This window comes from Planctomycetota bacterium (assembly GCA_018242585.1).
Classification (GTDB): Bacteria; Planctomycetota; Planctomycetia; order Pirellulales; family PNKZ01; genus JAFEBQ01.
Genome location: JAFEBQ010000012.1, coordinates 1 through 115,343 on the forward strand (window position 1 = coordinate 1; position 115,343 = coordinate 115,343).

Consider the following 115,343-nt stretch of genomic DNA (forward strand, 5'->3'; position numbering starts at 1 on the left):
TGTGCCCGGCCTCGAAGTAGCTGAAGGTGATCCGCTTCTTCATCTCCGCATCGAGGCCGAGGTGATTCATGGTGTAATCGGTTGCGAAGTACGGCGTGGCCAGGTCGTAATAGCCACTGGCCACAAACACGCGCAGGCCAGGGTTCTTGCGGACCGCTCCCGCGAGTTGCGGGCCGACGTTGAGGAATGAATTGCGGGCCCCGAAGTCCCACGGCTGGACCCGGCCGGTGAGCACCTCGTACTTCAGGTCCGTGTCGTACTTCAGGTCGCGGCGGAAGTACTGATTGGCCGCGCCGGTGAACGCCGTGAACACCGCCGCGTAGCTCGGGTCCGATTCGGGCCGATTGCCGACCATGTCGGCGTCGACGCCCTTGAGGCGCGAGTCGAACCGCCCGACTGTCCGCGCCTGATCGCGGAGCAGCTCCTTGCAGAACCGCTGGATCTCGATGCGGAAGTTGGAGCGGGTGACGTAATCCTCCGAAAGCCCGGTCAGGCGGGCGAGCTTCTTCGCGAGCGCGGTGCGCTCCTCGCCGGTGAGCTTATCGCCCTTCATCAGCAGTTGCGGGTACTCGCCGGCGGCGAACTGTTCGCTCTCGGTCAGCGCCTTCTTCAGGTCGCCGAGCAGGTCGCCAGGCAGACGCTTATGGTGCCAGGCCGTTGCAGTGTAACTCGGGAGGAACAGCGAGTAGGGCAAGTCGTGCCCATCGTCGAAGCGGGCGGTGCCGAAGTTGAGGATGCTGGAGACGAGGACCACGCCCGAGAGGTCAATGCCGAGCGAGTCCTGAAGGTAAGCAGCGAGCGCGGCCGCGCGGGTGGTGCCGTAGCTCTCGCCGGCAATGAACTTCGCGGAGCCCCATCGCTGGTGGCGCGTCAGGTACAATCGAATGAACTCGCCGACAGCGGCCACGTCTTCCTGCACGCCGTGATATCTCTTCGGATCCACGCCCGGCGCGGCCCGGCTATAGCCCGTGCTCACCGGGTCGATAAACACGAGGTCGGTCACGTCGAGGAGCGACAGGTCGTTGTCGCCGACTTTCGAGGGCGGCATCGGCTGCTCACCGGTCTCGGGCATGACGGCCCGGCGGGGCCCCCACGCACCGAGGTGCAGCCAGACCGAGGAACTGCCCGGGCCGCCGTTGAAGCAGAACGTGATCGGCCGGGCCGGGTCGGGCGGCGACACGACGACTGCTGCCGGCTGCCCCGCCGGGACGGGGCCCGGCTCGGTGACCTTGACCCGGTGGTAGGCGACGAAAAAGATGCTCGCCTGGGCTTTGCCCTCGTCGTCGCGGAGGAGGATGTTGCCGGTGTTGGCGACGTAGTCGATCTTCTGCCCGCCGATGGTCACTGCCGACCGCGACTCCACGAGCCGTTCAGACGGCAGCGCGCCGGGGGCGGCCTTGTCCTGCCCGGCAACCGGGCCCGCCGCCCACACCAGACCGCAGAGCAGAATTCCAGACAAACGGACACGAGACATACGTTCCTCATTCGCAGGGCGTGCCACCGACCCCGGCTGTCGGGGTTGTGGCGACTCATCTAGCATGTTAATGACACCGTTCGGGCCGACCTAGATCGGACCGGGTAAAATCGGCAAATTAGGCAGACCCGTCTGTCGCTTCAACCCGCATTCTCGTCTCGATGCCGACCTCTGTGGAACCTCTGATAACCCGCCTGCCGCACGGCCCCGTCGTCGGTCGGGTGTTCCGGTTGGCGATTCCGGTACTGATCCAGCAACTGCTGATCCTGGTCGTCGGGCTCTCCGACCGCTGGCTGGCCGGGCACCTGCCCGCCGGCTCGGCCGAGGAACTGGCCGCGTACCAGGCCGCCCAGGGCACGGCCCTTTACCTGGGCTGGTTCATCTCCAGCTACACCGTCCTCGTGAGTGCCGGTGCGAGCGCGGTGGTCGCCCGCTGCATCGGCGCGGGCGACACGCCGGCGGCCGGCCGGGCGATGCACCAGGCGATCCTCCTCGGGCTCTTCGTAGGGCTTCTGGGCGCGTTCATCGGCGTCGGATTTACGGGCCTGCTCGTGCGGTCCCTCAGCCTCGAAGGGGATGCGGCACGCTTCTGCATTGCGTACCTCCGGCCCATGTTCTGGCTTTACGGCGCCCAGGTCGTCGAGGCGGCCGGGATCGCATGCCTTCAGGGCGCGGGCGACACGCGGACCGGCCTTTTCGTGCAGGGCGGGATCGCGGTGGGCAACCTTCCCGTCGCGTGGCTCATGTGCAGGGGGTTCGGCGACTGGCCGGGCCTCGGCTTCCGCGGCATCGCCTGGGGCACCGCGCTGTGCTACGTGTTCGGGGCAATCGCCGTCGCCATCGTCCTGGCACGGGGAAGGGCGGGATTGCGACTCAGGCTCCCGGGATTCCGGCCGGACTTCCACATGCTCTGGCGGTTGCTGCGGGTCAGCCTCCCGGCCGGGGCCGACAGCCTCTCGGTCGTTGCCGGGCAGTTCGTGTTTCTGACAATCATCAATGACCTCGGCGTGATCGCCGCCGCCGCTCACACCACCGCGCTGGGCTGGGAAGCGCTCGGCTTCCAGTCGGCCCACGCCTTCGGGATCGCCGCGATGGCGCTCGTGGGCCAGAACCTCGGCGCGAAGCGGCCCGACGACGCGGCCCATGCCGGCTGGACCGCGTTCGGGTTCGGCTGCCTATGTACCTGCGTCATGGGTCTGATCTTCTACATCTTCGCGCCGGAGATGGCGCGGTTCTTCAACCCGGACCCCATGCAGGCGCGGACGGTGGCCGAGGCGGTACCCGTGCTTCGCCTTGTCGCATTGGCGACCCCCGCGCTCGCGAGCACGATTATCTTCACGCAGGCTCTGCGTGGCGCGGGTGATACGCGGGTGCCGGTGTTGTTCACATGGTGCGGGTTCCTCCTGGTTCGCCTGCCGCTGGCGTATTTGCTGACGGGCCCGCGGTTCGGGCTGGGGTTGTACGGCGCGTGGCTGGCGATGTGTGCGGACCTCGCGGTTCGCGGGACGTTTTTCTTCTGGCGGTTTGCGAGCGGCCGGTGGAAGCTGGCCCGGGTATGACGCCGGGATTGCACCTTCGCCGGCCGGTCCGACTTCGGTATGCTGAGCGACGGGAGCCGCTCATGTGTCGGTTGGCGTTACTCATTCTAATTCTGGGAGCCGTGGCGGCCGCACCCGCGGGGGTGGGGCGCGTTGCCGGGCCGCCGGAACGCCGCGACCGGCACGGCGACCGCCTGCCCGAGTCGGCCGTTACGCGGATCGGCACCGTCCGGTATCGCGGTCTGATGTCTCGCGGCCCGGATCCGAAGACTCTGGCAGTGTTGCGCGAAAACCGGGTAGTCGTCGTCGATGCCGAGACGTGTGCGGAGGTGCGTCGGCTGCCCGGCCCGGACCCCGCCCGACTGGAAGTGGATAGTTTCCTGCTCGACCCGGCCGGTCGCCGCGTGGCATACGGCGGGGGCAACCGCATCGCGGTCCTGGATGTCGCTACCGGCCAGACCGTGTTCGAGGGACAGTTTGAACGCGAGTCGTACCGCGGCGGCCTCGAGTTCTCCGCCCGACCCGTGGCATTCGTTCCGGGATCGGACGTGCTGATCGCGGAGTGCCCGATGTGCGAGATGCCAATTGTCGCCTGGCACCTCGGGCGACGCCAGCGGGCCTGGCAGTTCGGCCCGATCGACATCGGCAACGACGACACGACCACGCACGTCCTCGGGCTGATCGCCGGGAATTCGCAACTGGTTGTCGTGCGATCGCGATCGACCGAAACGGTAGCGCTTATGCTCGATGCCGCGACTGGCGAGGAACGCGCTTCGCTGGAGCTGGGTGCAAACCTCGACTTCAATCATGCCGTGCTCTCGCCGGACGGGAAGCAGATGGCATTCAGCGACAATGTCCTCGGCATACACCGCGTCGAGCTTCCCGGCGGGGGTGAGCTGGAGCGGATCAAAGTTCAAGGCGAGAGCGACACGTACGGCATGCAGTACTCGCGCGACTCGCGCCGGCTGGTCGTGCTCGGCCCCTACTGGATGCAGATGTTCGACGCCACGACCGCAAAGTCGCTCGGCCGCAACAACGCGTCCGGGTTTATCGGCATCAACAACCCCCGCCTGGTCTTCAGTGAGGACGACTCAACACTCTGGGTCCAGGGAACGGACGATTCGCGATGGCGCAAATTCGACGGACGTACCGCCCGTGAAAAGAAACTGCCCGACCTCGGACCGCAGGGACACGTGACCTGCCTCGCGGTCAGCGCGGACGGGTCGCGAGTCATCACCGGTTGCAACGATGATCTGCCGCGCGTCTACAACGGCATGACGGGTGAACAACTCCGGCGATACTCGGCTTCGCTCTTCGGCGCGTTCACGGGCCGGGACGATTCGGGTGTCGGCGGCGTCGCGATCACGGCCGACGGTTCACTGGCCGCACTGCGGATGAACGATGACCGCGTTGTGATCTGGGAGCCGAGCACCGGCCGCAGCCGCCGGACCATTAATCTCGACGGCGCGTTTGCCGGAGACACGGTCGCATTCAGCCCGGACGGCAAGACGCTCGCCGTCGGCCCCGGAGGATTTGCAGGGCCGAACCGTGCGAAGGTCGAGAACCCTCTCCGGCAGTTCGACGTGGCGACGGGCAGGGAAAAACCGGCAATCACCAAACTCACCGGGCAGGTCTCGTCGCTGGTGTATTCGCCGTGCGGCCGCTGGCTCGGCGCGGTCACTATGCATCAGGACGATTCGCCCGGCTACCTCCTTATTGAGGCCAGCACCGGGCGACTGTTACGGTCCATCAGCGCCAACGTGTACACGGCCGCGTTCGTCCCGTTCGCCGACGCGATCGTGTACTCTTCGCCGGAAGAACTCGTCATGTGGGAGCCGGCTTCCGGCGAGGTCCGCGTCCGTTATCCCTTGCCGCACGACGACATGATCGATCTGCTCGCGGTCTCGCCGTGCGGCCGATGGCTGGCCGGTGCGAACAACGGCTCGGGCACACGCAAGATCTACCTGTGGGATCTGAGGACGGGCCACGTCCTGCCGCCGCTCTATGGACACAACCATTACATTTCGTCGCTGGCGTTCGGGCCGAACGGCCGGCTCGTGAGCGGTAGCTTCGACACGACGGCGCTCGTGTGGGACGTGAACACTCGGCCGTGTTCCGCGCCGGCAGCGCTCCCGAAGGAACAATGGTCGAACGCCTGGTCCGACCTCGCCGGCAATGGCATCACCGCCCACAACACTACGGAGCGGCTGATCGCCACCGGATCGGACGTCGTGCCGTTCCTGCGCGAGCGTGTGCGGCCTGCGACGGCCGTCGACCCGGCACTCGTGACAGAACTCATCGGTCGGCTGGACGCGCCCAAGTTCACGGACCGGCAACGGGCCACGCTGGAACTGGAACGATTCGACCGGATCGTCGAGCCGGCCCTGAGACTCGCGATGCAGGAACTCCCGTCGGCCGAGGCACGCCGGCGGGTGCAACGACTCCTGGACCGGATGGACGGGCCGCACACCGATCCCGACCGGGCCCGAGAAATGCGAGCCGTCGAGGCGCTAGCGAGAATGAACGAGCCCGATGCGGTAGCTCTGTTGAAGGAACTGGCCGGCGGCGTGCCGGCCGCGAGGCTGACGCAGGCGGCCCGGCGGGCCTGCGAACGGAGGTGACACGACCGATGCGACGCCGGCGAAGCGGGGGCGGCTGGGCCGCCATTCTGTACACGATGCGCATGGCCCGGCGGGTCGGCTTCCGCCGGCTCTGGTACGCGCTGCGTTCCCGCAACGCCTGCAAGACCTGCGCGCTGGGCATGGGGGGCCAACAAGGGGGTATGGTCAACGAGTCGGGGCACTTTCCCGAGGTCTGTAAGAAGTCGCTCCAAGCCATGGCCGCCGATATGCAAGGTGCCATTCGCACCGACTTTTGGTCCACCTATTCGGTGCCGCAACTGCAAAGCTTTTCGCCGCGCGAACTTGAATTCTGTGGCCGGATCACCCAGCCGGTCATCCTGGAACCTGGGCAGCAGTACTATCGGCCGATTCCGTGGGATGAGGCCCTTCGTCGGATCGCCGGCCAGCTCAAGCAGTTTCGCTCCGACGAGACCTTCTGGTACTTCAGCGGTCGCAGTTCGAATGAGGCTGGCTTCTTGTTGCAATTGTTCGCTCGGGTGTACGGCACGAACAACGTCAACAACTGCAGCTATTACTGTCATCAGGCCAGCGGCGTCGGACTGGGGGGAGTGCTGGGGAGCGGTGTCGGCACGATTCAGCTCGAAGACCTGGACCACTGCGACCTGTACGTCCTGATCGGCGGCAACCCGGCCAGCAACCATCCGCGGCTGATGACCACACTGAAGAATCTGCGCCGTCGTGGCGGACAGGTGATCGTGGTCAATCCAGTGATCGAGACTGGGTTGGTCAACTTCAAAGTGCCTAGCGATCCGTGGAGCATGCTGTTTGGTAGCGAGATCGCCAATCAATACGTCCAGTTGCACATCGGCGGCGACCTGGCGTTGTTGTACGCCGTGATGAAACGCATGCTCGAATTGGGGGCTGTCGACGAGCAATACCTGGCCAGCTATTGCGACGGTTGGCCGGCCTTGAAGGAGCGTTTGCAGCAACTGGACTGGTCCGAGTTGCTGGCCAAGAGCGGCGCGTCGCGCGCCGATATCGATGAGATGGCCGAGCGCTATGCCCGGGCCAAGAACGTCGTCTTTGGCTGGACGATGGGGATCACGCATCACACTAACGGCGTCGAGAACGTCGAAGCGGTTGCCAGCTTGGCGCTGATGCGCGGGATGGTCGGCCGGCCGCACGCGGGCTTGATGCCGATTCGCGGCCACTCGAACGTGCAAGGCATCGGCTCGGTCGGCGTCGCGCCCAAGTTGAAGGATGCGATCTTCCAGCGTCTGCAATCACATTTCAACATTCAACTACCGACCAGCACGGGCATGGACACGATGGCCTGCATGGAAGCCGCGCAGGCCAACAGGGTGCGGTTCGCGATGTGTCTGGGCGGAAACCTGTTCGGCTCGAACCCCGACGCCACCTATGCCCGGGACTCGATGAGCAAGATCGACACGGTGGTTTACCTGAACACGACGCTCAATACCGGTCACGCGCACGGGCTGGGCAAAACGACGATCATCTTGCCCGTGCTAGCCCGCGACGAGGAGCCCCAACCGACGACGCAGGAGTCGATGTTCAGCTATGTGCGGCTCAGCGACGGCGGCCCGGCTCGGCACGAGGGCCCGCGTAGCGAGATCGAAGTAATCGCCAGCCTGGCGCGCGGCGTGCTTGGGGACGATGGGCCGATCGATTGGCGGACCATGGAAGACACGCATCAAATCCGCGAAGCGATTGCCAAGATCATCCCAGGTTGGGAGCAGATCGCCACGATTGATCGAACCAAGCAAGAGTTTCAGATCGCCGGCCGCACGTTCCACGAGCCGAAGTTTCCCACGGCCAATGGCCGCGCGCAGATTTCTGTTCACTCGATTCCCGAGTTGGCTGGCGGTGAGGACGAGTTGCGGCTGATGACGGTGCGGAGCGAGGGGCAATTCAATACAGTCGTTTACGAAGACTACGATCTATACCGAAGCGTCGAGCGCCGCGATGTGATCCTGATGCATCCGGATGACATGCGCCGGCGCGGCTTGCAGAACGATCAGCGCGTGACCGTGACCAGCCAGGCGGGCGAGATGCCGAACATCCTGGCCCGGGCGTGGCCGAAGATCAAAGCGGGGAACGTGCTGATGTACTATCCCGAGGCCAATGTCCTGGTTCCCCGGGCGCTCGATCCACGTTCCAAGACGCCGGCCTTCAAAGCGGTGCTAGTGACCGTGGCGCCGATGGCGCCGGCCACCATGATGCCGCAACGCATTGCACAACCCGTCACCGTTCAATAATCAACCTGGAGGTTCATGCGATGCGTCGCGCAAGTCTGATTGTGGCGTCGGTGGCCGAATGTTTACTTATCGCGCTGGTGGCCCGTGCCGCCGAGTCCGACGGGTTCGTGCCGTTGTTCAACGGGACCGATTTATCGGGTTGGCGGATACCACAAGGGGACAACGGCCACTGGCGCGTTGTCGACGGCGTGATCGACTATGACGCCGAAAGCGAGGCGACCGGCGATAAGAACTTGTGGACCGAAAAAGAATACGGCGATTTCACGCTACGCGCCGATTGGCGGATTAAAGAGACGCCCTACTTGAACCCGCGCGCCAAGATCGTCATGCCCGACGGTCACAACAAGCTCGACGCCGCGGGCAAGGAAATCGACATCATCGTTCCCGACAGCGACTCGGGCATTTTCCTGCGCGGCGAAGGGAAGTCACAGGTCAACATCTGGTGTTGGCCGGTTGGTTCCGGAGAGATCTACGGCTATCGCATGGACAAGAAGATGCCGCCGGAAGTCCACCGTGGCGTCACGCCGCTCGTCGTGGCGGACAAGGATATTGGCCAGTGGAACACCTTCGAGATCACCATTCGCGGCGACCGGGTGTCGGTCAAGTTAAACGGCCAGCAGGTGCTCGAAAACGCTCAACTACCGGGCATTCCCACGCGCGGTCCACTGGCCTTGCAACACCACGGCGGCAAAAAGAACGGCGAGTGGAACAGCCCACCGGCTTTGGTGCAGTTCCGCAATCTCTCGATCAAGGAACTGTAAAGCGGCCTTCAGATCGCACGCTCAATCGGCCAACAGCAGCGCTAAGGCCGCGCCGGCCGCGCCGGCCAGGATGTTGAACTCGCCACGACGCAGGCTGGCAATCAAGTCGCGCCGGTTGTGCAGTTCGACCGTCAGCGGCTCGGTGTCGTGGTGCTCGGGCGCTTGAATCGGCAGGCAATTGCGGGCCACGAACAGGTGCATCTTGCCGCACTCGCGATTGCCGTCGACCGTGTAGCTGCCCAGCGCTTCCCAATTGGTCGTGCCGTAGCCGGTCTCCTCGCGCAGCTCGCGCTCGGCCGCGACCTGGGGGGACTCGCGCAGATCGATAATGCCGGCCGGCATACTGAGCGTCGATACCCGTGGACCGTGTTTGTAGCCGCGAACCAGGATCCATTCTCCCTCGATCGTGGTGGCGGCCACGACGACAAATTCGGGGAGCACGATCCGATAGAAGTCGTCGATTACGCGCCCGCCGGCAAGTTGCACCTGCTCGCGGTGGACCGAGAACCAGGGGGCGATTTCCAGCAGCGGGGTCGAACCAAGCGTCCGCCAGGGTTGCTGAACGTCTGAGCTGAGAGAACCTGGCTGTTGAACTTCCATAACGACAACGCGCTAGCAGAAGAAGCGGATTGTGTTGGCCAGGCCTGGAGACGAACTACGCCGCCTGTGCCAGCGATGGTTGCACTGTATTGTTGTACGCAGCGATGACTTGTTCGGTTGGCCCGAGCATGCGAACTCGGCCGTGATCCATCCAGATAAGCCGATTACACAAACCTTGCAGCGCCGACATGTCGTGACTGGCTAGAACGACAATCTGGGCCGACTGAATCATCGTTTCCATCCTGCGGCGGGCCTTTTCCTGAAAGGCGCGATCGCCGGCACTGAGAATTTCGTCGACGATCAGGATTTCAGGCTCGACGGAGGTGGCAATGGCAAAGCCCAGACGAACGGTCATGCCGGTCGAGTAATAGCGAACGGGCATATCGAGATATTGCCCCAATTCACTGAAATCGGCGATGGCCTGAATACGCTTGGCGATCGTCCGCGGTGTTTCGCCTTGCAAAAAGCTACGGTAGGAAATGTTTTCCCAACCAGAAGCATCGGGCTCGAACCCAAGCGTTACATCAAACAGCGCGCTCACTCGCCCGTTCACATCGCACGTGCCATGCGTGGGAGGGTAAACTCCGGCCAGCGTCTTGAGCAGCGTGCTTTTGCCGGCGCCGTTGTGACCGATAACGCCCAGCCGATCTCCCTCGCTGATCTCGAAGTTCAAAGCGTCGAGCGCTTTAACCGTGATACGCGGGTTCACGTTCTTGCGGAACATGCCCCGCACCACAAACTCCTTGAGCGACATACGTCCCAAGCGGCGCACATCGAAGCTAACACAAACGTCGTCGAGTCGAATGTGGGCCATACCGTGGTTTCTTCGGTGATTTGAAGTTAGCTGCCGTCATTACGGGCGGTGCGTTGTCGCGAGGCCAGTTGTTTGGCCTCGAGGTCTGCCGTTCGACCTGCTAGAGGAAAAAGATCAGCCGGCGTTCCACTCGCGACAGAATCCAACCGGCCAGCGCTACCAGCACGCACGTCGTCGCCCCGGTCAACAACCAGGCGTGCAGCGTGGCCAGCCGGCAGTCAAGGATCGGAGCGCGAATCAGCTCGAGCGCCGCAGCCAGGGGATTCCATTTGATCAACCAGCTCATGCCATGATCGTTGAGCAGTCCGGGCGAATAGAAGACTGGCGTCAAATAAAACGTCATCTGCAATCCAACCTGAACCAAGTGTTGCATGTCGGGAAAAATGACATTTACAACACCCATGCAAACGGCGACGGACCAGGCCAGCACGAAAAGTAGGGCCAGCGCTGGTACCACGCTCCACAGATGCAGCAGGTGTTGAGGGCCGCGCAAACAAACCACCATGGCCAACAGCACCAACAAGCCAATGGCAAAATGCAGTGCCATCCCCAGCGTCACGCGGAGCGGATAAATGGCTAACGGCGCCGGATGTTGGCGGATGTAGATTTCGCTCTGGAAAAAACACTGGCAGCCTTCCGACGTACAGCCAGTCACAAAGCTCCAGAATGCTAGGCCTGACAACACGTACGGCGCGTAGGTGACGACGTCTTCGTGGAACAACTGCGAGAAGACGACGCAAAACACCGTGGTCATGGCGATCGGGTTCATCAGCGACCAGCCAATGCCCAGCCAACTGCGGCGATAGCGGCGGCGCAGGTCGACCTTGACCAACGACATCCAAAAGTACCGCTTGGACCAGATCGAAGAGAAATAGTCGGACGTTGCTATCATGGGCGTTGCACTTCCCACTCCAGGGTTCGGAACGAGGGTGGCGAATATTATCAGCCCGCTTGTTTCGTATCAACAGCGCCCCTGCGTTGCAACTGGGCCGTGCATCTTGCGGCACGCTTCGGGGAGACTGAATTGCGCTTGCTAGCGTGGGGTGATTGGCTCGCCAACGCATCGAGAAGAAGTCGTCTTCATCGCGCGCCGTAAATCTGGCACAATCGCACGCCACACGCTCCGAGTTTGGTTTTGCCCGATTGGGAGTTCCCCTTCCATGTCTCTTGGTCCGCTGGCGCCTCGATTGAATCGCTCAACTGAGGCAGAGCTTGACGAATTGCCTGCAGGGGCAGCCAGCATCGCCGTCGTGATTGTTAACTACAATGGTCGGCATTACCTGGGCCAATGTCTCGACCACCTGGCCGCTCAAACCTTGCGGGCCAAGCGCGTCATCGTGGTCGATAATGCCAGCAGTGACGAATCGCTGGTGGCGGGCGAACGCCACTACCCCACGGTGGAAGTCATTCGGTTGCCCAAGAATATTGGCTTCGCGGCGGCGAACAATGTCGCCATCCGACTGGCGACTGATTGCCGCTGGGTGGCGCTGCTGAACGCCGACGCATTTCCCGAACCAGCCTGGCTGGAAAAGCTACACCATGCGACGGTCGACTCGCCCGAAGTGGCCGTCTTGGGATGCACCCTGGTTCAGGCCAACGATCCAGCCGCGCTCGACGGAACTGGCGACGTCTACCACGTGAGCGGGGTGGCCTGGCGTCGCGACTGGGGACGGCCGGTGTCGAACATGCGTCGTACCTCGGCAGGAACGGTCGGGCCGTGCGCCGCCGCAGCCATGTATCGTCGCGACGCATTATTAGACGTCAACGGCTTTGACGAGGATTTCTTCTGCTATCTCGAAGACGTTGATTTGGGACTGCGTTTGCGGCTCGCCGGCTACCAGTATCGGCACGTTTCGGACGCCACAGTGCGTCACGTGGGATCGGCCATCACCGTCAAGCATAGCGACTTCTACTTGTATCATGGTCACCGGAATCTTCCCTGGGTTTATGTCAAGAACATGCCTGGCGTGTTGTTCTGGCTGTTTTTGCCACAACATTTGTTGTTGAATCTGGCCAGCGTCGTCTACTTTGCCTTGCGCGGGCGCGGTCGAGTCCTGTTGCGCGCCAAGCGTGATGCCATTGGCGGCTTGCCACGTTTCTTGCGCAAGCGTCGACAACAAGCCGCGCAACGGAAAGTCTCATTGGCAGCCACGTTAAAGATGCTCAATTGCGGAGCATTTCTGGCCTACGCTCGTAGCTGGCGCTAGAACCGTTGATGCGGCACGAGTCGCTGCTAACACCCGCCGACAAGAGCTGTGAAACCCTCTTAGGTTCAACTTGGAACTGCTTGTATGAGACCACGAACCAGCCATCCAGTCTTGGCGGCCCAGGGTGATTTAACGGTTGGCACTGCGCTAGCGCCGACAACTACGAACGATTGTCCAGCGGCCGACATCGCTCCCAATACTCGTGCAGGGGTTAACGTGCTAGGCCCGTTCGGTTATCCCTCGGGTCTGCAAGTGTCCACGTTGTCCACGGTCAGGGCGCTGCGGTTACTGGGTACGCCAGTGTCCTGCCGGGATGTGCCGGTGCGACCTGAGGTTGAGTTGTCGCGCCAAAGTGAGTACCTCGGACAAGAGGCGTTTGACGTCAGCATCTTGCATTTGCAACCCGATTTGATGTTCGATACCAGCTACGAGCGGGCCCGCCTCCGGCCGCGCGACGATGTCTATCGCATTGGAATCTGGTATTGGGAGTTGAGCAATGTGCCCGCCGAATGGCCCCGACAAGCGCTGCTGCTCGACGAGATTTGGGCGCCAACGCGATTCATCGCCGACGCGCTGAGCAACACCATGCCAGTTCCGGTGACGTACATGCTGCCAGGCTTGGAATTACCGCGGTTCCCGGTGAAGTCGCGGTGCGAGTTTGGACTTCCCGACGATCACTATCTGTTTCTCTTTGCCTTCGACATGCGGAGTTCGATGGAGCGAAAGAACCCGATTGCGTTGATCCGCGCCTTTCGCCAGGCATTCTCGCCGAACGAGAAAGTCTCGCTGGCGATTAAGGTCGCGTGTGGCGACCGTGATCCGCGGGCATTAGCGCAGCTCAAGCGCGAAGCGGCCGGCATCAATGTCGTGATTATCGAGCAGTTCATGACGCACGAAGACGCTTATGGTCTGATTAACGCCTGCGACTGCTTTGCCTCGTTTCATCGTTCAGAAGGCTTCGGCCTTTGCATCGCCGAGGCGATGGCGATGGGCAAGCCGGTCATCGCCACCGGCTATTCAGGCAACATGGACTTCATGACCAGCGACGATACGCTGCTGGTGAACTACGAACTCGCGTCGCTGGAATATGACATCCCGCCTTACCGCCAAGGGAACCTGTGGGCCAAGCCATCGGTCGCTCATGGCACCGAATGTCTGCGCTGGGTTTATGAGCACCCGGCCGAGGCCCGGGCCTTGGGCAAGCGCGGTCAGCAATTGGTGCGCCGGGTGTTATCGCTCGAGTCGGCGGCGCGCCGGATGAGCGACCGGCTGGCTCAGATCAGGCAATTGCCACGTCGAATCAACCAGCGTCCTAAGAAGATGTTTCGATTCGATTGCGCCGGCCAGCCGACCGGGCGCATCTCTCGGGCGCTTGCCAAGGTGGGACGTCACCTGCGCTACTATGGGGCTGCCCCGACAGTACAGCGCTCGGCTCAGGAATGCCAGCGGTTTGCCTCGCGACAATGGCGCCGCATCTTTAGCTAGAGAACGAGCCGGGCGTCTGGAACCTGGCGCGGACGGTGGGCGTACGTCGCCGCCGAGAACGTGAGCAAGCGGCTGCGCGATGGCTCAAAGCGGTCAGGCGGCCAGCCTGATGGGCGCTTTCGCCCCTGACTTTAAAAGGTCGAGATCGGCGTCGACCATCGTGGTCACCAGCGTCTCGAATCGCATCTCGGGCATCCAGCCAAACCGCTTTCGCGCCTTGGTGTAGTCGCCCAGCAGCAGATCGACCTCGGTGGGTCGATAGAACTTGGGATCGATGGCGACGTAGTCTTTCCAGTCCAACCCCACGTGATCGAACGCCAGGCGTACGAACTCTTCGACGGAATGAGTTTCATTCGTGGCGATGACGTAGTCGTCGGGAGCGTCTTGCTGCAGCATCATCCACATCGCTCGGACGTAATCGCCGGCGTAGCCCCAATCGCGCAGCGCCTGAAGATTGCCCAGGCGCAGCTCGCTGGCCAAGCCCAGCTTGATTTGGGCGACGCCGTGGCTGATCTTGCGTGTGACGAATTCGAGGCCGCGGCGCGGCGATTCGTGATTGAACAGAATTCCCGAGCAAGCGAATAGCTGATAGCTTTCGCGGTAGTTGACCGTGATGTAATGACCGTAAACCTTGGCCACGCCGTAGGGGCTGCGCGGGTAGAACGGCGTGGTTTCCCGCTGGGGCGTTTCGCGCACCCGGCCGAACATCTCGCTCGAGCTGGCTTGGTAAAAACGAATCTGGTCGTTCACTTCGCGAATCGCATCCAGCATCCGGGTGACGCCCAGTCCGGTGACTTCGGAAGTCAGCACCGGTTGCTCCCAACTGGTGGGCACAAAGCTTTGCGCGGCGAGATTGTAGATTTCCGTGGGCCGCACCGCGTCGATCAAGCGAATCAGCGACAATTGATCGAGCACGTCTCCCTGGTGCAAACTGATGCGGTCTTTGAGATGGGCAATGCGTTCAAGATTCTCGCTGCTCGACCGGCGCATCATGCCGTGAACGCGATAGCCTTTCGACAACAAGAACTCGGCCAGATACGACCCGTCTTGACCGGTGATTCCAGTGATCAGAGCCGTGCCTGCCATCCTGAGTCCTTCCGTGATCTTCGCGTGACTGACCGCTCGCCGCACATACGTTGCCAGTGGTTCAGGGGGCGGCGATATCGATGCTTGCAGAGGTTGTCGGTGCGGCAATATATCGGGGTGGTAAAAGCAGGGTCAAGTTCACTTTCAGCACGTCGGCCGCGGTAATGCTGGTCCGACGAGCATCAGGCGACGCCGCCCTTTGCTAGCACCATCATGCGGCGCGACGGACTGGCTCGACGCCGAGTTGGCCCGCTTGTTCCTGGCGTCGCAGCGAATGTCGCAGCGCAAAGATGTAAGCAAAGGTGCGGCGCACCAGACGCATCTTGCCGCGGAGCGTGCCGCCCCCCTTGGCCTCGCCATGCTTGCGCAGGCCAAAATCGACCGGCAACTCGAGCACTGGCCGCTGGTGTTGCGCCGCCTGGTACAGCGCGTACAAGTCCAGCGAGAAGTCATCGGGCGGCGCTGGCAGCAACTCGAGGAACGAGCGATGAAACAGCTTGGGCTGGGCATTGATATCATGCAGCGGAGTCTGCAAGGCCAGCGAAGCCACGACCCCCATTCCCCAGGTGAAGAACCGGTCGACCACGCCTCGCCCGCGTCGCCGACCGCGGATCAACGTGCCCTTCGGGTCGGGCGCCTGGCCAAGCTGCTGAAAGCCCAGCAATACATCAAGCGGATCCGTTTGTAAATCGGCATGCGTCCAGGCCAGGTACGCGCCGCGACAATCGCGGAGACCGGAGACGATGCCGTAGCCATAGCCTTGATTGACGGGTACATGAACAGCGCGGGCGAAGGCGTTTTCCGGTTTGGCCAGTTCGCTGGCCAGCGCTTCCGCCGAGCGGTCAGTCGAACCGTTGTTGACCAGTACGACTTCGACGTCACCTCGCCCGGCGAGGACCGCGCGAAACCGTTCCAGAATCAAAGGGATGTTGCCAGATTCGTTGTAACATGGCACAACGATCGAAAGCTGGCAGGCCGTCGCTGACTGACGCTGATAGGCGCTGCCAGATGCTGAATCGGGGAGTGCGGCAGATGAGCTCATCGGCAAGTTTCCATTTCTTCTTCTGATTGGCGCCGGCAACGATGAATCGTCAGGCTGATTCGGTTCCCCTGTTCTTCTCGCTTGAGCCGGACCCGGCATTGACGACGTTGATCCTCGACTACAAGCAGCGCACTCGTCGCGTCGCGGGGGACCAGCTTTACCTTTCCGATCCACCCCACTTGACGGTTTACCTGGCCGCGTTTGCCAGTTCTGCAAAACTGGACGAGGCCTGGGACCGAATCGTCGGGCGACTCGTCGCGCCGACGTTCGAGATCACCGGCTGGCACTTGTTCGAACAGGACGCGCTGACGGGGAGGCAAACGCTCGTGTGCGATCTGTGCGCCGCAGACCGTGACATTTTTCGCGCTCTGCAGCGAACGGTCGTGGACGCGGCCGCGCCGTGGCGTGACCGCCGTGCGACCGAGCAACGATATGCTGGGCGGTTGGATCGCTTGCAGCATGTCGAACGCGAACAGGTAGAGCGAGTCGGGTTTCCCTTCGTCGGCGACGGCTGGCATCCGCATTTTTCGATTGCCTCGATCGCCACCGGCGACTGGCCGCGGGTCAGAGCCGAGTTGTGGAACGACCCGCCACGGGGAAGATTCACCTGTCCACGCTTGCAGTTGTACGAGCTTCATGACGGGCATCCGAGGCTGGTACGCTCAAGCAGCCTGGCGACGGGCGTTTGAGCCGAGCGCTGCTTGCCACAAATCGGGGCGCTTGGTGCAAACGGCGTCGACCGAAAAGGGCGCCAATTGCAGCGCGTACTGCGAAATGGTGGTGACCGGCCGTCCTTGCAACTCGGGCGAAACCGCACAAAACCGAAAGTGTCGCTTTAGCCGAGCATAGCTGTCCGGTTCGAAGGGCATGGTCGTAAAGCAATCGACCCAGACCCAGTCCACTTTGCCCGCCATGGCCAGGCAGCTTTCCACCGGCTCGTATTCCGAGAACCGCATGGCGATGCGCGATTCGCCCTGGGAACTGAGCAGGCGAATCATGGGAAACGAGCTATCGAGAAAGAAGTAGTTTTCAATGCCGTGGGCTTGTAGCAACTCGAGCGCGCGGTGCTCGATGCGCTCGCTCTTGATGTTCAGAATCATCAGTCCGTGGCGATAGTGCTTCAAGTAGTCCGCGAAGCGCTCGCCATCGGTGAAGGGGTCGTGCTGCAGAATGAGTTCGCCACCCTGATCGCGCAAGTCGAGCTCAACGCCGTGCTCGACGGGAACGTCGGCCAACTGTCGGATATTGTTAATCCGGTGATGAATGAACAGCATCGCGGTTCGCTATCGAGGAATACCGACTTGCCGGCCTGGTAGAATAGCGCGGACGCAAACTGAGCTCGCTCAAGCAGCGAGGGCTTGCCGTTGTTCGGCTGTTTTTGCGACGATGAACGCTTGGCCGCCATAGCCGTAGTCGAGCAGACGACGGAAAACGAGTTCGGGATGGGACTTTTGAAAGTTGGCGAATGCTCCGGCCACGCCGCGCTCGTTCGAACCTGCATAGGCAAAAAAGTCGTCCAGCACGATGACGCTGCCAGGTTGCAACACTGGGGCCATGAACTCGAGCGCCACGCGCGCCGGTTCACCCAGGTCACAGTCGATCAGCGCCACGGCGATCTTTTGAATGCCGAGTTCATCGGGTGTTTTCTTGCCAATCGTGTCTTCAATATAGCCCGGCAAGACGTCCCATTCGGCGCGGCGACCGAATTGACCCGAGAGACGGCTCAATGTTTTCTGGTAACTGCTCTTAAATTCACCCGGCCGAAAGAACGGATGCTGGTCCGCGTCGGTCGAATAACGAAAGCCCTCGAAAGAATCGAAGCCCCAGAATTTGCGCGGCTGCGCCTCTTGGCCCTTGGTCGATTCATGGCATTCAAGCGCCGCGATGAACGACGAACCCTCGTACATGCCGAATTCCAAGTAATCGCCCGCGACCGCTTCGCAGTTGGCGAGATAGAACGCCTTTTTCAAAGCGCGGACTTTTTCGACATTGTGCTCGATCGGCACGCTCAGCCTGGCGATTCGCTTGATGACGAACGATTGTAACCATTGACTGTTCTGGGCGATGAAGCCAAGCATGCGTTGGTCTCTAGTCGGGCGTTTTAAACAGTAATGCCGAGGGCAAAACCTATCGCGGCATACTAGCTGCATCAAGATCAATCGTTTTGGTTGACTGTCTACAGCGTCTTAGCCGCGGGTGATAGCGGCAACGGCTTGCTGCTAGCGGTGACCGCATCGATTAAGTTCCGCTGGATTTCGTCTTCTCGAACGCCGTATGACGGAGATAAAACTTGCTCCATGACGTCATCATCGGACCAGTTATCGCCACCCAGCCGGCTATCAGGCATCGTTCTTGCTGCCGGCTTCGGAGTTGCTTTCGCAGGACTGTTGGCGGCCAAATTGACTTGGGGAGTTTTTGACTACGGTTGCCCCACCTATTGTGGAAACATGATTTGGCAAATCGCCACTAAGGGATTTCCCGCCGAATTCGCGGGAACTCCGGGAGTGGTTGCCAACTACCACCAGGGCACGTTCTGGCTTTCGGCGCAACTAAGCAAGTGGATCGAAATCGAGCCCGCGGCTGCCATCCGCTGGGTGTTGTTCCTGTTCAGCGTCGCTAACTTCACGATTCTGTCGGTGGTGGGCGTCCGCACGCGCGGCCCGACATTAACCGTGATGATCATGGCCACGGTGTTTTTTTCCGCGAGTCCCCCGACTTGTAACACCTGGCCATTGAACACCGCTTCCGTCGGTTGGTTTGAATACATCAGCCTGTTCGAATACCTTGCCGGCACGTCTACTCCAATCGCGTTCCTGCTGATGACCTGCCTGGTGATCGGATCGAGCCATGGTACGACGCCAGCCAGGTTTTTGGCGATCTGCCTACCCCCGCTGCTGCTTTTGCCGATCATCAATCCTACGGCCTTCATGGTAAGTTTTCTGGCCGTTGGTACCCTGTTGGCGGAAGGCGCTAGCGACGGGGGGAAAAGAAAGCTGCCATCGCCTGCTTGGATACTTCCGGCAGCCGCGTGGTTGTTCACCTATTTTTTGCCAAGGTGCTATCCCTCGGCGATGCTACAGGGGGACAACTACGAACCGGTCAAACTAGGCTTGCGCTTGTTCGCGACGGACGGCTGGGTGACGATCGGCGAGTACTTGGCGCTGCACCCCATGGCAAACCATTTCACACTGATCTTCGTGCTGATGCAGATCGTTTCGTTGCGATGGAAGACTCCGTTTGGATCGCGGCTATTCCTGCTGTGCTATCTATTTCCGCTGGTGGTCTCGTTCGATAACGTATTTCGCTGGGACAATACTCACAAATTTGTGCTGCTGTCGTCCATGGCTTCACTTTACGTCTGGTTGATTCCAGGGAATTGGTTTGCTTTTCTTTCGTCTTCATGGCGGCGCTGGGGATATGCCGCGGCCGCAATCTCGTTGCTCTGCTCGATACCGTCCCAGTTCAACCTCTTTGCCACGCGAATGACCTACGCAACGCCGTCGTTCACCCCGGCGCCATGTCCCGACGATGCGTTGTACCGATATCTGCGGGACGCCTATCGCCAATCAGGGCGCCGATGCATGCTCTGGCCTTATGGCGATCAGCAATACTGTGGTCGCCTGGCAATGGTCGTCTCCAATACGAATGTGTCGTGCGCCGGCGCCTACTTTTCGTTCTTTCTGCTCGCGCCTGAACTAGAAGCACAGACGTTGGTCGAGCGAGACTGGTTTGAGCATGACGTGCTATCGCTGCAAAGCCGCTACCCTTCGCACATTCACGTTTGCATCGCCCCACATGGCAGTTGGCGGGAACTTGAATCGCGCATGGCTGACAAGAACCTGAGGCTCCGAGTGACCGCGAGTTTCGAGCACTACCGGTTAGGTGAATTGAGCCCTTGGGACGCGCCAGGCGAAGCCGAACCGTCGAAGTGATGATCTGCATGCATCCTTCGGTTGAGCCATGGACACCGAGTGCGGCAAGCCCAGGCCGAGGCGTTCCTTGCCAGCGTATCGTGACGCTCGGTTTACCATTGACCGAAACGCCGAAGTGGCCTACGATCCGCCCCCATTTGACCAGCTTTCAGCCACGGCCTGACATCGGATTGCTATCACCTTTCGGCCCGTACTGAAAGGTCGAGCGAGGGAGGGGTTGCACGTGTCTTCCAATCTGCCATTTCAAGCGCTCGATCAATTACGTGAAGACGTTTGCCATGCCAACCGCATGCTGCCCGAGCTTGAGTTGGTCGTCATGCACTCAGGCAACGCTAGCGGTTACGACCCGATCTCGGGCCGATTGGTCATCAAGCCTTCGGGCATGGACTACGACAAGATCACGCCCGATTGCCTGGTCGAGGTCGAAGTGGCAAGCGGACGGATCGTGCGCGGCGATTTGAAGCCCAGCGTCGATCTGCCGCACCATCTCTATCTGTATCGCAACATGCCCGATGTGCGTTCGGTGATTCACACCCACAGCAACCATGCGACGGCGTTCGCCGCCTGCCAGCGACCGATTCCGCTGGTGCTAACCGCTATTGCCGACGAGTTTGGCGGTGAAATCCCTTGCACTCCGTATGTCAGTAACGAAGGGGATCAAATTGGCGAGGCAATCGTCAAATACGCCAATGGTCGGCCAGCCGTGTTGCTGGGCAATCATGGCGTATTTGCCTGGGGCGGTTCCGTGGCCGCCGCTTTGAAATGCGCTGCCATGGTCGAAGACGTAGCGCGCACCGTCTTGTTGGCAATGCAGTTGGGCAGTCTGGTGACAATCCCGGCGCACGAGGCCTCAAAGTGGTTCGACCGTTACCAGCATCGTTACGGCCAGCATCGCGCGGCCTGAGCCAGAGGATCGACCACGAGACGAACTGCAAAGCTCTGAAGTCGATCGAACCCTCGTTCGTCATGAATGCGAAGTCCGGTATGAAACTGCCCAGCACCATCGAACGCGCCAGGCGACGCTGCACGCGACTGATCGTGTACAGCCATCTGTCGTACCTGGCTTACCGCTATCGCTACCTCACCGTCTTTACGCTGATTGGTGTCTCGTCGTTGTTGATGGAGATTGCGCTGGCACGGTTCGTGATGCCGGCCAGTTGGCCCTGGCTGGCGCAAGCGCTGGTGGCGTTTGGACTGGGGCTGATGACCAGCTTCCTGTTGAATGCCACATTCAATTTTCGCGTGCCGAAGCGGGACTTCGTGCGCACCTTTCAGCGGTTCGCGCTCGTTTCGGTGATTTCCTTCGCGTTGAACATGCTGGCGGTCGCCTGCTTTTATAACTGGATTGGCCCGGCCTACGGCGAAGCGCGGCTGGTTTCGGCGGCGATTCTGTTCCTGGTCGCGTACTCGCTGCATCGGCGTTTCACGTTCGACATGACGCGAAACTTCGGAATCGCCCTATACGCTTCACGGGAAGAAAGATTGTACGAAGCCTTCTTGCGGATCGGCCGCAAGTGCGACCATGTCCACATGGATCTCGTCGACGAAAGCTTCAATCCTCGCTGTGCGCCGGTCGAGGTCGGCCGCGTGCGGTTGGCCCGCAAGTTGTGGAATCGGGCGCCAATTTGTCTGCACATTATGTCGCGTCGACCGCGGCATTGGATGGAACAGACCTGGGACGACGTCGATTGGTATCTGTTTCACACGAATATCGACGATGAGCCGCTTAAGCTGGTTGTCGAGTGTCGTATGCGTGGCAAGAAGGTGGGGGTCGTTTGGCATCGAAATGACGCCGTCGAGACGCTGTTCCCATTGCTGCCGCATGTCGACTTCGTGATGGTATTGGGCATTGCCGAACCGGGCCGCTCGGGCCAACAGTTGCTCGACGAGGCGCTGGCCGTGACCGACATGCTGCATCGCATTCGAGGCAACTATCGATACGAGGTGATGGTCGACGGTGGTGTGAACCCACAGACCATTCGTCGCTTGCCCGCCAAATACGTGGTGGCCGCCAGCTCGGTGCTGCGCGCCAACAACCCGATCCTCTCACTGCACCGGCTAAAAACGGAATCGCGCTATGAGCGAATTGCCGCTTAAACAACGCATCCAACAAGCCCTGTGGAGCGTGGTCGAAGGCCGGCCGGAGATCTTGTCAGCCACGCTGACGGGCAGCTTCCAGGAAGCCGATACGCTGGACGCGGTCAGCGATATCGATTTCGTCGTCGTGCTCGACTGTCTGGACGAATCGCGATACCGACAACTGCTCGCCGAATTGGAAACGGCGTTGACGCCCGTGTTAAGCCGCGCTGGGTTCGGGCTGTACATCAATCCGACGCTCGGGCCCCTCAAGTTCAACGATCCGCGGACGGCCGTGCTGCATTTGATGCTCTATTCGCGCGCTGGGCACGTCGAGCATGTGGTATCCAGCCCGTTTACCTGTCTCGATTGGCAACGCTCCAAGCTGTTTTGCCAACGGAGCCTGGCCCAGGTTTACCCGGTCTTTGGTCTGCAGCCCCATCATTTTGTTTCGTCGCGAAGGAGCGTGACCGATTACCTGCGCGATTACGACGCGCGGGTCGTTTCGTATCGTGAACTGGTGTTCTCCGTGGACGGCCCTCGCGAAGAGAAGCGAACCAAGTTGATGGACGTCCGCGATCGGTACGAGTTCAGCTACCACATTGTGCGGTTCTTGATGGAGAACCTGGTCAAGTTGGTAACGCGCCGCAACCTGGCCCTTCGTGGCGACGCCCTGTTGGACGCTTACTTTGCCGTCTTCCCGGAGAATCGCTCGGCGATTGCCGGCCTGTATCGCGAACTGGCGCGCAAGAAGCAGCGTGCCGACTTCACTGACTCGTTGCCCAACCTCGACGTCCAGTTGCGCGACTTCATCAGCAGGTTTGAAGCTCAATTCCAGGACACGTTCGTCCAGCAGGCAACGCGGCACGTCGTATTCCGACATGCCGAGACTGCGGCAAATCGCGGCAAGTACGGCAACCGGGTATTCCTGGGACGGTCGAATCCTCCGATCGAGAATGTACCGGCCGAGCGGCTGGAGCGGTTGGCGTCGACAATCGGCGGCCACTCGATCGAGCGCGTCTTTTGCTCGCCGCTGTTGCGCTGTCTGCAGTCACTTCAGCAAGTGACTGCTCGGTGCTCGTTGCCTACTCTCACGTTCGATGATCGATTGCTGGAGATTGACTACGGCGCCGTGGAAGGATTGACCATTGACGACGCTCGCAGGCATTACCCCGAGCTGTTTCACGCCTGGGACCGGCACGAGGACCCCTGTTTTCCCGACGGAGAATCGACGCAAGCTGTTGAACGGCGCGTGGTGAAGTTTGTCAACGAATGTTGGGGCGGCGCCGGGAATACCTTGACTTGTACCCACAATGTCGTGCTTCGCGCGCTGGTTGGGCGCACGCTACAAGTTCCCCCGGAACTTTGGCACAAAATCCAGATTCCGCATCTGGCGCCGATTGTGTTTGTGCAGACCCGTGAACACGGCTTATTCCTCGATTTGTCCGAAGATGTCGAGCGGGAAGTGTTTCGCGAGTTTGCCGAGCGAGCCCCCGAGAACACCACGGCACCGACGCTTGCCGCCGCCGGCGCTACAGGAATCGAGTTGGCCCCGTCTTTGCGATAACGCGGTGTCGGCCACTGAGATGGCCGGCGTTTGATTTGGCTGCCGAGCTCCAACTGGGTTGAAATCAATGTATCATCGGATTCAGCCCAAGATGACGATCTCGGACGGCTTGCAGATTGTGATTCCGATGGCGGGACTTGGCCAGCGTTTTCGCGACGCTGGCTTTACGGTTCCCAAGCCGTTGATACCGGTGGGCGGGACGCCGATGGTCATTCGGGCCGCGCAAGCATTGCCGACGGCTGAGCGATACATCTTCATTGTTCATCCGGATCATCAGCAGCAATACGACCTCGCCTCGACACTGCGCTGTCATTGCCCGCGCGCCGAGATTGTCGTCGCCCCCGGCCTCACTCAGGGACAAGCGTGTACGGTCGCCCTGGCTGCCCCCAAGCTGAACCTGGAGCACGAGGTTCTGGTCGCGGCTTGCGATGCGGCGCATCTGTATGACCGATCGCAGTTCGATCGGCTCCGCGAGGAGCCCGACATTGACGCGATCATTTGGACCTACCGTGGCGATCCGCGCGTGCTGACTCGGCCTCAGGCCTATGGCTGGGTGCGCACCCGACCGGGGAGCATCGATGTCCAAGAAGTGAGTTGCAAGCGGCCCATTTCCAGCGAGCCACTGAACGATCTGGTAATCAGCGGTACCTTCTGGTTTCGCACGGCTGGATTGATGTGCGATGGCATCAACGAGTTGGTGGCTAGCGAGCGGCAAATCAACGGTGAGTTTTACCTGGACGTCGTTCCCAACCTGTTGCTCAGCCAAGGGCGCCGGGTGGTCGCTTTTGAAGTCGACCAGCATATCGGCTGGGGGACGCCTGAGGATTACTGGCGGTACGACAAGCTAGCTCAATATGTGACCGCTGGCCTGCAGGCAGCGATTCCGCCAACAGCCCCTAGGCTGGCCTGCGAATAGCTCGGCACGCCGGAAGTCGCATCACCTGGCCAGGTCCGCCGCGACTTTTTTGCGTACGCCCAAATCACGCGGCGATGCTAGCATTCGTCGCTATTGAACCCGCTCTTGACTCTTGTGCGCGTTGTTTCTTAGATTTCCTTTCGGCGCATTGGCGACATCGAGTTGCCTGCTAGGAAGCATCGAAGGGGAAGGAGCCAGGCTCGATGAAAGTCGTCATTCTAGCCGGTGGACTCGGCACGCGATTGGCGGAGGAATCGTCGTTGCGACCGAAGCCGATGGTGGAAATCGGCGGCAAGCCCATGCTGTGGCACATCATGAATATCTACTCGGCCCATGGGTATCGAGAGTTTCTGATTGCCTGCGGCTACAAGGGCGAGGTGATCAAGGAATACTTCACCAACTTTCGCAGCCGGCACAACGACGCATTCATCGAGTTGCGGACTGGCGTCAGTACGATTGTCAGGCCTTGCTGTCCCGACTGGAATGTCGGACTGATTGACACGGGCCTGAAAACAATGACCGGCGGTCGTCTGCGTCGGCTGCGCGACTATCTGGCCGACGGGCCATTCATGGTCACTTATGGCGATGGCGTGGCCGATGTTGACGTTCACGCTGTCATCGAGTTTCATCGCCGGCACGGCAAGCTAGCGACTCTGACGGCGGTCCACCCGCCAGCGCGCTTCGGCGCCTTGCAGATCGAAGCCGATCAGGTTGCGGGCTTCACCGAGAAGCCGCAAACTGGCGAAGGCTGGATCAACGGCGGCTTCATGGTGTTCGAGCCAAAAGTGCTCGACTACATCGACTCGGACGAAATGATCCTCGAGCGGGAGCCGCTCGAACGTCTGTCAGCCGACAATCAATTGATGGCCTATAAGCATCAGGGCTTTTGGCAGCCCATGGATACCCTGCGCGAGAAGCAACTTCTCGAGTCCATGTGGGAGTCTGGCAAAGCGCCCTGGAAGGTGTGGGAGGATAACCTTGACGATTTCGACATTTTATCGACACAAACGGGTGCTGATCACCGGGCATACAGGATTCAAGGGGGGGTGGCTGGCGGCGTGGCTGAAGCGGCTTGATGCCCAGGTCAGCGGTTACGGACTGCCTCCCCAGCCGATCGAAACCAATCTTTTCGGCGCTGCGCAGTTGGCCGACGGAATGGCCTCCGAGTTGGGAGACATCTGCGACCGCGACCAACTCGACCGATACTTTGCCGCCCAGCGCCCCGAAGTCGTGTTTCACCTGGCGGCTCAACCGCTGGTGCGGCGCTCGTATCAACAGCCCGTCGAAACATTCCAGACCAACGTGCTGGGCACGGTGAATGTTTTGGAAGCGGTGCGGCGCACGCCGAGCGTACGATGCGTGGTCGTCGTCACCAGCGACAAGTGCTACGAAAACCGCGAGTGGCACTGGGGTTATCGCGAGCACGATCCACTCGGCGGCCACGATCCCTATAGCGCCAGCAAAGGCTGTGCGGAAATCGTTGCCTCGTCCTACCGCCGCTCGTATTTCTCGGTCGACCAGCGAGTGGCGCTCGCATCGGCGCGCGCGGGCAATGTGATTGGCGGTGGCGATTGGTCCGAGGATCGGCTGGTGCCCGACATTGTGCGGTCGATCGTCCGCAACGTGCCGATCGAAATCCGCAATCCCCAAGCCATCCGCCCCTGGCAGCATGTGCTTGAGTCACTGCACGGCTACCTGCGGCTTGGCCAGAAGCTGTGCGAGGATGGTCATGCGTTTGCCGAGGCCTGGAACTTCGGGCCCCGCGACGACGACGCACGGTCGGTGCATGCGGTCGCCCAACGATTAGTTGAAGTCTGGGGGCAAGGGCAACTCCAACTCCAGACGGCGGGGCAAGGGGCTCACGAAGCCAGGCTCTTGACACTCGACAGCAGCAAGGCGCGAAATCGCTTGAATTGGCGGCCGCTATTGCGGCTGGACGAAGCTTTGCAGCTCACCGCCGAGTGGTATCGCGGTTATTACGCTTGCCCGGCCGATGCGGCCGCGTTACTCGACCGCCAAATTGACTTCATGATGTGCCGGATCGAAGAGCCACATCAAATTGCCCGGAGAGCCGCCTGATGAAATCCGAAGCCGATCGCTTGCGCCAGCAGATCCTCGAGCTGGTGGGAAGCTATCATCGAGCCAACTGGCCGCAGCGAGAATTCCACGCTGGCGATCACGCGATTCCCGTCACGGGCAAGGTATTCGACGCGGATGACTTGCAGGCCCTGGTCGATTCGTCGCTCGATTTCTGGCTGACGACGGGGCGGTATGCGCGTCAATTCGAGCGAGAGTTTGCCAAGTTTTGCGAGGTGCGTTACGCACTGCTGACCAACTCGGGTTCGAGCGCGAATCTGTTGGCGATCTCGGCGCTGACCTCTCCGCAACTTGGCGATCGCCGCCTGCAGCCAGGCGATGAAGTGATTACCGTGGCCACGGGCTTTCCGACGACCGTGAATCCCATCATCCAGAACCAGTTGGTTCCGGTCTTCCTGGACGTTGAAATTCCGTCCTACAACATCGACGTGACGCGGTTGGAAGAAGCCATTACCGACCGGACCAAGGCAATTATGATCGCCCACACGCTGGGCAATCCGTTTAACCTGGACGCTGTCACCACCATCGCCAAGAAACATCAGCTTTGGCTGGTCGAGGACATGTGCGACGCGGTGGGCTCGCGATACCACGACCGCTCGGTGGGAAGTTTTGGTCACCTGGCCACCGTCAGTTTCTATCCAGCACACCATTTGACCATGGGTGAGGGTGGCGCTGTGCTGACCAGCAGCCCCATCCTCAAGAAGTTGGTCGAGTCGTTTCGCGACTGGGGACGCGATTGCTGGTGTGATCCCGGGCAAGACAACACTTGCGGCAAGCGCTTTGATCAGCAGCTTGGCGAGCTCCCCCAAGGCTACGACCACAAATATACCTACAGCCATATCGGCTATAACTTGAAACTTACCGACATGCAGGCCGCAATTGGCGTAAGCCAGTTGCGAAAGTTGCCCGAGTTCATTCGTCAACGTCGCGACAACTTCGACTACTTACATGCTGCGCTCGCTGGGCTCGAGCAGCACTTAATTCTTCCCGAGGCCACGCCGAATTCGGCGCCATCATGGTTCGGGTTCCCGATCACGCTGCGAGAATCATCGCCGCTGTCGAGAAATGAATTGATTCACGCCTTGGAATCGCAAAAAATCGGCACGCGCCTCTTATTTGGCGGCAACCTCCTGCGCCAGCCGGCTTACAGCAATATCGCGCATCGTGTCATTGGCTCGCTTGATAACGCCGACCGCATCATGAATGACACGTTCTGGATCGGCCTTTATCCGGGCCTGAGCCGGGCCATGCTCGATCACACCGTGACAACCCTTTACGACGCGCTGGCGGTCAGCAACCACAAGCGCCAAGGCGCGGCGGCTTGACGGGCGGGCCAGCTATTGAGTTGGCAAAATGTGAGAGTCAGTTCATCAAGGTCCGGCGATTAAAATGCCGTGTGTGGCTGTCGCACGCCAGGCTACGGCGTGACGCGATTGAAATCGACTTTACACCATGACCACCAGACATCTCAGACTTGACGCGACGTTTGGTCTCGCGTTGTTCATCGCGACGACGATAGGCTATTTTGTCCTGACGAGTTGGGCGAACGCCGATCTTGCTGACGGCCAGTACGTGCTCTTCATGGACGAAGAACTGGTGTTCAGCGGCGTCTCCCAATTGCTGCACCCGAGCAGCGCGGCAAACTTTCTGTGGAGCGTGTTGGATGCCGACGACCATCGCTACGGCCGAGTGCTGTGGAACGTCTCGGCACTGGTCTCGTTCGTGCCGGAGCGAATTTGGGGCGAGCCAGGACAGATCATCGCCACGCGCATGACGCAAGCGGCCGCGCTGTGGCTGGCTTATGTCGTGCTCACCACCAGCTTTCTCCAGAGTTGGACAACGCGCGGGTTGGCGCTGTTGACGCTCGTCTGCCTGCCGTCAACGGCGTTTTACGCCACCATGCCCAAACCCGAGCCGTTGCAATTGTTGTTCCTAGCCTTGTTCCTCAGGCAGGCAATACCCGGGCGTTTTCAGTTCTCGAAGAGCTGGTTCTGGCTGGGCGCGGCATTTGGCGCCAAGATTTCGGCATTGCCGATTGTCCTGCTCTCATTTGCGTCAGGCGTAGTGTTTTCATTACCTGCGTCCGTGGTTGGTGAAGCCTCCACATGGTCGCGGCGACTTGTGGGACGGACGTTGCTTAACAGCGGAAAATCAGCGCTGTTTTTTATCGCCGGTCTGTGCTGTAGCGTGCCTGTTCTGGCTTATGGCAACTTCCGCGAATGGCACAATTGGACCTTTGCCTGTACAGGTCACGCCTATGACGACGCGACGGTGAACTGGCTGACGTGGCTGTCCCATATGTTTTTTGACTGGCAGGGCTTCCCGGTCGGACTTTCGACCATCGTGCTGAGCGGGGCCTTGTTGGCAATCGGCATCGGAATAAAACGAGCCATCGATCGCGGGTCGTTTGCTGGCAATGGGACGCAAGCCTCTCGCGAATGGCAGCCGCTCTTGTTGATTGCGCTTGGCGCTTCTTTGTGGTGCGCCATCGCGATCGCCGCTAAACGGCTGTGGGATATCTATCTTCATCCCGGGGCCGCATTGTGTGTGGTGGGACTGTTCGGGCTGGTCGAATCAGCCGGCACATGGTTGACTGAGAAGCTGTCCTCGACCTGGCGTTGGTACGCCGATTGGAGCCTGCGCGGGGCGTGTTTAGCGGTGCTGCTGGCTACCTTTTTCTACCGCATTCCGGCGGTCAGCGACGAATACGAGCGGTTGGCCACTCGTTCACAAGCAGCGGAGCACCAAGCGATGCTTCGCGAGTATCAGTGGGTGACCGGCGAATTGGACAAGCTGGCGACTGTCATGGGACGTTCCATAGCCGTTCAGTATTCACCGCATTTGTTGCTTGCCAGCTCGAATGAGCTTTACACCATCAATCGCTATTGGGGGCCGTTCCAGCAATGGGATGACCCGGCCTGTGACGTGATTGTGTGCTATCAGAAAGAGCCCTGGGTGCCAGGGAGCGAGGAGACGCCGCCGACGAGTGCGCAGTACAGTCAAGTACATGCCGCGAAACAGGAGTTCGAGCGCCGTGTTCGCGACGAGAATCGTGAAGTTGGCTCGCAGTCTCAATTCGTCCGCATTGCTTGCCCAGACGAGCGTTTGGTCATGCTGATCAAAGCATCCTGTTACCAAACGGCTCAGGCCAGCGGCATGTGGCGTTAGGCCATAGCTCGCGCCATGCTATCGTGAGCTCGCGTGCTAGCGGCGACTGCGGCGGTCGATGCTGCGCCGTTTAATCTTGCGACATCTGTAGCAATCATTTAGTAAATGCGATTGGTTCCTTGGGATGACGATCGAGCTGTGCGAGGTCAGGCATGCCTTTTAAAACTCCGATTGCGTTCATGATTTTCAATCGGCCTGACTTTACGCGCCGAGTGTTCGATCGCATTGCGGAAATCAAGCCGCAAGTATTGCTGGTGATTGGTGATGGCCCGCGGCCGGAACGAGGTGGCGAACGCGAGCGTGTCGCAGCTGCTCGAAAGATCCTTGAGAAGATCGATTGGCCCTGCACGGTTCAAACACATTTCTCCGAGGAGAACCTGGGGTGCAAGCGGCGAATCTCGAGCGGTTTGACCTGGGTCTTCGAGCAAGTCCCTGAGGCGATCATTCTCGAAGATGACTGTCTGCCAGATCGGTCTTTCTTTCCCTACTGCGAACAGATTCTTGATCGTTATCGCGACGATCCTCGGGTGATGGCGATTTCCGGCACGGCCTATCAAGGAAAGAAGCCAGCAGGCGACGCCAGCTACGGGTTTTCCAAGTATTGGAACTGCTGGGGCTGGGCGACTTGGCGACGGGCATGGCAGCGCTATGACGTCGCGATGAAACAATGGCCCGCCTATTTAGCGAGTGGCACCTTTCGAAATTCATGTCATTCAAACGAGGAGGCGGAATACTGGAAGTCAGGCTTTCAAATGACCTACGATGGCCAAGTGGATACCTGGGACTATCAGTTTTTGTTTGCGTGCTGGCTGAACAATGGCCTGACGGTATGTCCGTTCACCAATTTAGTTTCCAACATTGGCTTTGGCGCCAATGCCACCCATACCCATGATGCGGGTAATATCTTGGCGCGCCTGGCGACGCGCTCGCTGGGCGAGATTCATCATCCCGCGAAAGTAGAGCGCAGCTTGGAGCGAGACCAATTCACCTTTGAATACAATTTCCAAGGGAAAGTCCCCTCTCGCTGGCCCGATGCAATGAAGCGCAAACTGCGATCCATCGTCCATCGGCTCCGCACATTCAATGGCCGGCGATGCGCCTAGGGCAGAGAAAGGTGCCGCTGGCGGCCGGCAATGGCAGTGAAGAACCTACGAGAGTGACGGCGTTCGCATGCTCAAACCAGCTTTCGCAGGTGACTTAGGCGTCTTTTCCACTGAGACAGCGGAAGCATTTCAGACTCTGCTCCGCGGTCGTCGGGTTCTTGTCACCGGCTGTGGCGGATTTATTGGCAGCCATCTCACCGAGGCTCTGAGTGGCCTTGGCGCTGAAGTGCATGGACTTTCTCGCCAAGCCAGACCAGCGTGCAAACTGGCACAATGGTGGCAGGTCGACCTACAGAATGAACAGTCGACGGCGAATGCTATTGCGCAAATCGCCCCTCACACGGTGTTTCACCTGGCTGCCAGTGTCACGGCAAGTCCTGGCAAGAAATACGTGATCCCGATGATCCGAAATAATCTGATCGGGACCGTTAACCTGCTGGCCCAGCTAGCGGAGCAAACGTGCCACCGAGTCGTTCTGCTTGGTTCCGCCGAAGCGTCCGTCAAGGGCCCGCCCAGCTCTCCCTATGCAGCGGCAAAGCAAGCCGAGGCCCGTTACGCCGCGCTATTTCACCATGCTTATAAGCTGCCGACGGTGGTCATTCATCCAACGATCATCTACGGCCCGGGGCAGGTGGCCGAGAAGCTCATTCCTTACGTCATTACCAGAGCAATCAATGGGCAGCCGCTGGCGTTGCAAACACCAGAAAGAGTTTGCGACTTCCTGTACATCAACGACTTGATCCATGCCTTGCTCTGCGCAGCGCTGCGTGAATCGATCGCAGGAGAGGAATTCGAGATTGGCTCGGGGCAAGGCGTCATGATCCGCGACGTGGTTCAACTGGTGACCGCTTCGATAGGGTCAGATGCGACGCTCGCGAATCAAGACAGCACCGACAGGCACTCGCAACCTCTAACGATCGACGGCGCATCGAGTCGCGTGAAACTAGGCTGGGCGCCGCATTGGTCGTTGGCCGATGGTCTTCGTCGGACGATTGCGTGGCATTGCGAGCAGTTGATGGCGGCGCAACAAACAACATGAGCAACGGCGTGACCGAGGCTGGTAAGGCTGGCGGTTCGTGTCAAAATCATTGTGCGTCCGAACGGAACGGAGACTTCAAGAATGACGTGGCTGGTTACCGGTGGTTGTGGTTTTTTAGGTACAAATCTCACCGACGACTTATTGTCTGATGGCATCAATGTCGTCGTGCTTGACAATCTGTCTCGCCACGGGACACGTGACAATCTGGAATGGCTGCGCACTCGTCATGGGAGTGATTGGCGGTTCGAGGAAATGGACATTCGCGATGGCGATGCCGTTGCCAGGTTGATCGATAACGTCCGCCCCGAAGCCATCGCGCACCTGGCCGGCCAGGTCGCCATGACAACCAGCTTGCAGAATCCACGGCTCGATTTCGAAGTCAATGCCCTGGGGACGCTGAATGTTCTGGAGGCAGTCAGACTTCATTCGCTTGAGTCGATGGTTCTTTATTCTTCCACAAACAAGGTCTACGGGGCACTCGATCAGTTGACTTATCGTGAAACTGCCACGCGCTATGAATTGCCAGATTTTCCCCACGGCCTGGATGAAACACTCCCGCTGGATGGCTGCTCGCCGTATGGCTGCTCGAAGCTGGCCGGCGAACAGTATTGTCGAGACTATCATCGAAGCTTTGGCTTGAAGACGGCCGTGTTTCGACATTCGTCGATGTTCGGCGGCCGGCAGTATGCGACCTATGACCAGGGCTGGGTGGGCTGGTTCTGTCGTCAAGCGCTCGATCAGCAAGAAGGGGCCGTCGGGAGGTTCACCATCTCAGGTGATGGCAAGCAGGTTCGTGATGTCCTGCACGTTTCCGATCTCATTCCGCTCTATCGCACGGCGGGCACACGCGGCGAAGAAATCGCTGGTCGAATCTACAACATTGGCGGCGGCATCCAGAACAGCCTGTCGCTATTGGAATTGTTCGACATGTTGGAGCGGATGCTCGATGTCAAATTGGCCCACAACCGCCTGGCCTGGCGGCCTGGCGACCAAAAGGTGTTTGTGGCCAACAATGGGCAAATCACCACTGATCTTGGATGGGCGCCAACCATCTCGAAGGACGAAGGCGTCGCGATGATGATTAGCTGGTGCAAGGAAGTCGAGGCAATCCATGGGCTCAAGTAAAGTTAGCATTCTCATTCCGGTCTACAATCGCCCTGATTTGATTCGGCGAGCAGTCCGCTGCGCCTTGTCGCAAACTCATGGCAACATCGAGGTTGTCATTATTGACAATTGCAGCACCGACAACACTTGGGAAGTGGTCAAGCAACTTGCCGCCGCCGACAGTCGCGTGCGTTGCCTGAGAAACACAAGTAATCTGGGGCCGCTTCGCAGTTGGCGCCGAGGGCTCGATGAATGCCGCGGCGACTATATCAAGATTCTCTGGTCCGACGATTGGATCGATGACGAGTTTGTCGCCGACTGCCTGAAGCTGATGCACGACCAGCCTGCCATGGGATTGGTCTTCACGGCCACGTTGGTTCACTTCAAGAGTCGAGATCAGTCACACTATATCTTCCCTGACCGGAATGTGATCCCAGCCAAGGACTATGTGATCGAGTCATTGACGCTTGGCAACCAGATGCCGGTTTCGCCTGGCTGTTCGCTTGTTCGACGTGACGTCGCCCAATTCCAGGTGGAGATGCCAGAAAACGTCGAGTTGCAAAGACTAGCAGAGAGGACTGGGGCCGGAGCGGACCTGCTGTTCTTGTTGAATGCCGCGGCTCGATCCGAGTGGGTCGGCCATGTGCCTAGATATCTTTCGCACTTCTTGGCGTCCGATACTTCCATCACGTGCAATCATGGCGACGATTGCAATCGGGCCTATGAATTGGCCAGAAAATACTTCGTCGACTATTTGCAGCCCGCGGATTGGGATTTCGCGTTTACCAAGGAGGTGGCCAAAGTGGTTCAGCCGACCGGGCTCAAACGCATTTACCAATCGCTCCCTCATCCCATCAAGCGGATCGTGAAGCGTTCATTCAGCTATGTGGGGCTGACGCCTCGCCCGCGGAAAGTGTTAGGAGGTTGATGGCGAAGCCGGACTTTGCGCCGTCACAATCCAATCATTCTGGCTGCTCTCGACGCTCGCTCGATAGTCCAGGCCTCGATCTGACCGCGACGCGCTTCGGACACGCGCTTAGCGATAGTGTTGATAGTTGAACGTCTCAGAGTCCGCTCGCAGGAACAGAATATCTATCTGCCAGAACGCGTTGTCATGCATTCGCAACATCGGGTCGGCGATGTCGGCGGGCCGAAACCCCAGACGTTCCATGTGAGCGCACATCTCTGGGAACCTTAGCGAGGTGCTTGTCAGCGAAAAGTTATAGGTCTCCATGATAATTGCCGTCGTGTTCGCCAGGGCTTGGCTGGCGCCAGCCAGGATCGGCATTTCATAGCCGTGGGTGTCAAACTTCAACAGCAATGGACCGGCGAACTGTCGATCGGCGATTAACGAATCAATTGTCCGCACGCCGCAGGTTCTTTTGGAGCCTGGGTTTTGGCCATCGACCGTGCTGCCATCGAGGTCGGCGGTCACGTTAAGCGTAACTTCCTGTCCATCAACGTCGCCGGCCACACAAATGGCATAGTCGAAGTTCGCGAACCGACGTTTGTTATTCTCCAACGCGGCTAGTCTTTCTTCGAGTGGCTCAATTGCCAGGTAGGAGGCGTCTGGCAAGTGTTGCATACACTCCAAACTCCACTTTCCGTCCGACGAGCCAATGTCGATCACATTTCGAATCGGCGTCCCACGCTGGGCAAGTCGCTGGAGCAGCGAACTCATCTGGAAGTTAGTGCCAATTGGTGCTGCGGCGACATTGGCGCCATGGCGAATGATCTCGACGCCTATCGGCCGTAGCAGGCGGTTGATCGCGTTGACAATCTGCTTTTTCATAAGAAGCATTGTTCCTTGCTGCGTGGCCGTTGTGAGTAAAGAATTGCTGCCGTGATGTTGCTCGACTTGTTTCGTGGCGTGGACGCCACTGACTGGTCGACAAACCAACGAGCGGATCAATTCAGCTCTGCCCAAGTCTTGTCGAAACGCCAGCTTGTCGTTAAGGGAGAAAGCGATATTCGTGAATATCCCAGGTTGGAGCGAACTTATTGGGGGTCAGATTCACTACTCTTTTGGCGAGATAGCCGAGCCTGTTTCTGACAAAGTTTTTGCCCCTTGGCAGGCTGTCATAGCACGTATATCTCAGCGCGTTCAGGCACGGCCTTTTCCATTGGCACCGCTGTCGGAACGACGACAGGGCATTGCCGGCCTCACTCATGTACTTGTCCATCGCTTCGCTTCGCTGGCCCTCGACATGCCTGAATCCAGCTAATGGATAGTCGACACCGTACAACTCGGCGTGTTTATAGAACTCGCACCACAGTGCGAAGTCACCGGCGAGGTGATAGTCGGGGATGCGCGCTCCAGCTTGTTCCCATAACTCGCGGGTAAAGAACGTGGATTCCTGTTGGATCCAATACCCCTTGGTATTGGTGCCAGGCAAAAACAGGCCGTCTAAGAAGGCCGCTTTGCTAAACCCAGGAATGTTGCCCACGTGGGACAGAAAGCTATTCGCGTCCCACGAACCAGGTTTCAGTGTCGAGATCCATTTAACATGCGATAGCTTCGCGAAAATCCCTGCCACGACAAACAACGATCGTGGCAACAACAGATCGTCGGCATTGAGCCAGCATAGGATCTCTCCGGTAGATTTGGCAAAGCCCTCGTTGATCGCCGCGTACTGGCCGTCATCAGGTCGACTGTGCCAATACGCCAACTGCGAGTCGTAGCGCTTCAGAATCTGGTCTGTATTGTCCCCAGCGCCGTCAAGGACAATGTATTCCAGATTGGGGTATTCCTGGTCAAGCACGGAACGCAATGTAACTTCGATGAGTCGTTCGCCCTTAAAAGCGGGGGTGACGACGCTGATTCTCGGATAGCGGGGAGCAGTCATGAGGTTGCCCACTCGGTTGTTTCGGTTGGCGGCGGCGTTAGCGTCGGGGCGTGCAAATCCCAGCCCACCCTGATTCGACACATCCTGGACCGCGCACAAGCGATGGGGGACGGGGGGAACTGAGAGATGCTGGACCGGCTGGCAATTTCAGGTGCGCTGGTGAATCGCTGTGCTGATGCGATGCAAATCAAAGGACGAAGTGAAGCCATTGGTTTCGCCGGGAAAACCGTCAACTATCGACTTCGCGGCCGACCACCTCCGAAGCCCAACTCCAGGAACGGCCGTTCGGCTATTTCGCCGATTGCATGCGCCTGACGGCCGTCCTGCGACGCTGTTGAAACGGCCTCTGATCAATTGCCATCAGCTAACGCTGGCTGCTGTCGGCTATCTGGAAGATTGCCAGTCATCCTCCCGATTTTTCTCATCACACGTTTTTGCAGATAGCTCAAGCCAGACAACACGCCTCGACGTCGTGCCAGGCTGATCGCTGTTCGCAGTCGGACCCGAATGCCGCGCATCGTCCCTAACAGGCGACTAAGTTTGCTGTTCTTGAACCGCGCTCGGAGACGAAGTATCTGGGCTTGTCTTTTGTTGATCATCTGACGTGAGAGATTAACAAGGCTCAGCGTCCGCCGCAGGCCATTCGCGGTTAATGAATGGGTGGCGTCGTCAATGGTGTGTACAATCAACGGGCCATCTTTCGGGTGCCAGCCGGCCAGGCGGCGGTTTTCGTCTGCTTCGGGGCCTTCCCAGGCGATACCGCGGTTCTTGGACACGTGCGCATAGCCGTGATTTTGATGAACGGCCATGACAACGTCGGTGGCGTCAATCACTGGTGTATTAAGCCGTCGCGCATTGCCGATGAACCAGTTGTCCCAAGCAGGGCGTCCCACCGCAAAGGACGGCAGACAGCTCAAGCGGGAGTCTTTGGGAAAGATCATGTAGTCGATACAGCAATTGGGAGCGAGTTTCCCTTGGCTTACGACTCGCTGCCGCAGCGAGGTTTCCCAATTCGGATCGCGGCAATCGAGCGGCTCGTTCACATCGATGTTTCGCCGCTTTCCCACCAGCAGAAAGTTCTGACGCTGAGCTCGCCGCACGGCTTGGAGCAAGTCATTAAAAAAAATGATGTCGCAATTGACATAACAGAGCAACGACTGCGTGGCATGTTGGCGGGCAGTGGCGAACATCGAGTCCAACAATGGCGTGCCGTATTGATTGCGATCCACCTGCGGGAGATGCAAGGCCCCAAACTCAGCGGCCGCCTCGGCAACGCCAACGTCGTCGCCGCACAAAATCAACTGACATCCCGACAGACGCTTCCAACTCGCCAAGGCGTTTCTCTGGATGATGGCCGCATGGCCGGTAAATGGCTTGGGAGCCGTAAAGAATGTCAACACGTCGCGTTTCCTGTCGTTATGCTTTTATTGAGTAGAGGTTTTTTTTGAACCAACAAGCCATCAGAGTCGGTTGCGCAACCCAACCTGATCTCGGCGGCCGCGAGTCTTCACGGCTGCTTCTACTGGGCTCCGCTGGGCAGCCGGAAAGCGCGTTCGCCTCCCCTGAATGCGTGCCTGACATGGTGCCTGATCCATTGGCAGTTCAGCTTGAGCAGTCCCCAAGTCAAGCGGGAATTCCAATTGATTGACGCGGCAATTGAATTCACGAAGAACAAGAACAAAAAGCGTAGCGGCTGTTTCCGCGTCACGCCTCGGCTCTCGAGTACTACGTGAGCATAGGTAAATATCCAGCGATCAGGCACGCGGCCAAGTTTCTTTGCCAGCATGTTGTTGATTTCGCGATGACACTTCAGTTTCAAGGCGTTGGTCTTCGTAGCAGGATGGATGCGCGTCGCGGCCAGCACCTGTGGCAGGTAGGCAAAACGGGCGCCCCCTAGCGCTAGCCGCAGCCAGAATTCATAGTCCAGGGCGTATTGCAGGTTCTCATCCAGCGCTCCCAACCGCTCCACAATACGACGGCGAAAGAACGCCGCCGGCTGACTGATGATGCAGAGCTCTTTCATCCGCTCGAGCGACCACGCTTCGGTCGGATAGGGCTCGATCACTTGCTCGTGCTCGTCGATATGATTCGATCTGCCATAGACGACGTCAACGTCGGGGTGCGACTCGAAAAACTCGCGCACCAGAGCCAGCGCGCCCGGATAGTAAATGTCGTCCGAATTCAGCCAGCCGATGATGTCGCCATGGGTGCTGCGAATCCCTTTGTTCACCGCTTCCGACTGACCTCGGTCGCGCGCGCTGGCCCATCTCACTCGCGTGCCAAACGAGTTCAGAACGGCAACGGTCTGGTCCGTGCTGCCACCGTCGTAGACAACATATTCCTCAGCCGGCGACTCCTGCCCCAGCACGCTTTGCAGGGTCCGTTCGATGAACTGCCCCTGATTGTACGAAGGGGTAACAACCGAAATGCTCAATGTCATGGTTAAGCCGCACTAATCAATGCATTGATGGTCCACCTGATCGAGGACGATGCGCCTCGATTTGATCGGGCTGCACGGCCATCCCTGTGCCTCGCGACTAACGTGAATTGTCGGGTGGCATCGCAGCGTTGCGCAGCATCGCTCTCTACGCGGCTTGGTGAGCCGCCAAGGTGGCGGCTTGCATCTCGTAGCTGGCAATGGTCTCCTGCAGCCCATCGAGCAGCGATATTTCGGCTTGGAAGCCGAATTCCTTTAACGCGCGCGTCGTGTCCAGGCAACGTCGCGGCTGTCCGTCGGGCTTGGTAGTGTCCCAGCGTACTTGGCCCCGATAGTTGCTGAGCGTGCAAATCGTTTCGGTCAACTCGCGAATCGAGATCTCGTGGCCTGATCCCAGGTTGACGGGGTCTGGCTTGTCATAGTGCTCGGCGGCCAAAACGATGCCCTTGGCCGCATCGCGGACAAATAAAAACTCGCGCGAGGCACTGCCGGTTCCCCAGGCTTCAATCGCTGGGTTGCCGCTGTCGCGGGCCTCGATGACTTTGCGGATGAGCGCGGGAATGACGTGACTGGTCGCCGGATCGAAGTTATCGCCTGGGCCGTACAAGTTCACGGGCATTACCGTGATCGCGTTCATGCCATATTGCTGGCGATAGGCCTGCGCTTGGACCAGCAGCATTTTCTTGGCTAGACCGTAGGCGGCGTTGGTTTCTTCGGGATAGCCCGACCAAAGATCATCTTCGCGAAATGGCACTGGGGTAAACTTGGGATACGAGCAAATCGTACCTACCGTCAAAACTTTGGCGACGTCGGCCAGCCTCGCTTCTTCGAGCAGATGAATGCCCATCACCGCGTTGTCATAAAAATACTTTCCAGGATTGCGCATGTTCGCGCCAATCCCACCGACAACGGCCGCCAGGTGGATGATGACTTCGGGGCGCGCCACGGCGAGCATTTGCCGAATTGCTTCCGGTTCGCGCAGGTCATATTCTCGGCTGCGAGGCACGAAAACGGTGGCTGGCTGGTAATCTTTCAGGCATCGACAGACCGCTCGTCCCAGAAACCCTGCTCCGCCTGTGACGAGGATCCGACGTCCAGCTAAGAAACCCATCGTGGTGACTCCCTTTCGAATCGCTTGCTCCTCTGCTCGCTGTCACTGCCGAGAGCAGACCTCTGTATCGGTGGTTTGTTTAACCCGTTATTCAGAATTAAGCAACAGCAACATCCCCCGACGATTTTGTGGAACAGTGCCCGCTTACCAGCCGCGTTTCACGAGGTTGCAATAGCGCCCGCTCAGGCACGGCTTGCTAACAATGCAGTTGCCAGTGGTTCGGCACACCCATTGAAGCCAGCATCGCAACGAGGCATGAATATCATCTCGGCGGCGCGCAAAAGACCACGCCAAATTGATTCGCCAGTCGACATGCTAGCAACGCCAGACGGCGTGAATCTTCGCAAGCATTCACGGTGCCGAGGCGGCCCTGCGCAGACCAACTGCCATTGCTCGTTCCGCACCTGATAGGGATACTGCCGCCCCCGTGCCAAATGAGTTTGCGGATGCTTGTTGCGGCCGATGTCGACGACCAGCGTTCCGTCACTTAGGGCAATCACTCGAACCAACGTCTGATTCCAAACTCCCGCGCTAGCAACCCTAGGCAACCTCGCACCCCGCCCAACGATCATTTGCCGATAACTGGTAGGTAGGGCGACCCAAACTAACCAGGATGCTTGTCACGAGTAATTCGCCGATGTCAGGACATTCCGTCAACCTGCCGGGAGTGATGTTGATCGAACCCAAGCTGTTTCTCGATTCACGCGGCTATTTTCTTGAGACCTGGAATGACGAGCGCTATCCGGCCCTTGGACTTTCCGCGCGCATGGTGCAGGACAATCTATCGTCGTCCAAGCAAGGAGTGCTGCGAGGCTTGCACTATCAGTTCCCCCATCCCCAAGGCAAGCTCGTCAGCGTGCTGTTAGGCAAAATCTTCGATGTGGCAGTCGACATCCGCGTTGGTTCACCGACCTATGGCGAGTGGAATGGTGTGACGCTTTCCGGTGAAGACCATCGACAGTTCTATATCCCGCCCGGTTTCGCCCACGGTTATTGCGTGCTCACGCCGCGGGCGATTGTCGCTTATAAGTGCACTGAGCTTTATCGGCCAAAGTGCGAGTCGACGATCGCGTGGAACGATTCGGCGATCGGCATTCAATGGCCGGTAAGCGACCCGATCTTGTCGGCCAAAGACGCCGATGCGCTTTGCCTGGCCGACATTCCGCGCGAGCGACTGCCGCGTTACGAGAAGACCCCTACTGCCTGATGCTTCGCATCTACCGCGAAGGCCGATCGATTCATGAGCGCATCGTTGCCGCGAATTCTACTGATCGGCGCGGGCGGCCAGTTGGGGCGCGAACTGCTCGAGACGCTTTGTCCGCTGGGCTCGATCACGCCAACCGTCCATCGACCGACGCACGCGCCCGAACTGGCCGAGGCGCGCACGCTCGATCTGGCTGATGGGCATCAAGTGCGGGCCGCGATCCGCGAAGTGCGGCCGGCGCTGATCATAAATGCCGCGGCCTACACGGCAGTCGACCTGGCCGAAACTGAGCGGGACGCCTGTTGGCAAATCAATGCCATCGCGCCGGGCTGGCTGGCCGAGGAAGCCGCGGCGCTCGGGGCGGCGCTGATTCATTACTCGACCGACTATGTGTTCAACGGCAGCGGTACCCAGCCCTGGCGCGAGGACGACTCGACAGGACCATTGAACCAATATGGCGCCAGCAAGCTCGCCGGCGAAGAGGCGATTCGACAGTCTGGTGTCAGCCACCTGATCCTGCGCACGTCCTGGGTATACGGCGCGTACGGCAAGAACTTCGTCGCGACCATGTTGCGTCACGGGCTGACCAAGAAGCAACTGCGTATTGTCAGCGACCAGGTCGGCGCGCCGACCTCGGCCGATTGGTTGGCCGAGGCCACTCGGCAAATACTTGCTCAGGCCACGGTTCCTTGGCACGACTGGCTAGCGACGAACGGCGGCGTGTTCCACGCGGCCTGTGCTGGCGAAACAAACTGGCATGCCTTCGCTTTGGAAATCTTTCGTCGCGGGCGAGCGCTCGGCCTGCCCTTGGTTGTGGAGGACGTGGCGGCCGTCACCTCCCAGGACTATCCCACGCCCGCTCGGCGGCCTTTGAACTCGCGATTGTTCCTTGCCCGGCTCCGCGAGCGGTTCGGCATTGAGCCGCCCGAATGGCGTACTGCGCTCGCACGTACACTGCCGGCCATTGCCCACGGCATCGGCTAGCGTCGCTTGCTGAGCCTCTTGCTGTCGCCGCTGTCGCGGAGGCGACTCTTCCGATTGCAGAAACCTTGCCGATTGTGCCGATAACGGTGAGTGAAGCGCGGCTTCGTGTCGAGGTCGCGCTACGCACTTGCTACCTCGGGCACACACGGCATGCGACGGCTGGCACTTCTAGCACTGGTTCTGCTGGCGACAGGATGTCAATTCCTGCCGCAAATCAGCCGCCAGCCGGCGGTCCATAATCCGCTGCCGCAGCTCTCGAAAATCGCTGTCGCTTCGTTCTTCAATCACAGCACCGAGCCGACCGTTGACGGCGCCAAGTTCGCGCTGGCCTACGCCAACGAGTTGCAAAAGATTCCAGGCTATGAAGTCATCCCGCTATCGCGCGTCGAGTACGTCCGCCGGGCGTACGGGCTGACGCTGGCCAACGCCCAGGAAGCGCGCTTGCTGGCACAGTTGCTCGAAGCCGACGCCATCGCCATCGGCGTGGTGACCGATTACTCGCCGTATTATCCGCCGCGAATCGGCATGCATGTCGAGTGGTACGCCGCGAACCCGGGCTTCCACCCGATCCCGCCGGGCTACGGGCTACCGTGGGGCACGCCGGAAGAGGAAGAGATTCCGCCGCCGCTGGTGTTCGAGGCCCGCATGGCGCTGGCCCGCGAGCAGATGAAAACGCAGGAACCGGCGTATCAGCCGCTGAATTCGCCGCCGCCGGCACCGCTATCGCCGGCCTTGCCTGCGCCCGAAACGTCGGCCAGTGGCAAGGCCAGCGGCGACAAGCCGGCCGAGGTAAAACCCGCATCCGACGGCGTGAAAACCGCGACTTTAACTTCGCACGAGCAGCCGGCTGCCGAGGAAGTGCAAGCTCTTGGCGCGGCGGGTGCGCCCGTCGTGTTACCGGCTGGGCCGCTGCCACCCGACTGGCCCGATCCGCGCGGCTTCACGCCCGCGCCGCCAGTTCCGGTTCGACCTGCAACGATTGAATCGAAAGAACCGGTGATGCGGCACACCAAAATCTACAACGGCAACAACTCGGACGTGACCGAGGCGTTGTCCACCTACTACTACTACGCCGACGACGCGCGGTTTGGCGGCTGGCAAGCGTACATGCAACGCAGCGATGACTTCGTTCGCTTCTGCTGTCACGCGCATATCTGCGAAATGTTGACCGCACGTGGCGGCGCCGGACAAAGCCGAGTGGTGTGGCGCTGGCCAACTGGCCGATAAGTAGGGATGCGGCCTGTGGATTCGACGTCTCGCGCCATGGAACGGCGCCGCCCATCAACGGGGGACTCGAACCCATGTGGCCAATGAACAGCCAACGGAGGGCTCGGGTCGTGGCAGACATCAACGTGGTGGCCTTGGTCAAGGGTGAAGAGCGGTACGTCTTCTTGTACGACGAGACCAGCCGTGCCGAGACCCTGCGAACCTTGGGCCGCTTTGCCTCGAACCCGGACCTCAGCTTTAGCTGGTACGATGCCGCGGTTCTCAGCCAGCGGATTCGCCAGGAAGCGCGCCAGGCCCAAGCGCCGCGCCGCTTCTCGTTGCCGATGAGCGCTGACTTCGAGGAACTCTAAACGGTGGACGCCACCCGCGCAAACCGGCCGGGTGCGCCGTCGCAGGGATCCACCGGCGCGACCGATTCAACCGCCGCGGCTTCGGCGGGCCGCCCGTCTCCGGCCGCGCCCACTGGGCCGCTGTGGCAAGCGGTTGTGCGCTACCTGAAGTACCTGCAGGTCGAGCGCAACGCCTCGCCGTTGACGATCAAGAGCTACCGCGAGGATCTGACGGGACTCGTGCAATACCTGGCCCACGCCCACGGCGGTCGCGCCCCAAAGCCCGAGACGATTGGCACGCCTGAACTGCGGGCCTACGTCGCCACGCTGCACGACTCGGAACTGGCCAAAAGCACGATCGCCCGCCGGCTGGCGTCGCTGCGCAGCTTCTTTCGCTTTGGCCAGCGCGATGGCTGGGCCCAAGCGAACCCGGCCCGGCCGCTACGCAACCCGCGGCGCAATCGACCATTGCCGCACTTTCTTTCCACGGCTGAAGTCGGCCAACTGCTCGAAGCGCCGCGCGGGAGGGGAGCGTTGCCGCTGCGCGATCGGGCGATTCTCGAGACGCTCTACTCGGCCGGATTGCGCGTCAGTGAGTTGGTCGGGCTGAATGACGCCGACCTGGACCTGGAATCAGGCCTGGTCCGCGTGCGCGGCAAGGGGCGGCGCGAGCGGCTTTCGCCCATCGGTTCCCATGCCGCGGCTGCTCTGCGGCGCTGGTTGGCCGAGCGCGATCGACAGCAGCGCCCACCGGCGCGCGGGCCGGCGCAGCGCGGCGGGGCGCCGTTGTTCGTCAACCGATTCGGCACACGGCTCACCTCGCGCAGTGTCGGCCGCTTGCTGGAAAAGTATCTCCGCGAGACCGGCCTGGACAGCCGGACCAGCCCGCATACCCTTCGCCACAGCTTCGCCACGCACTTGCTCGATCGCGGGGCCGACATTCGTAGCGTCCAGGAGTTGCTGGGACACAAGAGTCTGCTGACCACGCAGATTTACACGCACGTCAGCACGGCCACCCTGCGGGCGGCGTACGAACGGGCCCATCCGCGAGCGCAATAGCCAAACAGGGTTTCCTTCATCAACGATTACGCGCAAACCCTTCTCCCTCCGGGAGAAGGTGGCCGAAGGCCGGATGAGGGTCAGCATTGAAGCTGGAGTCGCGCAAGATTGACGCGCGACCCTCATCCGTCGGCTAGCGCCGCCACCTTCTCCCCGGGGGAGAAGGGTTTGGCGCTACGTCGCGCTAGATTGATGCGCCCGCTTTAAGGTGCTTATCAACACGGAGAGGTGGAACCGTCAGCACCTTATACCAAGCCGCGCTTGACGGCCCAGACGGCTGCTTGCGTTCGATCGGTGACGTCCATTTTGCGCAGCAAGTGTTGAACGTGTTCTTTCACCGTTTCGACGCTGATCGACAGGGATCGGCTGATTTCCTTGTTGCTCAGCCCCAGGGCTAGGTGTCGCAACACCTGCGTCTCGCGCTGGGTTAGGGTGACCTCGGCCCCCTGTTCCTTTTGTTTGGTGGCCATGGCGTTGGCGACCTTGCGTAGCTCGCCGTATTGGCTCGGCGCGTTGCCGGCGGCCACGTCCATGATCACTTGGATCAGCTCTTCGCGCGTCGCCCCCTTCAAGACGTAGTCGGCGGCGCCGAGCGCGTGGGCCCGGGCGATGTAGGTGGGGTTCTCGTACGTCGAGAGCATGACGACCTTCAGGTCCGGGAAGCCCTCGCGCAGTTGGCCGAGCGTTTCGAGCCCGTCCCCTTCGACCATCCGGATGTCCAACAAGACCAGATCAGGTTTGAGCTGACCGGTCAACTCGACGGTCTCGGAGCCCGATGCCGCCTGACCGACAATTTCAATCCGCGGGTCATCCAGCAGATTGACTAACCCGCTCCGCACCACTTCGTGGTCGTCGGCAATTAATAATCGTACCAGCATGCCAGTGATCTCCCCAATGCTTGGCAACTTGGCATCGCGCCGCCAGCGCATCTGCCCTACGAGGTCGGGCCAAGTAGAACACGACCTCGCGCTTAATCGTACCCGTCATGTGCGGCCGGGCAAGCCTGAAAAATCCCTACAAATGCGTAGGTTGCTAGATTCGTAATCTATGGACGAGAGCGGTTCGGCGCGCTCGTCTCCTACATCAAGGATCGTTCAATTTCGTTCGATGGGTGCGCCTCATTAAACCGCACATTCGGTACACGTTGGCGATTGTTCGCCAACTGTCGACATCCCGCGACAGCCGCGGAGGTCGCAATGTTGACCTACCGCAACCTGCGACGTAGATGATTCTCGACGAATCATTGTTTGACACGCGACTGCGCCCTGTGCGCAGCGCTTTTGGATTGAGCCCCCCGGGCAACGAGCTGAATCATGAATCGCGTCTCTTTGTTGTTGGTTGACGACGACCGCCACCTGCTCGAGTCGATGTCCGATTGGCTGCGCGAGCAAGGCTATGCGGTCGACACGGCCGACAGCCAGGCCACCGCCCTCGCGCAACTGAAAAAGCGCTCGTTCGAGTTGCTGCTGATTGATATTCGCCTGGGCAATGACGACGGCTTCGAGCTGTTGGAGTGGGCTCGCCAGAACCAGCCCGAGGCGACGGTGATTCTAATGACCGGCTATGGCACGGTCGAAACCGCGGTCGAAGCGATTCGAGCCGGGGCGTTCGATCTGTTGACCAAGCCGTTGATCGACGACGAACTCGAAATGTCGATCGAGCGGGCAGTCAAGACGCGCCGCGTGCTGGAAGAAAACAAGAATCTCAAGGCGCAGCTCGACCGCAAGTTCGGCATGGAAAACATCATCGGCCACGATGATCAGATGCGCAAGATGTTCGACGTGATCGACAGCGTTGCCGACACTCGGGCCACGATCCTGGTCACCGGCGAAAGCGGCACCGGCAAGTCGCTGATCGCCCGCGCGGTCCATCGCCGCAGCAGCCGGCGCGACGGGCCATTTGTCGAAGTGGCCTGCGGCGCGCTGCCCGAGACTCTGCTCGAAAGCGAGCTGTTCGGCCACGTGGCGGGCGCGTTCACCGGCGCCACGACCGACAAGATGGGCAAGTTCAAGCAAGCCGACGGCGGCACGCTGTTCCTGGACGAAATCGGCACCGCCACGCCCGGCCTGCAGGTCAAGCTGCTCCGCGTGTTGCAGGAGTTCGAGTTCGAACAAGTCGGCGGCAACAAGACATTCAAGGTTGACGCCCGGGTGATCCTGGCCACGAACGAAAACCTCGAGAAACTGGTCGCCGAAGGGCGATTCCGCCAGGATTTGTTCTACCGGATCAACGTCATCAACCTGGAACTGCCGGGTCTGCGCGATCGGTTCAGCGACATTCCGTTGTTGGCGCAGCACTTCCTGGAACAAGTCTGCGAGGAATCGGGCAAGAAGGTCACTGGCTACACCGACGAGGCGCTGGCCGCGTTGCAGCGCTATCGCTGGCCAGGGAATGTCCGCGAGTTGCAGAACGTGATCGAACGGGCAGTGTTGCTTAACAAGACTTCAACGATCCGCGTCGAAGACCTGCCAGCCAACCTGGTGCATGCCGCGCCGATCAGTGTCGACCCGCTGGGACAGCGCAAGCTGAAAGAAGCGCTGGCCGACCCCGAACGGCAAATCCTGTTGCAAGTGCTCGAAGAGCACCACTGGAACCGGCACGCCACGGCGGCCGCCCTAGGCATCAACCGCACCACGCTTTACAAAAAGATGAAGCGGTTGAACATCAGCGGGCAGACGGCGGCAGCGGAGAGGGCCTAGCAAAAGTTGCTAGTTGCGTGCTGCTGGTTGCTAGAAAATGCAAATCACCAGCAACGAGCCCTTAGGCTTAGCGTTGCCACTTGTTTGCAGTCGGCACGGATGGGCTGGCTGCCTACTAGCAACTAGGCACTAGCAACCAGCAACTTTTCATCCGAATACCTCTTTCATCTCGTCGATGATTCGCGGCACGGTCTCGCGCGGGTCTTCTTTCTCTTCGTATTCCAGTACGACGAAGCCCCGATAGTTGCAAGTGCGCAGAATCTGCGCTAGGCGCTTCAGATCGGTCGCCTCGGGCTTGGCCCCCGGGCGGTGGACGGTCATCTTGATTTGGACGTTGATCGCGTGTGGGGCGATCTTGGCCAGGTCGCGGTAAGGATCGTCGCTGGCGAAGTTGCCCGAGTCGAGATTCACGCCGAACCAGGGGCTCTTCACGTCGCGCGCAAGGCGCAGCAACCCTTCGGCCTCGGTCGTCAAGCCGCCATGATTCTCTAGCGCCAGAAAGACGCCGTGCTTGCCAGCGTAGTCGCACGCCTCTTCAAAGCCTTCGACCGCCAGGCGGTGCGCAGTTTCGACGTTGGCTGCGGTCTCATCGGGTGTTTTGCCCGGCAGCGCTTTGCCCGAGAAGACGCGAATGACCGGCGCGCCCATTGTCTCGGCATAGTCGATCCAGCGCTTGGTGTATTCCATTTGGGCCGAGCGTTCTGGTCCCGCCGGCAAGCAGAAGTCGTTAGCGATGGCCGTGCCGCTGATACTCAACCCTTGGCGGAAGGCCAGTTGCTTGAGACCCAGCAGGTATTCGCGCGTGATCTCGGCCGGGAAATAATACGAGGTCAACTCAGTGCCCGCCAGACCCAACTCGCCGCAGTAGCGAATGAAGTCTTCCAGGCTCATCGTGCCGGCGCGAGGCTTCTTGACCCCCGGCTGCTGGGCGTTGGGCAAGGCGTCGCGAAAGCTGTACGCGGCCAGGCTGAGGCGAAACGCTCTCGGCCGGGGTTCCTTGTACGTCTCGGCCCGCGCGATCCGCGGCGCGGGCAAGTTCGCGGCCACCCCCAGCGCGGCACCCGAGGCGGCCAGTGCCGAGACTTGAAACAAACGACGGCGATCGAGGCGAGGCATGGGCGTGGGCTCCGGGCGAGGCGTAGTCAGGAGGGAGATGGCCTGACAATACTGTGCGCCCGAGCGCGAAGCAAGTTTTTGGGGAGCGATTAGCGGTTAGCTATTAGCGATTAGACCGGGGGGCCGTTGTCAGTTGTCCGTTGTCAGTTGTTAAGACACTGGTGCAGGAGTGCAACTGACAACTGACCACGCTAGCCCCTAGTCTCTAGCCTCTAACTGCTCTTCCCACACACCATCCGCCACTGGTCGGCCGACACGAACGCCAACGTGGCCGCGATCATTGCCAGGCCAAACGTGAACAGCCCGCTGACCAGCGCCAACAGCACCCAGAGCACCACCCCCACGACCAGCCAGAGCGGCCGGGTCAATGGGTGCCAGATGGCCAAGGGGAAAGTCAATTCGTAAACAATTTGGGCGTGCGTCCAGAGATTGATCAAATACCGGCCCAGCGGTGGACTGGTTTGTGCGGCCAGCGAGGTCAAATCGAACACGCCGCCGTTGCTGTTCAACGACAGCCACCAGAATGCCGTCCCGTTCCACCAGGCGTCGCCGAACATTTTGGCCATGACCATCATCACGAACACCAGCGTCAAGTGAACCTGGATCAGGTTCAACGCGATGTTGGCACTGACCGACGGCTTGACCGGCACACGTCCCGAGCGATCGCGCCACCAGGCGTCGAACGACAGATACGCCCCCGACGGCCCGACACAGATGTACAACATCAGCAAGTTCAACATCATCTCGAACGGCGAGACGACAACGAACATGCGATGCGAATACGAGATCATCGTGGCCGCGGCCAGCACCGACGTTACCCGGCTAAACACCCCCAGCGTGTAAAGGGCCACGACAGCGACGCTTAGATAGTGAATCGTGCGGAGCGACCGGGCATCGGCGGCGTAGTCGAGCACCGAGAACCGATACGCCCCGCCGTAGTCGGCGTCGCGAAAACCTTCCATCTGCCGCGCCAGGTCCAAGGGGAGCATCCCCTGACGGCCAATCAGCCGATCGAGGTCCGGCGTCAGTGTGAGCAGCGCATAGGTAGCCAACAAGCCGGTAAACACACGCAGCACGCCAAGCGGCAATGGGTCCACCGCCGTGAACCAGAGTCGGTTCCAGGTTTGCCCCATTTGATCGAACAGCGCGTTGAAATAGCCGCGAGCGAGCGAAAGCATGGCGGACCAGTCTCCTTACTTCTCGGCCTTGGGGGCCACTTCGGCGGCCGATTCGATCTTGAACAGGTCGACCTGCGAGCGATTGTCCGGATCGACCAAGATCCGCGCTTCGTACGCCGTGCGGACTTGGGGCGCGGGGGGCACGAACGGATCGTTGCCGATCGGTCCCCGTTGCCGCCAGCGGACGCTTAGCTTACCCCCGGTAGCGCCCGTCTCGTTGACGAGCGCGCGAGCCAAGGTGCGTGGGAAGGCACTTTCCAAAACCTGGTGCTGGGCAAAGGCCCAATTCACCGATTGAAAGGCCAGCCGCTCGTAGCGGCGCGAACGGAGCCGCGAGCGGATGTTCTCGGGCGGGACCACTTCGTTGCGCGTCGAGCCGTCGGGCATGGTCAACTCGAAGTCGACCCAGCATTGCGTGTCGGCGTCGGGCGCGTCGCTGGGGGTGTACGTGTAGGTGAACGCATACGAGAAATCGAGCAGCAGCGTTTGCAGATAGGCGCGCAAGCCGGGCACCTGCCGCCGCAGGCCGTCTTCCAGCAGCGACGCTACCTGGTTCGAGGTCATGCCGACCACGATGCAAAACAGGTGCAGAAAGAGAAGCAAGCTGGCCACCGTACGCGCGCCGGGCGAAAGCCCCAGCGTCGGCGCGGACGCGCTTTGAGTCGGTCGATCCATCCATGCCTCCTGCAATGGCCACGCGAGCGCGAACGGCCCGGTGGGTGAAAGACATCCTTGGCGCGCAACGTCTGCCGACCGATCAGCGCCAGGCAACGAAGGCGCCCCGCGCACGATAGGCCGCCGCCCGCTGCGTCTTGTTTCCAGGGAGTTCATCGGCCCAGGCTAGCGCGGCCGACGAGTCCGCCTCGCGGTTTAACAGTTGTGCCGAGTGAAGCGGGTGCCTGCGCCGCACGAATTTGCCGGTCGGAAGCCGGTCCAGTTCAGCTAGCAGCACTCGGTGGCAACTGAGCGATCGGCCCGAAAGACTTGCGGCATCATGGCTTGCAACGTGGCGATGAAAACCTACAATGGCTCGGTGCAATTGGCCGATATGATTAGTCGGCCTCGTTCCATTTTGCCCAAGCGGCAGATTGAACGCCGCAGGTAATCGACCCGGAGAGGTGGCTGAGTGGTCGAAAGCGCCGGTTTGCTAAACCGGTGTACGGGTCAAACTGTACCATGGGTTCGAATCCCATCCTCTCCGCTTCAAAAGAGACACGGCTCGCAAGTGCTTTTTATGTAAGCATTTGCGAGCCGTGTTCGTTTTCGTGGCCCCCATTTGTCCAGACGCAAAACTTCAGGGGCCTCCGGCCTCGTTGGAGCGGCGCACATGTTTTCGATTCGAGCGGACATGGGAAGGCAGCATCGATATTGAAAACTTCCCGCAAAGGCGACGATTCAGTTGGGGTAGCCGCGATCATATTAGCGAGCGCAACGCCCCCATGACGCCAAAGAGCCACAAGTTCAGCGAAAGCGTCTGTGTCAGTTGGCAAATAACCGGCGCCATCACGGCAAGTTGTGGCATAGCTGAGTTGGTCTAGGCGTCGAGCGACCAGCCCGTGCGGTACTCGCGTCCTAACATTTTTTCGGCCTCGGGAGCGTTGGGGAACTTCATGTTCTTGGCGTCCCACACCAGCTTGCGTCCGGCGCGATAGGCGATGCTGCCCAGGTGATTGGCTTCGGTCAGCGGGCCAGCATAGTCGAAGTGGCAGGTCGTGGGGGAGCCGCTCTTGCAAGCCTGCAGCCACTCGGCATGGTGGCCAATCGAGTCAGGAATCGACTTGGCCGGCATTTGGAAGGGTGCAAAGTTGGGCAACTGCTTGCCATCGACCAGCAGTTGATACTTGCTGTAATCGGCCAGCAAACTCCCCTGGTCTCCGATGAACAGCACACCATTCGGCCACTGCGGAATCTTGCCGTCGGTCCACAGCTTGGGCTTCAGCGCGCCCTGATGCCAGGTCAGCTTCACCGGCGGCAAATCGCCCCGCGGGCCATATTCGTAGGTCGCACTGAAGGAGGCAGGGGCGATTTCCGGATGCGGCGGCGGGCCGCTGGCGTCGATGGTGCGCGGTGCGTCGAGCTTCAAGGCCCAAAAGGGCAAGTCATTCCAGTGGCTCCCCAAGTCCGACATCGTACCGCTGCCAAAGTCCCACCAGCGATACCATTTGGGCCCCGGGAAATAGACTTCATGGAACGGGCGCGCGCGAGCAGGCCCGAGCCACAAATCCCAATCCAATTCCGGTGGCACGGTCGACGTGTCGGTCGGACGGTCCATGGTCCAGACAATGTCCTTGTTCTTTTCCGCGTCGTCCTGGCTTTGCCAGCCCCAGGCGCGCGAGACCCAAACGTGGACCTCGCGCACCGGGCCGAGCGCGCCGCTTTGGACGAATTCGACCACGCGGCGATAGTTCGCCGAGGCGTGCAGCTGGGTTCCCATCTGCGTGGCCACGCCCGATTGGCGCGCCACTTCGGTTACTTTGCGCGCCTCATGCACGGTCAGCGTGAGCGGCTTTTCGCAATAGACGTGCTTCTTGCGCCGCAAGGCCGGCAGCGTGGCAAAGGCGTGCGTGTGTTCCGTCGTGCTGACTACGACGGCGTCATAACTCCCCTCGGGGAGCGTCTCGTACAGCTTGCGAAAGTCGCGAAAGGTTTTGGCCTGCGGGGCGATTTCGAGCGCGCGATTGATTTGATTCGCGTTCACATCGCACAGGGCAACGATGTTCTCGGACTTGACCGAGTTCAAGTTGCCAAAGCCGCGACCGCCACAGCCGATGACGACCAGATTCAGCTTTTCGTTCAGCGATCGAGCGCTGATGAGTCGCGGCGCGGCAAACAGGGCCGACGCTCCGGCGGTCGCGGCGCCAAGGAAGCGGCGGCGCGGCATGCCCGAAGCGGGACGGTCGGAACTGTGAGTCACTGGGCGGGACATGTGTACACCTCGTGGATGGTCAGGCGGGATGGCCTGAAGCTAACTGCCCCTCGCAAGGAATGCAAATTGGGCAACGACGACCACCAAGCCGAGAAGCTTGACGCCATGACTCGGCGATATGGTCCGATTGCCAGCCGATAAAGTTCGTGGGTGGCCGAGAGATCAAAATCAAGTTCGACGTGCAGTTCGAAGGAAACCAAGTTCGATTGGTCAATGATCGAAAAGACATCTCGCCGCCTCAGCCCACGGGCCACCATTGATGCTCAGTTGTGGCGATAATAGGCGGTTCATTCCCCGCTAAAGCGTTCGTGTGTCCGCTTCGGCGCACTTCGCTAGTACGGCCCTTTTCGCCGCAATCGGAGGGGAAATCGAGGCCAAACCTCACTACCTCCTTTTACGAGCCATCGTCGTAAAGCGATGACGGCTTTTCTGTTGCGACGTGGGACCACTTTGCGGTCGCGGTTAGGGGCCTGGCGCGGGTCGACGCGCCGAGTGTCGCAACACAAAAAGATAGCGGAAGAATCCCAACATCGCTGCGCGCCGCAAGTACAATAGGCGGCAACGGAATGCCCGGCTCCAGATTGAATGGGCATCGACCATGGGGCGGCCAACACAGCACTCAGTTTCCAATTGCAGCCATGACCACTGGCCATTGCTGGCGGCCATGATTGTTCTCTTGCTCGGGGCGTGTCTTGGCACGAGCGCCTTGTGGGCGCAAGCGGTCGCAGTCCCGCTAGAGTTGCCGGCCGCAGTGCTGCAAGCCACTCGCGACGCGCTGGCCAAGCCAAGCGCCGGCCAGGTTGCCGCGGCGCGGCAGCGCATGGCCGACGCATTGAGCGCGGTCGAAGCGCAACTGGCCAAGTATCCCAATGCGGTCAGCCTGGGCCAGGACATGGGGCTGGCATTGCTTCGTGAAGACCTGAGCGCCGAGCGTCCGGCGACCGAGCAGCTTGATGCAGCGTACGATCGTCTGCGTCATTCGCGCTGGCAGATGCCCAAAGAGGCCGGCGCCGAATTGCGCGACGCGGTCACGGATTATGCCGCGGCGCTGCGCCGCGGCTTAGCCAGCGCGAACGAAACCGCGCCGCTGGTCGATCGGATGGACCAGGCGTGGCGTCAATTTGCCCAGCAGCCGACGGCCGAGCGATTCGACACGGTACGCGAGGCGGTTCAGCAGTTATCACGGCTGGGCGCCGCCGACGCGGTCTTGAGCTGGCTGGATCTGCATGCTTCGTATCCAAATCAATGGGTGCTCGTCGCCCGGCCTGACCTGGAACGGATGATGAGTCGCCCGATCAAAGTCGATCAACCGGTCGACACGGTGTCGCAAGGGGCTCGCATTCGCGGCCGAGTGACCGGCGAAGGAGTGATCTCGGCCTCGCTTCCCCCCAACAGTGAGAACAGCGAGTTGCACGTCCATTTCTCGGGCACGGCCACAGAGCGATTCAACCTGACCAAGGGGATCGCCAGCATCAACGTCAACGGCACTACCCAGTTGCAAGGTCACCAGCCGTACCAACTGTCGGCGGGCGTGCTGGGCGAGAGCAAGCCCGACATTCGTCTGGGAATGCAATTGCGGACGGGGCGCGTGAGTCTGGCCATTCGATCGTGCGTGGTCCGCGCCATTGCCGAGCCGATTGCCCAGCGAATTGCCCAGCGCAAGCTCGCCGAGAAGCAACCCGAACTGAGACGCTACGCCACCAAGGCGATTGCCGATCGCGTCGACTTGGAGACCCGCGGCATGGTGCTTCAACTCAATCGCTTGGCCGCGTTGACGGTGTGGAACCCGCTGAACGATTTGACCGTCATCGGCCGCCCGCGATTCCAGACGACGGATCGCGAACTGATCGTCTCGACGCGCTTTGTCACGCCAACGCGCGGTGGCGCGCCCACGCTTCCGCCCGAACTTCCGGCCGGCGACTATGGGCGGATCGCGCAACTGCACGAATCGTCGATCGACAACACATCCAACACGATCGCCAGGCGCGACCTGACCGAATCGTTGGTACATGAAACCTTGTTCGACATGATCGGGTTGCAGGAGCCCGAGACGACGACGGGGCCGCGCATGCCATCAACACTGCGGCTGGCGAGTCGTGATCCCGTGCGCGCGCGGTTTCGCCAAGAAACCGCCACGGCTCGCTGGAATATCCAGGGTTATCAGCAAGGAACGGCCGCCTTCGTCAGCGCGCCATGCACGATCCGCGCGGAATACACGGTGCGGCTTGTCGACGGCCAATTGAAGCTCGAACGGAGCGCGCTGTCGATCGAACCTGGCGACGCTGCCTACGCGGCCGAGGTGCGAGGCGTCAGCGAGCGATTCTTTCCGGCGACGCTCGCTTCTCGACCGAAAGCCGGCGGCTCGTCAAGTGCGAGCCACACGCGGATGAGTTATGTCAAGTGTGATAATGGCTGGCTCAGCCTGGGCTGGGAACGCGAGCACACCGATCAGCCGTTGGCCCAAGCCGAAGCCACCTCGACTTCCTCTAGATAGCGACAGCGAGGACTCCATGAAGCGATGCCTGGGAGTCGTCAGCCTGTGCGTGATCGCTGGCGTGGCGCTATTGCCTCGTCCGACCGGCGCCGCCGAGCCGCTGTCGCCCGAGCTGCAGCAGCGATTTCGCGACGCGGCGTTATTCGTCCACTTTCAGGGCAAAGGCTCCTGCTTGCCCTACGACGGCGGCGTAATCAAAGAAGCGTCGCGCCGCATTCCGGCGCTGGTCGAAAACCGCGTGGTCATCGGCGGCAATTCCAGCGGCTCGTTGCTGGCGATCTACTTTGCCGTCCATGGCTTCGCGCCGCGGAGCGTCTCGTATGCCGAATACCGCCTCAAACGCGGCGACGTGGCCGCGGTTCGCAAGGCGGAAAGTTCGTCGGTCAAAATGGTAAAACTGCTCCGCAAACAGCCGACCGAAGTGTCGATGTTCACCGCCATGCGCGAGTTCGTCGGCTTTGCCTTGGGGGTCGATGACTGGCGCTCCGCGCGCTCGTTCGGCGACATCGCCCGGCGCAGCAAGGCGCGGCTGCAACTGCCGGTCGTCATCATTGCCGCCAACAAGGAGGTCATCGACAATCGCGTGCCAGGATCCGATTTTGACGCCCGCGGCCACAAGGTGTTCGACGCGCGCAACTTCTCGGTGTCGTGGAAGGCGGATGTTTACGAGTACTACCGCCAACATCCGGCGCAATTTGAACGAGACCATCCGAACCTGCGGCTGGGTGCGACGGCTTACATCGGCAAGGCATGCACGATGTTCGTCGACCCCATGATGTACGCGCTGTTGAGCCAGATTCCGGCCGCGGAACGATTGGGCGATTTGCGGTTGATCACGACGCCCGACGATATGGCGATGGCCATCGAAGCCTCGGTGGCCGAGCCCACCTATTTCGATCCCGTGGCCGAACGATCACCGGACAGACTGCTGGTCGATGACACCTGGGGAAATCTGGGCAATTCCAAACGGCGGATCTATTGCGGCGGCTTTACGATGACGATGGCGGCGCAGGACCAACGGCGCATGCTGCCGGGGCTGCGCGTGCTGGGCACCGGTTGGTCGCAAACTCCGGCCCCGGGGCGTAGCCTGCTGAAGAGTTGGTATTTGCTTGACATGGAACCGGTGTCCGAACTCAACTCCTGGTGGGCCGACATGGAGATCACACCAGCCCACGACGACCAGGTGCGACTCGACAAGCACACGCTATCGAACGAAGAGGAGTTCCGGCTGGGAGAAGAAACGGCCGCGCGCTACTTCGACAAGGATCACAGTCGGTCCCGCTTCGTCCGCCGGCCCGACTACCATTATCCCGCTACCGCGGCCATCTGGCCCGAGCAGCTTCCCGTGGACATGTTCTTGGACGCGAGCGAAAAGGGGCCGCGGGCCGAACTTAAGACCTGGCGCGGAATGGGGCCATTGTTGGCGAGGCCACAATGATGAAAAGGCCGATGCGATTCCACAGCAGGCGTTGTCCGTTTGCCTGGCGGCAATGACAGCACGTCACCACGAGCCATCATTCAGCGTGCCTTTGTCCTGACGCGGCGAAGTTGCAATTGCTAGCTTCTTGGTGGAACGATATTCTCCGCCGCCATGCGAAGCTCTTTGCGGGGGTTGGTGATTGTTTGTAGCGCGGTGTTTGGCTGCGCCCAGCAGTCGGCTACGCCGCCGCCCGGAGCGGCCTATCCCAATAGCCCCGCCAACGTCCCGGGACAATTGCCAGCCGGCGGGGCGTTCGCGCCGCCGCGATATAAGCTGCCGCCTGGCTACCCGGTCGAGCCGCAGGGCTCGCCGGTGGCCGATCCGGGGCCAGCGAGGAAACACCTGCTGTGGCCGTTCACCATGCTCGACCGCGTGCAGGAAGCCGGTTATCAACGCCGCGGCGCCGACTACGACTCGCGGCTCAATTACTTTCGGTACTATCCGAAGGACTGAGAGTGCGTTCCGCGTTGGTCAGTGGCCCGTCGCCATTTGTCAGTTGTTGAAGAGCCGCCCATCAAGTGCCACGGGCCACGGACAACTGACCACGGACCTTCGGCCTAACCGCTAATCGCTGCTCAGAAATCCACCTGCAGTCGCGTGACGTACAACTCGCCTACGCTCCAGCCTTGTAGCGCTTGCTGCGCGCCGGCGTAGCCAGTGTTGTTCAGCATGGCGTGGATGTAATTGAACTGGAATTTCGAGTACGCATTCAGGAACCAGGTCATGCCCAGCGTGACGTCGGTGAGCGTTCCTTGGCCGTTGCCATTCGAGTTCGACAGGTACCGCAGATTCGAAGGATTGCGAATGTCGACGTACGACAGGCGCGCCCCAACTTCCCAAGCGCCCCAGCCGTGAATGCCGCGCTTCGACCCGCGTTGCAGCGAGATGAAGTCGGTATAGGGGATGATCTTGCCCAGCGAGGCGGTTCGCTTGTCGTACACGCGATGCTCGCCGGTCAGGCGGTACGCCGCCTGGACGTAGCCGCCATGATAGAAGATCGTGCCGGCATTCGTGCCATTGACGGCCGTGCCCATCCATTCGCCCGTGAAGCCCCACGGGCCGAGCTGAGCGAGACTTTCGATGCCAAAGAGGTCAAACGACTCGGCCTGGTATTTGCCCGAGTCAACGTAGACCGGATTCGACGCATTGGCAAAGCCGAAGTTTTGGGATACATCCGAATAGCCCAAGGGGCCGAACTCGGGGCTGGTCTTGGACTGGTAGAACGGCACGTTCGAGCCGGCGCTGGTCTGGCCTGGTTGCACCGTGGCGCTGTTCCACGACAGATAGCTGTAGTCGAAGCTGGCGCCGACGTGCCACAGGTAACGATCGTTGGCCAGATCATCATAGTAGAGCAAGTGTGTCGCACGGCCCGAGTACGAATAACCCCCTTGGCCGATATCGGTGGCAAAGCGGTCGTCGCCCAGCGGAGCGTTCTGGAAACCGCCGGTCTTGAAGACGCTGTTCGCCCAGTTGGTCCGCTGATCGATCGAGCCGTTGTAGGCCATGACGCCGACGCGTCGGAACGGCACGAACGCCAAGAACGGTAACGACCGTTCCAGAAAGGTCAGGTTGCGGAACCCAGTCATCGCGTCGACGCTGAACGGCTGGCAAAACTGCCCGGCGCGAACCGAGCCGAGCAACGGGATGTTCTGCTGTTCGAGCCAGATATCAAAGAAGCTAGGGCGGCCGGCGGTGGCGAAGTCGACTTCGACCATGTAGTTGGTGAACTCGGCCACCTTGCCGACGATGCCTACGCGGACGCGGCGGAAGTCGACGCCTGGCTGCGCCGAGCCGACTTGTTGGATGTTCTTCCCATCTTGCGAGAACCAGCCGCCGTCCAACTGGGTGAAGCCGGTGATCCTGAAGGTGGGAAACTCTTCCGACTTGGCGGCCATTTTCTTGATCGTGGCGGACGAGTCGTTCAACTGTTTTTTCAGATCGGCCAGCTCTTTCTGCATGGCCTTCATCTGATCTGGCACACTTGGCGGTTCGTCAGCCGCCAAGTTGCCATAGGCCGCGGGCACGACGCCGCCGGGCGCCATTTCGGGCGCAACATTAACCGACGGTGGCGGGGCGAACGGCGCGACCGCGGCGGGCTCGGCGTCAAACGCCGGCGCTTGCCCCAGGGCGCTCGTTGCCGCGCTGGCCAACGGGACGGCGACGATGCCGGCCAGGACCGCGCGCCAGCGCCAGCTACAACAACCGGCCAACCGCGCCAGAGCAGCGCGGCCAACGGCCGTTCGGTGCTTGGTGGATGGTTCGGCGCCGCGCGTGGCGGCGTTGTCTCCGGTGTCGTGAGTGTCAAGGCGCATGACGGTCTCCTAGGCGCTGAAGCGCTCGCCTTCACGGTCGCTAGATCACGCGAGCGTGGTAAAGGCGAGTTCGGCCGGCGGGGCCGCTGTCGGTTCGCCGCGGGCGACGATCGCGCGAGGCGGACAAAACCCAGAGTGGGCGTCCGGCGATGGCTCAGCGCGTGAGAAGTCCGGGCTGACCATCGGCTGGGGACGCCAAGCCTCCGGTTGTCCGGTCAGCCGTCGTTGCCGTTGGCGCGGCAAGGATCGCTACAAGTGATGCCTTTGTACTTATCGGAAACGCCGCTACCAGCGCTTGAGATGACAGCACCGTCAGAGGCGGCACTTTGTGGATATTCCACATTGTCGCGAGCGCTCTACTAGCGTCAACTGACAGAGCTCGCGATTGATCGCATTCGGCGGCGCGCCCAAATAAAAAGGCCCAGGACCGATTGGCCCTGGGCCTCAATTGGTTCGTGATTGTTGCGGCCGGGCTTATTGGCCGTCGACCGGCGCTTCGGCCGAGGCCTGTTGAGCCAGTTCTTCGCGATCGAGCTGTTGCTGGATCATGGCCTGGGTCTGGGGAGTCCCTTCGCCGCAGTCCTGCTCGCCACGGTTGCAACCGCAGCCGTTGCAGATCACCTTGACCACGCACTTGAAGCCGGGCTTTTCGTCGATCACGGTCTTCTTGACCAGCTTGGTCCGGGTGCGGACCTGGCCGCAGCAGGGCTTCCAGATGATTTCCTTGCGGCAGCCGTGGAGCGCGTCGCAGTCGGGCACGCACTTCACACCGCACATCTTGCTGGGGCCGGGCACGCAAAAGTCTTCGCATTCGCAGTCATAGACGACGCGCGGAACCTTCTTGACCTCGGGCACCAGGCAGCAGATTTTCTTGACGTTGTGACAGCCGCAGTTCGGGCAGCAGTGGTGATGCCGGCCGGCATAGGCCAACAGGGGGGCTGCCAGCATGGCGGCCAGAACCAACAGGGGAGCGAAGGCTTTCATAAGGCACCTAACCAGTAAAGCGCTACTAGCTGTTCTTCGGCTAAAAATGGGAGGTTTCGCCACACGACAACTTTAAGTGTCCGCGCTGCCGCCAGGGCAAGCTGTTCCGGCGGCTGCGGTTGACTGCTATCGGTTAGAACTCGATTTGAAACCGCGTGGCGTAGATATCCATGGTGCTGGAGCCCGTCACGTTGCTGTCCAACATGGCGCGAATCCAGTTGAACTGGACTCGGGTGTATTGATTCCACCACCAGTTCAAGCCAACGGTGCTTTCATTCAGTGAGCCCGGGTTGGGCGAGACCGGAATCCCGGGCGTACCACCCAATTGATTGGCGGCCAGAATGTTAGTGGCGCTCAGGTCCAAGTACGACCAGCGGGCCGTCAGTTCCCACGCGCCCCAGCCACACATCCGCTTCCGCCGGCCCAGGCCGAAGAACTCGGTGAACGGCTTGACGTTGTAGTCGAGCACGCCCACCTGCTTGTTGTAGCCGGCGTTCTCGCCGGTCAAAAAGTAACCGCCTTGCAGGTACGTGCCACCGTAATAGACCGGCGGCCCGTGCAATTGATTCAACTGAGTGAGCAACACTTCCGTTTGAAAGTGCGCTGGGCCGTAGTTGCCCGCCAACTCGGTGTGCCAGAGATGGTAGTTCGACGCCAGGATGCGGCCGGTGTCGAGCACGAAAGGCGTGCCCCCCGCCGTGGCGCCGCCAGCCGCCGGGTCGCCGACGAAGAATTCGGGAATGGTGCGAGACTCGTACGTCTGGGCTTCGCTGCCCGATTGGCCAAAGCCGCCGATTTGGCTGTAATTGTAACCGCCGCCGACGTGCAACAGATACCGCCCGTTGGCCGGTTCATCGTAGTACAGCAAGTGCGTGCCGCGAATCGAGGTCGAGACGCCGTTGTTGCCCAGTTGAGTGCCAGAGCGATTATCGCCAAATGTCGAATAGCTGGTGCCGGAGCCGTTCCAAAAGGTCAGGCCGGTGCCATAGACGCTATAGGCGAGCAGGGACCGTTCGTCCTCGCTGTTGCACCAGGCCATGGCGCCCACGCGGCGGAACGGATCGAGCGCTTGAAACGGCGTCGAACGCTCGAGGAATTCGAGGTGACGGACGCTGGTCCACGAGTCCATCGTGACCGGCATGCGAAACTGTCCCACGCGCACATTGCCGAAGAACGGCAGATTCGATTGCTGGACCCAGAGGTCCATAAAACTCGGCCGGCCCACCGTGGCGAAGTCGAACTCCATGGTATACGAAGTGAACTCGCTCAGCTTGCCGAACGATTGCAGACGAGCGCGGCGGAAGCCGATGCCGTTCTGAACGGGGCCAAGGGTGGCCGTGTTGACCGCCGATTGATCGAACAGCCCGTCGTCCAGTTGGAAGAAGCCGGTCAGACTAAACAACAGCGACTGGCCCGGTATCGGCGCCTGCAGCAAGTTTTCGAGGTTCCTCAAGCGTTCGTAGATCGCCGGAAAACTAGGTTCGTCCTGTAACTGGTTGTTCGCGGTCGATGGCTGGTTGACGTAAGCCGCCGGCGTGGTACGCTTGCCGCGCAAGGCGGCGATCTCGGCTTCGTTCTGCGCGATCCGTCGCATCAACTCGTCGATCGTCGGCTGCGTGTTGGGTGCATGGGTCGTGGGTGTCACGCCCGGGCCAGTTGCGCCAACATAATCTGACGCTGGAATGGCGGATGCTTCAGCCGGCGCGGCAAGGGGGGCAGCCGGTGGCGCCAGTGTCTGAGCTTCAATCACCGATGGCGCCAGCAGCGTGGTCGCGATCGCAACCGACAGCATCCGTTGCCACATGATTGATACTCCAATGGTCGCGCTCGGTTGCACTCGTCGCTGACGTCGTCTGGCGTTTCGGTGCGTGAAGCGAGGATTCTTACCCACTACAATTGGTATCGATCGGAATCGACGTAGTGGTTGAATTGCTAGTGTGCTTAATTGCTCGCCCATTGCTAGCGGCAAGTCGTTGCTAGCGAAAATGTCTCGAGCGCTGTGTCGCCGCAGGCACGCGGCGCGACAGTTTCGCGCTAGCCGTTCAACGACCGCTGGCATTCGTAATGAACTTGATGCGTGCGCGAGGAATTGTCGCGCCAGCACGGCGTGCCTGTGAAAGATCGCTAGCATCGCGAACTGCGCGCTAGCGTGCGGCGCGAAGTGAAGAAGGAGTATCCGTGCCGCGCGTTACGAGGCGGCGACGATCCGATGCGTGGGTACCGGCCGCCCAGGGCGAAAACTTTGCAGCGTATTGATCGACGCCACCGCGCCGGCCGCGGTCGCTTCGTCGGCAACCGCTCGACGGACAAGCTGCGCGAGCGTGTCGGGATCGAGCGCCACGCGCGCATTGACGACGACGTCGGCTTGGCGCGTGTGGCAATCCGAAGCCAGTGACAATACCGGCGCGGTCTCGCTGCTGACCAGGTTGGCAACGCCGTAGAGGCCTTCCCACAGGCCAATCACCTTCAAGTGAGCTGTTTCGGCCGAATGTCGAGCAAACTCGTCGCGCAGCCGCCGCAGCAAACGCAGCAGAAAACCATCGAGATCGATCGGGGTCTGCGCCTTCAACGTCAGTTGGCTGTTCAGCCAGCCCAACTCCGCTTCCCCTTCAGCATAGACATCGTAATCGACGTCGATCACACGACGACCGACGGCATCGTGTCGATCGAGCGCCGCGCAGAACGCGTCGAACCCGTCGCCGGTTTTCGCCGACATGCGGATCACTGGCCGGCCGGGAAACTGGCTTTCCAGCAGACTCGCAAGCTCGGCGACTTCTCCCTGGGGCAGCTCGTCGATCCGATTGATGATCACGAAGTCGGCTTCTTCGATCTGCTTGCGGAAGATGTACTCGGCCTTGGGCGAAAAGCCGGCGTTTGCCTGCTGGCGCAGAATCTTGCCGCCGTGGCTCGGCTTGACGATCACGCCATAGGGGGCGATGTCGAGCGGCACGGCGTAAATCTGTTGCAACGGGCGAATGACCGTCGCCACCAGATCGGTGCAACTGCCGACCGGCTCGACGATGATCACGTCGGGGCGCTGTTCCTCGCTCAATTGCTCGACCGTCGCTGTCAGCGCGTTGAAGTTGCAGCAGAAGCACGAGCCAGCCACTTCGCCGACGTCGAAACCTTGCGAGCGGAGCAAGTTCGTGTCGACCAGGTCGGTCGTCTGGTCGTTGGTGACGACGACGACACGCTTGCCTAGGGATTGAAAACGCCGAGCCAGTCGCGCGATGGTCGTCGTTTTGCCGGCACCCAGGAAGCCGCCGATCATGATGAAGCGAGGAGCGTTGCTCATGGCTGATTCCAACGTGTGTGGCGTGTGATGGGCGGAAAACGATCCAGCGCGTGAACCCCGCCGGGTTCCCTTCGCGCCATGAATGCGAACCGGATCGGACACTCTAGCCTGTGTCGAAATGAACGGCAACCACTGGCCATTGCCCTCGTCGAGATCAATCCGGCATTCACTTGCCAAACTCAGCGACGGTCGGGTCACTGAGATGGATATGCGAGACGACGCCACGTTCCACCGGCGCGGCTTGGAATACAAAGCAAAAGTAGCGCATCGCGCCGCTCCGATAGGCCACCAGGGCGCAGCCAGCTTGCCGCGCGGCGAAGAAAGGCTTGTTTGTCGAACAGGTGTTCGAGCACTCAATGCTGCATACCACGTCGAACGATTGCGGCGCGAAGCCAATGCGATTGGCATCGGCCCACATCCATTGTGGCGGGCTGAGCGTCATGCCGGTGACCCGACAGCCGGCGTGCCACAAGCCATGATGAATATGCTCGCCCCACAACAGCCGGTAAAACGGCGTGACCAGGTCATAGTGACTTCGGACGGCGGATTTCTTGACGTCACAAACGGAAATCATCGGGTGATCTTGCCAAGAGGTGCTGGCGAGGGAGCTCTCGTAACACATTAAGCGACTCGTGAGGCGATTGCGACTGCTAGCAGGCTGCCCCGCAATACTGACCTTGCGGCAAAGGGCGAACCGGCTTACAAGTCCCCGCTAGCTTCGGTTCAGTGTCGCTTTTTTTAAGGCAAGGTCGACCCGATGGAACTGACCATGCGGCGAGGGAACGACGTGTTCGTTCCCGAAGGTGGCTTTCGCGATCTGACGGGGCGCCTGGCCACGCGGCGCGAAGAGCTCGCGCAGATCCCGGTCGTGGTCCTATCTTGCTTTGACGCGCGGACTCGGCTCTTGCCGTTCGTGATCTACGATCACTCGATCTTTCCTGCCGGCGCGCGAACGGTCGCCGGCGCGGTTTACCAGGCCGGCTTCACGCGGACCCGGGCGGTGTTCCAACTGTGGAACAAGAACTTCCGGCCCAGTCGCGCCAAGATCGACGGCTTGCCGGTTCAAGTGCTGTTGGTGTCGTCCATGCAGATTCACGCCGGCAAAGCGTACGAGGCGATTCGCGAAGCGCGCAACATGGGGGCCGAGCGTCCGCTGATCATCGCCGGTGGTCCCAAGGCGGTCTACGAGCCTTATCACTTTTGGAATCGTGGCGCGGGCGGCGAGTGCGCGCCCCCCGACGTGGTGGTGACCGGCGAGGCGTATGTGCTGGTCGAGTTGTTGAGCGTACTGGTCCAATTTCGCGGCCATGGCGAGACCATGCGCATGGCCTTTGAGCGGGCACGCCGCGAGGGGGCGCTCGACGGAGTGCCCGGCCTGGTTTACATGGACCCGGCGTCGACGTTGCAGGAACCGCGGCTGGTCGACACCGGCTTACAGCGACTGGTGCAGCACTTGGACGAGTTGCCCGACGAAGTCACCGCGCTACGGTTGATGGAGCCGCCCCACAAGGGGCCGGGGCTCTCGGCCCGACCGATCGCCGATAACCAGGTACGGCACCACGCGCGGTTCGTGAGCTTACTGCTCACGCAAGGTTGCAAGTTCAATTGCTCGTACTGCCCAATCCCGGCCATGAACCAGCGCAGTTGGCGGTTCCGCAGCCCAGAGGGCATTGCGCGGCAATTAAAAACCGTTCACGAGACATTCGGCGTCCGTCACTTCTTCGGCACCGATGACAACTTCTTCAACCGCCGCGAGACGGCCGAAGGCATTTTCGAGGCGCTGGCCAACACCAAGCTCAGCAACGGGTCGCCGCTGGGTCGCAAGGTCCGCTGGGCCACCGAGGCGACGCAGTTCGACACCTTCAAGAACCGCGACCTGCTGCCGCTGGCGCGAAAAGGGGGCCTGTCGGGCATTTGGTTCGGGATCGAAGACCTGACGGCCGAACTGGTCAACAAGGGGCAGAAGCCCGAGGTCACCATCGAGCTGTTTCGCGAGCTACAAGCCCAGCGGATCATGCCCATGGCGATGATGATGTACCACGAGGGTCAGCCGTTCCACACGCGCGATTCACTCTACGGCTTGTACAATCAGGTCGACTTCTTGCGCAAAGCGGGCGCCATTTCGGTCCAGGTGACGGTCCACATTCCAGCGGTCGGCACCCGCGAGTACGAGAAGACCTACGAAACAGGGCAGGTGCTGAAGGCGCTCGGCGACGAGCACGTGCCCGAGTCGGCAATTGATGGCAATCACGTGATCGTGGCGGGGCGCGAAGCGATGTGGCGCCGTCAGTTGAAGCTGCTGGCGGCCTATGCCACGTTTTACAATCCGCTCAATCTGTGGCGGGCCTGGCGTCACGATCGTTCGCCGGTTCGCGATAAGCGGATCGCGTTTCAGGCGCTCGGGTTCTTCGCCGTGCTATGGACGACGTGGAACGTGCTGCCCTACCTGTTCAAGCTGTTGACGCGTCGCGCGGCCTTTCACGCCGGGCCAGTGCCGCAAAGCACCGTGCCGGTGCGTCAGCCTTGGCAATCGTTTTCGCGCTTGCCCGAGGGCTGCGCTCCCGACAGTGTCACGCAGATCGAACCGTTGCAATCGGCGGCGTGACGAACTCAACTCCCTTTCACACCACTTAACGGGTGTTCGATCACTGCCTGCCACGCCAGCTCTTGAAGCACGCGGTTCAGCGCCTCGGCCGTCTTAGCGTCGTCGACTCCCTTCAGCGCCGGTGGCACAGGCAGGCCGACCGGACTACGGCCGTAAATCTGCGAAAAGTAGACGTACGCCACCAGCACCTGCAACGGCGGCTTGGCGTGGCCGATCGCGTCGGTGAACAGGTCGAGTTGATCCTTTAACCCCGGCGCTTTGCCATCGGCAATCGCTTTGCGCAGCAGGAGCACCGCCTGACCCGCCGGGGCGACATACACGGCCGGCTTCCCTTCGTACTTCTTGTTCAGCATCGTCACGTGTTCGTCGATGTCGTGGAAGTACCGGTCATGCTCGGCTTGCAGCTTGGCCAGGTCGAACTGGGTGCGATCCGGAGGGGTCGGCTTCTCCTGCTTGAAGTTCACGTAGTAATCGAACGGTAGCCAGAACTCCTGGACCAACACGCGGATGTTGGGGCTCTTCTCCGAGGCCAGCTTGACGAAGTTCTCGATCCCATCGTCGGGGAGATAGAGCGCCGCGATTGTCAACACGTCCAGGTTGCCCGAGTTCAATGTCGCCTTGGACTTGAACTTGTCGTCATCGACGTTCCAGTGCTGGTGGACAAACGAGCCACCGATCGACGAGACGCCGACCTGTTGATGCTCGGCAATGCCAGCCGACTTGGCGATTTGCGACAAGATGCCGGGCATGAAGACGTGAAAGCTGTGCCCGATTGAATAGACACGCTTCGCCTGGGCCGGCGCACTGGCGGCGTCGTTTGGCGAGTCAGCCGCGCGGACCTGGAATGCGCCGTGCGTTGCGTAGGCCAGCGCGGTGCAAAGGCCAGTAATCAACAGCAAAATGGTGCGACGGCGCGTGCGCATGGGAGTTACCTCAACAAGGCGGGAAGTGAAGGGGCGGAGCCGGCTCGTCGGGCGGCGTCATCATCTTTAGCCTCCGCCCGGGGCGCGTCCAGCTTTTTCTTGCCCAGCACCAGCTTTTTCCAAGTGCCACCGCATGCCCGCGAAACAGGTTGCACGTCGCGACAATGGTGAGGATATTCAACGAATGGAGCTTCGTCCCCCCTGCACCCTAGCCCCCCTGCACCCCTGCCAAAGAATCGCCATGCCGCGACGTTTCGTGATGCACCGATGGTTTGCGTTGTTGCTTGCCGCCATCAGCGCCCGAGGTGCCATTGCGGCCGAGGCGGCGCCCGAGCGGCTGAACGTCGTGCTGATCTTGTTGGACAATTGCGGCCAGGAATGGCTCGGCTGCTACGGCAGCGACGAAGGACGCACACCGTTCATCGACCGACTGGCCAGTCGCGGCACGCGCTTCGAGCATTGTTACACCTTCCCGGTCTGTGGACCGAGCCGGATTCAGTTGCTGACCGGGCGCTATCCGCTGCGGACAGGATTCGTCATGCATCACGACGCGGCGCTTTACGGCGGCGGCGGACTCGATCCACGGCGCGAAGTCATCTGGCCGCGATTGTTCCACGACGCCGGCTACGTGACGGGTATTGCGGGCAAGTGGCAGGTGAACAATATGTATGACGAGCCGGACATTCTGAAGCAGCACGGCTTTGACGAGTCGCTCGTCTGGCCCGGCAGCATCGACCGGGACCGGATTAGCCCTGGGGATCGACGTCGGTACGATGCGGCCATCGCGGCCCGGGACGCGGCGACACTGACCGATCTGAATCGCTTCATCGAATCGCGCTATTGGGATCCCGTGATTATTCACAACGGCCAGCGCGAAGTCCGGCGAGGCCAGTTCGGTCCCGACGTGTTCCAGGAGTACGCGCTCGGTTTTCTCGAACGTCACCGTGACGAGTCCTTCCTGCTCTACTATCCAATGGTCCTGACTCATGGGCAGAGCTTTACTGAGCACGTTGTGGCGACGCCGCCCAATCGAACGTCGGGCCGGCCCGAGCACGAGATGTACGGCGAAATGGTGCAATATGCCGATCAGCTAGTACATCAGGTCGAAGAGAAGCTTGAAGCACTGAAGATTCGCCAGCGGACGATTCTGGTCGTGGCCACCGACAATGGCAGCGAGTCCAGCCTGGTGGCGCGGCGAAACGGGCGCTCGGCGCGTGGTGGGCTGTACCAACTGACCGAAGCGGGTGGGGACGTGGCCCTGATTGTCAGCGACCCGCGTAACCAATCGGCGTCGACCAGCCCGCTGGCCGATTTCACCGATGTGCTTCCCACGCTGTGCGACCTGGCCGGCGTGCCGGTTCCCAAGAGTCTGGCCCTCGACGGCGTTTCACACGCGGCGACCGTGCGCGGTACATCGCCCAAACTCGCGGCTCGCGATTGGATATTGAACCAGTACAACATCCGGCGGGTGGTGCGAGACCGTCGTTATAAGCTCTATTCCACGGGGGAATTCTTCGATGTGGAAGGCGACCGGGACGAGCGGCAGAATCTGGCCGAGGACACGCGTCCCGAGATCGTCGCGGCCCGCCAACGATTGGAAAAGGTGCTGGCTTCATTGCCCGTCGATATGCCACCGCCGATTGAATTGCGCAGCCTGTCGGCCTTCAAGCTCGGCGATGCCGTGGCCCGGCCGGCCGTGCGATCGGGCACGCCACAACATTAAGAAATGGCAAGTAACTGCTCCATCGTTGCAACCGTTGCGACCGGCTGATCTGGCTCGAACAATTCCGGGTGGCATCGTATATTAAGGTAGCTGCTAGGGGCTGCGCGCCCGAGACGTGATTTGGGAGCGTCCTCCCTGTCAGCGGCGCGGCGATTCGCTCTGGCCCACTACCTGATTCGCTTTCCAGCCCAGGACTCCATGACGGGACATCACCCACAATCAGGTGCGCCACCGGCTTCGTCCTCGTGGCGTCGCGCCGGATGGTTGATCATGGTCGTTGCGCTGGGAGGAGCGGGCTGGTTCGGTTATTCGAGGCTCGGCCACCAGCGACCGGCGGGCAAGGCGGACAGCATTTCGACCCACTTGATGGAGTTGGTTGACGGAGATCACAACTCGGTCGACGTGCCGGCCGACGTGGCCGAGATTATGCAACTGAAGACGGCACCGGTCACGTCGGCGCCGCCGCGAGCGCCGCTGGTGATGGCGGGTTCGTTGATCCTGGACGCCGATCGGATGATTAACATCCACTCGCGCTTCCCGGGCGAAGTGGTGGGCATCGGCTCGGTAGCCGACCTGCGCCCATCGCCTGTCAAGGAACAATCGGGCAACCGACCGTTGCAGTTCGGCGACCATATCGAGAAGGGACAGTTGCTGGCCATTGTCTGGTGCCGCGACGTGGGGGAAAAGAAGAGCGACCTGGTCGACGCCCTCACCCGACTGGCACAGAGCGAACTGACGCTGACGCGGCTCAAGGGACTGGAGCGAGGGACCGTCGCCGAGTTGACTGTTCGCGAGGCGCAGCGGGCCCACGAAGCCGACGTGATCCTCGTCGAGCGGCTCGAACGGACCTTGCGTTCGTGGCGACTGGCTGACGAAGAACTGGCCGAAGTCCACGCCGAAGCCGATCGGATCAAGTCCGGCAAGCGCGAGGCGGAAGCCGACTTGGAAAAGAAGTGGGGCGAAATCGAAATTCGCGCGCCGTTCGCCGGGACGATTCTGGAAAAGAACGTCGTGGTTGGCGACATCATCGAGTCAAGCTCCGACCTGTTCAAGATCGCCGACCTGAGCCGGCTGGGGGCGATGGCCAATGTCTATGAAGAAGACCTGGCCGATCTCCACAGCCTGAAGCCCTCGGAGCGGACCTGGGGGATTCAAGTTCCGGCCACGCCCGAAGAGCCGCTGATCCACGGCGAGTTCAACGTGATCGGCAAGGTGATCGACGTGACCCAGCACTCGGGCAAGGTGCTCGGCTGGGTCGATAACCGCGGCGGCCGGCTGTACGTCGGCCAGTTCATCACCGCGATTGTCAAGCTGCCGCCCTCGCCGCGCGAAGTCGCCATCCCCGAGTCGGCGATTCTGGAGGACACGCCGCTAAGCCTGGTGTTTGTCGCCGATCCAACGCACAAGCATCGCTTTACCGCTCGCCGTGTGGTGCTGGTTCGTCATCACAGGGGAATGGCGGTCGTGGCGGCCATCCCCAACGCGCAGCAGGAGGCGCAAGGCGCCGAGCCGCTGCAAGCGGGCGAGACCGTGCTATCGTCCGGCGCGCTGGAAATGAATTCCCAACTGCAAGACCTGCGCAATCGCCTCGCGCCAGCCCACTCGGCGGCGCGGCACTAGCAGCATGCGTTTGACGTTGCACATGGTCGGGCGTCAGCCCTTGCCGCTTTTACGGAAACGTGTCGAGTTGCAACAACCCGGCCAATTTCGCGGCCGCGGTCAGCCGGGTCTGCTGGGCCTGAATGTAATCCAGATTCGCTTCGAACAGCGAGCGCTGGGCCTGTAGCACGCGCAAGATGTCGAATAGCCCCTGCTCATAGCCGCGTTGAATCAATTCCAGCGCTCGGGTGGCGTCGGGGATCAGGCCTTCCTCGTAATTACGCACTACGTTGGCGGCCGCTCGGTAGTCGCTTTCGGCGTCGGCCAATTGGCGAAACAGATCGAGTCGCGTCACCCCCAGTTGAGCTGACGATTCGCGAATCTGGGCATTGGCCGCGCGAATGTTCCCCTGATTGCGGTTGAAGATCGGCACGTCCATGTACAAGCCGATCGTCGCCTGAGAGGGATTGTCGCCAATCAGGTATTGGTAACCCCCTTGCGCGATTAAGTCGGGAATCGAGTCGGCGCGCGCCCGGCCCAATAGGAACCGCACCCGATTGATATCGACTTCGGCGCGGCGGACCTGAGAGTTGTTGTCGACCATTTCCGGCGCCAAGGGTGCGTCGTCCAGCAACGGCACGCGCGCCTTCAGATCGCCGGTGACTTGCCCGATGGGGTAGTTGGCAATACCCAGCAACGTGGCCAGTTGCCGGCGATAGCCAATGATCTGTTGCTGCTCGCTGCGCAAATTCGACTCGGCGCGGCGGCGCTCAATACGGGTCAACAGCAAATCGCTCTCGCTTACCCGGCCGGCGCGGAGCAAGTCGGAACTGATTGTCTCGGAGTGCTGCAAAATCGTGACCAGCCGCTCGAGCGTGGCGATTCTTTCTTGCGTCGCCAGGACGATGACGAACTGATTGCGGACGTCGGTCAAGACGTTGAACCGGGTAGTGATGATATCGAGTTCCGCTTGTCGCAGCGCCTCGCGCGCCGCGCTTTGGCTCAGCCGCAACTTGCCGCCGCGGACCACGGTTTGGGTCAGACCGACGTTGTAGACCGAGTTGAGCCCGCCCAGGATGAACTGCGGGTTGCCGTTGTCGAGGCGTGGGTTGGGATAGAGCCCGGCTTGCACCACCTGGCCGTAGGCTTGCTCGACGTTAGCCTGGGCCACGATCAGGTTCGGATGGTTGGCCAGCGCGAGCCCCGAGCATTGGCCGAGTGTCAACGGCGCGATCGCCTGTAGCGCTGGGGGCAGCATTTCGGCGCCGGGGACCGCGGCCGGCGGCATGGCAACTGGCGGAATGGCACTCGGCGGCGCTTGAACTTGCGATGGTTGTGCGATAGGGGGAGCGGCCTGCTGGGCCACTACACGCAAGGTTGGCCCCAGCGGTGGGTTTGGCGGTCCCTGTCCCTGGGCAACAGCCACCAGCCCGAGGATCATCGCGGAGAGTAGGCCGAGCCAAGGTCGCATAACGCATAAGCTGTAACAAGGATGCGGGCACTTGCGCGCTGGCGCGCCTTCATCGTGTGTCGGCACCGGCAAGGCCGCTAGCTTAGTTATGTCCGTTATCTGCGCTTGGGTCGACGCAACCGAAAAGGTTTAACGCGCCAGGTAACGGAAAAGTGAAACTCGGCCCGGCCCCTTGAAGACTGCTGGCACTTACGAGGGGTGCTACGACTGCCTCGACGCCTGTTGCAACTTCAACTCGTCGGCCAGCGTTTTCGCCTGCCGGTCGAGCCACCAGCCGATGCGTCCCGCGCTGGGGAACTTCAGAATCATCACGACCAGCGCCATGCCCACCGCGACGAGCGCGACCGGATGACGTTCCGTCTGGTAGGCCATGCAGCCGAAGAAGGCGGTGCCTTCGATCATCGCCAGCTCAATGATCAAGGTCGTCTGGCGAACCGCCATCAGCTTGTCGACGAGTGTCAGCGGCTGGTCGGGCTGCGACTCAGAACTTGGCTTCCAGGTGCCGGCGATGATCTGTTGCCGCGCGGCATTGGTTAAAATGCGCGAGACGATCAGCGACATCGGAACCGCCACCGCGACCAGACCCATCGCCAGCGTGCTGAAAGTCATAGGACGCACTTCGCCAAGCGCCGGCGGTTGCGTGGCTGACATGACGACAAATCCCAAAAACGTCGAGATGCCAATCACCAACGCCAGCCAGATGATCTGCAGCACGCGCAATGGCTGAGGGGGCACGATCGGACTGGCACCACTCATGGATCAACTCTAGCGATGGGGCGTCGAATGTTCAGGCCACGATTGTTCACGCCATTTGCAAGCCTGGCGCTGATATTTAATCGCACTCGCCCCAGGGCCGCAAGCAGTTGCTAACTTGCGGCGCTGACGAGTGATAGGCGATGCTTTCAGTCGTAGCCCAAGCAGGCAATGCCCTTTCCGGCGGCCAAGGCCGCTTCTACAATGGGACGTGGGCCGAGCGTGCCGAGCTAGACGGCAGTTTCACTGGGACCGCGGATCGAGACCATGCTGCGTCGGATGTTCAAAAGCAAGATTCACCGGGCCACGGTGACCGATGCCAACCTCGACTACGAGGGGAGCATCACCATCGACCCGCTGCTGATGGAGGCGGCCGACATCCTGCCCGGCGAGCAGGTCCACGTCTGGAACGTGACGCGCGGCAGCCGGTTGACGACCTATGCCATTGTGGCCGAGCGCGGCACCGGGACGGTCTGCGTGAATGGCGCGGGAGCCCATCTGGTCAGCCGCGGCGATCTGGTGATCGTGGCGACGTTTGTCGATCTCAACGATCAAGAAGCCCGGGCGTTCAAGCCGCGGATCATCCTGGTTGACGAAAAGAATCGGCTGCGCTCGTAGCGTTTCTAACCCTTTGCCATGTGGCAAAGCGAGCCGTTAGCGTCCGCCCCCCGGTCTCATCGCTAATGGCTAACCGCTAGTCGCCTTGTGTTCCACGCTTACCGTGGTCGAAATACCACCGCGAGGGGTGAACGCCGCTCGCAGCTCCATCCAGCGGGGTTGGCTGACGGCGACCAGGTCGTCGAGAATCCGGTTCGTGACGTGCTCGTAGAAGATGCCTTCGTTGCGAAACTGCTGCAAGTACAGCTTCAGGCTCTTCAACTCGATGCACTTCTCGGCCGGCGTGTAGGTGATGGTCAGCACGCCAAAGTCAGGCTGCCCGGTCTTGGGGCAGACGCTCGTGAACTCCGGGCAGACGATCTCGATTTTATAGTCGCGCCCGGGGAACTGATTGGCGAAGATTTCAAGGGTATCGCGAAAGCTGGCAGACATGTCGGCTCCTTTAATTCGAGCGCCTATTGTGCCATGATGGTGGATTGGGAAACAGGGGCCGAAGTTCAATCAGGTCGTGCAAAGTTCAACTGCGATGAGCGAGCGGGCGGTCGTACTACTGTCGGGCGGGCTCGACTCCGCCACGGTGGCGGCCTTGGTGCGAAGCCAGGGCTGTCAGTGGCATGCGCTGTCGGTCGACTATGGCCAGCGGCATCGCTGGGAGCTTGACGCCGCGCGACGCGTGGCCGTGGCGATGAATGCCACGGAACATCGGATCGCCCACGTCGATCTGGGCCAATTCGGCGGCAGCGCCCTGACCGCCGATATCGCCGTGCCCAAGGATCGAGACGAGCGGACGATGTCGGCCGGGATTCCGGTGACCTATGTACCGGCGCGGAATACGGTCTTCTTGTCCCTGGCGCTGGGCTTTGCCGAAGTGGTGGGGGCGGCCGACATTTTCGTCGGCGTGAATGCCGTCGATTACAGCGGCTATCCCGATTGCCGGCCGGCGTTCATCGAAGCTTTCGAGCGCTTGGCCAACCTGGCCACCAAGACGGCCGTCGAGGGTACGATGAAGTTCACGCTGCACGCGCCGCTGATCTCGATGACCAAGGCCGAGATTATTCGCACGGGCACGAAACTGGGCGTCGACTATCGCCTGACCCACAGTTGTTACGACCCGCTGTCGGATGGCCGCCCGTGCCGGCGCTGCGACGCTTGCCGCCTGCGCGAGCGGGGCTTTGAAGAAGCGGGGCTCGTCGACCCGCTGGTCGGTACATGAAAATCGCCGAACATTACTTGTCGATCCAAGGAGAAGGGGCGCTGACCGGCGTCGAGAGCGTCTTCGTGCGCACCAGCGGTTGCAATCTGCGATGCTGGTTCTGTGATACGCCGTTTACCTCGTGGCATCCCGAGGGGGACGACCTGGCGATCGATGAAATCCTCGCGCGCATCGAGCGGCACGATTGCCCGCACGTGGTCATCACCGGCGGCGAGCCGATGTTGCACGCCGAGCTAGTGCCGCTGACCGAACGACTGCACGCGCTGGGCAAGCACATTACGATCGAGACGGCCGGCACGCTTTATTTGCCGGTGCGATGCGATCTGATGTCGATTAGCCCCAAGCTGTCGAACTCGGCGCCGCCGCGCAGCGAGGATCCGCGTTGGCACGCCCGGCACGAGCGCACGCGCAACGCGCCCGACGTGATTGCCCACCTGGTGGCCGAGTACGACTATCAGGTGAAGTTCGTCGTCGACACGCCGGCCGATTGCGACGAGGTCGAAGGTTATCTCGCCAAGATGCGGTGCATCGAGCGCGACCGGGTCTGGCTGATGCCGCAAGGCATCCAGCCCGAGGCGCTGGTTAAGCAAGGGGAATGGCTGCGGCCCCATTGCAAGCAGGCGGGGCTGCATTTCTGTGCCCGGCGACACATCGAGTGGTTTGGGCTTGTCCGGGGCACCTGAGGCTTATTTGCCGCGGAGGCACTGAGTCACGGAGGACAGCACGGAGGAATTGCGAGAGAATACTCAGCGATGCGGGGGAATGCAGAAATAATTGATTTGCCGTCAACAAATCTTATTTTCTCCGTGTTAACCTCCGTGTCTCTGCGTCCCCGTGGCTAAGCATTTCCTGAGCTAGAAAACATCCAGCGGCGTCACGATCTCAAGCAACTCGATTGCGTGTTCGCCGTTGCATTCGATGATGGCCGTCCGGCCATAGGTGACCAGCGGCTGGTCGATGCCGAATATCGCGGTCAACGCTCGGCCGGGAATCACGCGCCACAGCCCGACCAGCCGCACCCGGCGGTGGACGTTGTGGTTGATCAGAATTCGACCCAGCGGCGTGCTTTCCGCGCGAATCTCGCGCTGCACTTCGTCGGACATGTAGGCAAAGTTGATTCGCACGATGCCGAACTGCACGATCCGGCCGTCGCTTTGCCTGGCCAGGCTGATCAATCGCGAATAATGCGTCGGCGTTTCCCGCTTGGCCAGCACGCGGACGTCGACCGGCGAATGATGATGCTCCTCGACGCTGACGGTCATGTGCGAAGTGTGAGCCAAAAGCTGACGATACGTGTCGGGCATCGACTGGAGCGACACCTCGTCGAACGTGGCCAGTTCGTCCGCCTGGGGATAGAACAGCCCGACGAGCGTATCGAGATCGACGTTCGCGGGTCGGTTCGTGGGCATAACGTGCCAGGGCAATGACAGTCGGTGGGACGCGCGAACATTATTCTAGCGGCGGCCATCCGCCGCGTGTCGCGGGTTACGAATGGTGGGGGGCAACCCCGATCGGCACCACGGCGGGTTCCTCGGCGTCGGTGGGGCGCTCGAGGACAGTGTCGATGAGGTAATACAGTAATCGGCGAAGTTCGTCGTTGCCCACTTCATCGGCGACTTTTTCGGCCCGCTCATGGTATTTGTCGACCAGCCGCTGGGCCTGCTCGAACACGCCGGCTCGCTCGTACAGCCGGCGGACCTTCTCGATCGAATCGGCATTGCACACTCCGGCGCGAACCACCTCCTGCAACTCGGCGCGGTCGGCGTCGTCCAGCCCCTCGAGCGCCAACGCCCACAAAACCGTCGGCCGATCGCCGAACACGTCGCCACCAGCCAGCAGCTTGTTGTGGTTATCCGGTCGCCAGTCGTTCAGGTCGTTCAGAATCTGGAAGGCAATGCCGATGTTCTTGGCGAACGAGTTCACGAACGTGTTCTGTTTGTCGACCGGCCCCGCCAGGCGCAGACCCGAGTACAACGCTGCCTCGAACGCCGGCGCGGTCTTCAGGGCGTAAATCTTCAAGGCGTCGAGCGGCGCGAGCTTCTTATGCAGCGAATCGCGCCACAATAGCTCGGCGCCTTGCCCTTCGGACAGTTTCATGTGCGCGTCGGCCAACCGGTCGATGATGTCGGCGGCCATGTCGGGCCCCAGCGTGCCAGCATCGCGGCTGACCAGTCGATAGCCCAGGCCGATCATGTAGTCGCCGACGTTGATCGCCGTGGGAATGCCGAACTTGCGGTGGACCGTCGTCTCGCCATAGCGGAACTGGTCGTCGTCTTCGATATCGTCGTGGACGAGCGACGCTTTGTGGAACGTCTCGATCGACAAGGCGGCGCGCTTAACGGCGTCGGGCAGGCCTGCCAGATACTCACTCCCGTCGGCGTCGCCACCGCGGCCGCCGGTCATGGCGTCATACGCAGCCAGCGTGATGAACGGACGCGAGTGCTTGCCACCCTTGGCCAGAAAGTCGTACGCGATCGCTTCGGTGCCGGCCACCGGATCGGCGCCGGCAATTCCCTGGCCGTTCAGCTCGGCCAGTCGTGGTCCACCGCGCAATCGCGGGGCCAGTCGTTCCAACTCGTCGGGCTCGAACATGCCCGCCGCGGCGCGCATCAGATGAACGTAGGTCTTGGTCTGGTGCGTCGGCTTCGATTGGGTCGACGTAATCACCTCCAGCACGCGATCCTCATCGACGCTGGTGTTACGACAGTCGCTCGACAGCAGCGGCACCGCCATGCACGGGATGCCGGCCAGCAGAATCTTGTCGATCGCCTTTTCCAGCACGTTCAGGCAGGCCACGCCGACAATCGCGTCGACATAGCCGCTGACAATGATCTTTAACACGATCGGCGACCCCTCGGCCACCAGCACCTTGTAGCCCAGATCCTCGGCCTTGGTCCGGAAGTCGGCAATCGTGCAAGCGCCACAGCGGCGACAGTCGAGCCCGAATTCGTCGTACTCGGCGGGGCAGCCTTCGGCGTGCTTCAAGCAATGAGGCAGCAGCAACAGCCGGCGATTGAACGGCACGGCGGCCACTTGTGATCGCCAAAAGGCCGACGCCAGCGCAACCATCGTCCAGCCGACGTAACCTTCGGCCAAACCTGCGTCAGCCAGCAAGCCCCGGGCCACGGCTTCGAGTTGGTCCTTGTTCAGCGGCCGCGTCTTGTCGAGCTTGTCGGCCACCGCGTCACAGCGGGCCTGCAGTGCATCGCGCGCCTCGCGAGTCTCGGGGACCAGCTTCAGGTGGCTGGTATTGCGGCGACGGGGTCGGCGAGTTTCGGCCGATAACGCGGGGTCTTGGCCATCTCCATTCAGCGGCGGATCGAGCGGGGCGGTGGCCAAAGTAGCAGACCCTTGTTCGGCTTCGATTTTGTTTTGATTGCAGGGCGGGCGGCGCGCAACCCCAGCGCCGCTGGCGTGCCAGCCGCGGCCTCTCGGCGGCCGGACCCGTCGCGGCGGGCCGCTTGCCAAGCGACCTAACTGCGATGGCCGTCACCGGTTACGGGCGGTTTTCGTTCCCAAGCTTCGATCGCCTGCCCCAGGGCGGCGACCGTGAAGATTATGGGATACAGACGCTCATAATACCACAGCTTGGCAAAGTATAAACCGATAGGAGCGGGCTGTTGATAACTGCCGTTTTCCACACGTTCGACCAGCCAGTTAAGTCCCTTGAGCCACGCAGGTTGCACCATTGGGTCGCCGGCCACGGCCGCGAGGGCTTCGATGGCGAGGGCGGTTTCCTCGACAGAGGAAGAGGGGCTAGGGGCTAGGGGCTGGGGACTAGGGGTGGATGCGGCTTGCGCCGCAGCAGAAAAGGAGGGGGACGGGGGATCGTTCGACTGTTTAGCCGCAGGGCCAGAGGCCCGCGCGCCCTCGGCTTCCGCAGCCACTTTCTCGTTCATCGTTTCTCGTTCATCGTTTCCCGCCGCTCCCCAGCCGCCGTCGGCGTTCTGGCGCGAGACGAGATAGCGCAGCCCGCGCCGGGCCGGCTCGCTGCTGAGCAAATTCAAGTCGCGATACGCCAGCAGCACCCGTGCCGTGCCGTACACCGGGTTTTCTTCCCCCGGCTCGAACTGATTGCCGAACCAGAGCGGCACCCAGGCCCCATCGGCGCGCTGAGTCCGCGCGAGATATTTGAGTGCGCGTTGAACCCCGTTGCCAGACTCTGGCCGACCGCTCAGCGATCGAATTGCGTGCGCCGTCAGATCGGTGCCGCTCCGATCAAATGGCAACTTCCCCCAGCCACGGCAAAAGGTCGGCGTGCCTCCATCACCGTTTTGCAATCCAAGCAACCAATGCCTACCCAAGCCGTCGGCTCTGCCGACATTCCTCGTTGTCTTCGCCGCCTCGTCCCAGTGGCGCAGCGCCAGCAACGCCCCAGGCGTGTCGTCGGCGTCGGGGACCGCGCCGCTCAGGTCGCTCCAGCCCCAGCCGCCTGGTTCTGCGCCAGTGAACGGATGCCGCTCGGTGTGCTGACAATCGAGCAGCCAGGCGAGTAGTTCCGGCGTCAGGTGTGACCGGTCGCCGCGCGTGCCGATCGCGTTGATCGACAGCGACGTCACCCAGGTGGCCAGGTTCGAATCGATCGGCCAACTGCCGTCCTCGCGGGCCGAATCGACCAGGAACCGCGCCCCGTTCTCGGCCACGGCGTGATCGGCCCGGCCAATGCTGGCCAGGCTCATCACCACGAAACTCGTCAGTGGTGTCGCTTCCAGGTAGCCGCCGCTGGCCGGCTGCATCCGCCGCAGCACGTGCAAGCTCCGTTCGACCGACGCTCGGCGAATCGCCCGCACCAGCGGATTCCGCGGCGGCCGGTGAAAGAACCGCGCCTGGCCAATCGCCACCAAGGCCGGAATCGCGTAACTCACCACTGGCAATCGCGCCAGCCGATACCACGACTGGGGCAGACACGCCGCCTCGAACGGCAGCGGCGCGACCTGCTCCCACGGCACCAATCCGGCCAGCGCCGCGTTGGTCAAGATCGGCACCGAGAATGTCTTGTCCTTGCCATACCGCGCGGCCAGTCCCGCCAGCCCGCCGGCCCGCTCGACATAGCTACTCGCTCGATCGAGCATCGGCCGATGCTGGTCGGCCACCCCGGCCAGGTGAAACGCCGCCTCGACGAGCATGGTCGTGGCGATGTTCGACCGGCTCAGGTCGGTGTCCCCCCAACCCCCATCACGGTTCTGTTGGGCGACGATCCAAGCGAGCCCGCGCTCGACGAGCGCCGTCCAGCGGGCCGAGTCGCCGCCACGCGCGTGGCGACGCATTAAAGAAAGCGCGCTCACGGCCGTGGCCGTCGACAAGGCCGACGACGATAGCCGCCCTTCCCAATGGCCATCGGGCGTCCGCTCGGCCAGCAAATCGCGCCGCGCGGTATTGTAAGCTCGCTTTAACCGTTCTAAATCCATGAATCAATGCATGACGTGCCGAGAGAATGATTCATAAGAGTTTAACCACGACGACACGGCATGTGGGAATGACGTATGACGAAATCCGAATGACGAAGGAATTCGACCACGACGGCATGACTGGCACGACGTGGAAAAGAGTAAGAATGAGTGCGTTGCTACAAAGCGCGCGGGGTACGATTTCAATTCATCACGTCGCGTCGCGCAAACCCTTCTCCCACCGCAACATTATGCAACCGCTAGCAAGAGACGACGCGATGTAACAACTTGCGAACGCTAGCGGACGCCTACTGGAGACCTGCTAGCGGGACTAAGTCGTTTGCAATCGGTCAGGCTGATAGCTGTTGCATAATGTCGCACAAGGGGCGAGGGTTGACAGAGGCGGCCTCAATACCATCCCCAAAGTTTGGAGTAACACGATGCCACGCGCCGCGATTCGCTGTTGCCTTGTGATCCTCGCATGGGCGGTCGCCGGCTCCGCCCAGGCCGAGCCGACGCGGCAGACCGCGCTGTACCAGCGGATCAAGGCGCACCTGAACCAGGTTCGCGCGATCGACACGCACGATCATCTGTTCCCGTTCGACAAGCTGCCAGCCGCCGTCGATACCGAACAAGGCAAGCAAGTGAACCTGGCGGGCCTGTGGTTGAACAGCTACTTCCGCGTGATGAATCCGTTGCCTGTCTGGCAAACTGGCCAGCAGTTCGACGACTGGTGGCAACGCGCCCAGCCAAACTTCGACAACGCTCGCTCAATGAGCGTCTATCGCTATCTGCTCCCGGCGTTTCAGGACTTGTACGGCGTCGATTTCAACACGCTCACGCTGGAACATGCTCGCGCGTTGAACGAACAAGTAATTAAGAACTACAGGAACGAGGACTGGATCTATCACGTGGTAACCCAGCGGGCGAACATCGAAGTGATGTTCAACGATCAGAACTGGGCACGCTTTGAATTCAAAACTGATTACGACTTCACCGTGCAGGTGATGAATACAAACACCCTGATCGACGGGTTTCACCCCTCGGAGTTCAAGATTGCCACGAGCGACCCTTATGAGTTCGCCCGCCGTCAGCAATTGCCCCTCGAGACCTTGGACGACTACGTGCGCGTGATCGACCGGCTGGTCGCCGACGCCAAAGAGCGCGGGGTGATTTGCCTGAAATCGACGCTGGCGTACACGCGGACGTTGCACTACGAGGCGGCCACGCGCGAGCAGGCCCAAGCGGCCTTCGGCAAGCCGCGCGAGGAACTTTCGACCGCGCAGATCAAGACGTTCCAGGATTACATCATGGGCAAGCTGGCAAAGACTGCGGCCCGGCACAACTTGCCGTTTCAGTTTCACACCGGCTGGGGGCGCGTGCAGGGCTCGAATCCGCTGCTGCTGGTCGACCTGATCGAGTCGAATCCGAACACGAAGTTTCTGCTGTTTCACAGCGGCTACCCCTGGGTGGGCGAGTCGGCGGTGATTGCCGCGCGCCATCGGAACGTCTGGCTCGATTCGAACTGGCTGCCGACGTTGAACTACTCGATGGCCAAGCGCGCCTACCACGAGTGGCTCGACGGCGTGCCGTCGAACAAGATCATGTGGGGCGGCGACTGCAACAATGCTGAGGGGATTTACGGCGCGACCGAAACGACGCGCCGCTGCCTGGCCGAAGTGCTGGCCGAGAAAGTCGATCGAGGCGATCTGCTCGAAGCCCAGGCGCTGAAGATCGGCGAACAAATCCTGCGTGAGAACGCGCTGGCGCTGTTTCCGCAATTAAAAGCCCGCGTTAAGCCGCCGGCTTCAGAAGCAAATGACGCTCGCAAGCAGTGAACGGCCTGCGATGCGAGCGATGAACACCCCTCCCTTTCAGGGAGGGGGTAAGGGGGAGGGGCGACGCGTTGAGCGCCGAGCATGCTGCGTGACCGATCGATCGGCCGCGTCACTCGCCCCCGGTCATTGACCGGGGGCTAAAGGTTAGCACATCGTTCAACGCGCGCCCTATTCCTTCTTCTCGCGTTCAAACACCAGCGTGACGTAATCTTCCGAGTCCGAGTCCAGGTCGGCGGGCCGGCCCGTCTTGCTCTGATCCTTGCTGAAGCGGATCGTCAGCTTGTCCCCATCGATCTTGTACAGGCAGCTGATCGTCCCCAACTCTTGCGCGCCCGCCTTGATCGCCATGTCGAGCGTCTTGGGGGTGTACTTGGGCTCCATGGCGTACGAGCCCGCGATGTCCTGGGAGCCTTGCTCGAATTGCAGCGTCAGCTTCCAGCCTTCGCTGTCGAATGCCAGGACAAAAGCTTCGACGTCGTCCGACAGGTTCGGAATCAGCTTCATGGCGTCCTTGGGAAGCCGCCAGGTGCCGATGACCTGCTCCTCGTCAGACTTGTCGGCAGCCTTCTCGGCCGGCTCGGCCGCGAACGTCCAAGAAGCGATCAACGCACACGCCGCCACGAATGACAAGAACCGCGTCATAACCAACTCCCTTATTCGACAAGTCGCAATCGAAACAGGCACAACGTCGCCAGCCGGGCCTTTCACGCACCCGTCACGTTACGCCTTTTCGCCAAAAGGTGTCAAGCAAATCGCAGGTCTTCGATGGCCCCGATTCGACACGCAAATACATAGCGCATATGCTATAATAATCCGCCTGAACCAAGGAACTTCGAGAGATTCGATGCCAAGAAAGAACTTTCGCGAACTCAAAGACAAACTGCCGGTCGAAGTGCGCGCACGAGCCAAAGCGCGGGCCAAGGAAATGATCGCGGAAATGCTGCTGGCCGAGATTCGCCAGTCGGTAGGTCTTACCCAGGAGCAACTCGCCGCTGCGCTCGGTGTGGCGCAACCGACGTTGTCACGGTTGGAATCGCAGCACGACATCCAGGTCAGCACGCTGCGACGGTTGGTGAACGCTCTTGGCGGCACTTTGGAACTTGTCGCCCATTTGCCGGGCGGCACGATTCGAATCACGCAATTCGACGACGCGGCGTGATCTGTCTCTAATTTGTCAACTGCCCCGGCTTGCGTACGCCGTTGCCGATGCGTTTGGTCAGCGCGTCTCCCAAGTCTTCGCGTGCTTGCTCGGCCACGGCTAGCAATCGCTGGACGATGTCCGCGTGCTCGCTGGCCACGTTCTTCGTTTCGCCAAGGTCGTTTTCCAGGTCGTACAACTCGGGCGACTCGATCTTCACGTTCTGATAAACGGCCGGCGCGCCGTCGCGGCCCCCGGACTGGCCGGCCAGCGTGCGATAGACGTGAGGCAGTTGCAGCTTCCACCGGCCGTCGCCCGTGACGACCGCTTGCAGTTGATTCTGCTCGTAGTAGTACAGGTACGCCTCGTGCGGGTTCTTGGCCCCCGGCTCCCCAGCGATCAGCGGCCAGCAATCGAGCCCGTCAATCTTGTGCTGGGGCAAGGATAGCCCCAGTCGCGCCGCCACGGTCGGGAAGATATCGATCGTCATCAGCATGGCGTTGGAGGTCGTGCCGGCGGGAATCTGTCCGGGCCAGCGCATGATGCAGGGCACCCGCACGCCACCTTCCCAACTGGTCCCCTTCCCTTCGCGCAGCCGCCCCGCCGTGCCGGCATGATTGCCGTACGACAGCCACGGCCCATTATCGGTCGTGAAGATCACCCAGGTGTTCTCTTTCAGCCCCAGGCGATCGAGCGTTTGCATCACCTGCCCGACCGACCAATCGACTTCCTCGATCACGTCGCCATAGGCACCCTGTGCCGAGCGGCCGGTGAACTTGTCGCTAGTGTGCAGCGGCACGTGGGGCATGCTGTGGGCCAGGTAAAAGAAAAACGGCTCGGCGCGATGCCGTTCGATGAACGACACCGCCCGCTCGGTGTATTGCCGCGTCAATTGTCGTTGATCGTCGTGCGTGACGTTCGCGTTCACGATCTTTTCGTTTTCGATCATCGGCAGCGGCGGCTGCTTCTTGTTGCTCGGATGCTCAGGCCACATGTCGTTCGAATAGGGCAGACCGTAATACTCGTCGAACCCATGTCGCGTCGGCAGAAACTGCGGGTGATGTCCCAAGTGCCACTTGCCGGCAATGCCCGTCGCGTAGCCGCGCTGCTTCAGTAGCTGGGCCAGCGTCACTTCGCTGTCGGCGATGCCGTGTGTGTTGCGGGGGCCCAGCGCGCCGTGGATGCCGAGCCGATTCGGATAGCAACCGGTCAGCAGGGCCGTACGCGACGCCGAGCAAACCGCCTGGGCCACGTGAAAGTTGGTGAACTTACAACCACCGGCCGCCAGTTGATCGAGGTTCGGCGTCTTGAACCCCGTGGCCCCGAAACAGCCGACGTCCCCATACCCTTGATCGTCGGTGAAGACGATCACGATGTTCGGCGGGCGATCCGCCGGCGCGGCCCAGGCCAGCGCGCCGGGAAGCATCGCGGCGACGGCGACCGCGAGCGTCGCCAGGCGCAAACCAAACGAGAAACATTCCAGAGCGAAGGACTGGCGAGGTGAGCGAGCGAACATCGTGGCGTGACCTTTCCAACTCGACAGATTGGGCGAGAGATGGCTGGCGGATGTCGCTCAATATCATTCGCCGCCGAGCGAGGCACAACGATTTTTTCAGATCATGGCCGATGGTCCATGAATGTTTCGTCACGTTGCGCGCCAGCATCGATCGCGCAGTTCGACCCAATCCCCCACGTACCGCGTAAAAACCTGGGCGTGGACATCGGCGGTCTCGCTCGTTCCATCCCAAACCGCACGATGGCGAACCAACGATACGTCGTTGCCTGACTCTGACGTTGCCCTGAGCGGTTTTAGCGGTGCGCGTTGAAACTGCCGCGGTGGCGGATCCGGCCCTAATCTCCCGCCAATCCGTGGCTTCCGCCGAGCAAACTGGGGGCGAATCCTATTGCAGCCCTGCATGCGGCAGCGGAGAATAAATAACTAGCGATTTGCCCCACCTTACGTCCGATGTTTCTCCGCCGGCCGATTGATCACGCCTGGCGGAAGACGCTTCCGATACGCGCCTACCGGCTACCCTTGGGACGCCGCTCAAAACAATTCGCAGCAATGCACGCGCTTGAACGGAACCTGTGGCCCACGGCCGGGGTTTCATTCGGGCTGACCAAAGGATTTTCATGGCCACCACGCCCGACTCAATTCACGACATCGCGCAGCCGTGGGCCCCTCCGACCGCGCCCGCCGGACGCAAGAAGCCCAAGGCCCGCTCGGCCGCCTGGGTCTGGATGTTGCCCCTGGGGCTGGTGTTTGTCGGTGGCGTCGCCGCGGTGGCGGTCTACCTGCAATCGTCAGGCGCGAGCGTTGACGATCAACACATTATGACCCAAAAGGTCCAGCGGGGCGAGTTGATCGTCACCGTGATCGAAGACGGCAACCTGGAAAGCGCCGCCAACATCGACGTCAAATGCCATGTTCAGGGCGGCAGCACGATTTTGTGGATCGTCGCCGATGGTTCCGAGGCCAAGAAGGGTGATCTGCTGGTCAAGCTCGATAGCTCGCTGCTCGAAGAACAGATCAACCAGCAGCGGATTGTCTTTGAGCGCGCCAACGCCACGCGCATTCAGGCTGAAAAGGATTACAACGGCGCCTGTATTGCCGTCAAGGAATACCTGGAAGGGACGTACCGCAAGGATATGCAGTTGATCGAAGCGCAGATGAGCGTGGCGCTCGAAAACCTGCGCGGCGCCGAGAATACGCTGCAGCACACCTCGCGATTGGCCCGCAAAGGTTACGTCACGCCGTTGCAGTTGGACGCCCAGCGGTTTGCCGTCGAGAAATCCAAGCTCGACTTGCAGACGGCCGAACTGGCCAAGAACGTGCTTGAAAAGTTCACCAAGCCAAAGATGCAGGGTGATCTCGAAGCGTTGCGCGATACGACCGAAGCGCGCATGCGCAGCGAGCAGGCGGCCTGCGACCTGGAAGGTGTCCGGCTCAAGCGGTTGCAAACGGCCCTGGATAACTGCCAGATTGCCGCGCCGCAGGACGGCATGGTCGTCTACGCCAACGAATCCAGCAGCGGCTATCGCAGCAGCAGTTCGGGCGTGAAAATCGAAGAAGGTGCCAGCGTCCGCGATCAGCAGACGATTCTCCGCGTGCCCGACTTGTCCCAGATGCAATGCCGGGTACTGGTCCACGAATCGCGGATCGAAAGCATCACTCCCGGCATGCGCGCCCATCTAAAGATTCAAGACCGGGTGTTTCAGGGCGAGGTGATTTCCATCGCCAATCAGCCCGAGCCGACCAGTTTCATGTCGGCCAACGTCAAGGAATACGCCACCTATGTCCGCATCGAGGGGGAAACCAACGGCAAGCTGCGACCTGGCATGACGGCCGAGGTTGAAATTCTGATCGCGGACTTGAAAGACATCCTCACCGTGCCAGTCCAGTCAGTGGTCGAGAAGAATCGCACGTTCCATGCCTGGGTCCGCAAGCCCTCCGGCGCGATCGAGCGCCGACCGGTGATCGTCGGCGTGACCAATAACAAGATGATCGAAGTCAAAGACGGCCTCGTCGAAGCGGAAGACGTCGTGCTCAACCCGCGGGCCGTGATCGCCGACGCCCGCGAAGACGTGCTGAAGTCGGGCCAGGATGACGTCAAGAGCAAGTTCGGCCAATCGCAACGCAAGGATGACGGCGCCTCGAATGGCGGTGCGCCGCGCGGCGAAGGACCAGGGCCGGGCGCGAATCACGCCGCGGCCGGGGGCGCCGGTCGTAGTGGCGGCGGCGTGGATATCATGCGCGCCGACGCCAACGGCGACGGCAAAGTCAGCCTGGAAGAAGCTCCCGAACGGATGAAGGCATTCTTCGATACGATCGACTCGAATAAGGACGGTTTCATCGACGCTGGCGAAGCGGCCCGGGCCCGGGCCAATCGCGCCAAGCAAGGGGGCGCACAGGGGGGCTCTGGAGGGCAAGGCGATCCCGCTGGACAGGGTGGCCCGGGCGGTGGACAGGGACGTGGCCCCGGTGGCCAGGGCGGGCGTCCTGACTTCAGCTCCTTGGACTCGGTGCCCGCTACAACCAATCCGGCCGCAACCAAGCCGGCCACGGCCGAACCCGCCGTTACCGCCACGGCCAGCGCCCCGACGGTCCTGCCAGCGAACTCGCCCCCCCCGGCGGCAGCCGCGGGCCGCTGAGGCTCGCATCGGTTTGACGCCGGCCCGCGTCGGTTCATAGTAGAACGAGCAGCCGGCGCCCCGAACGGTTCGTAAGGGATCGGCCAGGCAACGACTCACTTTCTTACTTTCGCGACGTTCACGGTGCTCACTTGCTCGCTCGCCTGGTGCAGACATTCCGGCTGGGCCTGAAAAGCCTGATGCTGCACAAGCTGCGCTCGGGCTTGGCGGTGCTGGGGATTACCATCGGCGTCTGGGCGGTGATCTGGCTGGTGGCGATGGGCGAAGGGGTCAGCCAGCAGGCCCAGGACCGCATCAAGGAACTCGGCGCGCGGAACATCATCATCCGCAGCATCAAGCCCAGTGAAGTCTCCTCGGGTTCGACGTCGCGGTTTCAGCGCTATGGCCTGTTGCGCGAGGATTTCGAGCGTGTGCAGTCGACGCTGCACCCTTGGCTCGAGGACGCCGTGCCGCTGCGCGTCATGTCCCGCAACGCTCGGTATCAATCGGAAACAATGGACATCACCCTGGTCGGCTGTTCGCCCAAGTACTTCGAGATGAATCATCTCAAGATGTCCGCGGGGCGGTTTATCAGCGATCGCGATCTCGACCGGCGGGACAATGTTTGCGTGCTTGGAGCCAACATCGCTCACCACGAATCTGATGGCCAGGTCACGGGGCTGTTCCCCTACGAAGACCCGATCGGCCGCAGCGTTCAGGTCGACAAGGATTTCTACGTGATCATCGGCGTGGTCCAGGCCCGCGAGGCCACCGGTGCCATTGGTGGCAGCCTGTCGGGCGACGACTACAACAACAACGTCTACATTCCGATCAGCACGCTCCGCTCGCGAATCGGCGACCAGGTGATGACCGCGCGCTCGGGCAGCCTGGAAGGCGAAGTCGTCGAACTCAGCCAGATCACCGTCACGGTCCACGACATCAAGGACGTGAACACGGTGGCCGACAATATCCGCGCGCTGTTGAAGATGTATCACAAGACGGTCGACTACAGCATCGTGGTGCCGCAAGAGCTGCTGCGCGAGGCCGAACTGACGCGAATCACGTTCAACGTGCTGCTGGTGCTGATCGCCGGCATCTCGCTGTTCGTCGGCGGCATTGGCATTATGAACATCATGCTTGCCACGGTCACCGAGCGGACCCGCGAGATCGGCATCCGCCGGGCCTTGGGGGCCAAGCAACGCGACATCATCGAGCAATTCCTGACCGAGACCGTGGTGTTGACCGGCACGGGGGGCTTGCTGGGCGTGATGGTCGGCTTCCTGGTTTCGCCGGCCGTGAAATTCGCGCGGTTCCTGCTGGCGAACCTGTTTCCCGACGTGCTTACCGCGCTACCCGTGTTGCAGGGATTGCAGCCGTTGATTGCCTACTGGTCGGTGGCGGCGGCGTTTCTCATTTCGGTCGGCGTGGGGGTGATGTTCGGGCTGTATCCAGCTTATCGCGCCGCCTACATGGACCCGATCGAAGCCTTGCGGCACGAATAACCTGGGCCGCCCTTCAGTTATTCAGGCCGGTTCATGGCTCGCGTTGGATGGGTACGTTACGGGGTCGCCCGAGAGTCTCCGCCGAGACTCGGCTGGCCCGGCCGCTAGTCGGCCGTGGTTGCGTCAGCAACAAGAAGACCGAGCGACGCTGCCGATCAGCCGACATCAATGCTTCTTCTTGTCGCTTTCGCGACCCAGCCGGCAAGCGGCTGGGCCACCCTATTTCATCGTCATTTCCCACGACTAGGTTGCACCCCCTTGTCGCTGGCCGCGACGCTTCGCATCATCTACGATGTTCAGCGGCTGACTTTACTGGCGAGTCCTTGCTTCGCCGTCACCTGACCATTCACCAACTTCCAAGTCGCACCTACCCGGAGATGCAAACATGCCGTTCCTTACGCTTCGCTCGGCCCTGGCGGGCTTGTTGAGCCTTGGCTTGGCGCTCGCTGTCAATGCTGCGACCGTCGCGGCCGCCGACAACACTTTCACCCTGGCCGATGGCGTGGCCAAGCTGACCGTGCCCGAGGGCTGGAAGGCGACGCAGCCCAAGTCGCGCATCATTGAATACGAATTCGAGATCGCCCCGGTCGAAGGAGATTCGGCCGCGGGACGCACCACGGTCATGGGGGCCGGCGGGTCGATCGACGACAACATCAATCGCTGGTACGGCCAGTTCAACCAGGCGGACGGTTCGAGCACCAAGGACAAGGCCAAGCTCGACAAGCGCACGGTCAGCGGCCAGGAAGTGGTCGTCGTTGACGTTAGCGGCACCTACATGGACCGCCCGGGACCATTCGCCCCGGGGCCAGCCATTGAGCGTCCGAATTATCGGATGCTTGCCGCGATCATCTCGCTGAAAAAGGACGGCAAGCCGGCTGGCAACTACTTCATCAAGTTCTACGGTCCTCAGGCCACGGTGGCCAAGCACGAGGCGGCCTTCCTGAAGATGATCGACAGCCTGCAGGTGAACTAGTCCACCGAGGTTATCCGCCAGATTTCGTCCTCCGGTTCGTTTGGCACGTGCATGAACATTCAGCAATTCCTCGACCACCACGGCATTGCCAGCAATCCGTTCGTGGAAGAAGACGCGCAGACTGATCCGGTGTTCAAAGAACACTGCATCGCCAGCATGCGCCATCCGACCTGGGACAAAATCTGCGGCGACCCGCGCGAGCCCAGCACCTCGGTCGTGTTTGGCGAGAAAGGGGCCGGAAAGACGGCCCTCCGCTTGCAAATCGCCCGGGAAGTGGCCCGGTTCAACCAGGCCAATCCCAACCAGCGGTTGTTCGTTATCGAGTATGACGACTTCAACCCGTTCCTCGATCGCTTTCGCGACACGCTCAGCCGCCGCAAACGCCGCGTCGACCGAGTGCTGGGGGAATGGAAGCTGTGGGACCACATGGACGCGATTCTGGCCATTGGCGTCACCCAGTTGGTCGACGCCTTGGTCGGCCCGGCGCCGGCGGCCAATGGCAAGGCTCCGCCGGTCGACGAGACCACCGGCGCGGCCAGTGTCGGGCGATTGGAACCAAAGCTCCTGTCGCGGCACCAGGCTCGCGACTTGCTGCTTTTGGCAGCCTGTTACGACCGGTCGACGGCCGAGACCCCCGTGGCGCGCTGGAACCGGCTGCGTCGCGTCCTCAGATTTCGCACGTGGAAGACGCTTTGGCCGACGACGCTGGGAATCGTGGTCTTCCTGACGATTGCCGGACTAACCATTGGCTTGCAAGAGTGGCACTGGCTGGCGACCCCTTGGCCGTACCTGGCGGCCGCGGCGGCCTGGTTGCCGTGGCTGTGGAAGTTGTTGCGCGGCTGGACGCGCGCCCGGCGAGTGGCCCGCAACCTGAAAGTGTTGAATCGCCCGGTCGGCCCACTGACCAAGATATTCAACTCATTCTCCAGTGATGAACTGGCCGGCCAGCCGATGCCGACGCACGAGCGCACCGACGACCGGTTCACAATGTTCGAGAAGTTTCAGGGGTTGCTTTCGACCCTCGGTTTTCCAGGCGTCCTAGTGCTGATCGATCGCGTGGACGAGCCTCATTTGATCAACGGCTCGCCGGAACAGATGCGGGCCTTGCTCTGGCCGATGCTCGACAACAAGTTTTTGAAACAACCGGGGCTGGGCTTCAAACTGCTGCTGCCGATCGAGTTGGCCTACTTCATTGACCGCGAAGACCGCGATTTCTACCAGCGGTCGCGCCTGGACAAGCAGAACATGATCCGCTCGCTGGAATGGACCGGCGAGGCGTTGTACGACGTGGCCAACGCACGCTTGCGGGCCTGTGCCGCGCCGGGCAAGAAGCCCTCGCTCAAGGAGTTGTTCGACGCCAAGGTCGGCGAGCGGCGGCTGATCGACGCCCTGCAGAGCCTGCGCGTGCCGCGTCACTTGTTCAAGTTCCTCTACCGGTTGTTCGTGGCCCATTGCAACCGGTACACCGACGAAAACCCGGTTTGGGAGATCGGCAGCGAGACGTTCGAAGCGGAACTGGCCCTCTACCAGCGCGATCAAGACGCCTTCGATCGCGGCCTAGGGGCAGGCTGATCGAGTGCCCTGCCCTAGTCTCTAGCCCGTCGTCTCTATCCTCTCTTCCTCCTCCTGCTAGCACGCGCTGTTCGCCAACCTGCGCGGCGATATTCGTCTTGACCCTGCGGGCTGGTTCGTGCGACACTTCCGCTGCGCCGGCAGGGATGCCGGGCTCAATACACGCAAAATGCCGCTCGGTTACGCCGAATTGCACTCGTGCCGGCCGACAACGAATGTTTTCAGGAGACCGTAGCGATGGATCGCCACCTGACCACTTGGGCCTTGGTTGCTGGATTCCTCACGCTTGCCGGTTGCGGTTCTTCGTCGAGTGGGCCCGCCGCCGGCGCCAATCAGCCGGGCGCCGACCGCTCGGTCCATGCGTTCCTCGAAGCCGTTCGCACCGGTCAGGAACAGCAGGCCGCAGCCATGCTCACCAAGGCGGCACGTGAAAAGACCGCCCAGATGAACCTGATCGTCGCCCCGCAAGGAAGCGACACCGCCAAGTTCGCGATCCTCGAAACCGAAATGCAAGCCGACGGCACCGCCCAAGTGGCCACGCAATGGACCGACGTTGGCGACGACGGCAAGCCGCAGTCGGATATGATCGTCTGGCTGGCCAAGTATGAGCCGGAAGGCTGGCGCGTGTTCGGCATGGCCAGCAAGATATTCGACGATCAACCGGCGTTGATGCTCAATTTTGAAGACCCCGAAGACATGGTCCGCAAGCAACAAGCGGCCGAACTGGAAATGAATCGGCGGATACAAGCAGCCAAGGCCCAAACGACTCGCGCACAAGCGAGCGGCTTTGCCCCCACGCCGTCGGGCACGTTACCACCGCAGCAGGCCACCGCGCCGGGCACCGTTCAGCGATAACGCGATCCAATGGTAAACCAGCCTGCTCACTGATTACTTTGACGCGCAGCTCTGAGCCATTTCCGGCCGCGCGATCGACATGAATCGTCCGCGCATTGCGCACGCTGCGTCTGTTTGGCAGTCTGTGCGCTCTTTGACGCCTTCCTCGCGGTTGCCAACGGAGCGGTGCCAGGGCCTTTTGCTCCGACTCTTGCGCGATCTCTAACGCTGAGTGCCCCCCCTGGCCGAAGAGGCTTCTACGGGACAGCATTGACAGCATCGCCTGCAATGCTTTCTGGCTAGCAAAGCCCGCACCGTTACGTCGGTCGAGCCAATTGCTAGCACTGACAAAGTTTAACATCGCCAAGAAAAAACGACGTAAGCCATTATCCGACAAATGGTTTAGGAATGGCTAACAAGCCGGTCGTCACGGGCAACCAAAACAACTTTTTTTACGCTGCTTTCCCCACCCGAATTGATTTTGGTGTAAACTTACTCGAAAATCATCGTCAAGCACCCAGAATGCCGAAACAACGCAATACGTTTACGTTTCCATTTCGGTACTTGACATCGCGATCGGCAATGCTAACTTAACCGACCTAACCTGTGTACTTGTGCCTGATGCTGTAACCGGCAAGGTTTGTTTGACAGGGCAATCGACCGACTGTTGCTAGCGTCAGCACATCGCAGTTTTTAGGGCAATTGTGGCCTCCCGTGACTGCCGTCACACTGGGGGGCGAGACCCAGGAAGACGGCAGTGGTTCGTTCCCGTACGTACGGTACTAGTTTTTTGTGGAGGACTTGAGGATGAATCGTGCTTTGGTTTTCGGTATCGCGATTTTCTTCGCGGTTGTTGGTATCGCCCTGGTGGGCGGTGAAAACAACAAGGTGATGGCTGGTCACGGCTGCCACGGCTGCAGTGGCGCTTGCGATGGCTGCTCGGCCCCCGCTTGCTGCGCTCCGGCTGCTCCGGCTTGCTGCGCTCCGGCTGACTGCTGCGGCTGCTCGGGCCGTCGTCATCACCGCCTGTTCCATCGTAACCGTTGCTGCAAGCCCGCTTGCTGCGAACCGGCCTGCTGCGCTCCGGCGGCCTGCGCTCCGGCGTGCGATGCCCCGGCCGCTGAAAAGAGCGAGTCGGCTCCTCCGAAGGGTGACAAGAAGCCGGGTCCGTCGGCCTAAGGCCTGACGGGTGAACTGAGTCGACTCCCTCCCTGAAGGAAGGCGGCAAGTTCTCCTGGTTTTTTGGTCCGATCTTGGGCCGCTCCTCGTCGCAAGATGAGGAGCGGCCTTTTTTATTGCGCACGATCCAATTTCCTTGCGCATGGTCCAAATGGCGACCATTTGTCAGGGGCCACGCCTCGCGGGGGGGCCGCACGACTATCCATTTAACTGAGGTAATTCAGGGCGTGTCACTGGTCGTCCATGCCCTGCCCCAGGTGCCTTGCGCCGCTGAACTTAGCGGTACATCTTCCCAGCAAATGCCACGATTCGCTCCACGCACCCGATTGCGTGAAATGCCTCGGGCAGAGAGAATCAGAACACGAGCGATTCGCCCCCTGGCCGCAAAGTATCTGCTGGCGGGGAGGCTGTCTGGGCCCGTCGCTCGACGATGCCCCCCGCGGTAGGAACGAGGAAGCGATATGTCAGGTATTGGCGCGGTGCTCCGACAACTGCACCGCATCCATCGACAACTGGGCGATTTGCGTGATCGGCTCGAACGAGGGCCGCGAATGCTCAAGGCTCGCGAGGCCAACGTGGCCAAGGCCGAAGCCGAGTTGAATCAGATCAAGTCCGATCAAAAGGCCGCTCGGATGGCGGTTGATCAAAAGCAACTGCAACTAAAAAGCGGCGAGTCCAAGCTCGCCGATCTGCGCACCAAGCTGAACACCGCGAACAGCAATCGCGAGTACCAAGCCTTCCGCGATCAGATCGCCGCCGACGAAATGGCCGGCAGCGTCTTGTCGGACGAGATTCTCGAAGGGATGGAAAAACTCGAAACCTTCAAAAAGCAAGTTGCCGAGTCCGAGCAACGCCTGGCCCTGGTGCAACAAGAACACTCCAAGGCCCAGAAGCAGGTCCAGGAACAATCGGGACTGATTGCTGGCGACGTGACGCGATTGGAAACCGAACTTCGGCCCGTCGAGAAACAACTGCCCCCCGAAGCGCTGGAGTTCTACCTGCGCGTGGTCAACGCCAAGGGCTTCGAGGCCATGGCCGAGGTTGAAGGGGACAGTTGCGGCGGCTGCTTCCAGCACATTACCCCCAACATGCAGAACTCGCTGGCGCTCGACAAAGTCGTGCAGTGCCAGACCTGCGGGCGATTGCTCTACCTGCCCGAAGATCGCATGCCCAATCGCTCGCGTGCCAGTACTTAGCGGTACGACCTGACGACGTTTGACGTGCGGCCAAGCGCCCAGGCGGCGGCTTTACATGCCCCGGCTGGCCCGTCACAATTGCTTTTCGTTGCCGATACGTTCGGGTTGCCCGAACCGGCTTGACAAGTTCGCACCGCGGTCTCGACCCCCTTGGTCGATGAACCGCGTTTTTGTTTTCCAGATAGGTGAAGGCGATGGATTCGATCCCCATGAGCCGCAACGGCTATGACAAGCTGATGGCGGAACTCAGGCACATGCAAGACGTGGAAATGCCCAAGATCGCGGTTCGCATCGCCGAGGCCCGCGCCGAGGGGGATCTGAAGGAAAACGCCGAATACCACGGCGCGCGCGAATCGCAAGGACTGATGCAGGCCAAGATCAACATGCTGAGCGACAAGCTCTCGCGGGCCAAAATCATCGACGCTTCGACCATCAAGAAGGACGAAGTCGGCTTTGGCTGCAAGGTGCTTGTCACCGATTTGGACTTTGGCGACGACGAAGAGTTCACTCTGGTCGGCGCTGGCGATGAAGATTATGACACGGGCAAAATCCTGATTACCAGCCCGCTGGCCCAAGGGTTGGTCGGCAAGCAGGTGGGAGACAAGGTCGAAATCTCCGTCCCCCGCGGCACGATGAAGTTCAAGATCAAGGCCATCTCGTACGACGATCTCTAACTCGTACCGTTCGCCGTGATTACGCCAGCGCGGCTTCGACGCGCCGCGATAGTTCCTCGGCGGTCACCCCAGCGATCAGAAACCGCTTCTCGGCCGACGTGTCGCCCGACAGAAGCTCGATCTGGCCGCGGCGCAGTTCAAGTTCGTCGGCCAGCACTTCGATGATCGCTCGGTTTGCCTTGCCGCGCTCCGGCGCTTGAGTCACCGCCACGCGCAGGGCTCCGTTGCGCAGCCCGACGATTCCATTACGTCGCGCTCCAGGCTGGGCCTTGACCGCCAGCACTGCCCCCTGGGGATGAGATTCGACCAGTTGTGGCACGACGTCGCCTCGCGCGATAATGGTCGCCACGCGGAGCGATTACCCGCGCTGCGCTTGGTAGATCGCCGCCAGGACGCTCTCGACGTCGGGAAACTTCTTCTTCGCCTTCAGTACGTTGTCGAGCAGCCGGCGGGATTCAGCCTCGGAATGCCCCAGCGAACGCAAGGCTTCGTACGATTCCTTGATGACGTCGTGCTCGACCTGGGCTTCATGCGATTCCAGTCGATCGACCAAGAGCGCGAACTTCGGCACCTTGCGCCGCAGCTTGGCCACGATCCGCTCGGCCGTGGCGGCGCCAATGCCCGGTAGCGCAGCCAGCGACTTGGTGTCCTGCTCTTCGATGGCAATGGCGAAATCGCGCACCGGCCGGGTCATGGCACGCAGCGCCTTTTTCACCCCCACCCCATCGACCGAGCAGATCAGATCGAAGAATTCGCGTTCGGCCACGTTCACGAACCCGATCAGCCGCGGCGTCATGCGGCTGGCCATGTTACTGCCTTCGAGATACTGAATCGTGTGCAGACTGATCGCCTGGCCCAGTTGAGACTGCAGTTGCCGCCGCGTGTAGTCGGTGATCCGCACTTCATATTCAAACGCCTCGACGCGCAATGTCGCAATCTCATCCGCCAAGGCCAACAACTGTCCGGTAATCTTGGTAATCATCAATGCTCGATTCGTATTTCGTGGGGGACAAAACTCGGGGTGGCCGCGACAACTTGTTGTCGGGGTTGCGAAGCAGCAAGAGGACTCTGTGGTCAACTGTCCCTCCGCTTCGACACGTCGCCTCGGCCCTCTTGTCGTTTGTACGACCCGGACAGACAAGCTGTCCGGGCTACCCAATGGTTTGACTCTAGCTATCCATCACCGCTTGCGATCCACCACTCCGCGCCGCGCCAGCGACACCCACTCGGGCTGAGTGTAATAGTGACACAGGGCAATCGCCAAGGCGTCCGCCACGTCGTGCGGCTCGGGCATTTGTTGCAGCCGTAGTTCCCGCGTCACCGCCTGTTGCATTTGCAGCTTGCTGGCGCGGCCGTTGCCAGTAAGCGCTTTTTTTACCTTGGTTGCGTTGTAACTCGACACGCTCAAGCCGTTCCGCTGAGCCGCCAGGCAGATTACTCCCCGGGCGTGTCCCATCAAAATAGCCGTTCGCGGCCGCTGGTAATGCGAATACAACTGTTCTAGGGCCACGAACTGGGGCCGATGGGTGGTGATCGTCTCGCACAAATCGGTGTAAATCTCGTCCAGCCGCGCCGCCAGCGAGTTCCGCGTGCGCCCCCGGATGATGCCTGCCTCGATCAGGCGCGGCCCGCCGACCGCCACCTCGAGCACGGCGTAACCGGTCACGTTTAGGCCCGGGTCAATGCCCAAGACACGCGGCATGCCGGTGGTCGCCTCGCCGGCGCGTGCATCCTTGCTTGGTTGCTGGCGCGCGCTTCGCGGCGCGCTCTGGGGCTCTGACGGCATGACGAAACCGAGACCTCCCTGTCTTTCGAGGGCACTGTCATTCGATGGCATGCCCTGTGCGCTGAGCTTAACATGGCCACTCCGATGGCCGCGGGCATGCGCGAGCCGGCTATTCGAGCCGCACCGACAGCCCGGCGCCGGTCTCGTCAAAGCGGGCTCGCACGCTTATTGTATCGAGCCCTTCGAGCCAGGGGAGTATGTCTTGAGCCGCCCGGTCGAATTCATTGGCCCAGGGGGCGCGCTGTCGAATGCCATCAGCGCTGGCTTCGTCGCGCGGATACAACTTGCGGAACCGCTCGACGTCGACATAGATCAACTGGCTGGTCGCTACTTCCGAATTCGACGCCGCCGAGTTCGGTGCCGCCAGTTTCAACGCCTCGGCCACGGCACCCGACTGCTGCGAGCGTTCCAGCACCGTGACCGACGTGGCCAGCGACAGCCAGTTACCCGCCGTGGCCAGACACAGTTGCCGCTCGGGGCGGTGCCGATCGAAGCCAGCTAGGCTGGTGATCTTCATCGCACCGCTCTGCTGGCTGGCGACCTTCAGATTGGGCATCTCTCGGGCAGCGCGGTCGGCCTGTTGCGCCGTCTGGAGCCAGGCATGGACCATTGGCCCGAACATTTCCGCGAGCGCAGGCTGGTCGCTGCCAGCATCAGGGGATTGGGTTTCGAGCGAGACGACCCAATCGATCGGCGAGGTGGTCGCCGCGCCGGCAGTCGCTTGCTCGGCGTCGCTCGACACCGGTGCGGCCGCGACTGCCACGTTCGGTCCTACTCCTTTGAGCACGGTCATCAAGCCGGCCCAGGCACCGACGTCCCCTTCGGGCTTGAACCAGCCCGGCTGCTCGGCCGAGTGTTCGCCGAGCCAGGCCTTGAGGACGCTCCCCAGGTCAAACTGCCCCGCCGCGACCAGACACGCATCGCTGGGCACATGGCCAATCGTCGTCACATCGCCGGCCAGCGCCGACGCCACGCGCTGCAATCCCGGCGGCAGCTTCGCACGCGGGCAGTCCCACACCACTTGGCACTCGACAGCGTCGTCAAATCGCAGCGTGCCGGCCAGATAGCGCGAGGCCGACCAGATGTTAATCAGCCCACGCCGCACGGTCGCCCGAGGCTCGCCGCTGGGGGCCGCCTGCTCGCGTAGTAGCTTGTCCCACCGGCGCGGATTCAGTAGAACGCGCACCTGCGCCTTGGGGTCCAAACGACCAACTGCCTCGTGATACTCGGGCACCGATTCCAAAGTCAGCGGCTTGCCAGCCGCCGGGTTCCAATGGGCCAGCGCCATATCGAACGCCGGGCGGTGTGTGGCCACGATCAGCAACGAACCTTGGGCGATCCCTTGCGCTGGCGTGAGGACCGTGATCCAGGTCCGGTCCTCGATGTGTGGTGGTGCGACCTCGTAAATGGTCGCCTCGCCACCGATCAATCGCATCTGGCTGGTCTTGAAGACCGATTCCTTTCCCTTCACCAGCCGCTCGACAAACTCGGCTAGCCGGCGCTGATCCTGGCTTTGCACCAACAGGAGCATGGTCCCTTTGTCTTCGAGGCGATCGGGGGGCCAAATGGCCAGCGTCGTCTCGTCGCCCAGCAGCAGGTCGGCCAGTTGTGGCAGGCCGGCGCCGATTTGTTTTTGCAACTTATCGTTGATGTTGCGGCCTTCCTTCATCACCCCCTCTGCCACGCGCCGCCAAAAGGGTGATTGCTGCCAGCGGGCCAGCGCTTCGCTTCCCAGCATTGAGCGCACGGCGGGCGAAACCTGGTGGAACTCGATGACCAGCCCCGCCTCGGCAGGCACCAGCGATGAAAGACGCGGGATCGGCCGTGACGGTTCGACCGCCCACGAAGGCCTCGCGCTCGCCAACGGCACGAGCAAGCCCAACAGCAACAATTGGAGAACCGGCCGAATCATGAACTCGGTTCCTCGGTTGCCGAAGGCAACAATCGACGCAATGTGCCCAGGGCGCTGGTCGCCGAGTTGGTGACCGGCGACAGGCTGTTGATCACTTCGTCTTCCAACTCGGCGGTGGTCGTGGCGGCGTTCATGTCGCTGGCCGCCGCGGCATGAGAAGAGAACTCCGGCATCAGATTCCAGACCGCCGCCAGCCCCGTCGGCCCGTCGGCCGCTGGCCCAGCGCTCGGCCGGGTTAGTCGCGCAGCCGGCTCGACCGCCACGACTTCCACCTTCTTCCCCTGTCCGGGCGCGACTGGTTTGGTCGCACTGTTCCAAACAACCAGCGCCACGCTGGCGGCCGCGGCCAGGCACGCCCCAGCAAACACCAACTGGCGGCGCACGCGCGGCCGCCGTGGCTCCAGCTGCGCCACCACGCGGTCGGCCAGATCGATCTTCGACGCCTCGGCCGGCAGCGCGTGCAACACATCGAGCCCCACGCCGAGCGCCATCGCCAGCTCGCGACAGCGCGGGCACGCTTGCCGATGCTCTTCGAGCGCGGCTTCCTGGTCGAAATCGAGCGGCCCGCGGTTGTCGAGCCGTTCGTTCCACAGGCTTTCAAACTCTTCGCAACGCACTGGGATACTCCTCGATTGCCTGACGCCGACGAAGCCGGTCGGCCAGTTCGCGGCGGCCCCGGTGAACCCAGGTCCGCACCGTCCCCACAGGCACATCGAGCGCCTGTGCAATCTCCACATAACTCAAATCGGCCTGATGAAATAGCAACAGCGCCTGACGATACTCGTCGCGCATCTGTCCCAGCGCCTGCCCTACTTCTTCGGAAAGCTGCCCGGCAGCGTGCGGATCGGCCGATCGGTCGACGAGTTGTTCAGGCTCGTCGAGCGTCGTCCCCCGCTTGGGTCGCGCCGCCAGGGCCGTCCGGCACCGGTTGGCGGCAATGGTCATCAGCCAGGGTAGGAACTCGCGGTCGGGATCCCAGCGGTCCAGGCTGCGCACCGCCCGGAGGAACGTCTCTTGCGCGACGTCCTCGGCATCGTGCGAGTTGCGCAGCATGCGCAGACAGAGGCCGAACACCTGCTGTTGATAGCGATCGACGAGCGCGCGGATCGCCCGCTGATCGCCCCGGCAGCATCGTTCGACCAGGCTGCGGAATTCGTCGGTCACCACGAGTTCTCGACGGACAAGTTCAGGCCGGCTGACGTAAGAAAATACCCCTATCCCCGCAGGAAAGTTTCAGCCTTGCTAGCGACAAACACCCCTCCCTTTCAGGGAGGGGCTGGGGGAGGGTAGCGGCGCTGCCAGCCAAAAACGCCCAATTCCAGTATCCGCGGAAAGCGGCGGGGTGCCAACTGGCTTGAAAACGGCCGGCCACAGTCCCCCCGGTCATTGACCGGGGGCTAAAGACGGTCCTATTTGGTCACGTCGTGAAAGATGTCGGCCAATTCGCGGGGCGAGACGTCTTCGAGCCGTTTGCCACGCTGGTCGAGCTTTTCGTTGACCTTGATGACGGTTTCCTGCATCTGTGAGTGCGTTTCGGCCGTGCCGCCGCAGAGCACGAAGTTCTCGCCGCGGGTCAGCCGCGTGATGTCATCGTTCTTGTCGAGACCCAGCCCCAACAGGGCGGCTCGCTTGGGACTCTTTTTGGCAGGTTTCTTGGGAACCATAGCTGAGTTGCCGCATCTAGCGACGTTTGACCCAAATACTCAACCGCCCGTGGCGGAACACCCCGCAGGACCACGGACCTAGGGCATTATACGCTCGCTAGGGTCGCGGCTATTGGGTTTATCGGCACGCCGGGCCGGGTTTATGCATTCTTCACGGCGTCGCGAACCGCCTGCCGGGCCAGCTTGAAGGCCGTAATCAGCACCTGGGCCCGCAGGTCCATCTGCTCGGACGACAAGCTGCGGTTGGTGGTGTTCTCGGGCAAGCCGGCAATGGCCAGGGTCAGCGGGATCAGGTCCATGAACTCGCGGTAGCGTCGCTTGATGGCTTCTTCTTCGGGATTCGACATGCCTGGGCCTCGTACTGCGTTGATGCTCGTCAGATGAGTTGGTTCGTCATGGTTCGCGCCTGGCTGCGAGATACGTAGGACGCCAACCAGGGCTCGATTACCGATTTCGGTGCATTTTGTTGAGCGCGTCGGCCGCCTTGTCGCGAGTGTTGTCGTTCGACGGCGGCGACTTGGCGGGCGAGGAAGATGGTTTCGCCTGGCCCCCTCCCGTCCCCAGGGCCGCGATCTCGTCGGGCGTAAGCTGCGCGGCGTAACGCGATGGGGCCGTGCCGGCATCGTCGCCGTTGAGCAAACTGTCAATGTCGAGGTCGTCGGCCCCTCCGGCACCGGCCATTCGCGCGGCTGCCTCTTCGACGCTGTTGACCTTGGGCTTTTTTGTGCCGGCCACGCGAATGATGATCTCGACGCCGAACTCAAGCGGCCCCACTCGGAATCGGTCCCCCGCCTTCAATGGTGACGACCCGCTCAATCGCTTGCCGTTCAAGAAGGTTCCCGTCGCACTGTCCAAGTCGACCAGCGTGGCCGCGCCGGGCTCGACTTGCACTTCGCAATGGGCTTCGGCAATGGCGTCGCTTTTGGCCCGCAACTGGCACGACGCATCGCGACCGATGCGGAACCGCGGGCCGGGCACCGCGATTTCCTGCCCGGCGCGCGTACCGGTCAACAACTTCAACTTGACTTGCATGGTGCTGGTCCGCTGCGTGCCGTCACCCAAGGCCAAAACTGCCGCTAAGACAATGGTAACAAGGGGGGAACGAGCCGTCAAAAACCGCGGGATACGCTGGTGGCCGCGGGTCATGCCGCTATTTTAATCGGCAGAGCGCCAATCGGCCAACCGGCAGAGTGAACCATTCGAGCGTGGCGGGTAGGATAATCGCATGGAACAAGAACACGCTGCGCCGTGCGAACATCTAGCCTTCATCTATCGCCACGAGATTGACCGAGGCAACCGCGTCGCCAAAGTCGTCCGTGCCGATGGCCCTAGCGGGCCATCGCGAATGTACTTCGCGAATCGGCTCAAAATCTGGGGTACACCAGCCACCGCTGACATTGGCCCCAGCGTTGCTTATTGGGACGCCCTTCCTGAGCTTGGCTTGACGGCTGATGAATGGGAAGCAATGGACAATCCGCCAACGTGTGACGCCGGATTTCGGTGCGAGGTTCACCAGCACATCATCGCCGGCCCAAGTCCTTAGAATCTAATTGCAAATCGACCGGGCGCGCCCTGGATCAAAGTGAACCAAAACCCGGGGAATGAAGCACTCGATAGGCTGTGAAATCGGGAGCCTAGCGACGCTGGTTCCAGGCGTCGTTGCCGAAGCGGTTGGCGACTTGGGCGGCGATTTGCTCCTGCTCGGCTGCGGTGAACGGCTCGATGGTTACTTGCAACCGACACGCCTCGGCCAGGCGAGGCAACCACGCCCGGGCCAGTTCGTCGGCCGAGAGTCGCGTGCCGCATAGGTCGTTAATGCCGGGCAGCTCGGGCGTGAACTCGCTGTGTGCCAACAGCACGCTGCCATGCTGGAGCACCACATCGCCCAGCCGGCGCTGCGCGCTGCCGGCCACCTTCTGGTCGCCAACTAAGACATCCCCTTCGGCGCGGCGCTGAAAGCATAAGAACGCCTCATTGCTCGGCGAAACCTTAGCCGGCGCGTGACAGAGCGTGGCCGTAACGCCCCACCCAGCCAGCGTCGCGATCAGCGAACCATGAGCCGCGTCGTACAACGCCTGGGTCGATGAGATCGAAGCCGCGGCGACGGGCATCGCCAGGCTGTACGTCAGCTCACGATCGTGCAGAATCGCGCCGCCGCCACTCGACCGGCGGACCCAGGCCACACGTTCACTGGCGGCGTGCCGGGCACGCTCGGCATGCTGCTGAAAATAACCGAGCGACAACGTCGCCGGCGACCACTGGTAGAACCGCAGCACGGCCCGACCGGCCGTCGCGGCATGCTCGGCCAGCCAATGGTCGGCCGTCATATTCCAAGCCCCGTCGTGCGCCGCGTCAAAGATCACACGAGCAGGAGTCATCGGAAATTCCGCCACGGAGGCACTGAGACACGGAGGTTTTCACGGAGAGGACTTTAAGGGGAAATAATGAATGCAGAGTGATGAGTGATAAATGGAGGGCCGAAGTGTACAGGCCTATGGCCCTGCGGCTAAGCCGGCAAGCGGACTTCAATTAACTTTCAACTTTCCGCACTCTCCTCTATCGCTCCCCTGCCCCGCTGCAATTCTCCTCCGTGCTAACCTCCGTGTCTCCGCGCCTCCGTGGCAAAAGTTTTTCAAGCGCACAGGACCGGCTTGCGCGCGGCGCGGACTTCGTCGGCCCGGCTCATCACGGTGCTGTGGGGCGCTTCGTGCAGCAGGTCAGCCGGCTCGTCGAGAATCTTGATGATCGCGTCGGCCAGGGCGTCGAGCGTTTCCTTGCTCTCGGTCTCGGTCGGCTCGATCATCATCGCCTCGCGCACCGTCAGCGGGAAGTAAATCGTCGGCGCGTGGAAGCCGTAGTCGAGTAACCGCTTGGCAATGTCCATGGCCGAGATGTCTTTCTCGGCCTTGGCCGTCGACGCGGTGGCGACGAACTCGTGCATGCAACGGTCCCCTTGCGGCACTGGCAGCACGTCCTTCAGCCGGCTGAGCAGATAGTTGGCGTTGAGCACGGCGTTCTCGCTGACCTGGCGCAGCCCTTCGGGGCCGTAGGTGCGCAAGTAGCAATAGGTGCGGACCAGCACGCCGACCTGGCCAAAGAAGGTCCGCACGCGGCCAATCGATTGCGGCCGGTCAAAGTCCAGCCGATACCGCTCCCCTTGCCTGGCGACCACGGGCGAGGGCAAGAACGGTTCGAGTTTGGCGGCCACGGCAATCGGCCCGGCCCCCGGCCCGCCGCCGCCGTGCGGCCCGCTGAACGTCTTATGCGGGTTGAAGTGCATCATGTCGGCGCCGACGTCGCCCGGCCGGCTGATGCCGAGGATGGCGTTCATGTTCGCGCCGTCCAGGTAGACCAGCCCGCCGGCCGCGTGGACCAGGTCGCACGCCCGGCGAATCTGCCGATCGAACATCCCCAGCGTGTTCGGATTGGTAATCATGAACACGGCGGCCTGGGCGTCGAGCTTGCTTTGCAAGTCGTCCAGGTCGACAAAGCCCGAGGCGTGGCTGCGCACGCCGACCGTCTCGAAGCCGGCGACCGCGGCGCTGGCCGGGTTGGTGCCGTGGGCTGTGTCGGGCACCAGCACGCGCGTGCGCTCTTGCCCGAGCGCGCGGAAGTGGGCGGCCGCGACCATCAGCGCGGTCATTTCGCCTTGCGCCCCGGCGGCTGGTTGCAGCGATACGGCTGGCAAACCCGAAATCTCGGCCAGCATTTGCTGCACGCTGTACAGCAGCTCGAGCAGCCCTTGCACCGTGTCGTCGGGCTGGTACGGATGCACATCAAGCATGCCGGGCAGCGACGCCAGGCGCTCGTTCCGTTTGGGGTTGTACTTCATCGTACACGAGCCGAGCGGATAGCAGTGGGTGTCGACCGACATGTTCAAGGTCGACAAGTTCGTGAAGTGGCGAATCACGTCGAACTCGGCCAGCTCGGGCAACTCGGGGGCTGCCGCGGCCAGATGCGCCGCCGGAACCAGCTCGCCCAGCGGGCGCACCGGCACGTCGCAGGCCGGCATCACGGCCGCGCGTCGACCTGGCTTGGACAATTCGAACAACGTCTGGGTCGCTTGTTGGTTACGCATGAGCCGTTCGAGTCGCTCCATGAGGCGTGGGAATGCAGTTGTCGGCGCTGGCCACGCCAGTCGTCTTTTGAGCACCGCTGGCGTGGAAGGCCGCGGCCAGCCGATCGATCTCGCAGCGTGTTCGCTTTTCGGTTACCGCCACCAGGACACAGTCGCTTAGTTCGGGATACCAGCGCCCCAGCGGCAGGCCGCCAAAGAAGCCGGCGTCGGCCGCCTGGGCCAAGAGCTGCTCGACGTTGTTTTCTGTGTCGCGGAGGACGAACTCCTTGAACACCGGCGCGTCAAAGGCCGGTTGCAACCGCCGACCCGCGGTCAGCGTCTGCTTGGCGTACGCGGCTTTCTGCAGGCACAACTCGCCCAGCTCGCGCAGGCCTTGCGGCCCCATCAGCGACAGATAAATCGTGGCTCGCAGCGCGAACAGCCCCTGGTTAGTGCAGATGTTGCTCGTGGCTTTCTCGCGGCGAATATGCTGCTCGCGTGTTTGCAGCGTTAGCACCCAGCAGCGGCGGCCGAGCCGATCGACCGTCTGGCCCGCGATGCGCCCCGGCAGTCGTCGCACGAAGTCTTCGCGACAGGCGATGATCCCCAAGTAAGGCCCACCAAACGCCAGCGGATTGCCAAGCGATTGTCCTTCGGCCACGACAATGTCCGCGCCGTAGCTACCCGGCCGGTTAAGCACACCCAGACTCAGTGGATCGACCGCCACGGCGAACACCGCGCCGGCCGCTTTGGCCGCGCGACCAATTGCCTCGACCTCCTCTAAACAACCGAAAAAGTTCGGCTGTTGAACTAGCACGCAAGCCGTCTCGGGTGTAATGGCCGCAGTCAATTGATCGAGCGACACCGTGCCATTTGGCGTTGCCACTGTAACGAGTTCGACGCCCAGGTCGCGCAGGTACGTGGCCAGGATTTGGCGATACTCGGGATGCACGCTGCCGGCTACGACGACGCGGCCACTGCGGCCGGTCACGGCCAGGCTCATCAACACCGCCTCGGCCGCGGCGCTGCCGCCGTCGTACAAGCTGGCGTTCGAGACGTCCATGCCCGTCAGCCGCGTGATCAGCGACTGATATTCGAAGAAGACCTGCAGGTTCCCCTGGCTGACCTCGGGCTGATACGGCGTGTACGAGGTGAAGAACTCGCCACGCGAAGCCAGGGCATCGACAGCCGCGGGGATGAAGTGGTCGTAGCTGCCGCCGCCGAGAAAGCAAACACTTTGCTGGCACGAGACATTGCGCCCGGCCAGTTGCTGCATGTGGGCGGTCAACTCTTGCTCGGTCAGCGCCGGGGGCAAGTCGAGCGGCCGATTCAGTTGGCAATCGGCCGGGATCATGGCGAACAATTCGTCGATCGACTTGGCGCCAATCGCGGCCAGCATCGCCTGCTGTTCCGCCGTGGTGTTGAGGATGTATGACATTCAGTAGTTTCGATGGGTGCTTACGAAGATTGTTCCACGTGTGAGGCCCGCTTGCGGTTTAGCCGCCGGGCCACAGGCCCGCGCGCCAAGCTAAAAAACGCGAAGCACCAATGTCCAATGACCAATGTCCAAAACGACGGACTTCTTACTCACTTGGTCATTGGTGCTTGGACATTGAGGCATTCTTTCTAGTGCCCCTCCTCGGCGCACTGCTTTTCATAGGCCGCCGGGGCGAGCAGGTTCTTCAGCTCTCCTTCGTTACTGAGGCGGACCTGAATCAGCCAGCCCTTGCCGTACGGGTCGTCCTTAAGCGCATCGAGTTGATCGACGACGCCCTCGTGGACCGCGACGATTTCGCCGCTGATCGGGCTGTACAGATCGCTGACCGCTTTGACCGATTCGATTTCGCCGAACGGTTCGCCAGCCTTGAGCTGGCGACCCTTCTTCGGCAACTCGACGTGGACCAGATCGGTCAGAGCCTGGAGCGCGAAGTCCGACACGCCCACGGTCGCCACACGTCCGCCGTCGGCCTGAGGTTCGACGCGCAGCCATTCGTGCGTCTTGGCAAAGAGCAAATTCGCAGGGGTCACACGATTCTCCTTGGTTGATTGCCACGACGACTCAACCGCCGCGGCAAGATGCAGCCTCACGACGGACGACGATAAAACGGCAGCTTCACAATCTCGGCCGGGACCAACGTGCCGCGGATGTCGATCTCGACCGCGGCGCCGACGGTGGCGTGGCCCGTTTCCAGGTAAGCCATCGCCAGCGGGCGATCGAACGTCGGCGAGAAGGTGCCGCTGGTGACGCATCCTACCGACTTGCCCCCGGCCAGCACCGTGGCCCCCTCGCGCGCGGCTCGTTTACCGGAAAGTTGCAGCCCCACGCGGCGAGGCTTGTTCGGATCGGTGCGCAGCGTCGTCAGCGTTTCGCTGCCAACAAAACGCCCCTTGTCGAATTTCACCGCCCAGTTCAGGCCAGCCTGGAAGGGATTGATCGTTTCGTCGAGTTCATGCCCGTACAGGGGCATGCCCGCTTCCAGTCGCAACGTATCGCGGGCCCCCAGTCCGCACGGCGTCGCGCCGCGCTCGACCAGCGCTTCCCACAAGGCGTTGCCTGCGGCCCGTTCAACGACAAATTCAAAGCCGTCTTCGCCGGTGTAGCCGGTACGGCTGACCAGCGCGGGCGTGCCGCGAAAACTGGCCGGGGTGTAGGTGTAATAACGCAAGGCGTCGAGGTGGCTCTCGGCCGCCGCGGTGAGCAAGCTGGCGCTCAACTCGACGGCGCGCGGGCCTTGCACGGCCAGCATGGCCGTCGCTTCGGTGATGTCCTGGACGACTACGTCGAGCTTATCACCGGCGCTCGACTCGCTGGCCGCGCCGACTGAAAACTGGGCATCAAGTCCCAGTTCGCGAGCGCAGGCCTGCAATTGCTGCCAAATTTTAGCGCGATTCGAGGCGTTGACCACCAGCGATAACTTGTCGTCCGGCCCGCGATAGACCAACACGTCGTCGAGAATGCCCCCGTCGGCATTGCAGACCAGGCTGTAGCGCACCTGCCCGACGGGCATGGTGGCGACGCTGTTGGTGACGGCGTATTCGAGCAAATCGAGCGCCCGGGGGCCGGCAAAGCTGAACCGCGCCATGTGCGACACGTCGAACAGCCCGCAGGCCGTGCGCGTGGCCAGGTGTTCGGCCACGATCGAGGTGTATTGAATCGGCATCAACCAGCCGGCGAAGTCGACCATCCGGCCGCCGTGTGCCGTGTGCCATTCATGGAGCGGCGAATGTCGAGGTGCGGAGTTCATCCGTGAAAGGCCCGCCGTTGGGCGGGTCGTGTGCTGGTATGCAAGTCGCGCCAGTCCGAACCGTGTCCGGACCCAAGCCCGCTGGGCGTACGCGAAATGCCGAGATGCCAAAAGAACGTGCCAGCATTGTACCGACCAGGGGGCGTTCGACCAGGGGCCGGGGGGCTCTGGGAGACAAAGGCTAGCCACGGAGACACTGAGACACGGAGGTTTGCACGGAGGAGAGCTAATGGGGGAGTGATGAGTGCGGAATGATGAGTGATGAATGAAGGAAAAGACGATCGGTGATTTCTCGCAAGTTACGCTGGCAGAAACGCTTGGCGGTTTAGCCGCAGGGCCATAGGCCCGCGCGCCCCCAGTTCCCTATTCATCACTCATCATTCCGCACTCATCACTTCCTCCCCCTTCTCCGTGCAAACCTCCGTGTCTCCGTGCCTCGGTGGCGGAATTGAAAGCCCAACGATTGTTTGCAATTGGTTCGCTTCACAGGCTAAAATGGCTCTGTCCTCCACCCACCTTACAAACCATCGCGCCGTCGGCGCTCTGGCCCGGTTGAATCAAGCCCGGCCGATGTGTCAGCCGTGCGCGATCCCATCCGGTTGATCCCAGTTCCGTTGAACGATCGCATGACTCCTTCTGATCCATTGTCTCCCCAGCCAGCGCCGGCCGCTGTCGATGTTCCGTTTGCGATCCAGGCGACTCACCGCCTGCGATTCACCAACGACATTCTCGGCGCCGACCAGCACGTGCTGGCCGCCCTCTTGGAACCGTCAGGCGACCAGCCGGCCAGGGTGCAATTCTGGGTCGACGAGCATGTGGCCGAGGCCCAGCCCGACCTGAAACAGCGGCTCTACGCCTTTCTGCGCGCGAACAGTGCGCGGCTGATCTCGACCGGCCAAGTGCAAGTGGTCCCTGGCGGTGAAGCGGTGAAGAACGATGTCCACCTGTTGGAGCAGATGCTCAAGGTGTTGCACGCGGCCGACCTGGACCGGCGCAGCTACGTTGTGGTGATCGGTGGCGGCGCAGTTCTCGACGCAGTCGGCTTCGCGGCTGCGGTGGCCCATCGTGGCATTCGACTGGTGCGACTGGCGACCACCACGCTGGCCCAGGCCGACTCGGCCATTGGCGTCAAGAACAGCGTCAACCTGTTCGGCAAGAAGAACTGGATTGGCACTTTTGCCGTGCCCTGGGGCGTGGTGAATGATGCCGCGCTGCTCAGCACGTTGAGCGACCGTGACTTCACCTGCGGGTTTGCCGAGGCGGTCAAGGTGTCGCTGCTGAAAGACGCGGCCATGTTCGACCGGTTATGCGCCACGGCCGCCCAGATTCGACAACGCGACATGACGGCGGCCGCGCCGATGATTCGCGCGTCGGCCGAGATGCACCTGAACCATATCACCCGTGGCGGCGACCCGTTCGAGATGCTCGAAGCGCGGCCGTTGGACTTTGGCCACTGGTCGGCCCACAAGCTTGAAGTGATGAGCAACTTCGAGCTGCGTCACGGCGAAGCGGTGGCCATCGGCGTGGCCGTCGACACGGTCTACTCGTCGCTGGTCCACGGGCTGCCCGCGGCCGATGCCGAGCGCGTGCTGACGTGCCTGGCCGAACTGGGCTTCACGCTCACCTCGCCGGCGCTGGCCGACGCCGAGACGTTGTTCGCCGGCCTGGAAGAGTTCCGGCAGCACCTCGGCGGCCGACTGACCGTGACGATGCTCGGCGCCATTGGCCGGCAGCTTGACGTTCACCAGGTCGATCGGCCGCAGATGCTCAAGGCCATCGAGTACGTCCGAGCGTTCGCCGGGCGACGAATTAAGTCGAAGGCGAAGTAAAAAACTCCCCAGGGGGTGAAACCCCTGGGCTTGCTATCTCGCACAGCGAAGCGCACGCTTTAAGCCCAGGGGTTTCACCCCCTGGGTTTTTCGTTTTCCACGTTACAACAAACGAGATCACACATCATGCTCAAGCACTTGTCGGCTGTTTGCCTTGGGATTGCCCTCGCCACTGCAGGATACCTTGCCATGCACACCGCCCCATCGGCTCACGGCGCCCCGGCCAGCTCGACCAGCGTGTTGCGCCACGTGGTGGCCTTCAAGTTCAAGGCCGACGCCAAGCCCGAGGACATCAAGCGCGTCGAAACCGAGTTCGCCAAGCTCCCCAGCAAGATCGACGCGATCAAGGGTTTTGAATGGGGGCTCGACAACAGCCCCGAGAAGCTGGCCAAGGGGTTCACCCACTGCTGGCTGATCACGTTCGCCGATGAGAAAGGTCGCGACGAGTACTTGCCCCACGCGGCCCATCAAGAGTTCGTCGGCATCGTCAAGCCGGTCGTGGACGACGTCTTCGTGATCGACTACTGGTCGAAGTAGCATCCTGGGATCCTGGGGACTAGCCACGGAGGCACTGAGACACGGAGGGATTCACGGAGGAGAAATTCGGGCGGGGGATTCTGAATGACCAATGCCCAAATCCCAATGACCAAGGAACCATCGCGGGCCATTTCGATACAAAGACATTGGTCATTGAACATTGGCCATTGGTGCTTCTCGATCCGTTCCCTTTTTATCCCCCTCCGTGCAAACCTCCGTGTCTCAGTGCCTCTGTGGCAAATTGACGACTCAGCGTCGCTTCGCGGCCAGTGCGGCTGCGCGGTATTGATCCTGGACGAAGTCCAGCCCGTACAGCCGTTCCAGGCTGCGGATGCCAAAGTGGTATCGGGCCACGCGGTTGAAGTGGTCCATGAACGCCACGTTGATCATCGCGCCGGCACCCGCGCCGACTAGCGGAATGGCCTGTGCCACGACCTTCTGCGTGACCGCCACGTCAAAGCGGCGGGCAATCGCGGCAATCAACGCCACCAGCGCCGGCGAGCTGCCGCGTTGCAGCATCTGGGAGAACTCGACCGCGCTCATCTGCCCGACCAATCGCGCCGACTGGGCCACCGCTTCGTACACGCCAAACCGGGCGGTCAGGTAGCTGGCCTCCAGCGCGTCGTCCACATCGGACGGGCCGCCGAGGCTGAACACGCTGAGGCATTGCAACTGGACCTCGGGTTGTCCCAGGTTCTCGCCGGCGTCCTTGGCCACGGCCGCGATCGAACGGAGCATGATCGTCGTGGTCATGGGCAACTCGGCCGCCAGCCCCAGCCAGCCGAACAGCCCGCCGGCCGTCCCGGTGGCCGCCACCGACAGGTTGCTCCAGAACTTACTGTCGGCGCCGATTTCTCCGACCGGCTTTTCAGCCACCAACGTCCCGGGCGGGTTGGCCGCCTCGCGTGGCAATGTTGAGATCGCCAGTCGCAAGGCCGAGGTCAACGCCGTGCGGACCGCCGAGTCGATGACGTTCGGCGCGATGGCCTCCATTCCCTTCGCGACGACTTCCAGCGGCTTGCCAATGGCGTTGGCCAATCGGATCAAGAGCGAAGGCTGTTCCAGATAGCGCGCCGCCTCGGCCAGAAACTGCTGTTCGGTCGGAAGAAGCTGGTGATTGGTCATGTTCGATTGTTCGCAAGGGCGACGCTCGGGACTAGAGCGACGTGACCAGCATCTTAGGGTGCCATGCTCAAGTCAGCAGACTTGAGCATGTGAAGCCAACCTATGGCTTAAAATCGTGCGCAATAAAAACCAATCCCTCAAGCCCGAGTCGCTCACAGTTCCAAAGCAACGGACTTGCAGCCGCCTCACATTGGTTAAGTGGATCGCGAAAGATATCCGCAATGTGCTCGTCGCCACAGTGTGGACAATACCAAAAGAGTTTGCGAGCAATGTAAGGCTGACGAGAGACTTTCTTAGCGTCTATTTCGTCCAACTGGATGTCTATTGCTTCGCCTCCACCTACGACTACTTCTCCCTGGACAACGGGAATGGTTTCTGTGGAGTGCGCCACGCACCATTCACTTGGATCATCGTCATACCAAGATGATTCACGAATGTTCTGCCACGCCTCGTCCAAGCTGAGGGCAACAATCAAGCATTCGTCACGGTGAATCGCGCGATAGACCTCGACCGCCCTGGTGTCCATATCATTTCTGCTCAGCAACACGACATCGCCACACATGATCATTCAGCGGAAATTGACGTATCCGCCAGCACTTCTTCCGGTGCCCGCGGATGCGCGTACGCCCCGAAGTCGTTGAAGAAGTGACGCTTCACGAACCGGTAGGCCCAGTTCTTCTCGGGCACTTGCTCGGTTCCGGCCGCCTGGGAAGGACGCGACTCCATCGCGTGCAGCTCGGCCAGGGCTGTGTGCCGGCTGGTCGTGTCGCGGGCGTCGTGCTTGCGGACCAGCCGTTCGAGCAAGTCGGGCCTCTCGAGTACGATGCAGCCGCGCGTGGAACCGGCGGCTAGTTCGCGAAAGTCGCGCAGGAACGTCGACTGCTCGATGTTCTCGCGCAGTGGCTTGGCGTCGTGAATGCTCTCGCGGGCGAACTGAATGATCGGGCACGGCTCGATGTCGCCGGCCGGGCCGACGTGATGCGTAAAGCCGGTCGCCGCCGGGCACAATGCCTGCCCCTGGCCGTCGTAATAGGCGTCGATGATCACGATCGGCTTCTTGGCCCGCATCTCGACGACGAACTTGCGAGCCTGCAATTGCTGCTCGACGGTCAAGGCCAGGTCGGGCCGCGGGTCGGGCCCCACCGGACGATAGACGTGGAACCAGCAGTACATGACCCCCATCTCGATCAGCCGATCAACCCACCGCTCGGTCAGCAGGTCGGCATAGTTGGTCTGGCACAAGCTGGTACAAACGCCAGTCAGCAGCTTGTGACGCAGGCAGGCGTCGAGCCCGGCCATCGTCTGGTTCAAGACATTGAGCCGGCCGCGGCGCTCGTCGCTAACGATCTGCGTGCCCTCGACGCTGACCAGCGGCGTGACGTTCCCCAGCTCGCGCAGCCGCCGGGCCACGTCGTCGGTGATCAGTTGCCCGTTGGTGAATACCTGAAAGTAGCAGTCCGGGTGCGCGGCAAAGATGTCGAGCACCTCGGGGTGCATGAACGGCTCGCCGCCAAGGATGCCAAAGAAGGCGTTCCCCTGCTCCTTAGCTTCGCGGATCACTCGATTCATGGCCGTCAGGTCGATGGTCTGTTGCTTGGCCGACACATCGACCCAGCATCCCTGGCAGCGCAGGTTGCAGCTATTGATGATCGACAAGTACAAGAACGGCGGAAAGAACTCGCCGCGGCGCAGGCGGGCCTTGTGACGCTGGACGCTACGCATGCCGCGAAAGCCCATCGTCCAAGCCAGCTTCCAAAGCAGCCGCTTGTCGGTTTCGACCAGCAGCCGGCGCGCCATGCTGAGATACATAACCTCTCCCGGGGGATTCGATGGAACAATTATCGCACGTCGCGCCTTGTTCGCAAGGATGCAGTGGCAGAGAAGGATGTGCATTCGACCACGACGATACGACGTCGGACAGAAGGTTTAACCCTTCTCGCCGAGGGAAAAGGGGTGGTGCGAACTCGGTGACTTTGGGAACCGTTCACTTGGCGAACGGCTAATCCGTCCAACGTGCAAAGATCATCCGGCCGGCGCTGGTTTGCAAGACGCTGGTCACCGCGGCGTGAACGGTCTGGCCAATCCGCTCGCGGCCGCCGTCGACCACGACCATCGTGCCGTCCTCGAGGTAGCCAACTCCTTGCTGAGGCGACTCGCCGGGCTTGAGCAGTTCGACCTCGATCGAATCGCCGGGCAGGAACACGGGCCGCAACGCCGCCGCCACATCGTTCAGATTCACCACCGGCACCCCTTGCAACCGGGCGACCTTGCCCAGGTTGAAGTCGCCGGTCACCAGCTTGCCGTTCAACTGCCGGGCAATCGCCACCAGTTGCAAGTCGACCGGCGCGACCGCCGTGGCGGCGTCGAGCTGTCCGCGCCAAATCGAAAATTGGTTATCGGCCGCAGTGCGCAGTTTGTCGAGCAAATCGAGCCCGCGTCGCCCGCGCGCTCGACGGAGTCGATCGGGGCTGTCGGCCAATGCCTGCAATTCGGTGACGACCACCTCGGGGACGACGAGCGGCCCGTTGAGCACGCCAGTCGCTTGGACGTCGACAATCCGGCCATCGATCACGGCGCTGGTGTCCAGGATGAACGGCGTGATCGATTCGGCGGGCATCGACACGCCACTCGAAACAACGGAAGTGCCAGTGATGTAACAGCCGCAAACACCGCCAGCTACCGCGGTCAGGAACACCAGTGTGCCACCACCGAACAAGACAATCAGCTTGGGCGCGGTGCCAATCACTTCGTCGGCGCGGAACAGCCGCGGCAAGTAGCTAGCCAGGGCCATCCCTATGAGCAAGCCGATCATCGTGCCGAGCCAGATGCGACTCAGGCGGTACATCCGCTCGCGGGTTTCGGCGATTTCGGCGGGCTGTCGATTCATGTGCGTGGAGGTTCCGAGGTGATCGCCACGACTACGAGCCTTGGAACAACCGGTGGTGCTCATGTCGGGCATAGCGATCGGTCATGCCGGCCAGATAGTCGCCGACCGAGCGGGCCAGTCCGACCGTTTCGACCCGGGCGCGGAAGCTATCGGGTAAGTGATGAGGCTGCTCGCGGTAGCCCTCGAACATCTCGCGCAGTTCGCCTTGCACCAGTCGACGCACGCGGAGCACGGTGGCATGGCGATAAACGCGCTCCTGCAAGAAGCGTTCGAGCTCGGCCTTTTGCTGGGCGAGCGTGCTGCTGGCCTGGATGATCAGTGGCACTCGCTTGACATCGTCGGCCGAGCGGACATTCAAGTCGTTGATCTTGGCGACGGCCTGCTCGAACAAGTCGCCGACCTGCCAATCGATTAGCTCGTGCAGCACGGTGCGCTTGAGTTGCGGTTCGTCGAGGGCGGAGTATCGGCTGCGGACGCGGCGGGCCGCTTCGCGCCACAGCGGAATCTCCAGCAACTCGTCGAGCGTCAATAGCTCCAGGTGGAGCGCGTCGTCAGCGTCGTGCGTGTCATAGGCAATGCTGTCGGCCGCCTCGACCACTTGCACTTCAAGCAAAGGGCGCACCGCGTGGGTGTCATGACGAATCCGCTCGGCTTGGCCAGCCAGGACTTCCTGGCTCAGGTTCAGTCCGGGGAACTCGGGATAGCGTTGCTCGATCAGCTCGACAATTCTTAGCGCCTGGGCATTGTGCGAAAAGCCACCCACCTCAGCCAGGCAAGCGTGCAGTACGTCCTCGCCGGCGTGGCCAAATGGTGGATGCCCCAGATCGTGGGCCAACGCCAGCGATTCGACCAGATCCTCGTTCAATCGCAGGGCGCGCCCCAGCGTGCGGGCAATCGACGACACTTCCAGCGTGTGGGTCAGCCGCGTCCGGTGATAGTCGCCGAGTTCGCCCGTGAAAACCTGCATCTTGGCGCTCAGCCGGCGATAGGCCGCGCTGTGGACCAACCGGTCCCGGTCACGTTGGAACGGCCCGCGGTAAGGATGGGCCGGCTCGGCGTGCTTGCGGCCGGCCGAATCGAAGCTGTGCATCGCGTAGGGGGCCAGCAACGCCGCTTCACGCTCGGCAATGGTCAGCGGTACGAACGGCGTCGCGCCGATCGCCGCCCCGCCCGAGGGTGCCTGGCTCATGACCCGGTCTCCGGCGGCTTGATGGCGGCCGACAAGACTTCGCACATGGCGTCGAGCGACGCCGAGATGACCCGTAGATCGGCTACCGCGGTCATGAAATTGGTGTCGCCAAACCAGCGCGGCACGATGTGCCAATGCAGGTGCCCCGGCACGCCCGCTCCGGCGGCGCGTCCCAGATTCAACCCGACGTTCACCCCTTCGGCCCTGAGCGCCTGCTCGATAGCCAGCACGCCTCGCGAAATCAGGGTGGTGATCTCGGCGTGAGTGGTGGCGTCGATTTGCTCGAATCGGCCATGATGATCGAGCGGCGCGACCATCAAATGCCCGTTGTTGTAAGGATAGCGATTGAGCATGACGAGGGCCGACGAGCCGCGCGCGACGACCAGGTTGGCGCGATCGTCCGCTGCGACCGCTGCCCGACACAGAAAGCAGTCGGCGTCAGCGCCGGGGCGCAGCCGGGCCAACTCCTCGGGCGTCGGCCCCTGGGGCTTATCGCCTTGCAGATAGGCCAACCGCCAGGGTGCCCAAAGTCGCTCGTCCTCCAAGATGGAATCCTTTTGAAGAGGGGCAAGGGTAAGCGATTAGCCATTTGCGATTAGCAATTAGCCAGAAAGGCTCAGACACGGACTTCGTACTAAAGAGAGCGGACTACTGGCCTCTCTGCTAATCGCTAATTGCTAACCGCTAATCGCTTCGACACAACGGACCACCCGCGAGTTTACGGCTCGGGTGCCAGCACCGGCAAGTGCGCCCCCCGTGCGAGCCGCAGGCTGCAATTCCATTTTGCCCGGCGGCTAGCGTAAGATACAGCGTCGGCCGCGTCGAATCGGCCGCTTTGTTTCGTCCTGGGGCTTGCCGGCTTGGCCATGAACTTTCGCGTCGATCTCGACATTTATCGCGGCCCGCTCGATCTGCTGCTGTACCTGGTGCGAAAGCACGAGGTCGCGATCGTCGATTTGCCGATCGCGCCGATCACCGCCCAGTTCCTACAATACCTCGAGGTGTTACAGGAGCTGAACGTCGATTCGGTCGGCGATTTTGTCGAGATGGCCAGTACCTTAATCGAGTTGAAATCGCGCAGCGTCCTGCCGCACGAAGGAGAGGACGAAGAGCCGCTGGAAGAGCCGCACCAGGATCTGGTGCGCCAGTTGCTCGAATACAAGCGGTACAAAGACGCCGCCAGCGTGCTCGAAGAACGCGGCCGCGTGTGGCGCGACCGCTTTGTGCGCGACGCC

At 61.4% G+C, this 115,343-nt stretch carries 99 protein-coding genes and 1 tRNA gene (1 of these 100 running past the window's edge); 48 read left to right on the forward strand and 52 right to left on the reverse strand.

Features of this window, described 5'->3' with window-relative positions; all coding sequences use genetic code 11:
- On the reverse strand, positions 1 to 1,474 hold a 1,474-nt coding region (locus tag JSS27_06180; GenBank protein MBS0208526.1), incomplete at its 3' end, for a peptidase S10.
- A 161-nt stretch (positions 1,475 to 1,635) separates the two neighbouring features.
- Here JSS27_06180 and JSS27_06185 point away from each other — a divergent pair.
- The 4 genes from JSS27_06185 (at position 1,636) to JSS27_06200 (ending at position 8,631) form a co-directional block, all read left to right on the forward strand.
- Positions 1,636 to 3,033, forward strand: coding sequence for an MATE family efflux transporter (locus JSS27_06185; protein MBS0208527.1), 1,398 nt, complete (start codon positions 1,636 to 1,638; stop codon positions 3,031 to 3,033).
- Positions 3,034 to 3,095: 62 nt separating this feature from the next.
- Positions 3,096 to 5,633 carry a hypothetical protein gene (locus JSS27_06190; GenBank protein ID MBS0208528.1) on the forward strand — a complete coding sequence of 846 codons (2,538 nt, stop codon included), beginning with the start codon at positions 3,096 to 3,098 and terminating at the stop codon, positions 5,631 to 5,633.
- Positions 5,634 to 5,641: 8 nt separating this feature from the next.
- Positions 5,642 to 7,870, forward strand: a complete 2,229-nt coding sequence (locus JSS27_06195; protein ID MBS0208529.1) for an FdhF/YdeP family oxidoreductase — start codon at positions 5,642 to 5,644, stop codon at positions 7,868 to 7,870.
- Between the two features lie 20 nt (positions 7,871 to 7,890).
- On the forward strand, positions 7,891 to 8,631 hold the full coding sequence (locus JSS27_06200; protein MBS0208530.1) for a DUF1080 domain-containing protein: 741 nt from the start codon (positions 7,891 to 7,893) through the stop codon (positions 8,629 to 8,631).
- A gap of 21 nt (positions 8,632 to 8,652) precedes the next feature.
- Here the strand turns inward: JSS27_06200 and JSS27_06205 are convergent, their stop codons facing one another.
- The 3 genes from JSS27_06205 to JSS27_06215 all read right to left on the reverse strand — a co-directional run bounded on the left by JSS27_06205 (position 8,653) and on the right by JSS27_06215 (position 10,937).
- Positions 8,653 to 9,231, reverse strand: coding sequence for an NUDIX hydrolase (locus JSS27_06205; GenBank protein MBS0208531.1), 579 nt, complete (start codon positions 9,229 to 9,231; stop codon positions 8,653 to 8,655).
- A gap of 55 nt (positions 9,232 to 9,286) precedes the next feature.
- Positions 9,287 to 10,045: an ABC transporter ATP-binding protein gene (locus JSS27_06210; GenBank protein MBS0208532.1), complete on the reverse strand. Its 759-nt coding sequence runs from the start codon at positions 10,043 to 10,045 to the stop codon at positions 9,287 to 9,289.
- Positions 10,046 to 10,145: 100 nt separating this feature from the next.
- On the reverse strand, positions 10,146 to 10,937 hold the full coding sequence (locus JSS27_06215; protein ID MBS0208533.1) for an ABC transporter permease: 792 nt from the start codon (positions 10,935 to 10,937) through the stop codon (positions 10,146 to 10,148).
- A gap of 268 nt (positions 10,938 to 11,205) precedes the next feature.
- Here JSS27_06215 and JSS27_06220 point away from each other — a divergent pair, with 268 nt between their 5' ends.
- Both JSS27_06220 and JSS27_06225 read left to right on the forward strand, forming a co-directional pair.
- A complete protein-coding gene (locus tag JSS27_06220) occupies positions 11,206 to 12,252 on the forward strand; it encodes a glycosyltransferase family 2 protein (protein MBS0208534.1) in 1,047 nt (348 codons plus the stop codon).
- Positions 12,253 to 12,573: 321 nt separating this feature from the next.
- Positions 12,574 to 13,737: a glycosyltransferase family 4 protein gene (locus JSS27_06225; protein ID MBS0208535.1), complete on the forward strand. Its 1,164-nt coding sequence runs from the start codon at positions 12,574 to 12,576 to the stop codon at positions 13,735 to 13,737.
- Positions 13,738 to 13,830: 93 nt separating this feature from the next.
- On the opposite strand, the gene gmd is transcribed toward JSS27_06225, so the two are convergent.
- Positions 13,831 to 14,823 (reverse strand): GDP-mannose 4,6-dehydratase, encoded by a 993-nt coding sequence (gmd, locus tag JSS27_06230; protein MBS0208536.1) that lies wholly within the window; start codon positions 14,821 to 14,823, stop codon positions 13,831 to 13,833.
- Positions 14,824 to 15,034: 211 nt separating this feature from the next.
- A complete protein-coding gene (locus JSS27_06235; GenBank protein MBS0208537.1) occupies positions 15,035 to 15,865 on the reverse strand; it encodes a glycosyltransferase family 2 protein in 831 nt (276 codons plus the stop codon).
- A 41-nt stretch (positions 15,866 to 15,906) separates the two neighbouring features.
- On the opposite strand from JSS27_06235, the gene JSS27_06240 reads away from it, so the two are divergent.
- The gene (locus tag JSS27_06240) at positions 15,907 to 16,554 is read left to right on the forward strand and encodes a 2'-5' RNA ligase family protein (protein ID MBS0208538.1); all 648 of its coding nucleotides are present in this window, start codon (positions 15,907 to 15,909) and stop codon (positions 16,552 to 16,554) included.
- Here JSS27_06240 and JSS27_06245 read toward each other — a convergent pair.
- Entirely contained in the window at positions 16,528 to 17,139 is a 612-nt protein-coding gene (locus tag JSS27_06245; GenBank protein ID MBS0208539.1) for a hypothetical protein, read from the reverse strand. The two genes, JSS27_06240 and JSS27_06245, sit on opposite strands and share 27 nt — an antisense overlap.
- Positions 17,140 to 17,208: 69 nt before the next feature.
- Complete coding sequence (locus JSS27_06250) at positions 17,209 to 18,024, reverse strand: class I SAM-dependent methyltransferase (protein ID MBS0208540.1); 816 nt, start codon at positions 18,022 to 18,024, stop codon at positions 17,209 to 17,211.
- A 138-nt stretch (positions 18,025 to 18,162) separates the two neighbouring features.
- Here JSS27_06250 and JSS27_06255 point away from each other — a divergent pair, with 138 nt between their 5' ends.
- From JSS27_06255 to JSS27_06315, 13 genes are all read left to right on the forward strand, one after another.
- Positions 18,163 to 19,797, forward strand: coding sequence for a hypothetical protein (locus tag JSS27_06255; protein ID MBS0208541.1), 1,635 nt, complete (start codon positions 18,163 to 18,165; stop codon positions 19,795 to 19,797).
- Between the two features lie 289 nt (positions 19,798 to 20,086).
- A complete protein-coding gene (locus JSS27_06260) occupies positions 20,087 to 20,701 on the forward strand; it encodes a class II aldolase/adducin family protein (GenBank protein MBS0208542.1) in 615 nt (204 codons plus the stop codon).
- A gap of 62 nt (positions 20,702 to 20,763) precedes the next feature.
- Positions 20,764 to 21,894, forward strand: a complete 1,131-nt coding sequence (locus tag JSS27_06265) for a GtrA family protein (protein ID MBS0208543.1) — start codon at positions 20,764 to 20,766, stop codon at positions 21,892 to 21,894.
- Positions 21,875 to 23,440: a histidine phosphatase family protein gene (locus JSS27_06270; protein MBS0208544.1), complete on the forward strand. Its 1,566-nt coding sequence runs from the start codon at positions 21,875 to 21,877 to the stop codon at positions 23,438 to 23,440. The genes JSS27_06265 and JSS27_06270 overlap by 20 nt, the downstream gene beginning before the upstream one ends.
- Positions 23,441 to 23,507: 67 nt before the next feature.
- Positions 23,508 to 24,356 carry an NTP transferase domain-containing protein gene (locus JSS27_06275; GenBank protein ID MBS0208545.1) on the forward strand — a complete coding sequence of 283 codons (849 nt, stop codon included), beginning with the start codon at positions 23,508 to 23,510 and terminating at the stop codon, positions 24,354 to 24,356.
- 203 nt (positions 24,357 to 24,559) lie between these two features.
- The gene (gene rfbF / locus JSS27_06280; GenBank protein ID MBS0208546.1) at positions 24,560 to 25,432 is read left to right on the forward strand and encodes a glucose-1-phosphate cytidylyltransferase; all 873 of its coding nucleotides are present in this window, start codon (positions 24,560 to 24,562) and stop codon (positions 25,430 to 25,432) included.
- Positions 25,335 to 26,435 (forward strand): CDP-glucose 4,6-dehydratase, encoded by a 1,101-nt coding sequence (gene rfbG, locus JSS27_06285; GenBank protein ID MBS0208547.1) that lies wholly within the window; start codon positions 25,335 to 25,337, stop codon positions 26,433 to 26,435. Before rfbF ends, rfbG begins: the two co-directional genes overlap by 98 nt.
- Positions 26,435 to 27,778 carry a lipopolysaccharide biosynthesis protein RfbH gene (gene rfbH / locus JSS27_06290; protein ID MBS0208548.1) on the forward strand — a complete coding sequence of 448 codons (1,344 nt, stop codon included), beginning with the start codon at positions 26,435 to 26,437 and terminating at the stop codon, positions 27,776 to 27,778. Before rfbG ends, rfbH begins: the two co-directional genes overlap by 1 nt.
- A gap of 127 nt (positions 27,779 to 27,905) precedes the next feature.
- Positions 27,906 to 29,621, forward strand: a complete 1,716-nt coding sequence (locus JSS27_06295; GenBank protein MBS0208549.1) for a hypothetical protein — start codon at positions 27,906 to 27,908, stop codon at positions 29,619 to 29,621.
- Positions 29,622 to 29,773: 152 nt separating this feature from the next.
- Positions 29,774 to 30,724 (forward strand): glycosyltransferase family 2 protein, encoded by a 951-nt coding sequence (locus JSS27_06300; protein ID MBS0208550.1) that lies wholly within the window; start codon positions 29,774 to 29,776, stop codon positions 30,722 to 30,724.
- A 67-nt stretch (positions 30,725 to 30,791) separates the two neighbouring features.
- On the forward strand, positions 30,792 to 31,763 hold the full coding sequence (locus JSS27_06305) for an NAD(P)-dependent oxidoreductase (GenBank protein ID MBS0208551.1): 972 nt from the start codon (positions 30,792 to 30,794) through the stop codon (positions 31,761 to 31,763).
- A gap of 81 nt (positions 31,764 to 31,844) precedes the next feature.
- Positions 31,845 to 32,888, forward strand: coding sequence for a GDP-mannose 4,6-dehydratase (locus JSS27_06310; protein ID MBS0208552.1), 1,044 nt, complete (start codon positions 31,845 to 31,847; stop codon positions 32,886 to 32,888).
- Entirely contained in the window at positions 32,875 to 33,795 is a 921-nt protein-coding gene (locus JSS27_06315) for a glycosyltransferase family 2 protein (protein MBS0208553.1), read from the forward strand. The genes JSS27_06310 and JSS27_06315 overlap by 14 nt, the downstream gene beginning before the upstream one ends.
- Before the next feature lie 108 nt (positions 33,796 to 33,903).
- Here the strand turns inward: JSS27_06315 and JSS27_06320 are convergent, their stop codons facing one another.
- From JSS27_06320 to JSS27_06340, 5 genes are all read right to left on the reverse strand, one after another.
- The gene (locus JSS27_06320; protein MBS0208554.1) at positions 33,904 to 34,659 is read right to left on the reverse strand and encodes an FkbM family methyltransferase; all 756 of its coding nucleotides are present in this window, start codon (positions 34,657 to 34,659) and stop codon (positions 33,904 to 33,906) included.
- A gap of 160 nt (positions 34,660 to 34,819) precedes the next feature.
- Complete coding sequence (locus JSS27_06325) at positions 34,820 to 35,713, reverse strand: glycosyltransferase (GenBank protein MBS0208555.1); 894 nt, start codon at positions 35,711 to 35,713, stop codon at positions 34,820 to 34,822.
- A gap of 350 nt (positions 35,714 to 36,063) precedes the next feature.
- Positions 36,064 to 37,113 carry a hypothetical protein gene (locus JSS27_06330; GenBank protein MBS0208556.1) on the reverse strand — a complete coding sequence of 350 codons (1,050 nt, stop codon included), beginning with the start codon at positions 37,111 to 37,113 and terminating at the stop codon, positions 36,064 to 36,066.
- A gap of 119 nt (positions 37,114 to 37,232) precedes the next feature.
- A complete protein-coding gene (locus JSS27_06335) occupies positions 37,233 to 38,153 on the reverse strand; it encodes a glycosyltransferase (protein ID MBS0208557.1) in 921 nt (306 codons plus the stop codon).
- 145 nt (positions 38,154 to 38,298) lie between these two features.
- Complete coding sequence (locus JSS27_06340; protein ID MBS0208558.1) at positions 38,299 to 39,261, reverse strand: GDP-L-fucose synthase; 963 nt, start codon at positions 39,259 to 39,261, stop codon at positions 38,299 to 38,301.
- A gap of 637 nt (positions 39,262 to 39,898) precedes the next feature.
- Here JSS27_06340 and rfbC point away from each other — a divergent pair.
- The 5 genes from rfbC (at position 39,899) to xerC (ending at position 44,064) form a co-directional block, all read left to right on the forward strand.
- Positions 39,899 to 40,468 (forward strand): dTDP-4-dehydrorhamnose 3,5-epimerase, encoded by a 570-nt coding sequence (gene rfbC / locus JSS27_06345; protein MBS0208559.1) that lies wholly within the window; start codon positions 39,899 to 39,901, stop codon positions 40,466 to 40,468.
- Positions 40,469 to 40,501: 33 nt separating this feature from the next.
- Positions 40,502 to 41,449 carry a dTDP-4-dehydrorhamnose reductase gene (gene rfbD, locus JSS27_06350; protein MBS0208560.1) on the forward strand — a complete coding sequence of 316 codons (948 nt, stop codon included), beginning with the start codon at positions 40,502 to 40,504 and terminating at the stop codon, positions 41,447 to 41,449.
- Between the two features lie 150 nt (positions 41,450 to 41,599).
- Positions 41,600 to 42,676, forward strand: a complete 1,077-nt coding sequence (locus JSS27_06355; protein ID MBS0208561.1) for a hypothetical protein — start codon at positions 41,600 to 41,602, stop codon at positions 42,674 to 42,676.
- 119 nt (positions 42,677 to 42,795) lie between these two features.
- The gene (locus JSS27_06360; GenBank protein ID MBS0208562.1) at positions 42,796 to 43,026 is read left to right on the forward strand and encodes a hypothetical protein; all 231 of its coding nucleotides are present in this window, start codon (positions 42,796 to 42,798) and stop codon (positions 43,024 to 43,026) included.
- 120 nt (positions 43,027 to 43,146) lie between these two features.
- Positions 43,147 to 44,064, forward strand: a complete 918-nt coding sequence (gene xerC, locus JSS27_06365; GenBank protein ID MBS0208563.1) for a tyrosine recombinase XerC — start codon at positions 43,147 to 43,149, stop codon at positions 44,062 to 44,064.
- Between the two features lie 245 nt (positions 44,065 to 44,309).
- Here the strand turns inward: xerC and JSS27_06370 are convergent, their stop codons facing one another.
- Positions 44,310 to 44,942 (reverse strand): response regulator transcription factor, encoded by a 633-nt coding sequence (locus JSS27_06370; protein ID MBS0208564.1) that lies wholly within the window; start codon positions 44,940 to 44,942, stop codon positions 44,310 to 44,312.
- Positions 44,943 to 45,377: 435 nt separating this feature from the next.
- Here JSS27_06370 and JSS27_06375 point away from each other — a divergent pair, with 435 nt between their 5' ends.
- Positions 45,378 to 46,763: a sigma-54-dependent Fis family transcriptional regulator gene (locus JSS27_06375; GenBank protein MBS0208565.1), complete on the forward strand. Its 1,386-nt coding sequence runs from the start codon at positions 45,378 to 45,380 to the stop codon at positions 46,761 to 46,763.
- A gap of 147 nt (positions 46,764 to 46,910) precedes the next feature.
- On the opposite strand, the gene JSS27_06380 is transcribed toward JSS27_06375, so the two are convergent.
- From JSS27_06380 to JSS27_06390, 3 genes are all read right to left on the reverse strand, one after another.
- Positions 46,911 to 47,879 carry a sugar phosphate isomerase/epimerase gene (locus tag JSS27_06380; GenBank protein MBS0208566.1) on the reverse strand — a complete coding sequence of 323 codons (969 nt, stop codon included), beginning with the start codon at positions 47,877 to 47,879 and terminating at the stop codon, positions 46,911 to 46,913.
- Between the two features lie 212 nt (positions 47,880 to 48,091).
- Positions 48,092 to 49,057, reverse strand: a complete 966-nt coding sequence (locus tag JSS27_06385) for a hypothetical protein (protein MBS0208567.1) — start codon at positions 49,055 to 49,057, stop codon at positions 48,092 to 48,094.
- 15 nt (positions 49,058 to 49,072) lie between these two features.
- Positions 49,073 to 49,732: a hypothetical protein gene (locus JSS27_06390; protein ID MBS0208568.1), complete on the reverse strand. Its 660-nt coding sequence runs from the start codon at positions 49,730 to 49,732 to the stop codon at positions 49,073 to 49,075.
- 437 nt (positions 49,733 to 50,169) lie between these two features.
- On the opposite strand from JSS27_06390, the gene JSS27_06395 reads away from it, so the two are divergent.
- Positions 50,170 to 50,258: transfer RNA gene (locus JSS27_06395), tRNA-Ser, on the forward strand.
- A 333-nt stretch (positions 50,259 to 50,591) separates the two neighbouring features.
- Here JSS27_06395 and JSS27_06400 read toward each other — a convergent pair.
- Entirely contained in the window at positions 50,592 to 51,983 is a 1,392-nt protein-coding gene (locus JSS27_06400; GenBank protein MBS0208569.1) for a Gfo/Idh/MocA family oxidoreductase, read from the reverse strand.
- A gap of 664 nt (positions 51,984 to 52,647) precedes the next feature.
- On the opposite strand from JSS27_06400, the gene JSS27_06405 reads away from it, so the two are divergent.
- The 3 genes from JSS27_06405 to JSS27_06415 all read left to right on the forward strand — a co-directional run bounded on the left by JSS27_06405 (position 52,648) and on the right by JSS27_06415 (position 56,410).
- Positions 52,648 to 54,477, forward strand: a complete 1,830-nt coding sequence (locus JSS27_06405; GenBank protein MBS0208570.1) for a hypothetical protein — start codon at positions 52,648 to 52,650, stop codon at positions 54,475 to 54,477.
- A 16-nt stretch (positions 54,478 to 54,493) separates the two neighbouring features.
- Complete coding sequence (locus tag JSS27_06410; protein ID MBS0208571.1) at positions 54,494 to 55,915, forward strand: hypothetical protein; 1,422 nt, start codon at positions 54,494 to 54,496, stop codon at positions 55,913 to 55,915.
- Positions 55,916 to 56,068: 153 nt separating this feature from the next.
- Positions 56,069 to 56,410 carry a hypothetical protein gene (locus tag JSS27_06415; protein ID MBS0208572.1) on the forward strand — a complete coding sequence of 114 codons (342 nt, stop codon included), beginning with the start codon at positions 56,069 to 56,071 and terminating at the stop codon, positions 56,408 to 56,410.
- Positions 56,411 to 56,532: 122 nt separating this feature from the next.
- Here JSS27_06415 and JSS27_06420 read toward each other — a convergent pair whose 3' ends face one another.
- The 5 genes from JSS27_06420 to JSS27_06440 form a co-directional block, all read right to left on the reverse strand.
- Complete coding sequence (locus JSS27_06420; protein MBS0208573.1) at positions 56,533 to 58,269, reverse strand: hypothetical protein; 1,737 nt, start codon at positions 58,267 to 58,269, stop codon at positions 56,533 to 56,535.
- Between the two features lie 474 nt (positions 58,270 to 58,743).
- Positions 58,744 to 59,253 carry a hypothetical protein gene (locus JSS27_06425; protein MBS0208574.1) on the reverse strand — a complete coding sequence of 170 codons (510 nt, stop codon included), beginning with the start codon at positions 59,251 to 59,253 and terminating at the stop codon, positions 58,744 to 58,746.
- A 133-nt stretch (positions 59,254 to 59,386) separates the two neighbouring features.
- Positions 59,387 to 61,057: a hypothetical protein gene (locus JSS27_06430; protein ID MBS0208575.1), complete on the reverse strand. Its 1,671-nt coding sequence runs from the start codon at positions 61,055 to 61,057 to the stop codon at positions 59,387 to 59,389.
- Positions 61,058 to 61,441: 384 nt separating this feature from the next.
- On the reverse strand, positions 61,442 to 62,548 hold the full coding sequence (locus JSS27_06435) for a cobalamin biosynthesis protein P47K (protein ID MBS0208576.1): 1,107 nt from the start codon (positions 62,546 to 62,548) through the stop codon (positions 61,442 to 61,444).
- A 166-nt stretch (positions 62,549 to 62,714) separates the two neighbouring features.
- Positions 62,715 to 63,122 (reverse strand): hypothetical protein, encoded by a 408-nt coding sequence (locus JSS27_06440; GenBank protein MBS0208577.1) that lies wholly within the window; start codon positions 63,120 to 63,122, stop codon positions 62,715 to 62,717.
- A gap of 183 nt (positions 63,123 to 63,305) precedes the next feature.
- Between JSS27_06440 and JSS27_06445 the strand changes: the two genes are divergently transcribed.
- Positions 63,306 to 65,153 carry a B12-binding domain-containing radical SAM protein gene (locus JSS27_06445; GenBank protein ID MBS0208578.1) on the forward strand — a complete coding sequence of 616 codons (1,848 nt, stop codon included), beginning with the start codon at positions 63,306 to 63,308 and terminating at the stop codon, positions 65,151 to 65,153.
- 5 nt (positions 65,154 to 65,158) lie between these two features.
- Here the strand turns inward: JSS27_06445 and JSS27_06450 are convergent, their stop codons facing one another.
- A complete protein-coding gene (locus tag JSS27_06450; GenBank protein ID MBS0208579.1) occupies positions 65,159 to 66,076 on the reverse strand; it encodes a hypothetical protein in 918 nt (305 codons plus the stop codon).
- 241 nt (positions 66,077 to 66,317) lie between these two features.
- On the opposite strand from JSS27_06450, the gene JSS27_06455 reads away from it, so the two are divergent.
- Both JSS27_06455 and JSS27_06460 read left to right on the forward strand, forming a co-directional pair.
- Positions 66,318 to 67,799 (forward strand): sulfatase-like hydrolase/transferase, encoded by a 1,482-nt coding sequence (locus tag JSS27_06455; protein MBS0208580.1) that lies wholly within the window; start codon positions 66,318 to 66,320, stop codon positions 67,797 to 67,799.
- A gap of 270 nt (positions 67,800 to 68,069) precedes the next feature.
- A complete protein-coding gene (locus tag JSS27_06460; protein ID MBS0208581.1) occupies positions 68,070 to 69,419 on the forward strand; it encodes an efflux RND transporter periplasmic adaptor subunit in 1,350 nt (449 codons plus the stop codon).
- A 49-nt stretch (positions 69,420 to 69,468) separates the two neighbouring features.
- Here JSS27_06460 and JSS27_06465 read toward each other — a convergent pair whose 3' ends face one another.
- A complete protein-coding gene (locus tag JSS27_06465) occupies positions 69,469 to 70,869 on the reverse strand; it encodes a TolC family protein (GenBank protein MBS0208582.1) in 1,401 nt (466 codons plus the stop codon).
- Between the two features lie 201 nt (positions 70,870 to 71,070).
- Positions 71,071 to 71,625, reverse strand: a complete 555-nt coding sequence (locus JSS27_06470; protein ID MBS0208583.1) for a hypothetical protein — start codon at positions 71,623 to 71,625, stop codon at positions 71,071 to 71,073.
- A gap of 264 nt (positions 71,626 to 71,889) precedes the next feature.
- On the opposite strand from JSS27_06470, the gene JSS27_06475 reads away from it, so the two are divergent.
- On the forward strand, positions 71,890 to 72,240 hold the full coding sequence (locus JSS27_06475; GenBank protein MBS0208584.1) for an aspartate 1-decarboxylase: 351 nt from the start codon (positions 71,890 to 71,892) through the stop codon (positions 72,238 to 72,240).
- A gap of 69 nt (positions 72,241 to 72,309) precedes the next feature.
- Here JSS27_06475 and queF read toward each other — a convergent pair whose 3' ends face one another.
- A complete protein-coding gene (gene queF, locus JSS27_06480; protein ID MBS0208585.1) occupies positions 72,310 to 72,672 on the reverse strand; it encodes an NADPH-dependent 7-cyano-7-deazaguanine reductase QueF in 363 nt (120 codons plus the stop codon).
- Positions 72,673 to 72,766: 94 nt separating this feature from the next.
- Here queF and queC point away from each other — a divergent pair, with 94 nt between their 5' ends.
- Both queC and JSS27_06490 read left to right on the forward strand, forming a co-directional pair.
- On the forward strand, positions 72,767 to 73,453 hold the full coding sequence (gene queC, locus JSS27_06485; GenBank protein ID MBS0208586.1) for a 7-cyano-7-deazaguanine synthase QueC: 687 nt from the start codon (positions 72,767 to 72,769) through the stop codon (positions 73,451 to 73,453).
- Positions 73,450 to 74,136, forward strand: a complete 687-nt coding sequence (locus JSS27_06490) for a 7-carboxy-7-deazaguanine synthase QueE (GenBank protein ID MBS0208587.1) — start codon at positions 73,450 to 73,452, stop codon at positions 74,134 to 74,136. Before queC ends, JSS27_06490 begins: the two co-directional genes overlap by 4 nt.
- A gap of 171 nt (positions 74,137 to 74,307) precedes the next feature.
- On the opposite strand, the gene JSS27_06495 is transcribed toward JSS27_06490, so the two are convergent.
- The 3 genes from JSS27_06495 to JSS27_06505 all read right to left on the reverse strand — a co-directional run bounded on the left by JSS27_06495 (position 74,308) and on the right by JSS27_06505 (position 78,861).
- The gene (locus JSS27_06495; GenBank protein MBS0208588.1) at positions 74,308 to 74,862 is read right to left on the reverse strand and encodes a hypothetical protein; all 555 of its coding nucleotides are present in this window, start codon (positions 74,860 to 74,862) and stop codon (positions 74,308 to 74,310) included.
- A gap of 76 nt (positions 74,863 to 74,938) precedes the next feature.
- Positions 74,939 to 76,765, reverse strand: a complete 1,827-nt coding sequence (locus JSS27_06500) for a polyprenyl synthetase family protein (protein MBS0208589.1) — start codon at positions 76,763 to 76,765, stop codon at positions 74,939 to 74,941.
- 161 nt (positions 76,766 to 76,926) lie between these two features.
- Positions 76,927 to 78,861 carry a squalene--hopene cyclase gene (locus JSS27_06505; protein MBS0208590.1) on the reverse strand — a complete coding sequence of 645 codons (1,935 nt, stop codon included), beginning with the start codon at positions 78,859 to 78,861 and terminating at the stop codon, positions 76,927 to 76,929.
- A gap of 419 nt (positions 78,862 to 79,280) precedes the next feature.
- Between JSS27_06505 and JSS27_06510 the strand changes: the two genes are divergently transcribed.
- Positions 79,281 to 80,678 (forward strand): amidohydrolase family protein, encoded by a 1,398-nt coding sequence (locus tag JSS27_06510; GenBank protein ID MBS0208591.1) that lies wholly within the window; start codon positions 79,281 to 79,283, stop codon positions 80,676 to 80,678.
- 168 nt (positions 80,679 to 80,846) lie between these two features.
- Here JSS27_06510 and JSS27_06515 read toward each other — a convergent pair whose 3' ends face one another.
- Positions 80,847 to 81,320, reverse strand: coding sequence for a TIGR03067 domain-containing protein (locus JSS27_06515; GenBank protein ID MBS0208592.1), 474 nt, complete (start codon positions 81,318 to 81,320; stop codon positions 80,847 to 80,849).
- Positions 81,321 to 81,522: 202 nt separating this feature from the next.
- Here JSS27_06515 and JSS27_06520 point away from each other — a divergent pair, with 202 nt between their 5' ends.
- Positions 81,523 to 81,837 (forward strand): helix-turn-helix transcriptional regulator, encoded by a 315-nt coding sequence (locus JSS27_06520; protein ID MBS0208593.1) that lies wholly within the window; start codon positions 81,523 to 81,525, stop codon positions 81,835 to 81,837.
- Between the two features lie 7 nt (positions 81,838 to 81,844).
- Here the strand turns inward: JSS27_06520 and JSS27_06525 are convergent, their stop codons facing one another.
- Entirely contained in the window at positions 81,845 to 83,332 is a 1,488-nt protein-coding gene (locus JSS27_06525; GenBank protein MBS0208594.1) for a sulfatase, read from the reverse strand.
- A gap of 617 nt (positions 83,333 to 83,949) precedes the next feature.
- On the opposite strand from JSS27_06525, the gene JSS27_06530 reads away from it, so the two are divergent.
- The 7 genes from JSS27_06530 to greA all read left to right on the forward strand — a co-directional run bounded on the left by JSS27_06530 (position 83,950) and on the right by greA (position 93,877).
- Complete coding sequence (locus tag JSS27_06530; protein ID MBS0208595.1) at positions 83,950 to 85,968, forward strand: HlyD family efflux transporter periplasmic adaptor subunit; 2,019 nt, start codon at positions 83,950 to 83,952, stop codon at positions 85,966 to 85,968.
- Between the two features lie 179 nt (positions 85,969 to 86,147).
- Positions 86,148 to 87,449, forward strand: a complete 1,302-nt coding sequence (locus JSS27_06535) for an ABC transporter permease (GenBank protein MBS0208596.1) — start codon at positions 86,148 to 86,150, stop codon at positions 87,447 to 87,449.
- Positions 87,450 to 87,834: 385 nt separating this feature from the next.
- Entirely contained in the window at positions 87,835 to 88,422 is a 588-nt protein-coding gene (locus JSS27_06540) for a hypothetical protein (protein MBS0208597.1), read from the forward strand.
- Positions 88,423 to 88,473: 51 nt separating this feature from the next.
- Positions 88,474 to 89,994, forward strand: a complete 1,521-nt coding sequence (locus tag JSS27_06545; GenBank protein ID MBS0208598.1) for a hypothetical protein — start codon at positions 88,474 to 88,476, stop codon at positions 89,992 to 89,994.
- A gap of 237 nt (positions 89,995 to 90,231) precedes the next feature.
- Positions 90,232 to 90,849, forward strand: a complete 618-nt coding sequence (locus JSS27_06550; GenBank protein ID MBS0208599.1) for a hypothetical protein — start codon at positions 90,232 to 90,234, stop codon at positions 90,847 to 90,849.
- Positions 90,850 to 92,468: 1,619 nt separating this feature from the next.
- Positions 92,469 to 93,203 (forward strand): phospholipase, encoded by a 735-nt coding sequence (locus JSS27_06555; GenBank protein MBS0208600.1) that lies wholly within the window; start codon positions 92,469 to 92,471, stop codon positions 93,201 to 93,203.
- A 209-nt stretch (positions 93,204 to 93,412) separates the two neighbouring features.
- Positions 93,413 to 93,877, forward strand: a complete 465-nt coding sequence (gene greA / locus JSS27_06560) for a transcription elongation factor GreA (protein ID MBS0208601.1) — start codon at positions 93,413 to 93,415, stop codon at positions 93,875 to 93,877.
- A gap of 19 nt (positions 93,878 to 93,896) precedes the next feature.
- Here the strand turns inward: greA and JSS27_06565 are convergent, their stop codons facing one another.
- The 14 genes from JSS27_06565 to gcvT all read right to left on the reverse strand — a co-directional run bounded on the left by JSS27_06565 (position 93,897) and on the right by gcvT (position 106,541).
- On the reverse strand, positions 93,897 to 94,187 hold the full coding sequence (locus tag JSS27_06565; protein MBS0208602.1) for a DUF167 domain-containing protein: 291 nt from the start codon (positions 94,185 to 94,187) through the stop codon (positions 93,897 to 93,899).
- A 48-nt stretch (positions 94,188 to 94,235) separates the two neighbouring features.
- Complete coding sequence (locus JSS27_06570; GenBank protein ID MBS0208603.1) at positions 94,236 to 94,859, reverse strand: Holliday junction DNA helicase RuvA; 624 nt, start codon at positions 94,857 to 94,859, stop codon at positions 94,236 to 94,238.
- Between the two features lie 198 nt (positions 94,860 to 95,057).
- The gene (ruvC, locus tag JSS27_06575) at positions 95,058 to 95,579 is read right to left on the reverse strand and encodes a crossover junction endodeoxyribonuclease RuvC (GenBank protein MBS0208604.1); all 522 of its coding nucleotides are present in this window, start codon (positions 95,577 to 95,579) and stop codon (positions 95,058 to 95,060) included.
- Positions 95,580 to 95,772: 193 nt separating this feature from the next.
- A complete protein-coding gene (locus JSS27_06580; GenBank protein MBS0208605.1) occupies positions 95,773 to 97,575 on the reverse strand; it encodes a hypothetical protein in 1,803 nt (600 codons plus the stop codon).
- Positions 97,572 to 98,192 carry a zf-HC2 domain-containing protein gene (locus tag JSS27_06585; GenBank protein ID MBS0208606.1) on the reverse strand — a complete coding sequence of 207 codons (621 nt, stop codon included), beginning with the start codon at positions 98,190 to 98,192 and terminating at the stop codon, positions 97,572 to 97,574. The genes JSS27_06580 and JSS27_06585 overlap by 4 nt, the downstream gene beginning before the upstream one ends.
- Positions 98,173 to 98,739, reverse strand: a complete 567-nt coding sequence (locus tag JSS27_06590; protein MBS0208607.1) for a sigma-70 family RNA polymerase sigma factor — start codon at positions 98,737 to 98,739, stop codon at positions 98,173 to 98,175. The genes JSS27_06585 and JSS27_06590 overlap by 20 nt, the downstream gene beginning before the upstream one ends.
- 245 nt (positions 98,740 to 98,984) lie before the next feature.
- Positions 98,985 to 99,239, reverse strand: a complete 255-nt coding sequence (locus JSS27_06595; protein ID MBS0208608.1) for a hypothetical protein — start codon at positions 99,237 to 99,239, stop codon at positions 98,985 to 98,987.
- A 140-nt stretch (positions 99,240 to 99,379) separates the two neighbouring features.
- Positions 99,380 to 99,586, reverse strand: a complete 207-nt coding sequence (locus JSS27_06600; protein MBS0208609.1) for a hypothetical protein — start codon at positions 99,584 to 99,586, stop codon at positions 99,380 to 99,382.
- Positions 99,587 to 99,683: 97 nt separating this feature from the next.
- Positions 99,684 to 100,271, reverse strand: coding sequence for an FHA domain-containing protein (locus JSS27_06605; GenBank protein ID MBS0208610.1), 588 nt, complete (start codon positions 100,269 to 100,271; stop codon positions 99,684 to 99,686).
- Between the two features lie 602 nt (positions 100,272 to 100,873).
- On the reverse strand, positions 100,874 to 101,617 hold the full coding sequence (locus JSS27_06610) for a lipoate--protein ligase family protein (protein MBS0208611.1): 744 nt from the start codon (positions 101,615 to 101,617) through the stop codon (positions 100,874 to 100,876).
- Positions 101,618 to 101,871: 254 nt separating this feature from the next.
- Positions 101,872 to 103,317 (reverse strand): aminomethyl-transferring glycine dehydrogenase subunit GcvPB, encoded by a 1,446-nt coding sequence (gene gcvPB / locus JSS27_06615; GenBank protein ID MBS0208612.1) that lies wholly within the window; start codon positions 103,315 to 103,317, stop codon positions 101,872 to 101,874.
- The gene (gene gcvPA / locus JSS27_06620; GenBank protein MBS0208613.1) at positions 103,310 to 104,734 is read right to left on the reverse strand and encodes an aminomethyl-transferring glycine dehydrogenase subunit GcvPA; all 1,425 of its coding nucleotides are present in this window, start codon (positions 104,732 to 104,734) and stop codon (positions 103,310 to 103,312) included. The genes gcvPB and gcvPA overlap by 8 nt, the downstream gene beginning before the upstream one ends.
- 188 nt (positions 104,735 to 104,922) lie before the next feature.
- The gene (gene gcvH / locus JSS27_06625; protein MBS0208614.1) at positions 104,923 to 105,324 is read right to left on the reverse strand and encodes a glycine cleavage system protein GcvH; all 402 of its coding nucleotides are present in this window, start codon (positions 105,322 to 105,324) and stop codon (positions 104,923 to 104,925) included.
- Between the two features lie 56 nt (positions 105,325 to 105,380).
- Positions 105,381 to 106,541 carry a glycine cleavage system aminomethyltransferase GcvT gene (gcvT, locus tag JSS27_06630; GenBank protein MBS0208615.1) on the reverse strand — a complete coding sequence of 387 codons (1,161 nt, stop codon included), beginning with the start codon at positions 106,539 to 106,541 and terminating at the stop codon, positions 105,381 to 105,383.
- Between the two features lie 626 nt (positions 106,542 to 107,167).
- Here gcvT and JSS27_06635 point away from each other — a divergent pair.
- Together JSS27_06635 and JSS27_06640 are read left to right on the forward strand one after the other, a co-directional pair.
- On the forward strand, positions 107,168 to 108,370 hold the full coding sequence (locus JSS27_06635) for a 3-dehydroquinate synthase (protein ID MBS0208616.1): 1,203 nt from the start codon (positions 107,168 to 107,170) through the stop codon (positions 108,368 to 108,370).
- Between the two features lie 189 nt (positions 108,371 to 108,559).
- The gene (locus tag JSS27_06640; protein MBS0208617.1) at positions 108,560 to 108,907 is read left to right on the forward strand and encodes a Dabb family protein; all 348 of its coding nucleotides are present in this window, start codon (positions 108,560 to 108,562) and stop codon (positions 108,905 to 108,907) included.
- Between the two features lie 249 nt (positions 108,908 to 109,156).
- On the opposite strand, the gene JSS27_06645 is transcribed toward JSS27_06640, so the two are convergent.
- From JSS27_06645 to JSS27_06670, 6 genes are all read right to left on the reverse strand, one after another.
- Complete coding sequence (locus tag JSS27_06645) at positions 109,157 to 110,032, reverse strand: EcsC family protein (GenBank protein ID MBS0208618.1); 876 nt, start codon at positions 110,030 to 110,032, stop codon at positions 109,157 to 109,159.
- A 100-nt stretch (positions 110,033 to 110,132) separates the two neighbouring features.
- Positions 110,133 to 110,594: a hypothetical protein gene (locus JSS27_06650; GenBank protein MBS0208619.1), complete on the reverse strand. Its 462-nt coding sequence runs from the start codon at positions 110,592 to 110,594 to the stop codon at positions 110,133 to 110,135.
- Between the two features lie 2 nt (positions 110,595 to 110,596).
- Complete coding sequence (locus JSS27_06655; protein ID MBS0208620.1) at positions 110,597 to 111,841, reverse strand: radical SAM protein; 1,245 nt, start codon at positions 111,839 to 111,841, stop codon at positions 110,597 to 110,599.
- A gap of 190 nt (positions 111,842 to 112,031) precedes the next feature.
- Positions 112,032 to 112,919: a TRAM domain-containing protein gene (locus JSS27_06660; GenBank protein MBS0208621.1), complete on the reverse strand. Its 888-nt coding sequence runs from the start codon at positions 112,917 to 112,919 to the stop codon at positions 112,032 to 112,034.
- A 31-nt stretch (positions 112,920 to 112,950) separates the two neighbouring features.
- Positions 112,951 to 114,108 carry a dNTP triphosphohydrolase gene (gene dgt, locus JSS27_06665; GenBank protein ID MBS0208622.1) on the reverse strand — a complete coding sequence of 386 codons (1,158 nt, stop codon included), beginning with the start codon at positions 114,106 to 114,108 and terminating at the stop codon, positions 112,951 to 112,953.
- Positions 114,105 to 114,653, reverse strand: coding sequence for an HIT domain-containing protein (locus JSS27_06670; protein ID MBS0208623.1), 549 nt, complete (start codon positions 114,651 to 114,653; stop codon positions 114,105 to 114,107). Before JSS27_06670 ends, dgt begins: the two co-directional genes overlap by 4 nt.
- Before the next feature lie 321 nt (positions 114,654 to 114,974).
- Between JSS27_06670 and JSS27_06675 the strand changes: the two genes are divergently transcribed.
- Positions 114,975 to 115,343: the start of a segregation/condensation protein A gene (locus tag JSS27_06675; protein ID MBS0208624.1), read on the forward strand. It continues 381 nt past the right edge of the window; the window shows 369 of its 750 coding nt (coding positions 1–369); its start codon is at positions 114,975 to 114,977; its stop codon lies off the right edge, out of view.

Bases quoted from the DNA above. Each gene is read 5' to 3' on its own strand.
- JSS27_06185 (MBS0208527.1), top strand. From the start codon at position 1,636: ATGCCGACCTCTGTGGAACCTCTGATAACCCGCCTGCCGCACGGCCCC.
- queC (MBS0208586.1), top strand. From the start codon at position 72,767: ATGAGCGAGCGGGCGGTCGTACTACTGTCGGGCGGGCTCGACTCCGCC.
- JSS27_06220 (MBS0208534.1), top strand. From the start codon at position 11,206: ATGTCTCTTGGTCCGCTGGCGCCTCGATTGAATCGCTCAACTGAGGCA.
- gmd (MBS0208536.1), bottom strand. From the start codon at position 14,823: ATGGCAGGCACGGCTCTGATCACTGGAATCACCGGTCAAGACGGGTCG.
- JSS27_06610 (MBS0208611.1), bottom strand. From the start codon at position 101,617: ATGACTCCTGCTCGTGTGATCTTTGACGCGGCGCACGACGGGGCTTGG.
- JSS27_06470 (MBS0208583.1), bottom strand. From the start codon at position 71,625: ATGAGTGGTGCCAGTCCGATCGTGCCCCCTCAGCCATTGCGCGTGCTG.
- JSS27_06380 (MBS0208566.1), bottom strand. From the start codon at position 47,879: ATGCCTCGCCTCGATCGCCGTCGTTTGTTTCAAGTCTCGGCACTGGCC.
- JSS27_06355 (MBS0208561.1), top strand. From the start codon at position 41,600: ATGCGACGGCTGGCACTTCTAGCACTGGTTCTGCTGGCGACAGGATGT.
- gcvPA (MBS0208613.1), bottom strand. From the start codon at position 104,734: ATGTCATACATCCTCAACACCACGGCGGAACAGCAGGCGATGCTGGCC.
- gcvT (MBS0208615.1), bottom strand. From the start codon at position 106,541: ATGAACTCCGCACCTCGACATTCGCCGCTCCATGAATGGCACACGGCA.
- JSS27_06595 (MBS0208608.1), bottom strand. From the start codon at position 99,239: ATGGTTCCCAAGAAACCTGCCAAAAAGAGTCCCAAGCGAGCCGCCCTG.
- JSS27_06210 (MBS0208532.1), bottom strand. From the start codon at position 10,045: ATGGCCCACATTCGACTCGACGACGTTTGTGTTAGCTTCGATGTGCGC.
- JSS27_06580 (MBS0208605.1), bottom strand. From the start codon at position 97,575: ATGATTCGGCCGGTTCTCCAATTGTTGCTGTTGGGCTTGCTCGTGCCG.
- gcvPB (MBS0208612.1), bottom strand. From the start codon at position 103,317: ATGCGTAACCAACAAGCGACCCAGACGTTGTTCGAATTGTCCAAGCCA.
- rfbC (MBS0208559.1), top strand. From the start codon at position 39,899: ATGTCAGGACATTCCGTCAACCTGCCGGGAGTGATGTTGATCGAACCC.
- JSS27_06190 (MBS0208528.1), top strand. From the start codon at position 3,096: ATGTGTCGGTTGGCGTTACTCATTCTAATTCTGGGAGCCGTGGCGGCC.
- JSS27_06270 (MBS0208544.1), top strand. From the start codon at position 21,875: ATGAGCGAATTGCCGCTTAAACAACGCATCCAACAAGCCCTGTGGAGC.
- JSS27_06570 (MBS0208603.1), bottom strand. From the start codon at position 94,859: ATGATTACCAAGATTACCGGACAGTTGTTGGCCTTGGCGGATGAGATT.
- JSS27_06315 (MBS0208553.1), top strand. From the start codon at position 32,875: ATGGGCTCAAGTAAAGTTAGCATTCTCATTCCGGTCTACAATCGCCCT.
- JSS27_06310 (MBS0208552.1), top strand. From the start codon at position 31,845: ATGACGTGGCTGGTTACCGGTGGTTGTGGTTTTTTAGGTACAAATCTC.
- JSS27_06505 (MBS0208590.1), bottom strand. From the start codon at position 78,861: ATGGATTTAGAACGGTTAAAGCGAGCTTACAATACCGCGCGGCGCGAT.
- JSS27_06320 (MBS0208554.1), bottom strand. From the start codon at position 34,659: ATGAAAAAGCAGATTGTCAACGCGATCAACCGCCTGCTACGGCCGATA.
- JSS27_06195 (MBS0208529.1), top strand. From the start codon at position 5,642: ATGCGACGCCGGCGAAGCGGGGGCGGCTGGGCCGCCATTCTGTACACG.
- JSS27_06525 (MBS0208594.1), bottom strand. From the start codon at position 83,332: ATGTTCGCTCGCTCACCTCGCCAGTCCTTCGCTCTGGAATGTTTCTCG.
- JSS27_06430 (MBS0208575.1), bottom strand. From the start codon at position 61,057: ATGTGGCAACGGATGCTGTCGGTTGCGATCGCGACCACGCTGCTGGCG.
- JSS27_06640 (MBS0208617.1), top strand. From the start codon at position 108,560: ATGCACACCGCCCCATCGGCTCACGGCGCCCCGGCCAGCTCGACCAGC.
- JSS27_06655 (MBS0208620.1), bottom strand. From the start codon at position 111,841: ATGTATCTCAGCATGGCGCGCCGGCTGCTGGTCGAAACCGACAAGCGG.
- JSS27_06205 (MBS0208531.1), bottom strand. From the start codon at position 9,231: ATGGAAGTTCAACAGCCAGGTTCTCTCAGCTCAGACGTTCAGCAACCC.
- JSS27_06245 (MBS0208539.1), bottom strand. From the start codon at position 17,139: ATGCTGTTCATTCATCACCGGATTAACAATATCCGACAGTTGGCCGAC.
- JSS27_06200 (MBS0208530.1), top strand. From the start codon at position 7,891: ATGCGTCGCGCAAGTCTGATTGTGGCGTCGGTGGCCGAATGTTTACTT.
- JSS27_06555 (MBS0208600.1), top strand. From the start codon at position 92,469: ATGTCAGGTATTGGCGCGGTGCTCCGACAACTGCACCGCATCCATCGA.
- ruvC (MBS0208604.1), bottom strand. From the start codon at position 95,579: ATGCCGCGTGTCTTGGGCATTGACCCGGGCCTAAACGTGACCGGTTAC.
- JSS27_06635 (MBS0208616.1), top strand. From the start codon at position 107,168: ATGACTCCTTCTGATCCATTGTCTCCCCAGCCAGCGCCGGCCGCTGTC.
- JSS27_06605 (MBS0208610.1), bottom strand. From the start codon at position 100,271: ATGCAAGTCAAGTTGAAGTTGTTGACCGGTACGCGCGCCGGGCAGGAA.
- JSS27_06390 (MBS0208568.1), bottom strand. From the start codon at position 49,732: ATGGATCGACCGACTCAAAGCGCGTCCGCGCCGACGCTGGGGCTTTCG.
- JSS27_06530 (MBS0208595.1), top strand. From the start codon at position 83,950: ATGGCCACCACGCCCGACTCAATTCACGACATCGCGCAGCCGTGGGCC.
- dgt (MBS0208622.1), bottom strand. From the start codon at position 114,108: ATGAGCCAGGCACCCTCGGGCGGGGCGGCGATCGGCGCGACGCCGTTC.
- JSS27_06535 (MBS0208596.1), top strand. From the start codon at position 86,148: ATGCTGCACAAGCTGCGCTCGGGCTTGGCGGTGCTGGGGATTACCATC.
- JSS27_06515 (MBS0208592.1), bottom strand. From the start codon at position 81,320: ATGACGCGGTTCTTGTCATTCGTGGCGGCGTGTGCGTTGATCGCTTCT.
- JSS27_06295 (MBS0208549.1), top strand. From the start codon at position 27,906: ATGACCACCAGACATCTCAGACTTGACGCGACGTTTGGTCTCGCGTTG.
- JSS27_06510 (MBS0208591.1), top strand. From the start codon at position 79,281: ATGCCACGCGCCGCGATTCGCTGTTGCCTTGTGATCCTCGCATGGGCG.
- JSS27_06235 (MBS0208537.1), bottom strand. From the start codon at position 15,865: ATGAGCTCATCTGCCGCACTCCCCGATTCAGCATCTGGCAGCGCCTAT.
- JSS27_06490 (MBS0208587.1), top strand. From the start codon at position 73,450: ATGAAAATCGCCGAACATTACTTGTCGATCCAAGGAGAAGGGGCGCTG.
- JSS27_06545 (MBS0208598.1), top strand. From the start codon at position 88,474: ATGAACATTCAGCAATTCCTCGACCACCACGGCATTGCCAGCAATCCG.
- JSS27_06660 (MBS0208621.1), bottom strand. From the start codon at position 112,919: ATGAATCGACAGCCCGCCGAAATCGCCGAAACCCGCGAGCGGATGTAC.
- JSS27_06405 (MBS0208570.1), top strand. From the start codon at position 52,648: ATGATTGTTCTCTTGCTCGGGGCGTGTCTTGGCACGAGCGCCTTGTGG.
- JSS27_06440 (MBS0208577.1), bottom strand. From the start codon at position 63,122: ATGATTTCCGTTTGTGACGTCAAGAAATCCGCCGTCCGAAGTCACTAT.
- JSS27_06455 (MBS0208580.1), top strand. From the start codon at position 66,318: ATGCCGCGACGTTTCGTGATGCACCGATGGTTTGCGTTGTTGCTTGCC.
- JSS27_06420 (MBS0208573.1), bottom strand. From the start codon at position 58,269: ATGCGCCTTGACACTCACGACACCGGAGACAACGCCGCCACGCGCGGC.
- JSS27_06305 (MBS0208551.1), top strand. From the start codon at position 30,792: ATGCTCAAACCAGCTTTCGCAGGTGACTTAGGCGTCTTTTCCACTGAG.
- JSS27_06475 (MBS0208584.1), top strand. From the start codon at position 71,890: ATGCTGCGTCGGATGTTCAAAAGCAAGATTCACCGGGCCACGGTGACC.
- rfbD (MBS0208560.1), top strand. From the start codon at position 40,502: ATGAGCGCATCGTTGCCGCGAATTCTACTGATCGGCGCGGGCGGCCAG.
- JSS27_06340 (MBS0208558.1), bottom strand. From the start codon at position 39,261: ATGGGTTTCTTAGCTGGACGTCGGATCCTCGTCACAGGCGGAGCAGGG.
- JSS27_06465 (MBS0208582.1), bottom strand. From the start codon at position 70,869: ATGCGACCTTGGCTCGGCCTACTCTCCGCGATGATCCTCGGGCTGGTG.
- JSS27_06300 (MBS0208550.1), top strand. From the start codon at position 29,774: ATGCCTTTTAAAACTCCGATTGCGTTCATGATTTTCAATCGGCCTGAC.
- JSS27_06550 (MBS0208599.1), top strand. From the start codon at position 90,232: ATGGATCGCCACCTGACCACTTGGGCCTTGGTTGCTGGATTCCTCACG.
- JSS27_06415 (MBS0208572.1), top strand. From the start codon at position 56,069: ATGCGAAGCTCTTTGCGGGGGTTGGTGATTGTTTGTAGCGCGGTGTTT.
- rfbF (MBS0208546.1), top strand. From the start codon at position 24,560: ATGAAAGTCGTCATTCTAGCCGGTGGACTCGGCACGCGATTGGCGGAG.
- JSS27_06260 (MBS0208542.1), top strand. From the start codon at position 20,087: ATGCTGCCCGAGCTTGAGTTGGTCGTCATGCACTCAGGCAACGCTAGC.
- greA (MBS0208601.1), top strand. From the start codon at position 93,413: ATGAGCCGCAACGGCTATGACAAGCTGATGGCGGAACTCAGGCACATG.
- JSS27_06370 (MBS0208564.1), bottom strand. From the start codon at position 44,942: ATGCTGGTACGATTATTAATTGCCGACGACCACGAAGTGGTGCGGAGC.
- JSS27_06400 (MBS0208569.1), bottom strand. From the start codon at position 51,983: ATGTCCCGCCCAGTGACTCACAGTTCCGACCGTCCCGCTTCGGGCATG.
- JSS27_06495 (MBS0208588.1), bottom strand. From the start codon at position 74,862: ATGCCCACGAACCGACCCGCGAACGTCGATCTCGATACGCTCGTCGGG.
- JSS27_06600 (MBS0208609.1), bottom strand. From the start codon at position 99,586: ATGTCGAATCCCGAAGAAGAAGCCATCAAGCGACGCTACCGCGAGTTC.
- JSS27_06335 (MBS0208557.1), bottom strand. From the start codon at position 38,153: ATGACATTGAGCATTTCGGTTGTTACCCCTTCGTACAATCAGGGGCAG.
- JSS27_06255 (MBS0208541.1), top strand. From the start codon at position 18,163: ATGACGTCATCATCGGACCAGTTATCGCCACCCAGCCGGCTATCAGGC.
- JSS27_06385 (MBS0208567.1), bottom strand. From the start codon at position 49,057: ATGCTTTCGCTCGCTCGCGGCTATTTCAACGCGCTGTTCGATCAAATG.
- JSS27_06650 (MBS0208619.1), bottom strand. From the start codon at position 110,594: ATGTGTGGCGATGTCGTGTTGCTGAGCAGAAATGATATGGACACCAGG.
- JSS27_06460 (MBS0208581.1), top strand. From the start codon at position 68,070: ATGGTCGTTGCGCTGGGAGGAGCGGGCTGGTTCGGTTATTCGAGGCTC.
- JSS27_06240 (MBS0208538.1), top strand. From the start codon at position 15,907: ATGAATCGTCAGGCTGATTCGGTTCCCCTGTTCTTCTCGCTTGAGCCG.
- JSS27_06445 (MBS0208578.1), top strand. From the start codon at position 63,306: ATGGAACTGACCATGCGGCGAGGGAACGACGTGTTCGTTCCCGAAGGT.
- JSS27_06520 (MBS0208593.1), top strand. From the start codon at position 81,523: ATGCCAAGAAAGAACTTTCGCGAACTCAAAGACAAACTGCCGGTCGAA.
- rfbH (MBS0208548.1), top strand. From the start codon at position 26,435: ATGAAATCCGAAGCCGATCGCTTGCGCCAGCAGATCCTCGAGCTGGTG.
- JSS27_06215 (MBS0208533.1), bottom strand. From the start codon at position 10,937: ATGATAGCAACGTCCGACTATTTCTCTTCGATCTGGTCCAAGCGGTAC.
- JSS27_06450 (MBS0208579.1), bottom strand. From the start codon at position 66,076: ATGCGCACGCGCCGTCGCACCATTTTGCTGTTGATTACTGGCCTTTGC.
- JSS27_06265 (MBS0208543.1), top strand. From the start codon at position 20,764: ATGAATGCGAAGTCCGGTATGAAACTGCCCAGCACCATCGAACGCGCC.
- JSS27_06275 (MBS0208545.1), top strand. From the start codon at position 23,508: ATGTATCATCGGATTCAGCCCAAGATGACGATCTCGGACGGCTTGCAG.
- JSS27_06540 (MBS0208597.1), top strand. From the start codon at position 87,835: ATGCCGTTCCTTACGCTTCGCTCGGCCCTGGCGGGCTTGTTGAGCCTT.
- JSS27_06425 (MBS0208574.1), bottom strand. From the start codon at position 59,253: ATGAAAGCCTTCGCTCCCCTGTTGGTTCTGGCCGCCATGCTGGCAGCC.
- JSS27_06375 (MBS0208565.1), top strand. From the start codon at position 45,378: ATGAATCGCGTCTCTTTGTTGTTGGTTGACGACGACCGCCACCTGCTC.
- queF (MBS0208585.1), bottom strand. From the start codon at position 72,672: ATGTCTGCCAGCTTTCGCGATACCCTTGAAATCTTCGCCAATCAGTTC.
- JSS27_06435 (MBS0208576.1), bottom strand. From the start codon at position 62,548: ATGAGCAACGCTCCTCGCTTCATCATGATCGGCGGCTTCCTGGGTGCC.
- JSS27_06410 (MBS0208571.1), top strand. From the start codon at position 54,494: ATGAAGCGATGCCTGGGAGTCGTCAGCCTGTGCGTGATCGCTGGCGTG.
- JSS27_06325 (MBS0208555.1), bottom strand. From the start codon at position 35,713: ATGACTGCTCCCCGCTATCCGAGAATCAGCGTCGTCACCCCCGCTTTT.
- JSS27_06645 (MBS0208618.1), bottom strand. From the start codon at position 110,032: ATGACCAATCACCAGCTTCTTCCGACCGAACAGCAGTTTCTGGCCGAG.